105 protein-coding genes and 4 pseudogenes (1 of these 109 only partly in view) are annotated in these 109,629 nt (G+C 69.9%); 48 read left to right on the top strand and 61 right to left on the bottom strand.

Features of this window, described 5'->3' with window-relative positions:
• Positions 1–324, top strand: the final stretch of a protein-coding gene (locus BM109_RS37465; protein WP_093354708.1) for a GMC family oxidoreductase. The gene continues 1,422 nt to the left of window position 1, outside the view; 324 of the gene's 1,746 nt are visible here — the last part of the coding sequence; the start codon falls outside the window, past its left edge; its stop codon occupies positions 322–324.
• Here BM109_RS37465 and BM109_RS37460 read toward each other — a convergent pair.
• The 8 genes from BM109_RS37460 to BM109_RS37425 all read right to left on the bottom strand — a co-directional run bounded on the left by BM109_RS37460 (position 215) and on the right by BM109_RS37425 (position 7,100).
• Positions 215–1,249 (bottom strand): LacI family DNA-binding transcriptional regulator, encoded by a 1,035-nt coding sequence (locus BM109_RS37460; RefSeq protein ID WP_093354706.1) that lies wholly within the window; start codon positions 1,247–1,249, stop codon positions 215–217. The two genes, BM109_RS37465 and BM109_RS37460, sit on opposite strands and share 110 nt — an antisense overlap.
• Positions 1,250–1,385: 136 nt before the next feature.
• On the bottom strand, positions 1,386–2,384 hold the full coding sequence (locus tag BM109_RS37455) for a 2-hydroxyacid dehydrogenase (protein ID WP_093354703.1): 999 nt from the start codon (positions 2,382–2,384) through the stop codon (positions 1,386–1,388).
• Between the two features lie 5 nt (positions 2,385–2,389).
• Positions 2,390–3,343 carry a sugar kinase gene (locus tag BM109_RS37450; protein WP_093354701.1) on the bottom strand — a complete coding sequence of 318 codons (954 nt, stop codon included), beginning with the start codon at positions 3,341–3,343 and terminating at the stop codon, positions 2,390–2,392.
• Positions 3,344–3,360: 17 nt separating this feature from the next.
• Entirely contained in the window at positions 3,361–4,104 is a 744-nt protein-coding gene (locus BM109_RS37445; RefSeq protein WP_093354698.1) for a sugar phosphate isomerase/epimerase family protein, read from the bottom strand.
• Entirely contained in the window at positions 4,104–4,856 is a 753-nt protein-coding gene (locus BM109_RS37440; RefSeq protein WP_093354696.1) for an amino acid ABC transporter ATP-binding protein, read from the bottom strand. Before BM109_RS37440 ends, BM109_RS37445 begins: the two co-directional genes overlap by 1 nt.
• A 19-nt stretch (positions 4,857–4,875) precedes the next feature.
• The gene (locus BM109_RS37435; RefSeq protein WP_093354693.1) at positions 4,876–5,673 is read right to left on the bottom strand and encodes a transporter substrate-binding domain-containing protein; all 798 of its coding nucleotides are present in this window, start codon (positions 5,671–5,673) and stop codon (positions 4,876–4,878) included.
• 74 nt (positions 5,674–5,747) lie between these two features.
• The gene (locus tag BM109_RS37430; protein ID WP_093354691.1) at positions 5,748–6,401 is read right to left on the bottom strand and encodes an amino acid ABC transporter permease; all 654 of its coding nucleotides are present in this window, start codon (positions 6,399–6,401) and stop codon (positions 5,748–5,750) included.
• 27 nt (positions 6,402–6,428) lie between these two features.
• Positions 6,429–7,100, bottom strand: coding sequence for an amino acid ABC transporter permease (locus tag BM109_RS37425; protein ID WP_057595383.1), 672 nt, complete (start codon positions 7,098–7,100; stop codon positions 6,429–6,431).
• Positions 7,101–7,277: 177 nt separating this feature from the next.
• Between BM109_RS37425 and BM109_RS37420 the strand changes: the two genes are divergently transcribed.
• Positions 7,278–8,990, top strand: a complete 1,713-nt coding sequence (locus tag BM109_RS37420; RefSeq protein WP_371269420.1) for a hypothetical protein — start codon at positions 7,278–7,280, stop codon at positions 8,988–8,990.
• A gap of 15 nt (positions 8,991–9,005) precedes the next feature.
• On the opposite strand, the gene BM109_RS37415 is transcribed toward BM109_RS37420, so the two are convergent.
• Positions 9,006–9,542 carry a cysteine hydrolase family protein gene (locus BM109_RS37415; RefSeq protein ID WP_093354688.1) on the bottom strand — a complete coding sequence of 179 codons (537 nt, stop codon included), beginning with the start codon at positions 9,540–9,542 and terminating at the stop codon, positions 9,006–9,008.
• Between the two features lie 152 nt (positions 9,543–9,694).
• Here BM109_RS37415 and BM109_RS37410 point away from each other — a divergent pair, with 152 nt between their 5' ends.
• The gene (locus BM109_RS37410; protein ID WP_093354686.1) at positions 9,695–10,810 is read left to right on the top strand and encodes an MBL fold metallo-hydrolase; all 1,116 of its coding nucleotides are present in this window, start codon (positions 9,695–9,697) and stop codon (positions 10,808–10,810) included.
• A gap of 14 nt (positions 10,811–10,824) precedes the next feature.
• On the opposite strand, the gene BM109_RS37405 is transcribed toward BM109_RS37410, so the two are convergent.
• The 7 genes from BM109_RS37405 to BM109_RS37375 all read right to left on the bottom strand — a co-directional run bounded on the left by BM109_RS37405 (position 10,825) and on the right by BM109_RS37375 (position 18,582).
• Positions 10,825–11,013 (bottom strand): hypothetical protein, encoded by a 189-nt coding sequence (locus tag BM109_RS37405; RefSeq protein ID WP_093354683.1) that lies wholly within the window; start codon positions 11,011–11,013, stop codon positions 10,825–10,827.
• Positions 11,013–13,421, bottom strand: coding sequence for a DNA topoisomerase IV subunit A (parC, locus tag BM109_RS37400; RefSeq protein ID WP_093354681.1), 2,409 nt, complete (start codon positions 13,419–13,421; stop codon positions 11,013–11,015). Before parC ends, BM109_RS37405 begins: the two co-directional genes overlap by 1 nt.
• Before the next feature lie 46 nt (positions 13,422–13,467).
• Positions 13,468–14,586 carry a Kelch repeat-containing protein gene (locus BM109_RS37395; RefSeq protein WP_093354678.1) on the bottom strand — a complete coding sequence of 373 codons (1,119 nt, stop codon included), beginning with the start codon at positions 14,584–14,586 and terminating at the stop codon, positions 13,468–13,470.
• 64 nt (positions 14,587–14,650) lie between these two features.
• On the bottom strand, positions 14,651–15,559 hold the full coding sequence (locus BM109_RS37390) for a lytic transglycosylase domain-containing protein (RefSeq protein WP_093354676.1): 909 nt from the start codon (positions 15,557–15,559) through the stop codon (positions 14,651–14,653).
• Positions 15,560–15,570: 11 nt separating this feature from the next.
• Positions 15,571–17,565, bottom strand: a complete 1,995-nt coding sequence (locus BM109_RS37385) for a DNA topoisomerase IV subunit B (protein WP_093354673.1) — start codon at positions 17,563–17,565, stop codon at positions 15,571–15,573.
• Positions 17,566–17,713: 148 nt separating this feature from the next.
• Positions 17,714–18,166 carry a DUF2846 domain-containing protein gene (locus BM109_RS37380; RefSeq protein WP_093354670.1) on the bottom strand — a complete coding sequence of 151 codons (453 nt, stop codon included), beginning with the start codon at positions 18,164–18,166 and terminating at the stop codon, positions 17,714–17,716.
• Positions 18,163–18,582 carry a hypothetical protein gene (locus BM109_RS37375; RefSeq protein WP_093354668.1) on the bottom strand — a complete coding sequence of 140 codons (420 nt, stop codon included), beginning with the start codon at positions 18,580–18,582 and terminating at the stop codon, positions 18,163–18,165. The genes BM109_RS37380 and BM109_RS37375 overlap by 4 nt, the downstream gene beginning before the upstream one ends.
• A 188-nt stretch (positions 18,583–18,770) precedes the next feature.
• Between BM109_RS37375 and BM109_RS37370 the strand changes: the two genes are divergently transcribed.
• From BM109_RS37370 to BM109_RS37350, 6 genes are all read left to right on the top strand, one after another.
• Positions 18,771–20,000 carry an MFS transporter gene (locus BM109_RS37370; protein WP_093354665.1) on the top strand — a complete coding sequence of 410 codons (1,230 nt, stop codon included), beginning with the start codon at positions 18,771–18,773 and terminating at the stop codon, positions 19,998–20,000.
• 34 nt (positions 20,001–20,034) lie between these two features.
• Entirely contained in the window at positions 20,035–20,175 is a 141-nt protein-coding gene (locus BM109_RS41410) for a hypothetical protein (RefSeq protein ID WP_172705632.1), read from the top strand.
• 31 nt (positions 20,176–20,206) lie between these two features.
• Positions 20,207–20,788: a class I SAM-dependent methyltransferase gene (locus BM109_RS37365; RefSeq protein ID WP_093354663.1), complete on the top strand. Its 582-nt coding sequence runs from the start codon at positions 20,207–20,209 to the stop codon at positions 20,786–20,788.
• 91 nt (positions 20,789–20,879) lie between these two features.
• On the top strand, positions 20,880–21,770 hold the full coding sequence (dapA, locus tag BM109_RS37360; RefSeq protein ID WP_082322177.1) for a 4-hydroxy-tetrahydrodipicolinate synthase: 891 nt from the start codon (positions 20,880–20,882) through the stop codon (positions 21,768–21,770).
• 159 nt (positions 21,771–21,929) lie between these two features.
• A complete protein-coding gene (gene bamC, locus BM109_RS37355; RefSeq protein ID WP_093354660.1) occupies positions 21,930–23,012 on the top strand; it encodes an outer membrane protein assembly factor BamC in 1,083 nt (360 codons plus the stop codon).
• A 5-nt stretch (positions 23,013–23,017) separates the two neighbouring features.
• Complete coding sequence (locus BM109_RS37350; RefSeq protein WP_093354658.1) at positions 23,018–23,794, top strand: MBL fold metallo-hydrolase; 777 nt, start codon at positions 23,018–23,020, stop codon at positions 23,792–23,794.
• A gap of 99 nt (positions 23,795–23,893) precedes the next feature.
• On the opposite strand, the gene BM109_RS37345 is transcribed toward BM109_RS37350, so the two are convergent.
• From BM109_RS37345 to BM109_RS37335, 3 genes are all read right to left on the bottom strand, one after another.
• Positions 23,894–24,160: a hypothetical protein gene (locus BM109_RS37345; protein ID WP_093354655.1), complete on the bottom strand. Its 267-nt coding sequence runs from the start codon at positions 24,158–24,160 to the stop codon at positions 23,894–23,896.
• Positions 24,161–24,260: 100 nt separating this feature from the next.
• A complete protein-coding gene (locus tag BM109_RS37340) occupies positions 24,261–24,776 on the bottom strand; it encodes a hypothetical protein (protein ID WP_093354653.1) in 516 nt (171 codons plus the stop codon).
• Entirely contained in the window at positions 24,766–25,908 is a 1,143-nt protein-coding gene (locus BM109_RS37335) for a cupin domain-containing protein (RefSeq protein ID WP_093354650.1), read from the bottom strand. Before BM109_RS37335 ends, BM109_RS37340 begins: the two co-directional genes overlap by 11 nt.
• Before the next feature lie 14 nt (positions 25,909–25,922).
• Here BM109_RS37335 and BM109_RS37330 point away from each other — a divergent pair, with 14 nt between their 5' ends.
• Positions 25,923–26,447, top strand: coding sequence for an FKBP-type peptidyl-prolyl cis-trans isomerase (locus BM109_RS37330; protein WP_093354648.1), 525 nt, complete (start codon positions 25,923–25,925; stop codon positions 26,445–26,447).
• Positions 26,448–26,525: 78 nt separating this feature from the next.
• Here the strand turns inward: BM109_RS37330 and BM109_RS37325 are convergent, their stop codons facing one another.
• From BM109_RS37325 to coaBC, 4 genes are all read right to left on the bottom strand, one after another.
• Positions 26,526–27,026 (bottom strand): outer membrane lipoprotein, encoded by a 501-nt coding sequence (locus BM109_RS37325; protein WP_057595940.1) that lies wholly within the window; start codon positions 27,024–27,026, stop codon positions 26,526–26,528.
• A 204-nt stretch (positions 27,027–27,230) separates the two neighbouring features.
• Positions 27,231–27,677, bottom strand: coding sequence for a dUTP diphosphatase (gene dut, locus BM109_RS37320; protein WP_057595939.1), 447 nt, complete (start codon positions 27,675–27,677; stop codon positions 27,231–27,233).
• Positions 27,674–28,138: a hypothetical protein gene (locus BM109_RS37315; protein WP_093354645.1), complete on the bottom strand. Its 465-nt coding sequence runs from the start codon at positions 28,136–28,138 to the stop codon at positions 27,674–27,676. The genes dut and BM109_RS37315 overlap by 4 nt, the downstream gene beginning before the upstream one ends.
• A complete protein-coding gene (coaBC, locus tag BM109_RS37310) occupies positions 28,138–29,361 on the bottom strand; it encodes a bifunctional phosphopantothenoylcysteine decarboxylase/phosphopantothenate--cysteine ligase CoaBC (protein ID WP_093354643.1) in 1,224 nt (407 codons plus the stop codon). The genes BM109_RS37315 and coaBC overlap by 1 nt, the downstream gene beginning before the upstream one ends.
• Positions 29,362–29,540: 179 nt before the next feature.
• Here coaBC and BM109_RS37305 point away from each other — a divergent pair, with 179 nt between their 5' ends.
• The 7 genes from BM109_RS37305 (at position 29,541) to BM109_RS37275 (ending at position 35,684) form a co-directional block, all read left to right on the top strand.
• Positions 29,541–31,223, top strand: coding sequence for a CTP synthase (locus BM109_RS37305; protein WP_093354640.1), 1,683 nt, complete (start codon positions 29,541–29,543; stop codon positions 31,221–31,223).
• On the top strand, positions 31,220–31,510 hold the full coding sequence (locus BM109_RS37300) for a DUF1330 domain-containing protein (protein ID WP_093354637.1): 291 nt from the start codon (positions 31,220–31,222) through the stop codon (positions 31,508–31,510). Before BM109_RS37305 ends, BM109_RS37300 begins: the two co-directional genes overlap by 4 nt.
• A 28-nt stretch (positions 31,511–31,538) precedes the next feature.
• Positions 31,539–32,822, top strand: coding sequence for a phosphopyruvate hydratase (eno, locus tag BM109_RS37295; protein WP_093354635.1), 1,284 nt, complete (start codon positions 31,539–31,541; stop codon positions 32,820–32,822).
• Between the two features lie 116 nt (positions 32,823–32,938).
• Entirely contained in the window at positions 32,939–33,217 is a 279-nt protein-coding gene (gene ftsB, locus BM109_RS37290; protein ID WP_093354631.1) for a cell division protein FtsB, read from the top strand.
• A gap of 55 nt (positions 33,218–33,272) precedes the next feature.
• Positions 33,273–33,893 carry a nicotinamide riboside transporter PnuC gene (gene pnuC / locus BM109_RS37285; protein ID WP_093354629.1) on the top strand — a complete coding sequence of 207 codons (621 nt, stop codon included), beginning with the start codon at positions 33,273–33,275 and terminating at the stop codon, positions 33,891–33,893.
• The gene (locus tag BM109_RS37280; RefSeq protein WP_093354626.1) at positions 33,890–34,585 is read left to right on the top strand and encodes an AAA family ATPase; all 696 of its coding nucleotides are present in this window, start codon (positions 33,890–33,892) and stop codon (positions 34,583–34,585) included. The genes pnuC and BM109_RS37280 overlap by 4 nt, the downstream gene beginning before the upstream one ends.
• Before the next feature lie 121 nt (positions 34,586–34,706).
• Positions 34,707–35,684 carry a hypothetical protein gene (locus tag BM109_RS37275; RefSeq protein WP_093354624.1) on the top strand — a complete coding sequence of 326 codons (978 nt, stop codon included), beginning with the start codon at positions 34,707–34,709 and terminating at the stop codon, positions 35,682–35,684.
• On the opposite strand, the gene BM109_RS37270 is transcribed toward BM109_RS37275, so the two are convergent.
• Entirely contained in the window at positions 35,681–36,604 is a 924-nt protein-coding gene (locus BM109_RS37270; protein WP_256223035.1) for a DMT family transporter, read from the bottom strand. The genes BM109_RS37275 and BM109_RS37270 overlap by 4 nt on opposite strands.
• A gap of 119 nt (positions 36,605–36,723) precedes the next feature.
• Here BM109_RS37270 and BM109_RS37265 point away from each other — a divergent pair, with 119 nt between their 5' ends.
• Positions 36,724–37,614 (top strand): LysR family transcriptional regulator, encoded by an 891-nt coding sequence (locus tag BM109_RS37265; RefSeq protein WP_093354619.1) that lies wholly within the window; start codon positions 36,724–36,726, stop codon positions 37,612–37,614.
• Here the strand turns inward: BM109_RS37265 and BM109_RS37260 are convergent.
• Positions 37,611–38,396, bottom strand: coding sequence for an AraC family transcriptional regulator (locus BM109_RS37260; protein WP_256223034.1), 786 nt, complete (start codon positions 38,394–38,396; stop codon positions 37,611–37,613). The genes BM109_RS37265 and BM109_RS37260 overlap by 4 nt on opposite strands.
• 94 nt (positions 38,397–38,490) lie before the next feature.
• Here BM109_RS37260 and BM109_RS37255 point away from each other — a divergent pair, with 94 nt between their 5' ends.
• Positions 38,491–39,282 (top strand): SDR family oxidoreductase, encoded by a 792-nt coding sequence (locus tag BM109_RS37255; RefSeq protein ID WP_093354617.1) that lies wholly within the window; start codon positions 38,491–38,493, stop codon positions 39,280–39,282.
• Between the two features lie 30 nt (positions 39,283–39,312).
• Positions 39,313–40,182: an NAD(P)-dependent oxidoreductase gene (locus tag BM109_RS37250; RefSeq protein ID WP_093354614.1), complete on the top strand. Its 870-nt coding sequence runs from the start codon at positions 39,313–39,315 to the stop codon at positions 40,180–40,182.
• Between the two features lie 15 nt (positions 40,183–40,197).
• Here BM109_RS37250 and BM109_RS37245 read toward each other — a convergent pair whose 3' ends face one another.
• Both BM109_RS37245 and BM109_RS37240 read right to left on the bottom strand, forming a co-directional pair.
• Positions 40,198–41,196, bottom strand: a complete 999-nt coding sequence (locus BM109_RS37245) for an Hsp33 family molecular chaperone HslO (protein ID WP_057595926.1) — start codon at positions 41,194–41,196, stop codon at positions 40,198–40,200.
• A gap of 37 nt (positions 41,197–41,233) precedes the next feature.
• A complete protein-coding gene (locus tag BM109_RS37240) occupies positions 41,234–41,758 on the bottom strand; it encodes a gamma carbonic anhydrase family protein (protein ID WP_057595925.1) in 525 nt (174 codons plus the stop codon).
• 50 nt (positions 41,759–41,808) lie between these two features.
• Between BM109_RS37240 and BM109_RS37235 the strand changes: the two genes are divergently transcribed.
• Entirely contained in the window at positions 41,809–42,621 is an 813-nt protein-coding gene (locus tag BM109_RS37235) for a ferritin-like domain-containing protein (RefSeq protein ID WP_093354612.1), read from the top strand.
• 3 nt (positions 42,622–42,624) lie between these two features.
• Here the strand turns inward: BM109_RS37235 and BM109_RS37230 are convergent, their stop codons facing one another.
• The 9 genes from BM109_RS37230 to phnD all read right to left on the bottom strand — a co-directional run bounded on the left by BM109_RS37230 (position 42,625) and on the right by phnD (position 50,786).
• Complete coding sequence (locus BM109_RS37230; RefSeq protein ID WP_093354609.1) at positions 42,625–43,098, bottom strand: MaoC family dehydratase; 474 nt, start codon at positions 43,096–43,098, stop codon at positions 42,625–42,627.
• A gap of 70 nt (positions 43,099–43,168) precedes the next feature.
• Positions 43,169–44,302, bottom strand: coding sequence for a thiolase family protein (locus BM109_RS37225; protein ID WP_093354608.1), 1,134 nt, complete (start codon positions 44,300–44,302; stop codon positions 43,169–43,171).
• Positions 44,303–44,392: 90 nt separating this feature from the next.
• The gene (locus BM109_RS37220) at positions 44,393–44,983 is read right to left on the bottom strand and encodes a TetR/AcrR family transcriptional regulator (RefSeq protein WP_093354606.1); all 591 of its coding nucleotides are present in this window, start codon (positions 44,981–44,983) and stop codon (positions 44,393–44,395) included.
• Positions 44,984–45,057: 74 nt separating this feature from the next.
• On the bottom strand, positions 45,058–46,065 hold the full coding sequence (locus BM109_RS37215) for a Bug family tripartite tricarboxylate transporter substrate binding protein (protein ID WP_177239559.1): 1,008 nt from the start codon (positions 46,063–46,065) through the stop codon (positions 45,058–45,060).
• A 20-nt stretch (positions 46,066–46,085) separates the two neighbouring features.
• Positions 46,086–47,066 carry a Bug family tripartite tricarboxylate transporter substrate binding protein gene (locus BM109_RS37210; protein WP_093354604.1) on the bottom strand — a complete coding sequence of 327 codons (981 nt, stop codon included), beginning with the start codon at positions 47,064–47,066 and terminating at the stop codon, positions 46,086–46,088.
• A 79-nt stretch (positions 47,067–47,145) separates the two neighbouring features.
• Positions 47,146–48,249 (bottom strand): iron-containing alcohol dehydrogenase PsrA, encoded by a 1,104-nt coding sequence (gene psrA / locus BM109_RS37205; RefSeq protein WP_093354600.1) that lies wholly within the window; start codon positions 48,247–48,249, stop codon positions 47,146–47,148.
• A gap of 28 nt (positions 48,250–48,277) precedes the next feature.
• Positions 48,278–49,099 (bottom strand): phosphonate ABC transporter, permease protein PhnE, encoded by an 822-nt coding sequence (phnE, locus tag BM109_RS41040; RefSeq protein ID WP_143129334.1) that lies wholly within the window; start codon positions 49,097–49,099, stop codon positions 48,278–48,280.
• On the bottom strand, positions 49,096–49,926 hold the full coding sequence (phnC, locus tag BM109_RS37200) for a phosphonate ABC transporter ATP-binding protein (RefSeq protein ID WP_143129333.1): 831 nt from the start codon (positions 49,924–49,926) through the stop codon (positions 49,096–49,098). The genes phnE and phnC overlap by 4 nt, the downstream gene beginning before the upstream one ends.
• A complete protein-coding gene (gene phnD, locus BM109_RS37195) occupies positions 49,923–50,786 on the bottom strand; it encodes a phosphonate ABC transporter substrate-binding protein (RefSeq protein WP_093354802.1) in 864 nt (287 codons plus the stop codon). Before phnD ends, phnC begins: the two co-directional genes overlap by 4 nt.
• 223 nt (positions 50,787–51,009) lie before the next feature.
• Here phnD and BM109_RS37190 point away from each other — a divergent pair, with 223 nt between their 5' ends.
• A complete protein-coding gene (locus BM109_RS37190) occupies positions 51,010–51,909 on the top strand; it encodes a LysR substrate-binding domain-containing protein (protein WP_093354598.1) in 900 nt (299 codons plus the stop codon).
• A gap of 9 nt (positions 51,910–51,918) precedes the next feature.
• Here the strand turns inward: BM109_RS37190 and xerD are convergent, their stop codons facing one another.
• Positions 51,919–52,830, bottom strand: coding sequence for a site-specific tyrosine recombinase XerD (xerD, locus tag BM109_RS37185; RefSeq protein WP_057595917.1), 912 nt, complete (start codon positions 52,828–52,830; stop codon positions 51,919–51,921).
• A gap of 120 nt (positions 52,831–52,950) precedes the next feature.
• Positions 52,951–53,925, bottom strand: coding sequence for a tripartite tricarboxylate transporter substrate binding protein BugE (locus BM109_RS37180; RefSeq protein WP_093354595.1), 975 nt, complete (start codon positions 53,923–53,925; stop codon positions 52,951–52,953).
• A 102-nt stretch (positions 53,926–54,027) separates the two neighbouring features.
• Here BM109_RS37180 and BM109_RS37175 point away from each other — a divergent pair, with 102 nt between their 5' ends.
• Entirely contained in the window at positions 54,028–54,945 is a 918-nt protein-coding gene (locus BM109_RS37175; protein WP_093354593.1) for an AEC family transporter, read from the top strand.
• Between the two features lie 336 nt (positions 54,946–55,281).
• On the opposite strand, the gene BM109_RS37170 is transcribed toward BM109_RS37175, so the two are convergent.
• The 3 genes from BM109_RS37170 to msuE form a co-directional block, all read right to left on the bottom strand.
• Positions 55,282–56,307: a methionine synthase gene (locus tag BM109_RS37170; protein ID WP_093354589.1), complete on the bottom strand. Its 1,026-nt coding sequence runs from the start codon at positions 56,305–56,307 to the stop codon at positions 55,282–55,284.
• A gap of 91 nt (positions 56,308–56,398) precedes the next feature.
• Positions 56,399–57,382: a DUF1852 domain-containing protein gene (locus tag BM109_RS37165; RefSeq protein WP_093354587.1), complete on the bottom strand. Its 984-nt coding sequence runs from the start codon at positions 57,380–57,382 to the stop codon at positions 56,399–56,401.
• 48 nt (positions 57,383–57,430) lie between these two features.
• A complete protein-coding gene (gene msuE / locus BM109_RS37160; protein ID WP_093354584.1) occupies positions 57,431–58,012 on the bottom strand; it encodes an FMN reductase in 582 nt (193 codons plus the stop codon).
• Between the two features lie 89 nt (positions 58,013–58,101).
• Here msuE and BM109_RS37155 point away from each other — a divergent pair, with 89 nt between their 5' ends.
• Positions 58,102–59,010 (top strand): LysR family transcriptional regulator, encoded by a 909-nt coding sequence (locus BM109_RS37155; RefSeq protein WP_093354582.1) that lies wholly within the window; start codon positions 58,102–58,104, stop codon positions 59,008–59,010.
• 42 nt (positions 59,011–59,052) lie between these two features.
• Here BM109_RS37155 and queG read toward each other — a convergent pair whose 3' ends face one another.
• Positions 59,053–60,126: a tRNA epoxyqueuosine(34) reductase QueG gene (gene queG, locus BM109_RS37150; RefSeq protein WP_093354800.1), complete on the bottom strand. Its 1,074-nt coding sequence runs from the start codon at positions 60,124–60,126 to the stop codon at positions 59,053–59,055.
• Between queG and tsaE the strand changes: the two genes are divergently transcribed.
• The 3 genes from tsaE to BM109_RS37135 all read left to right on the top strand — a co-directional run bounded on the left by tsaE (position 60,112) and on the right by BM109_RS37135 (position 62,654).
• Complete coding sequence (gene tsaE, locus BM109_RS37145; RefSeq protein WP_093354579.1) at positions 60,112–60,600, top strand: tRNA (adenosine(37)-N6)-threonylcarbamoyltransferase complex ATPase subunit type 1 TsaE; 489 nt, start codon at positions 60,112–60,114, stop codon at positions 60,598–60,600. The two genes, queG and tsaE, sit on opposite strands and share 15 nt — an antisense overlap.
• Positions 60,597–62,189, top strand: a complete 1,593-nt coding sequence (locus BM109_RS37140; protein ID WP_093354576.1) for an N-acetylmuramoyl-L-alanine amidase — start codon at positions 60,597–60,599, stop codon at positions 62,187–62,189. The genes tsaE and BM109_RS37140 overlap by 4 nt, the downstream gene beginning before the upstream one ends.
• Positions 62,190–62,369: 180 nt before the next feature.
• On the top strand, positions 62,370–62,654 hold the full coding sequence (locus BM109_RS37135) for a glycine zipper domain-containing protein (protein WP_057597702.1): 285 nt from the start codon (positions 62,370–62,372) through the stop codon (positions 62,652–62,654).
• An 80-nt stretch (positions 62,655–62,734) separates the two neighbouring features.
• Here BM109_RS37135 and BM109_RS37130 read toward each other — a convergent pair whose 3' ends face one another.
• On the bottom strand, positions 62,735–63,397 hold the full coding sequence (locus BM109_RS37130) for a DedA family protein (protein WP_093354573.1): 663 nt from the start codon (positions 63,395–63,397) through the stop codon (positions 62,735–62,737).
• Positions 63,398–63,443: 46 nt separating this feature from the next.
• On the opposite strand from BM109_RS37130, the gene BM109_RS37125 reads away from it, so the two are divergent.
• From BM109_RS37125 to BM109_RS37115, 3 genes are all read left to right on the top strand, one after another.
• Positions 63,444–63,941, top strand: a complete 498-nt coding sequence (locus BM109_RS37125; RefSeq protein ID WP_093354571.1) for a GNAT family N-acetyltransferase — start codon at positions 63,444–63,446, stop codon at positions 63,939–63,941.
• Between the two features lie 62 nt (positions 63,942–64,003).
• A complete protein-coding gene (locus BM109_RS37120) occupies positions 64,004–65,218 on the top strand; it encodes a dienelactone hydrolase family protein (protein ID WP_093354568.1) in 1,215 nt (404 codons plus the stop codon).
• A 7-nt stretch (positions 65,219–65,225) separates the two neighbouring features.
• Complete coding sequence (locus BM109_RS37115; RefSeq protein WP_093354565.1) at positions 65,226–66,164, top strand: LysR family transcriptional regulator; 939 nt, start codon at positions 65,226–65,228, stop codon at positions 66,162–66,164.
• A gap of 7 nt (positions 66,165–66,171) precedes the next feature.
• On the opposite strand, the gene BM109_RS37110 is transcribed toward BM109_RS37115, so the two are convergent.
• Positions 66,172–67,524, bottom strand: a complete 1,353-nt coding sequence (locus BM109_RS37110; protein ID WP_093354562.1) for an MFS transporter — start codon at positions 67,522–67,524, stop codon at positions 66,172–66,174.
• 44 nt (positions 67,525–67,568) lie between these two features.
• Positions 67,569–69,356, bottom strand: coding sequence for an IlvD/Edd family dehydratase (locus BM109_RS37105; protein ID WP_093354560.1), 1,788 nt, complete (start codon positions 69,354–69,356; stop codon positions 67,569–67,571).
• Between the two features lie 160 nt (positions 69,357–69,516).
• Between BM109_RS37105 and mutL the strand changes: the two genes are divergently transcribed.
• Both mutL and BM109_RS37095 read left to right on the top strand, forming a co-directional pair.
• Entirely contained in the window at positions 69,517–71,445 is a 1,929-nt protein-coding gene (mutL, locus tag BM109_RS37100) for a DNA mismatch repair endonuclease MutL (protein ID WP_093354557.1), read from the top strand.
• A gap of 226 nt (positions 71,446–71,671) precedes the next feature.
• Positions 71,672–72,640 (top strand): alpha/beta hydrolase, encoded by a 969-nt coding sequence (locus BM109_RS37095; RefSeq protein WP_093354797.1) that lies wholly within the window; start codon positions 71,672–71,674, stop codon positions 72,638–72,640.
• A gap of 52 nt (positions 72,641–72,692) precedes the next feature.
• Here BM109_RS37095 and BM109_RS37090 read toward each other — a convergent pair whose 3' ends face one another.
• Genes BM109_RS37090 through BM109_RS37080 form a run of 3 tightly spaced genes read right to left on the bottom strand, consistent with a single transcriptional unit; the run spans position 72,693 to position 75,802 of the window.
• A complete protein-coding gene (locus BM109_RS37090) occupies positions 72,693–74,939 on the bottom strand; it encodes a xanthine dehydrogenase family protein molybdopterin-binding subunit (protein ID WP_093354555.1) in 2,247 nt (748 codons plus the stop codon).
• 10 nt (positions 74,940–74,949) lie between these two features.
• Positions 74,950–75,423, bottom strand: a complete 474-nt coding sequence (locus tag BM109_RS37085) for a (2Fe-2S)-binding protein (protein ID WP_057596845.1) — start codon at positions 75,421–75,423, stop codon at positions 74,950–74,952.
• A gap of 37 nt (positions 75,424–75,460) precedes the next feature.
• Positions 75,461–75,802, bottom strand: a complete 342-nt coding sequence (locus tag BM109_RS37080) for a c-type cytochrome (RefSeq protein ID WP_256223031.1) — start codon at positions 75,800–75,802, stop codon at positions 75,461–75,463.
• Positions 75,803–76,019: 217 nt separating this feature from the next.
• Here BM109_RS37080 and BM109_RS37075 point away from each other — a divergent pair, with 217 nt between their 5' ends.
• Genes BM109_RS37075 through BM109_RS37060 form a run of 4 tightly spaced genes read left to right on the top strand, consistent with a single transcriptional unit; the run spans position 76,020 to position 79,334 of the window.
• A complete protein-coding gene (locus BM109_RS37075) occupies positions 76,020–76,937 on the top strand; it encodes an AraC family transcriptional regulator (RefSeq protein WP_093354552.1) in 918 nt (305 codons plus the stop codon).
• A 41-nt stretch (positions 76,938–76,978) separates the two neighbouring features.
• Complete coding sequence (miaA, locus tag BM109_RS37070) at positions 76,979–77,953, top strand: tRNA (adenosine(37)-N6)-dimethylallyltransferase MiaA (protein WP_093354550.1); 975 nt, start codon at positions 76,979–76,981, stop codon at positions 77,951–77,953.
• Entirely contained in the window at positions 77,950–78,603 is a 654-nt protein-coding gene (locus BM109_RS37065) for an ABC transporter ATP-binding protein (RefSeq protein ID WP_093354547.1), read from the top strand. The genes miaA and BM109_RS37065 overlap by 4 nt, the downstream gene beginning before the upstream one ends.
• The gene (locus BM109_RS37060; protein ID WP_093354544.1) at positions 78,603–79,334 is read left to right on the top strand and encodes a hypothetical protein; all 732 of its coding nucleotides are present in this window, start codon (positions 78,603–78,605) and stop codon (positions 79,332–79,334) included. The genes BM109_RS37065 and BM109_RS37060 overlap by 1 nt, the downstream gene beginning before the upstream one ends.
• Before the next feature lie 110 nt (positions 79,335–79,444).
• Here BM109_RS37060 and BM109_RS37055 read toward each other — a convergent pair whose 3' ends face one another.
• From BM109_RS37055 to BM109_RS37040, 4 genes are all read right to left on the bottom strand, one after another.
• Positions 79,445–80,410: a threo-3-hydroxy-L-aspartate ammonia-lyase gene (locus tag BM109_RS37055; RefSeq protein WP_093354542.1), complete on the bottom strand. Its 966-nt coding sequence runs from the start codon at positions 80,408–80,410 to the stop codon at positions 79,445–79,447.
• Between the two features lie 121 nt (positions 80,411–80,531).
• On the bottom strand, positions 80,532–83,606 hold the full coding sequence (locus BM109_RS37050) for an efflux RND transporter permease subunit (protein ID WP_093354539.1): 3,075 nt from the start codon (positions 83,604–83,606) through the stop codon (positions 80,532–80,534).
• A gap of 10 nt (positions 83,607–83,616) precedes the next feature.
• Complete coding sequence (locus BM109_RS37045; protein WP_093354537.1) at positions 83,617–84,816, bottom strand: efflux RND transporter periplasmic adaptor subunit; 1,200 nt, start codon at positions 84,814–84,816, stop codon at positions 83,617–83,619.
• Between the two features lie 74 nt (positions 84,817–84,890).
• Positions 84,891–86,492, bottom strand: coding sequence for an efflux transporter outer membrane subunit (locus tag BM109_RS37040; protein WP_093354534.1), 1,602 nt, complete (start codon positions 86,490–86,492; stop codon positions 84,891–84,893).
• 211 nt (positions 86,493–86,703) lie between these two features.
• On the opposite strand from BM109_RS37040, the gene BM109_RS37035 reads away from it, so the two are divergent.
• The 5 genes from BM109_RS37035 to BM109_RS37015 all read left to right on the top strand — a co-directional run bounded on the left by BM109_RS37035 (position 86,704) and on the right by BM109_RS37015 (position 91,600).
• On the top strand, positions 86,704–87,435 hold the full coding sequence (locus BM109_RS37035) for a GntR family transcriptional regulator (RefSeq protein ID WP_093354532.1): 732 nt from the start codon (positions 86,704–86,706) through the stop codon (positions 87,433–87,435).
• On the top strand, positions 87,432–88,304 hold the full coding sequence (locus BM109_RS37030) for a phytanoyl-CoA dioxygenase family protein (protein ID WP_093354530.1): 873 nt from the start codon (positions 87,432–87,434) through the stop codon (positions 88,302–88,304). The genes BM109_RS37035 and BM109_RS37030 overlap by 4 nt, the downstream gene beginning before the upstream one ends.
• A gap of 37 nt (positions 88,305–88,341) precedes the next feature.
• Complete coding sequence (locus BM109_RS37025) at positions 88,342–89,703, top strand: NAD(P)H-dependent oxidoreductase (RefSeq protein WP_093354527.1); 1,362 nt, start codon at positions 88,342–88,344, stop codon at positions 89,701–89,703.
• A gap of 282 nt (positions 89,704–89,985) precedes the next feature.
• The gene (locus tag BM109_RS37020) at positions 89,986–90,348 is read left to right on the top strand and encodes a YciI family protein (RefSeq protein ID WP_093354525.1); all 363 of its coding nucleotides are present in this window, start codon (positions 89,986–89,988) and stop codon (positions 90,346–90,348) included.
• 19 nt (positions 90,349–90,367) lie between these two features.
• Positions 90,368–91,600, top strand: a complete 1,233-nt coding sequence (locus tag BM109_RS37015; protein WP_093354523.1) for an RNA polymerase sigma factor — start codon at positions 90,368–90,370, stop codon at positions 91,598–91,600.
• Positions 91,601–91,612: 12 nt separating this feature from the next.
• Here the strand turns inward: BM109_RS37015 and BM109_RS37010 are convergent, their stop codons facing one another.
• Positions 91,613–92,278, bottom strand: coding sequence for an NUDIX hydrolase (locus tag BM109_RS37010; RefSeq protein ID WP_371269417.1), 666 nt, complete (start codon positions 92,276–92,278; stop codon positions 91,613–91,615).
• A gap of 162 nt (positions 92,279–92,440) precedes the next feature.
• Between BM109_RS37010 and BM109_RS37005 the strand changes: the two genes are divergently transcribed.
• The 3 genes from BM109_RS37005 to BM109_RS36995 are packed head-to-tail and all read left to right on the top strand — an operon-like array spanning position 92,441 to position 94,606.
• Complete coding sequence (locus BM109_RS37005; RefSeq protein ID WP_093354518.1) at positions 92,441–93,112, top strand: DUF4291 domain-containing protein; 672 nt, start codon at positions 92,441–92,443, stop codon at positions 93,110–93,112.
• Complete coding sequence (locus BM109_RS37000) at positions 93,109–93,678, top strand: NADAR family protein (RefSeq protein ID WP_093354515.1); 570 nt, start codon at positions 93,109–93,111, stop codon at positions 93,676–93,678. Before BM109_RS37005 ends, BM109_RS37000 begins: the two co-directional genes overlap by 4 nt.
• Before the next feature lie 4 nt (positions 93,679–93,682).
• Positions 93,683–94,606, top strand: a complete 924-nt coding sequence (locus BM109_RS36995; RefSeq protein ID WP_093354513.1) for an ADP-ribosylglycohydrolase family protein — start codon at positions 93,683–93,685, stop codon at positions 94,604–94,606.
• A 9-nt stretch (positions 94,607–94,615) separates the two neighbouring features.
• Here the strand turns inward: BM109_RS36995 and BM109_RS36990 are convergent, their stop codons facing one another.
• Positions 94,616–95,077, bottom strand: a complete 462-nt coding sequence (locus BM109_RS36990; protein WP_064262233.1) for an Lrp/AsnC family transcriptional regulator — start codon at positions 95,075–95,077, stop codon at positions 94,616–94,618.
• Positions 95,078–95,178: 101 nt separating this feature from the next.
• Here BM109_RS36990 and BM109_RS36985 point away from each other — a divergent pair, with 101 nt between their 5' ends.
• Positions 95,179–97,449 (top strand): aminotransferase class V-fold PLP-dependent enzyme, encoded by a 2,271-nt coding sequence (locus BM109_RS36985; protein ID WP_093354508.1) that lies wholly within the window; start codon positions 95,179–95,181, stop codon positions 97,447–97,449.
• 76 nt (positions 97,450–97,525) lie between these two features.
• Positions 97,526–98,080 (top strand): DsbC family protein, encoded by a 555-nt coding sequence (locus tag BM109_RS36980; protein ID WP_093354505.1) that lies wholly within the window; start codon positions 97,526–97,528, stop codon positions 98,078–98,080.
• Positions 98,081–98,084: 4 nt separating this feature from the next.
• On the opposite strand, the gene BM109_RS36975 is transcribed toward BM109_RS36980, so the two are convergent.
• Positions 98,085–99,527, bottom strand: coding sequence for a serine hydrolase domain-containing protein (locus BM109_RS36975; RefSeq protein ID WP_256223028.1), 1,443 nt, complete (start codon positions 99,525–99,527; stop codon positions 98,085–98,087).
• Positions 99,528–99,607: 80 nt separating this feature from the next.
• Between BM109_RS36975 and BM109_RS36970 the strand changes: the two genes are divergently transcribed.
• A complete protein-coding gene (locus tag BM109_RS36970) occupies positions 99,608–102,217 on the top strand; it encodes an FtsX-like permease family protein (RefSeq protein WP_177239558.1) in 2,610 nt (869 codons plus the stop codon).
• A 158-nt stretch (positions 102,218–102,375) separates the two neighbouring features.
• On the opposite strand, the gene BM109_RS36965 is transcribed toward BM109_RS36970, so the two are convergent.
• The 5 genes and pseudogenes from BM109_RS36965 to BM109_RS36945 all read right to left on the bottom strand — a co-directional run.
• Complete coding sequence (locus BM109_RS36965; RefSeq protein ID WP_177239557.1) at positions 102,376–103,998, bottom strand: carboxypeptidase regulatory-like domain-containing protein; 1,623 nt, start codon at positions 103,996–103,998, stop codon at positions 102,376–102,378.
• 246 nt (positions 103,999–104,244) lie between these two features.
• Positions 104,245–104,952: an O-methyltransferase gene (locus BM109_RS36960; RefSeq protein WP_093354493.1), complete on the bottom strand. Its 708-nt coding sequence runs from the start codon at positions 104,950–104,952 to the stop codon at positions 104,245–104,247.
• 50 nt (positions 104,953–105,002) lie between these two features.
• Positions 105,003–106,154: pseudogene (locus tag BM109_RS36955) on the bottom strand (penicillin acylase family protein); the annotation flags it as partial.
• A gap of 264 nt (positions 106,155–106,418) precedes the next feature.
• Positions 106,419–107,231 (bottom strand): annotated as a pseudogene (locus BM109_RS36950) (penicillin acylase family protein); the annotation flags it as partial.
• 276 nt (positions 107,232–107,507) lie between these two features.
• Positions 107,508–108,071: pseudogene (locus BM109_RS36945) on the bottom strand (penicillin acylase family protein); the annotation flags it as partial.
• 101 nt (positions 108,072–108,172) lie between these two features.
• On the opposite strand from BM109_RS36945, the gene BM109_RS36940 reads away from it, so the two are divergent.
• Positions 108,173–109,243 (top strand): lipocalin-like domain-containing protein, encoded by a 1,071-nt coding sequence (locus tag BM109_RS36940; RefSeq protein ID WP_093354490.1) that lies wholly within the window; start codon positions 108,173–108,175, stop codon positions 109,241–109,243.
• A 216-nt stretch (positions 109,244–109,459) separates the two neighbouring features.
• On the opposite strand, the pseudogene BM109_RS41720 reads toward BM109_RS36940, so the two are convergent.
• Positions 109,460–109,629 (bottom strand): annotated as a pseudogene (locus BM109_RS41720) (branched-chain amino acid ABC transporter permease); the annotation flags it as partial.

The raw sequence follows: 109,629 nt of genomic DNA, 5'->3' as shown, positions 1-109,629 counted from the left end.
GTCGGCACCTGCCGCATGGGCGCGCCCAACGACGCGGGGGCGGTGGTCGATCCGCGGCTGCGCGTGCGCGGCATCGAGGGCCTGCGCGTGGTCGATGCCTCGGTGATGCCGACCTTGATCGGCGGCAACACCAACGCACCCACGGTGATGATCGCCGAGCGCGCGGCCGACTGGATGCGCGGGCCTGCGCGCTTCGCAGCCGAAGCCGATCCGGCTACGCGGGGACAGGCGCCTTCGACGAGCCCCGCACCTGCAACTGCCCCGGCAGCAGCAACTGCCGCGGCGGGCTTTCGAGCCCCCGCAGCCGGTCGATCAGGCAGCTAGCGGCGGCACGGCCGATGTCGTCGGTGGGCTGGGCCACGGTGCTCAAGCCCGGGCCGATCAGCGAGGCCCATTCGGGATCGTCGAAGCCGACGAAGCCGAGGTCGGCGCCGAACTGCCAGCCCAGCCGCGCCATCGCCTGCGCCACGCGCAGCGTGACGACCGCATTGCCCGCCACCACGGCCGCGCGCCGGCCGCGCTTGGCGCGCTTGCGCAGCGCCGCCAGCGCATCGTCGAGCGCCTGCTGTTCGCCCTCCACGCTCTCGAACACCTCGCCGGCCATGCGCGGCCCGTTCGCGGTCACGCAGGCGCCGAAGGCCGCGGTCCGCTCGCGCCGCGAGCTCACGCCCGCGAGCGGCTCGGTCACGTAGAGCAGCTCGCGAAAGCCGCCCTCGACCAGGTGGTCGCAGGTGGCCTTCATCGCGGCCTCGTTGTCGAGCGAGACGAAGTCGGTGTGCATGCCCGCGTGGCGCCGGTCGACCAGCACCGCGGGCTTGCCGTGCAGCGCGACCGCGTCGAACACGCCGCTGCCGCGGCCCAGGGTGTTGAGGATGAAGCCGTCGACCTGGTAGCCCGCGAGCGCGTCGATGGCCTCGCGCTCGCGTTCGCTCTCGTTGCCGAGGTTGAACAGCATCACGAGGTAGCCGGCGTCCTGGCAGGCCTTCTCGGCGCCGCGCAGCACCGCCACCGAATAGGGGTTGGTGATGTCGGCCACGATCAGGCCGATGAGCCGCGAGCGGCCGTGGCTCAGCGCCTGCGCCATCGGGCTCGGCGAATAGGCGAGCTGGGCGATCGCGGCCTCGACGCGCGCGGCGATGTCGGGGCTCAGCAGCCGCTCGCGGTGGTTGAGGAAACGCGAGACCGTGGCCTTGGAGACGCCCGCGGCCTGCGCCACGTCGGCGATGGTGGCGCGCCCGGTGGCTTTCATGGTCTTCCTCCTTCCCCCTCTGGGGGAAGGCCGGGATGGGGGCATGCGGCCACCGACGCGCTGCTGCCGGTGCAAAGGCCCGGAGCCCCCACCCCTGCCCTCCCCCAGCGGGGGAGGGAGAAATACCTGGGTTCGGTCATGCGCTGGCCGTGTCGTAGGGCGCGGTCGGCGTCTCCCCGGCCAGCACCTGCAGCAGGTTGGTGGTCGCGAGCTCGGCCATCGCATGCCGGGTCTCGTGCGTGGCCGAGCCGATGTGCGGCAGCGGTGTCACGCGCGGATGGGTGCGCAGCGGCGAATCGGCCGGCAGCGGCTCCTTGGCGAACACGTCGAGGCCGGCCGCGCGCAGCGTGCCCTTGTCGAGCGCGTCGAGCAGCGCCTGCTCGTTCACGGTCGCGCCGCGGCCGCCGTTGATGAAGGCGGCGCCGCGCTTCATGCGCGCGAAGAAGGCGGCGTCGGCCATGCCGCGCGTGGCCTCGGTCAGCGGCAGCATCGCGAGCACGATGTCGGCGCGCGCGAGCAGCTCGTCGAGCGGCGTGTGCGTGGCCCGGCCCTGCAGCTCGGGCGCCTGCGCGGCCAGGTCGACCGCGCGGCGCGCGTGGTAGAGCACCGGCATGCCGAAGCCCAAAGCGGCGCGGCGCGCCACCGCCTGGCCGATGCGGCCGAAGCCGAGGATGCCGAGCGTCTTGCCGTGCACGTCGGTGCCGAACAGGTCCTCGCCGATGTTCTTCGTCCAGCGGCCTTCGCGCACCAGGGTCGAGAGCTCGACCACGCGGCGCTGCGTGGCCATGAGGATCGCGAACATGGTGTCGGCCACGGTCTCGGTCAGCACGTCGGGCGTGTGGCACAGCACGATGTTGCGGCGGCGCAGCTCGGTCAGCGGGTAGTTGTCGACACCGACCGAGACGCTCGAGATCACCTCGAGCCGGGGCGCCGCGTCGAGCATCGAGGCATTGAAGTTGACGCTCGAGCCGATCAGGCCCTGCGCCGCGGGCAGCGCGGCCGCGAAGGCCTCGGGCGACTGGCGCGCATCGGCCACGACGACCTCGTGCGCAGCCTGCAGGCGCGCGAGCTGGTCCTCGGGCAGGGTGCGGAAGACGAGGACGTTCTTGCGGGTGGAAGGCGAGGAAGAAGCCATGGCGTTCAGAGCCCCGCCGCTTCGAGTTCGGCCCGCGTGGGCAGGCCCTCGGTGTCGCCGAGCACCTGCACCGCGCGCGCGCCGATCCAGGCGCCGCGGCGCACCGCCTCGGGCACGCTGCGGCCCTCGAGCAGCGCGCTGACCACGCCGGCCGCGAAGCCGTCGCCCGCGCCCACGGTGTCGATCACTTCCTTCACCGGGAAGCCCTCGACGCGGCCGGTGCCGGCCACGTCGCTGTCGTAGTAGGCGCCCTCGGCGCCGAGCTTCACCACCACCAGCTTCGCGCCGCGCTCGCGGTAGAAGCGCGCCACGTCCTCGGGCTGGTCGTGGCCGGTGAGCAGCAGGCCCTCCTCGATGCCGGGCAGCACCCAGTCGGCGCGCGCTGCCAGCTCGTTGATCCAGTGGCGCATGGTCTCCTTCGAGGACCACAGCGTCGGGCGCAGGTTGGTGTCGAAGGAGATGGTGCGGCCCGCGGCGCGCATCACGTCCATCGAACGCAGCGCGGCCTGCAGGCTGGTCTCGGAGATGGCCGCGAACACGCCGGTGGCATGCAGGTGGCGCGCCGAGCGCAGCCAGGGCTCGTCGATGTCGGCCGGGCCCATGTGGCTCGCGGCCGAGCCCTTGCGGTGGTATTCGATCGGCGGGTCGCTGCCGTCGGTGACGCGGCCCTTGAACTGGAAGCCGGTGCGCTGGGTGGCGTCGGCGATCACGTGCGAGCAGTCGATGCCCTCGGCGCGCATCGCGTTGAGCAGCGCGCGGCCCATCGAGTCGGTGCCGAGCCGGCTGGCCCAGCCCACCTTCAGGCCCAGGCGCGACAGGCCGATGGCCACGTTGGTCTCGGCGCCGGCGGTGCGCTTGTGGAAGGACTGCGCATCCTCGATCGGCCCCGGCCGGTCGGCCACGAGCAGCAGCATGGCCTCGCCGAACAGGGCGACGTCGAAGGCGGTGGGTTCTGTCATCGGTGTGAGTGGTTTCGCTACGCGCGCGCGGCGCGGATGAAGTCGATCTGCGTGCGGACGACGGCCTCGAGGTCGTCGCCCACGAGCGGGTATTCGATGGCGTGCGGCACGTCGGCCGGTAGCGCGCGCAGCACGGCGCGCCAGGGTGCCACCGAGTCGCCCAGCGGCACCGCCACCCACTTGTGCGGCAGGCGCTGCGCGCCCTTGCAATGCACGTAGCGCACGCGCTGGCCGAGCGCCTGCGCGGCCAGCAGCGGGCATTCGCCGACCCAGTGCCAGTTGCCCATGTCGAAGGTCATGCCCAGCGACACGCCCGCGCGGTCGGCGGCTTCGAAGAAGGCCTGCAGCGCGGGCACGGTGCCTGCGCGCACGCTCTGGTCGTTCTCGATCACGAGCTCGACGCGGGTCTCGGCCAGCTCGACCTTGAGGCCCCACAGCGAGCCGTGCGAGGACGGCTGGAAGTCGCCGATCGACATCTTCAGCCGCTTCGCACCCACGCGCGTGGCGGCCGCGATGCCGCGCTTGAGCGCGGCACTGTCGAGCCAGCCGCCCTGGGCCCACAGGCCCTCGGGGCTGGAGTAGACCGAGGCCAGGCCGTTGAGCGCCGGCAGTTCGGCCTCGGCGTCGCGCAGCATCTCGCCGCGCACCTCCACCGAATCGGCGCCCGCGCGCTTCGACAGCTGCGAGCACCAGAGCTGGCCATGGCGTCCCACCTCGGCCGCGCCGAAGGAGGACAAGGAAATCAGGACCTCGAAGGACATCAGTGGGCCTGGTGCGAGCTGAGGATCTGGCCCAGGAACTGCCGGGTCTTCTCGTTCTGGGGATTGCCGAAGAACTCCTCGGGCGGCGCCTGCTCCACGATCCTGCCCTCGGCCATGAAGATCACTCGGTCGGCCACGCTGCGCGCGAAGCCCATCTCGTGCGTCACGCACAGCATGGTCATGCCGTCCTCGGCCAGGCCGATCATGGTGTCGAGCACTTCCTTGACCATCTCGGGGTCGAGCGCGGAGGTGGGCTCGTCGAACAGCATGATCTTGGGCGTCATGCACAGCGCGCGCGCGATCGCCACGCGCTGCTGCTGGCCGCCCGAGAGCTGGCTCGGGTACTTGTGGGCCTGCTCGGGAATGCGCACGCGCGTGAGGTACTTCATCGCCACTTCCTCGGCCTGCGCCTGCGTCATGCCGCGCGAGCGCATCGGCGCCAGCGTGCAGTTCTGCAGGATCGTGAGGTGCGGGAACAGGTTGAACTGCTGGAACACCATGCCGACCTCGGCCCGCACCGCGTCGACGTTCTTGCCGCCGGCCGTGAGATCGATGCCGTCGACCTCGATGCGGCCCTTCTGCACCGTCTCGAGCCGGTTGATGCAGCGGATCAGCGTCGACTTGCCCGAGCCCGAGGGCCCGCAGATCACGATGCGCTCGCCCGCGCGCACGCTGAGGTCGATGCCGGTCAGCACCTGGAAGTCGCCGTACCACTTGTTGACGGCTTCCATGCGGATGATGGGGTCGGTCATGGGGTGTTCCGCTCCCGGCTTACTGCATCTTCGGCAGGTCGGCCTGCAGCCACTTCTGGTAGAGCTTGTTGAGCTCGCCGTTGGCGGTGTTCTTCGCCACGAAGTCGTTGACGGCCTTGGTCAGCTCGTCCTGGCCCGGGCGCAGCGCGATGCCCATCGACTGCTGCACCAGCGTGAACTTGTTTTCGTAGGTGCCGGCGGGCACGCGCTTGGCGATCTGGGCGGCCACGGTCACCGAGCAGCCGATGGCGTCGACCTGGCCCGAGATCAGGGCCTGCATGGCCGAGGCGTCGTCGTCGAAGCGGCGGATCTCGGTGCCTTCGGGCGCGGCCTTGGTCACGGCCACGTCCTGGGTCGAGGCACGGGCCACGCCCACGCGCAGGCCCTTGAGGTCGCCGGCGGCCTTGATCGGGGTCTTGGTCGCGCCGTACAGCACGATGGTGGCGGCCGCGTAGGGCTGCGAGAACTGCACCTGCTTCGCGCGCTCGGGCGTGATGGCCAGCGAGGCGACCAGCAGGTCGACCTTGTTGGTCAGCAGGAAGGGAATGCGGTTCGGGCCGGTCACCGGCACGATGTTGGCCTTCACGCCCCAGTCCTTGGCCAAGAGCTTGGCCACGTCGGCGTCGTAGCCGTCGGGCTGGTTCTTCGCGTCGGTGGTGCCGTAGGGCGGGAAGTCGACCAGCATGCCGATGGTGATCTCGCCCTTCTTCTTGATGTCGGCCACGCTCTGCGCCGAGGCGAAGGGGGCGAACACGGTGAGGGCGGCGCCGAGGCCGAGGGCTGCGATCGCTGCGCGGCGGGTGGTGGTGCGGGTCATGGGATGTGTCTCCTGAAAAAGAAAGGAAGCGACGGAAAAAACGAAAGCAACGGGGAAGATGGCGAACGGGGAAATCAGCGGGCCAGCGCGCGTGCGCGCTTGCGTTCCATGCGCGCGGCCAGCAGCGACAGCGGCCAGCAGATGACGAAGTAGATGGCGGCCACCACCGAGAACACGACCAGCGGCTGGAAGGTGGCGTTGTTGACGATCTGGCCGGCGCGCGTGACCTCGACGAAGCCGATGATGGCCGCGAGCGACGTGCCCTTGATGATCTGCACCAGGTAGCCCACGGTGGGCGCGAGCGCGATCCTGAAGGCCTGCGGCAGCACCACGTCGCGCATGCGCGCGCTGTAGCTCAGGCTCAGCGCCTGCGCCGCCTCCCACTGGCCGCGCGGGATGGCCTCGATGCAGCCGCGCCAGATCTCGCCGAGGAAGGCCGCGCTGTTGAGCACCAGCGCCACGCCCGCGGCGACCCACGGGTTGATGTCCAGCCCCAGCACCGGCGCGCCGAAGAACACCAGGAACAGCTGCAGCAGCAGCGGCGTGCCCTGGAAGATCTGGATGAAGGTGGTCGAGACGCCGCGTGCCCACGCCGATTCGGACGTGCGCATGAGCGCGATCGCGAGCCCCAGGATCGCGCCGCCCACGAAGGCGATGGCCGACAGCGCGAGCGTCCACTGGGCCGCTTCGAGGATGAAGAGGAATTCGGGAAAGCCGAAGGTGCGCATGGTGTGGTGGTCTCCGTCGGTCGACGCTTACCGGCGGTCCGGGTAGTTGAGCGTGCGCTTGTAGATCAGCTTGAACATCGCCGAGAAGGCGAGCGCCAGCGCGAGGTAGATGGCCGCGACCACGATGTAGATCTCGAAGCTGCGGAAGGTCTGCGACTGCAGGTTGGCGGCCACCGAGGTCAGGTCGTCGGCCGAGATCACCGAGACCACCGCCGAGCTCAGCATCAGCAGGATGAACTGGCTGGTGAGCGCGGGATAGATGGCCTTGAGCGCGGGCTTGATGATGATGAAGCGGAAGATCTCCCAGGACTTGAGGTTGAGCGCGCGGCCCGCCTCGATCTGGCCCTTGGGAATGGATTCGATGCCGGCGCGGATGATCTCGGTGGCATAGGCGCCGAGGTTCACCACCATCGCCACCAGCGCGGCCGTCTGCGGCGACCAGCGCAGCCCGATGGCCGGCAGCGCGAAGAAGAAGAAGAACAGCTGCACCAGGAACGGCGTGTTGCGGATCACCTCGATGTAGGCGTTGATCACGAAGCGCAGCCAGCCCGGCCCCGAGGTCTTGCCCCAGGCGCAGAAGATGGCCACCACCAGCCCGAGCACGGTGGCGACCAGCGACAGCTGGACGGTGATCCACGTGCCCTTGAGCAGCAGCGGCCAGGCGGCGAAGACGGCGTCGAATTGAAACTGGTAGTTCATGGTCCGGCTGCGGCGCGGGTGCACGCGCACAGTGGAAAAGCAATGCTTGCAGCTTATATGAAACCGGTTTCACGATGACCGAGGGATTACCCTAGTCGGTCTTTGCGGGGGGCCGCTGCCTACACTCCCGCGATGCTCACACCCCTGGCCGACCCCACGACCGCGCAGCTGGACGACATGGCCGCAGACCCCGGCGCCATGCTTGCCGAGACCTCCGCCCATGCCCCCGCCGTGAAGCACCTGCGCCAGGCCCTGCTGTGGCCCGTGCGGCTGATGCCGGTGCGCGATGCCAAGTCCGCGCACCAGGCGCCGTGGCACCTGCTGCGCGAGATGGGCGAGGCCTCGCCCTGGCGCGAGGAGATCGACGAATACACGGGCGACAGCAGCCGCTTCCACCAGCGCCACTACAACGAGTTCGTGAGCTTCCTGCCCTACGTGCAGCGCTTTCTTTACGGCGAGGGCCGCTCGCGCGCGCAGGCCGGCGGGCCTGAATCGGGCAGCGACGGCGACTCGCCGATGCGCATCTTCCGCCGCCACGACATCGCCGCGGTGCGCGTGGTCACGCGCGCCGGCGAGGCACCGATCACGCTCGAGGTGGTGCACTGCGACCTCTACTTCTTCTTCGACGTCGACGTGGTGCTGCTGAATCTCGAGGTCGGCGTGAACGACCTGAGCCTGGCGCAGGCGCAGGAGCTGCTCTACCGCTTCGGCCGCGCCTATCCCGCGGGCTGGGATGCCGAGGGCGGCGCGCTGCACTGCATGGCCAGCGTCGAATGGCTGGCCGCCGACGGCCGCGTGCTCGCCAGCTCCGACGCGCAGCACAGCGAGGCCTTCATCTCGCACGTGGCGCAGCACCGCGCGCCGCGCATCGCCGCCCACTGGGCCTACCTGATGCAGCCGCTGGTGAGCGACCATTCGGAGGACAAGGGCTCGCTGCGCTACCGGCAGATCGAGTACTACCGCATGCCGGTGATGGCCTACCTGTCGCTCGACGATCCGAAGCGGCTCACGCGCAACGACTTCATCCGCCTCGGCCTGGTCACGGGCGCGGGCGAGGCCGAGGCGGCGCTCGCGGGACGCCAGGACCACCTGCCCTATGCCGACCACCACCTGGCCGACTTCGAGAGCCGCTACTGCTACGACCGCTTCTGGGTCGATGCCGGCGCGGCCCCCCACACGCGCTACCTGTGCAACGGCCATGCGCTGATCGTGGTGGGCGATGCGCGCTCCGAGTTCTTCTGCTGCCGCGACCGCGGCGTGCTGGCGCAGTTCCGCCACCAGCACTTCCTGCTGTTCCTGATCGCGCACTTCCAGAAGGCCTCGCTGCTGATGTTCTCGGACCAGCTGGTGGAGGCGCTCAAGCGGCTGGACATCCGCAGCACGCCGAGCGTGAAGCGCTTCAAGCGCGCGATCCGCGCGAGCTTCGAGCGCTTCCTGCGCTTCACGCACCGCTACTGGTTCCACGAGATCTCCGAGCAGGCGCAGGTGCGCGCGCTGTCGCACCTGTGCGCCACCCACCTCGGGCTCGATCCGCTCTACGACGAGGTCAAGGAGCGCATCGCCGACATGAACACCTACCTCGACGCAGACAGCCTGCGGCGCCAGGCCAACACCGTGGTGCGGCTCACGGTCGTGACCCTGTTCGGCCTGATCGGCACCATCACCACCGGCTTCCTCGGCATGAACCTGCTGGCCGAAGCCGAGGCGCCGCTGTGGCGCAAGGCGATCTGGTTCGGCGTGGTGCTGGTGTTCACGACCTGGCTCACGGTCTACACCATGGTCAAGTCGCAGCGGCTGTCGGACTTCATCGACGTGCTGTCGAACGACCGCATGAGCTTCCGGGAGAAGCTCGGGGCGCTGGTGCGGGTGTGGCGGCCGGGAGCGGACTGAAGCCCCGCGCCGGCTTCAACCGCCGAACGACACCTGCGCGCTGTCGACCGCGCGGATCGGCACGCCGAAGCTCGTGATGTCCGCGAGCGTGGCGTTGTGGTGGGCGCGGATCCGTGCGCCCGTGGCATGCGGCTTGTCGTGCGAGGTGTGGGCGTCGGCCGCGAGCGTCACCGCGTAGCCGAGCCCGGCCGCGCGGCGCACCGTGGTGTCGACGCAGAACTCCGACGAATAGCCGCAGACCACCACGCGCTTCACGCCGCGCTCCGAGAGCCAGGCATCGAGCGACGTGCGCAGGAAGGAATCGGGCGTGGTCTTGCGCAGCCGCGCGTCGCGCGTGTCGGTGTTGAGCGCGCCGGCGAGCTGCCAGCGCTCGGAGTCGAACACCAGGTCGACCTCGTTCTCGTGCTGGATGAAGGCCACCGGCACGCCGGCCGCGCGGGCACGCTCGGTGAGCGCGTTGATGCGCTCGATCACCGCGGCGGCTTCGTGCGGACGCGGGGCGTCGTCGACGAGGCCGCGCTGCATGTCGATGACGAGGACGGCGAGTGTCATGGGAACCCTTTCTGGTGCGCGGGACGGCAGGGCCGAAGGATCGCACAGGACGCACCAATGCCCCTGCCCGGCGAATGTTTCTGACGTTGAAACCATTGCCCGCGCACCCGCCGCTAAGCTCGCGCCGCCCGCAGAACCACACAACACCTGCCATGACCGACCCCAACGCTCCTTCCCTTTCGCAGCGCCTGCGCAGGCGCGCCACCGCCGCCTTCGCGGCCGCCTGCGCGCTGCTGGCCGGCTGCAGCAGCAACAGCGGCTGCGAGGTCCGCTACGACGCCTCGCCGCAGTTCAAGGGCTGCACCTTCGAGAACATGGACAACCCCGACGTGCTGCCCAACCAGAGCACGTGGAAGATCTGGACCCGCTTCTTCTTCGAGACCAAGACCGACTCGGTGCCCACCGATGCGATCCCCGTGAAGCCGCTGACGCCGGCCGCGCTGGCGGCGCTCGATGCGCAGGCCAACCACGTGGTGCGCCTGGGCCATTCCTCGCACCTGCTCAAGCTGCGCGGCAAGTACTGGCTGATCGACCCGGTGTTCGGCGAGCGCGTGTCGCCGTTCTCGTTCGCGGGGCCCAAGCGCTTCCATCAGCCGCCGATCGCGCTGCAGGACCTGCCGCCGATCGAGGGCCTGATCCTCTCGCACGACCACTACGACCACCTCGACGTCTACACCATCGAGTACCTCGCGAAGCGGGTGCAGCACTACTTCGTGCCGCTGGGCGTGAAGGCGCGGCTGGTCGCGATGGGCGTGCCGCCCGAGCGCATCAGCGAGCTCGACTGGTGGCAGGGCGGCGAGCACGACGGCGTGAAGCTCACGGCCACGCCGGCGCAGCATTTCTCGGGCCGCTCGCTGACCGACCGCGGCCGCACGCTGTGGGCCTCGTGGGTGGTGCAAAGCGGCGAGCAGCGCATCTTCTACAGCGGCGACTCGGGCTACTTCCCGGGCTTCAAGCAGATCGGCGAGCGCTTCGGCGGCTTCGACCTCGCGCTGATGGAGAACGGCGCCTACGACGCCTACTGGCCCGCGGTCCACATGACGCCCGAGCAGAGCGTGCAGGCCTTCGAGGACCTGCGCGGCAAGGTGCTGTACTCGGTGCACAACAGCACCTTCGACCTCGCCTTCCACAGCTGGCACGACCCGCTGGACCGCATCGCGAAGCTCACGCAGGAGCGCAAGATCGAACTGGCCACGCCGGTGATCGGCGAGGTGCTGACGGTGGGCCAGGCGCGCACCAACGTGCGCTGGTGGGAAGGCTTGAAGTAAAGCGTAGCGAGCGGCTAGCCGCGCTCGCGCCGCTCGCGCGCGCGGCGCTGCTGGCGCGTCTCGAGCGCCTGCGCCGCCACGCGGTCCTTCGCGCGCTTCTTCTCGGCGCGCTTGCCGCGGAAGTGCCGGCCCACGAGAAAGCTCCCGATGCCGGTCACGATCGCGATGACGAAGCCGATGGTGCTGATGTCGAGGCCGCCCATCAGAGCACCCGCACGATGCTGGTCGGCTTGAAGCCCAGGTCGGCCGCCTTGCCCTTGCGCGCGCGGGCGCCGCGTGCGTTGTTGAGGGTGCGGATCTCGAGCGTCTCGTCGCGCTCCTTGCCGCCGCGGCCGATGCCCTCGATCTTCACGCTGCGCGTGTAGGCCGCGGCACCCGCGAGGGTGTCCTTGGGCTCGAGGTCGATCAGCGTGAGGCCGCGGCCGCCCTTGGGCAGGCTCTTGAGCTCGGCGATCTCGAAGGTCAGGATGCGCCCGCCCGTGGAGGCGCAGGCCACGTGCGTGGCCATGGGCATCGGCTCGGCGCCGCCGGCACCGCCCACCAGCGAGGGCCGGCACAGCTGCTCGCCCTCGCCCACGTCGATGAAGGCCTTGCCGCCGCGCTGGCGCGACATCATGTTCTCGACCGTGGCGATGAAGCCGTAGCCGCCCGAGTTGGCCAGCAGCAGGCTGGCCGCGACCGGGCCCGCGAAGTAGTGCGTGACATGCGTGCCCGCATCGAGCTCGATCAGCGTGGTGACCGGCTGGCCGTCGCCGCGCGCGCCCGGCAGCGAGGCCACGGGCACGGTGTAGACGCGCACGCTCTTGTCCTTGGCGCTGCCGAACACCAGCAGCGTGTCGACGCTGCGGCATTCGAAGGCGCCGTAGAGCGAGTCGCCCGACTTGAAGCTGTACTCGGGCGCCGCGGCGCCGTTGCCCGCGGCCTTCTCGCTGGCCCAGCCCTTCTGCGCGCGCACCCAGCCCTTCTGCGAGACGATCACTGTGACCGGTTCGTCGACCACCTTGACCTCGGCCACGGCGCGCTTCTCGGCCTGGATCAGCGTGCGGCGCGGGTCTTCGAAGGTCTTGGCATCGGCCTCGATCTCCTTGACCAGCAGGCGGCGCAGCGCCGCGGGGTTGCCGAGAATGTCCTCGAGCTTCTTCTGGTCCTCGCGCAGGTTCTTGAGCTCCTGCTCGATCTTGATGGCTTCGAGCCGCGCCAGCTGGCGCAGGCGGATTTCGAGAATGTCCTCGGCCTGGCGATCGCTGAGGTTGAAACGCGCGATGAGCGCGGCCTTCGGTTCCTCGGCGGCGCGGATGATCGCGATCACCTCGTCGATGTTGAGCAGCACCAGCTGCCGCCCCTCGAGGATGTGGATGCGGTCCAGCACCTTGTCGAGCCGGTGCCGCGAGCGCTTCTCGACGGTGATCTCGCGGAACGCGATCCACTCGTTGAGCATCTGCCGCAGCGACTTCTGCGTCGGCTTGCCGTCGATGCCCACCATCGTGAGGTTGATCGACGACGAGGTTTCGAGCGAGGTCTGCGCCAGCAGCGTGGTGATGAACTCCTCCTGGCTGATGCGCGAGGTCTTGGGCTCGAACACCAGGCGCACGGCGGCATCCTTGCTCGACTCGTCGCGCACCACGTCGAGCACCGAGAGCATCGCGGCCTTGACCTGGGTCTGCTCGGTGCTCAGCGCCTTCTTGCCGGCCTTGACCTTGGGGTTGGTGATCTCCTCGATCTCCTCGAGCACCTTCTGCGTGCTCACGCCCGGCGGCAGCTCGTTGACCACCAGCTGCCACTGGCCGCGCGCGAGGTCCTCGATCTTCCAGCGCGCGCGCACCTTGAGCGAGCCGCGGCCGCTGCGGTAGGCATCGGCGATGTCGCCCGCGCTGCTGATGATCTGCGCGCCGCCCGGATAGTCGGGGCCGGGCACGATGGCGAACAGCTCTTCCTCGCTGAGCTTGCCGTTCGACTTGATCAGCGCCACGCAGGCATCGGCGATCTCGCGCAGGTTGTGGCTCGGGATCTCGGTGGCCAGGCCGACCGCGATGCCGCTGGCGCCGTTGAGCAGCGTGAACGGCAGCCGCGCGGGCAGGAGGCGCGGCTCCTCGGTGCTGCCGTCGTAGTTGGGGATGAAGTCGACCGTGCCCTCGTCGATCTCGTCGAGCAGCAGGCTGGTGATGCGCGCGAGGCGCGCCTCGGTGTAGCGCATGGCCGCGGCACCGTCGCCGTCGCGGCTGCCGAAGTTGCCCTGGCCGTCGACCAGCGGATAGCGCTGCGAGAAGTCCTGCGCCATGCGCACCAGCGCGTCGTAGGCGGCTTGGTCGCTGTGCGGATGGAAGCGGCCGAGCACGTCGCCGACCACGCGCGCGCTCTTCACGGGCTTGGCACCCACGGTGCCGTTGGTGCCGCCGAAGCCCAGGCCCATGCGCGACATCGAATACAGGATGCGCCGCTGCACCGGCTTCTGGCCGTCCGACACGTCGGGCAGCGCGCGGCCCTTGACCACGCTCAGCGCGTATTCGAGGTAGGCGGTCTGGGCATAGTCGGCGAGCGTGAGCGAGGTGCCGTCGCCGCCGTTGTTGTCGTCGCCGGGAGGCAGGAGATCGAGCGGGGGTTGGGAGTCCATGAAAGAGCGGGTGAGAAAACGAAAAAAGAAGGGGCGACGAAAGCGCTCAGCCCAGCGTGAAGGCCTCGTGCACCGCCGACTGCACCGAGCCGCCGAGCACGGCGCCACCGCCGGCCACGTAGATCCAGTCGCCGATGACGGCGGCACCGACGGCATGGCGCGGCGTGGTCATGGGCGCATGGCGCTGCCAGCTGTCGGCCACCGGATCGTAGCTTTCCATCTGGCCGAAGACCTTGGCCTGGCGCGGCACGCCGCCGACGAGGAAACCGCCCTCGCCGCCCATGGCGAAGAAGCGGTCGCGATAGACCACCAGGCCATGGCCCGAGCGCGCGGTGGGCAGCGGCGAACGCGGCTCCCAGGTGTCGCGCGCGGGAAGGTAGACGTGGTGCAGGTCGGTGTTGTATTCGAAGGTGTTGAAGCGCCCGCCGACCACGTGGATCAGGCCGCCGTGCGCCACGCAGCCCACGTGGTCGCGCGCACCGGGCAGCGGCTTGCGCGCGCTCCAGCGGTCGGCCTTCGGGTCGTAGACCTCGTGCCAGCCCACGCTGGCGCGTTCGGCCGCGGGCTCGGAGGCGCCGCCGATCAGGTGCAGCTGCCCGTCGAGCACCACGGCGGCTGCCGCGCCGCGCGGGCGCGGCAGCGGCGCGATGGCGGTCCAGCGATTGGCCGCGATCTCGTAGACGTAGGCATTCGTGTCGGAGCGCCGGTTCTGCTCGACGAAGCCGCCGAGCGCATAGACCCGGCCGCCGTCGGCCGCCACGGCCACGTGGTTGGCGCCGCGCGGCAGCGGTGCGCCGTCGAGCCAGCGGTCGGCCTGCGGATCGTAGATGTGGTGGTAGTCGCGGTTGACCGCGCCCTCGCCGTAACCGCCCACCACGTGCATGCGGCCCTGCGCGGCCGTGGCCCAGGCCATCTCGCTGCGCGGGATCGGCAGCGCCGCGCGCGCCGCCCAGCGCCCCTGCGGGCCGCGCGGCGCGGGGCTGTCGGTGACGCGCTGCGCCTCCTGCTCGGGCGTCATGTGATGCGGCACGCCGCCCTGCAGCCGCGCATAGGGCTCGGCCGAGGACGGCACGGGCTGCGGCGCCGCGTGCGAAGCCGGATGCTGGGCGCGCGCGGCGCCGCTCAGCGCGGCGGCGCCGGCCAGGACGAAATCTCGGCGTTGCATCGCGGTCTCCTCGTTCTTGGGATGGTCGGGGCGGGCGAAGGCGCTCGCTCGCGGGACGCCGTGCTCACGAGAGCGGCGCGGCGGATCGCTCGCCGGCATCGGCCGCGGGCGGCGCGGCCGACTCGGGCACGGCCGGCATCGCCGGCAGGCTGCGCGGCGAATCCGAGGGCATGTTGCCGCGGCCGATCGCGCCGCCGGCGGGCACCGTCATCTCCATGCGGATGCGCCCCGGCGTCTTGCCGCCGCGCAGGCTGCCGCCCCGGGCCACCGAGGGCTTGAGGTAGGCATAGAGCTGCAGCACCGTCTGCACGTAGTTCTGCGTTTCCTTGTAGTTCGGGATCTTGTTGCCCGCGCGCTGCACCGCGCCCTCGCCCGCGTTGTAGGCCGCCAGCGCCAGCTCGATCTGGCCCGGGAACATCGCGATCAGGTCGCGCAGGTAGTGCGAGCCGGCGGCGATGTTGATGCGCGGGTCGAACAGCTTCTTCTCGAGGCTCGCGCGCTGGTCGCCCGCCACGCCGTAGCGCTGCGCGGTGCCGGGCATCAGCTGCATCAGCCCGCGCGCGCCCTTGGGCGAGACGGCCTGCGCGTCGAAGCCCGACTCGGTGGCGATCAGCGCCTGCAGCAGCTCGTAGTCGATCGCATGCTTGTTCGAGGCATCGCGCAGCGCGCTCTTGGCGATCTTGTAGCTCGGCGAGGCCTCGAACATGGCCAGCAGCGTCTGCGAGGCCGGCGACACCTTGCCATCGAGCTTGCGGTCGCCGCGGCCCAACCGGCTCAACGGCGAGATGCCCTGCGTGGTGTCGAAGCTCTGGCCGTCGCGGAAGAACACCTGGTAGCGCTCGTCGACCTTCTCGGCCGCGAAGTGCGCCACGCCGTTGGCGTCGATGTAGCCGTAGACGTCAGCGGCGCGCGCCGGCCCCTGCAGCGCGAGCAGCAGGAAGGCCAGGAGCAACGAAGGCTTGAGGAGAGACATGCGGGGTGGAATCAAACATCGATGTCGACGTCGTCGGCGCGCAGTTCCATCAGTTCGCGCCGCGCCGCCGCTTCGCCCTTGCCCATGAGCTTGGTGATCTCGCCCTGGGTGGCGCTGAAGTCGAAACGGCCCAATTGGACCTGCATCAGGCGCCGGGTGTCCGGATTGAGCGTGGTTTCCCACAATTGTTCCGCGCTCATTTCGCCCAGGCCCTTGAAGCGGCTGATGCTCCAGGCGCCTTCGCGCACGCCGTCCTTGCGCAGCTTGTCGAGCGTGGCGGTCAGTTCGCCCTCGTCGAGCGCATAGACCTTGGAGGCCGGCTTCTTGCCGCGCGCGGGCGCGTCGACCCGGAACAATGGCGGCTTCGCGACATACACGTGGCCGGTTTCGATCAGCTTCGGGAAGTGGCGGAAGAACAGCGTGAGCAGCAGCACCTGGATGTGCGAGCCGTCCACGTCGGCATCGGAGAGGATGCAGATCTTGCCGTAGCGCAGGCCGCTCAGGTCGGGCGTGTCGTCGGGGCCGTGCGGATCGACGCCCACGGCCACCGAGATGTCGTGGATTTCGGTGTTGGCGAACAGCCGGTCGCGCTCGACCTCCCAGGTGTTGAGCACCTTGCCGCGCAGCGGCAGGATGGCCTGGCTTTCCTTGTCGCGGCCCATCTTGGCGCTGCCGCCGGCCGAGTCGCCCTCGACCAGGAAGACTTCGTTGTGGCTGATGTCCTTGCTCTCGCAGTCGGTCAGCTTGCCGGGCAGCACGGCCACGCCCGAACCCTTGCGCTTCTCGACCTTCTGGCCGGCGCGCTGGCGCGTCTGCGCGGCCTTGATCGCCAGCTCGGCGAGCTTGCGGCCGTAGTCGACGTGCTGGTTGAGCCACAGCTCGAGCGCCGGGCGCACGAAGCTCGACACCAGCCGCACCGCGTCGCGCGAGTTCAGGCGTTCCTTGATCTGGCCCTGGAACTGCGGATCGAGCACCTTGGCGCTCAGCACGTAGGAGGCGCGCGCGAACACGTCCTCGGGCAGCAGCTTCACGCCCTTGGGCAGCAGCGAGTGCAGCTCGATGAAGCCCTTGACCGCCGTGAACAGGCCGTCGCGCAGGCCGCTCTCGTGCGTGCCGCCGGCACTGGTGGGAATCAGGTTGACGTAGCTCTCGCGCACCGGCTGGCCGTCCTCGGTGAAGGCCACGCACCAGTCGGCGCCCTCGCCCTCGGCGAAGTTGTCGGCGTTCTTGTCGGCATGGCCGCTGCCTTCGAACAGAGGGATCACCGGGTCGCCGTTGAGCGTCTGCATCAGGTAGTCGCTGAGGCCGCCCTTGTAGAGCCACTGCTGCGTTTCCTTGGTCTTCTCGTTGACCAGCGTGACGCTCACGCCGGGCATCAGCACCGCCTTGCTGCGCAGCAGGTGGGTGATCTCGCCCATCGGCAGCGCGACGGTCTCGAAGTACTTGGCGTCGGGCCAGGCGCGCACCGTGGTGCCCTGCTTGCGCTCGCCGGCCTCGAGCTTGCGGACCTCGAGCGCCTCGATCACGTCGCCGCCGCTGAAGGCCAGCTTCGCCACCGAGCCTTCGCGGTGCGTCGCCACCTCGAGCCGCTTCGACAGCGCATTGGTCACCGACACGCCCACGCCGTGCAGGCCGCCCGAGAAGCTGTAGGCGCCGCCCGAGCCCTTGTCGAACTTGCCGCCCGCGTGCAGCCGGGTATAGACCAGCTCGATCACGGGCGCCTTCTCTTCGGGATGCAGGCCGAACGGGATGCCGCGGCCGTCGTCCTCGATGCTGACCGAGCCGTCGGCGTGCAGCGTGACCTTGATCTTCTTGCCGTGGCCCGCGAGCGCTTCGTCGGCCGCGTTGTCGAGCACTTCCTGGATGATGTGCAGCGGGTTGTCCGTGCGGGTGTACATGCCCGGGCGCTGCTTGACGGGCTCGAGGCCCTTGAGCACGCGGATCGAGCCTTCGGAGTAGCCGGAGGCGTCGGAGGAACTGGTTGGAGTCTTGGGGGGAGTCGCCATGGGGGCGGATTGTAGTCAGTCGCCGCCAAACAACTGGATGCCCGTACAGGACAGCCCTCGTGCGCGGCGGCAGGCTCGGGGAGCGCCAGCGCGCGAGGCGGGTCCGGCATGGGGCGCGATGCCCGCCGGACCCGGGAAAATGCAGGCCTTACTTGGCGGCTGCGACCGTGCCGGTGTAGCTCAGCGATTGCAGCTCGGCCTTGGCCTTGTCGGCCGACTCGAGCTCGACGACGATGCGACCGACCATCAGGCCCATGCTCGGCGAGGTGCGCAGGTACTTGATCTCGTTGGGCGCGAGCGTGAAGCTGGCGGTCTTCTCGGTCTCGGTCGCGGCCGCCGCCACGTAGTTGCCGGCCGGCCGGTCGACGTAGAAGAAACCGCCCGGCTTGGAGGTGCCGACCACCGTGTCGTTGAGACGGATGTCGGGCTGGATCGCGGCGCCGAACATCGAGGACGAACGGAAGAAGTAGATGCGGCCCTCGCCGGCCTTGACGCTGGGCATCGAGGCGGCCATGTCCTGGTACTTGACGCCGCTGGCGCAGCCTGCGGCGAGCACGACGACGGCCGCGAGCGCGGCGAATTTCAGAACGGTTCTTCTCACGGTTGAGTTCCTTTTGGAAGTTGTACTGGGGGATCGAGCAGGGAGAAGCGCGCCTCGGCAGGCAGGTAGAAGCCTTGCAGCACGCCATTGCGAACGACCAGCCAGGCCTCGTGGACCTGCTGGCCTTCGATGCTGAACACGAGATCGACGGGTCGGTACACGGAGCCTTCGCTCAGGCGCCCGGCCGGCACCCAGCGGCTGCTGGCGGGGATCTGGCGTCCGTAGCCGGTCGGCAGGCGAATCTCCAGCGGCGCGGTGAAACGCAGGTCCACCGGTTTGCTCGATGGATCCACCGCCGAGAGCTGGGTCGGCACGCTGCGCACCGCGGGTGCGCAGGCGGGAAGCAGGCTCGCCGCCGCGGCGGTGGCAAGGATGGCCAGCAACGCGCGCAGGGCGCGGCGGTTCGTTCGCTCCATGGGAATCCCTCCCCTCGTCTTTTTGTGTTGCCCGCAAATGTAATCAATTGCGACCAAAAATTTCTACCCGGCAGCATGAAATATTTCCGCTTTGATGCCATTCCGGCATTGAAACGCCGCCGATAAATCATCAATGGCTGTCGCCGACGGCGCGCATGCCAAAGCCGGCTCTTGGCTACAGTCGCCGCATGCAATCGCCTTCCACTCCCTCCCTCTCGATCAGGCAGGTGCTGTTCTGCGGCGCCATGATCGTCACGCTCTCGATGGGCATCCGCCATGGCTTCGGGCTCTGGCTGCAGCCGATCACGCAGGCGCAGGACTGGAGCCGGCAGACCTTCTCGTTCGCGCTGGCGATACAGAACCTCTCGTGGGGCATCTTCGGGGTGTTCGCGGGCATGCTGGCCGACCGCTTCGGCGCGTTCCGGGTGCTGATCGGCGGCGCGGTGTTCTATGCGCTGGGCCTGCTGGGCATGGCGCATTCGCCGACGCCGCTGCTGTTCACCTTGAGCGCCGGCCTGCTGATCGGCGCGGCCCAGGCCGGCACCACCTACGCGGTGATCTACGGCGTGATCGGGCGGCAGATCCCGGCCGAGCGGCGCTCGTGGGCGATGGGCGTGGCGGCCGCGGCCGGCTCCTTCGGCCAGTTCCTGATGGCGCCGGTCGAGGGCCGGCTGATCGGCCAGTTCGGCTGGCAGACCGCGCTGGCGGTGGTCGCCGTGCTGGTGCTGGTGATCGTGCCGCTGGCCTTCGGCCTGCGCGAGCCGCGGCGCGAAGCGGCGGCCGCGCAGCGCGAGCAGTCGGTGCTGCAGGCCGTGGGCGAGGCCTTCCGCTATCCGAGCTTCGGCCTGCTGATGGCCGGCTATTTCGTCTGCGGCTTCCAGCTCGCGTTCATCGGCATCCACATGCCGACCTACCTGCGCGACAAGAGCCTGCCGGCCGACGTGGCCGGCTACGCGCTGGCGCTGATCGGCCTGTTCAACGTGTTCGGCACCTACACGGTGGGGCTGCTGGGCCAGAAGCTCGCCAAGCGCAAGATCCTGGCCGCGATCTACTTCGCGCGGGCGGTGTCGATCGCGCTGTTCCTCGTGGTGCCGACCTCGCCGCTGAGCGTCTATCTGTTCTCGGCCGCGATGGGCTTCCTCTGGCTCTCGACGGTGCCGGCCACCAACGCGATCGTGGCGGGCATCTTCGGCGTGGCCCACCTCTCGATGCTCAGCGGCTTCGTGTTCCTGAGCCACCAGGTCGGCTCCTTCCTCGGCGTCTGGCTCGGCGGCTACCTCTACGACACCACGGGCAGCTACGACGTGGTCTGGTATCTCGCGATCGCGCTCGGCGTGTTCGCGGCGCTGGTCAACCTGCCGGTGCGCGAGAGCGCGATCGCGCGCCCGGTGGGCCGGCCCGCCGCGCACGCGGGCTGATACGCGGGCTGATGCCGGGCTCACAATGGCGGCCATGACACCCCTCTCGCGCCAACGGCTCGCGCGCACCGGCTGGTTCGCCGCCGCGGCGCTGGCGCTGGCGGGCGTGTTCAGCCTCTACACCCACCCCGAATTCGCGGTGATGCTGGTCGACCAGATCTGGTCGTGCTTCTGACCGATCGCGCGCCCCGCGGGCGCAAGGCGCCATGAAAGATGTAACCAATCCCCCTTCCCCGGTCCACGGCCTGTCTGCGCCCTCGGAATGGATCGTGCGCTGGAGCCACCTGCTCGCGCCGGGCGCCACCGTGCTCGACGTGGCCTGCGGCGCCGGGCGCCACATGTACTGGTTCGCGCAGCGCGGGCACCCGGTCACGGGCGTCGACCGCTCGCCCGAGGCCACCGCCGCGGCAGCCGCCTTCGGCGCGGTCGTCACCGCCGACATCGAGGACGGCCCCTGGCCCTTCGCCGGCCGGGGCTTCGGCGCGGTCGTCGTCACCAACTACCTGTGGCGGGCGCGGCTGCCCGACATCGTCGCGGCCGTCGCGCCCGGCGGCGTGCTGCTCTACGAGACCTTCGCGGCGGGCAACGAGAGCGTGGGCAAGCCCTCGCGGCCCGACTTCCTGCTGCGCCCGGGCGAACTGCTGGCCGCCTGCGACGGGCTGCGCGTGGTGGCCTACGAGGACGGCTTCCTGAGCGAGCCGGCGCGCTTCGTGCAGCGCATCGCGGCGGTCCGGGCGCCCGCCGCCGCGGCGGACCTGCCGGCGCGCCATCCGCTGAAGGCCGCCTGACCACCCCCTCGGGACCCGGGGCCGCCCGGGTGGCGGGCAGGGGGTGCGCTATTAGAATGCGTGCTTTCGTCCACGACAAAGAGATTCCCCCTTGGAGCAACTCACAGGCAGCATCGTCGCGCTGGCCACGCCGATGCACGACGACGGCAGCGTTGACTATCCCGCGCTGCGCCGGCTGATCGACTGGCACATCGACGAAGGCACCGACTGCCTCGGCGTCGTCGGCACCACCGGCGAATCGCCCACGGTCGACGTGGAAGAGCACTGCGAAATCATCCGCGTGTCGGTCGAACAGGCCCGGGGCCGCGTGCCCGTCATGGCCGGCTGCGGCGCCAACTCGACCAAGGAAGCGATCGAGCTCGCCAAGTTCGCCAAGGGCGTGGGCGCCAATTCCCAGCTCCAGGTCGTCCCCTACTACAACAAGCCCACGCAAGAGGGCCAGTACCAGCATTTCAAGGCCATCGCCGAAGCCGTGGGCGACCTGCCCACCGTGCTGTACAACGTGCCCGGCCGCACCGTCGCCGATATGGCGCACGACACCGTGCTGCGCCTGGCCCAGGTGCCCGGCATCATCGGCATCAAGGAAGCCACCGGCAACATCGAACGCGCCCAGTGGCTGATCCGCGACCTGCCCGAGCGCTTCGCCGTCTACTCGGGCGACGACCCGACCGCCGTGGCGCTCATGCTGTGCGGCGGCAAGGGCAACATCAGCGTCACGGCCAACGTGGCGCCGCGCAAGATGCACGAGCTGTGCGTGGCCGCGCTCGCGGGCGACGTGAAGCGCGCGATGCAGATCCAGTTCGAACTGATGCCGCTGCACCGCAACCTGTTCGTCGAACCCAATCCGATTCCGCTCAAGTGGGCCATGTCCCGCCTCGGCCTCTGCGGCGGTGCGCTGCGGCTGCCGCTGACCGAGCTCTCCGAGGCCAGCCGTCCAGCGGTCGAGGCCGCGCTGCGCGCGACCGGGCTGCTCAAGGACTGATGCGCGCCACCGCGCCCTCGCCACCTCCACATTCCCTCCACGATCTTCTTTTACCCTGCCGCGTCCGAGGTTAAGCAACCTTTTGCCTGAACCGAGCTCAGAACGGGCGGGCACAGCGGCCCATCGATTGACCGAACCATTCCAACAAGGAAGACGACGTTGAAGTACCTCTCGCGATTCGCACTCCTGGCCCTCGTCGCCAGCCTCGCCGCCTGCTCCGTTCTCGAGAGCGACAAGATCGACTACAAGAGCGCCGGCAAGGCCCCGACGCTCGAAGTGCCGCCCGACCTGTCGCAGCTCTCGCGTGACAACCGCTACAACATCCCCGGCGGTGCCGTGACCGCCAATGCCTACCAGACCGGCGTCGCCAACGCGCCGGGCGTGCCCACCGCCGTCTCGAACCTCGGCGACGTGCGCCTGGAACGCACCGGCACGCAGCGCTGGCTGGTCGTCAACCGCTCGCCCGACCAGCTCTGGGAGCCGGTCAAGGACTTCTGGCAGGAAAGCGGCTTCCTGCTGACCACCGAGCAGCGCAACCTCGGCATCATGGAAACCGACTGGGCCGAGAACCGCGCCAAGCTGCCGCAGGACATCATCCGCGGCACGCTGGGCAAGCTGGTCGACTCGATCTACTCCACCGGCGAACTCGACCGCTTCCGCACCCGCATGGAGCGCACGGCGAACGGCACCGAGATCTACATCAGCCACCGCGGCATGCAGGAGGTCTACACCAACACGCGCCAGGACCAGACCGTCTGGCAGCCGCGTCCGTCCGACCCCGAGCTCGAAGCCGAATTCCTGCGCCGCCTGATGGTCAAGCTCGGCGTCTCGCAGGAGCAGGCCAAGCAGGTCGCGGCCACCGCCGCCGCGGCACCGGTGCAGACCGCGCGCGTGGCCAACGTCGGCGGCCAGCCGATCGTGCAGCTCAGCGACGGCTTCGACCGCGCATGGCGCCGCGTCGGCCTCGCGCTCGACCGCACCGGCTTCACGGTGGAAGACCGCGACCGCAGCGCCGGTGTCTACTTCGTGCGCTACGTGCCGCCGAACCCCGACAAGAAGGAGCCCGGCTTCTTCGGCAAGCTGTTCAGCTCGAGCAAGACCGAGTCGCCGCTCAAGTTCCGCATCCTGATCAAGAGCCAGGGCGAGAGCAGCACGGTGTCGGTGCAGAACGAAGCCGGCGCGCCCGAGACCTCGGCCAATGCCGAGCGCATCGTCAAGGTCATCGCCGACGACCTGAAGTAAGTCCCATGCTCCGCTTCCGAAGCCTCGGCAGCGGCAGCACGGGCAATGCCGCGCTGGTCGAGGCGACCAGCGGCGGCCGCACCTCCCGGCTCCTGATCGACTGCGGCTTCGGCATCCGCCAGCTCGATCAGCGGCTGGCCCGCGCCGGGCTCGCCGCGAGCGACATCGATGCCATCTTCGTCACGCACGAACACGGCGATCACATCGGCTGCGCCCACACCCTCTCGCGGCGCAACCGCATTCCCGTCTGGATGAGCGAAGGCACCTGGCTGGCCACGGGCGGGCGCGACTTCGAAGGGCAGCTGCACATCGCGCGCGACGACGAGGATTTTGCGGTCGGCGAGCTCTCGGTGCATCCCTTCACCGTGCCGCACGATGCGCGCGAGCCGCTGCAGCTGCGCTGCACCGACGGCAACCGCACGCTCGGCGTGCTGACCGATCTCGGCCATGCCACCGCCCACGTGCTCGCGCGCCTGAGCGGCGCGCATTCGCTGCTGCTGGAGTTCAACCACGACAGCGAGCTGCTGGCCAACTCGGCCTATCCGCCGTTCCTGAAGATGCGCGTGGGCGGCAACTACGGCCACCTCTCGAACCAGGCCGCCGCGGAGATCGCGCGCGCGGTGCTACACGACGGGCTGCGCCACGTGGTCGCGGCGCACCTGAGCGAGCAGAACAACCGGCCCGAGATCGTGCGCCAGCTGATGGCGCAGGCACTCGGCGGCAACGAGGCCGAGATGCTCACCGCGAGCGCGGCCGAAGGCTCGCCCTGGCTCGACGTCTGAGAGCGCGTGCCGCGCGATCGGCAGCCGATTGAAAGGCGATTGAAAGCCCCATGAAGAAAGCCGCCCTGGAGGCGGCTTTGCTTCGTGTGCGGCGACGGCTTACTTGCTCGGCGCTTCGCCCTTCTTCGCGGCTTCGGTCGCGGCATTGGCCGCATCGAGTGCCGACGATGCGGCGGCCGATGGTGCCGAGGCGCCCATCGACGGCGCCGATGCGGCAGGTGCGGGCGCGGGGGCCGGTGCGGGCTCGGTCACGGGCGCGGGCGGCGGCGTGGTCACGGCGGGCGCCGCATCCTCCTTCTTGCCGCAAGCCACCAGGGCGGAAGCGGCGAGCAGCGAGGCGAGCAGGACGGACGTTGTCTTCTTCATGAAAAGGCTCCTTTGGCAATGAAGGTCTTGAGGGACGAAAAAAATTCTAGACCCGCATGCTGTCGCTCTTATGTCTGGCCGCGGGATTCGCGGCATTGGCTTACAAGCCCAGCGTGCTCGCGGGAAAGGCGGGCCGGGCCTGGCGCCAGCATTCCTCGATCGATTCGCGCAGCGCGCTGCGCGTGCGCGCATCGGCACTGGCGAGACCGCGGCCGCGCTCGACGTCGATGCGATGGAGGAACCACGACGGTGTCCACAGCGCGCTCGGCACCCCGCTGCCAGCCTGTGCCGGCGACACGCGCAACGCGCGGCATTCGACGATGTGGTCCCAGCTGCGGCGCCAGCCGACGAAGCGCGCATGCCGGCGCTCCACGCCATCGAAGCGCTCGGCCAGCAGCACCAGCCTGCGGCCGCTGGCCGACCAGGCCTGCAGCGCCTCGATGCTCGCGCGCTCGCCCAGCGGCCAGTCGGCGAAGTCGGGGTCGCTGAAGATCAGTTCCTTCCAGCCCTGCTGCGCGGCAGACGCGAGCGCGGTGCGCAGCAGGCGGTCGAAGTCCTCGCGGCCATCGAAGCGGCCCTCGGGCAGCGACGACGGCAACGCGGTGTCACTCGGCATGCAGCCAGCCCGCCTCGCACCATTCGGCCAGCAGCGACAGCGCATCGTCGCTGGCCTTCGCGAGCTCGCGCGGCCCGAGCGCGCGCCGGTCGGCGAGGCGCCGCATCAGCGTGGCATCGGCCCCGCCCGCGCGGAAGCTCTCGCCGTTGATGTAGAGATGGCGCGCGTCGTAGAGCATGCGCGTGCGGCGGTCCAGCCGCACCGCGCGCAGCGCATCGGGCGCCTCCCCGCCTTCGTCGAACCAGGTGCTGGCCTTGAGCTCGGTCAGCGATTCGCCGAGCGCGCGGTCGATCGCGTCGGGGTCGCGCAGCGCCATCTCGACCGCCTTGCGCGCGAAGGCCTGCAGCGCGGCGGGCATGGCACCGGGCGCCTCGACCGCGGGCTGCGCGGGGTCGCGGTAGCGCACGGCGGCGGACGGACCCGCGTCCTCGAGTTCGTCGGCATGGGCCTGCGCGATGCGCGCCAGCAGGTCGGCACCGAGCTCGCCCGCGGACGGCGAACGCAGCCCGATCGAGAAGGTCATGCAGTCGCCGCCGACCGCCACGCCGTCGTGCGCATAGCGCGGCGGCAGGTAGAGCATGTCGCCGGGCTCGAGCACGAAGCTCTGCTCGGGCTCGAAGCGCTCGAGGATCTTGAGCGGCACGTCGGGCTGCAGCCGCAGGTCGCCCTGCTTGCCGATGGACCAGCGGCGCCGGCCCTGCGCCTGCAGCAGGAACACGTCGTAGCTGTCGAAATGCGCGCCCACGCCGCCGCCGTCGCTCGCGTAGCTGATCATCAGGTCGTCGAGCCGCGCGTCGGGCAGGAAGCTGAACTGCCGCAGCAGCGCATGGATGCCCTCGTGGTGCAGGTCCACGCCCTGCACCAGCAGGGTCCAGGCGGCCTGCTTCAGCGAGGGCAGCGAACGGCGCGGCAGCGGGCCGTGCTTCAGGCTCCAGCCGGTCTTGCCATGGCGGATCAGCCGGGATTCGACCTCCTCGCGTTCGGCCAGCGCGAACAGCGCGGAACGGTCGATGGGTGGCACCATGTCGGGTACCGCCTGTCGCACCAGCAGCGGTTTCTTCTGCCAGTGCCGCCGCATGAACTGCGCGGCGCTCAGGCCGCCCAGCAGGGGCAGCGGTGTTGTGATCTCCATGGGAGAATTCTGCAATGGAAATCTCTGAACAATGCGTGGTCGGCCTGACCTGGACCCTGAAAGACACGCTCGGCGATGTGCTGGACGTGCTCGACGAACCGGTCGAATTCCTGATCGGTGGCGACGATCTGTTCGACGTGATCGAGGCAGCCCTGCAGGGCCATGAGCCTGGCGACCGCATCCAGCTGCAGGTCGAGCCCGAACAAGGCTTCGGCGACTTCAACGACCAGTTGCTCTTCCTCGAGCCGCGCGCCCTGTTCCCCGAGGGCACCGAGGAAGGCATGAGCTTCGAGGGCAGCGCGCTGCCCGCGGGCGTGAGCGAGAACATCCCGAAGGATGCGATGTACACGGTGTCCGAGATCTACCCCGAGCACCTCGTGCTCGACGGCAACCATCCGCTGGCGGGCATCGCGATCCGGCTCGACATCCTCGTGCGCTCGGTGCGCGAAGCCACCGAGGAAGAGATCGGCCGCGGCACCGCGGGCACGGCCTTCTTCAAGGTGCAGCCGGTCTCGCCGGGCAACGACACGCTGCACTGAGTCCCTCGGCGCATCAACGACAAAGCCGGGCAGTGCCCGGCTTTTCCTTGGCTGGCGCGACGTGACGCCGATGCCGACCTACATGCGCGAGAGCTGGCCGTTGTCGATGCGCACGCGGTCGCCGATGCGCAGGTCGCCCGGGTGCTGCACGTCGAAGGCACGGTAACCGCCGCGGTCGGTCTGCACCGAGATGCGATAGCTCTCGTAGGCACGCGGACCGTTCTGCTGCGCCTCGATGGTGTTGCCCAGCAGCGCGCCGCCGATCACGCCGAGCGCGGTGGCCGCCGCACGGCCGTTGCCACGGCCGAACTGGTTGCCCACCACGCCGCCGATGACGCCGCCGGCCACGGCACCGCCACCGGTGGTACCGGTGCCGGCGGTCTCGCTGCGCAGCACCTCGATGTTCGCCACGTGGCCGTACTCGACGTAGGCGGCCTCGCGGTAGGGCACGGCCTGCGGCGGCGGCTGGTAGGGATAGCGGGAGGTCTGGTAGACCGGTGCGGGTGCCACGCAGGCGGTGAGCGTGGCCAGGGCCAGCACGGATGCGGTGACGGAAACGAAGCGCATTGAGATCTTCATGTTGAAAGGCTCCTCGGAAAGAACGGTGCGCCACGCGATGGAGCGGCGCACCCGCCTGTGTGTTCAACGCCGCAGTGGCCACGGCGATGACGCAAGGACACAAGCTGAAACCTGTGAGCCCCGCCCCGCTTCCGAGGTTCCTTTCTTTACCGCCGCGATACGCGCCGTTGCGCGCGGTTGCGCATCGCTGCAGTCAGCTGCCGGTCAGTGCTTGCCGGTTGAACCGTAGCCGCCCTCGCCGCGCTGCGTGGGCGCGAACTCGGTGACGACATGGAACTTCGCCTGCACCACCGGCACGATGACCAGCTGCGCGAGCCGCTCCATCGGCTGCAGCACGAAGGGCGTGTCGCTGCGGTTCCAGGCGCTGATCTTGAGTTCGCCCTGGTAGTCGCTGTCGATCAGTCCGACCAGGTTGCCCAGCACGATGCCGTGCTTGTGGCCCAGGCCCGAGCGCGGCAGGATCATCGCCGCATAGGCCGGGTCGCCGAGATGGATCGCGATGCCGGTGCCCACCAGTTGCCAGGCATTGGGCTCCAGCGTGACGGGCGCATCGATGCAGGCCCTGAGATCGAGCCCCGCGCTGCCGGGTGTGGCGTAGGTGGGCAACTGCTCCACCATGCGGGGATCGAGGATGCGGACGTCGACTTTCACTTGCTTGCTTTTCCTTGTTGAGATTCTGTCTCGCGGCGGTTCGCCTGCTCGAGCACCTGCTGCCACTTGGCCGCGCCCGGGAAGGCCAGCGTCTTGAGCTTGCCGGCGAACCAGAAGGCCAGGCCGGCCAGCACCACCAGCACGTAGATCGGCACGCCGACCGACCACAGGATCACGAAAGCCACGCCGGCCGCGCCGAGCACGGGCTTGGTGAGCGCGCCGAAGGGCCCGCCCTGCGCGGATTCGGACTTGGCGGCATTGGTGGCCGCGGCGCGCGCGCGGGCCTGCGCCGGCGGCACCACCGCGCCCGGTCCCGCGCTCGGCGTCATGCCGACGTCGAGCCCGTGTTCGCCGGTCACGTCCGTCTGGCCGCGCCCGAGGTTCCTCGCGGCCTGGGCCGTCAGCCCCTCGACATAGCGCACGAAGTCGCCATTGGGCGGGGTGTTCCATTCAGCCTTCATCAGACCCTCCAGTCGGGCAGTCGCGCCGCGATCTCCGTCATGAGCTCGCGCGCCAGCGTGAGCTTGGGTGCGCGAGGCAGTTCGCGCACGCCATCGGCGTCCACGAGCAGCAGCGCATTGTCGTCCTGGCCGAAGGTCAGCGGGCCGATATTGCCCACCAGCAAGGGGATGCCCTTGCGCTCGCGCTTGGCCTTGGCATGCGCGACGAGGTTCTCGCTCTCGGCCGCGAAGCCCACGCAGAACAGCTTCTTCGCCTGCGCGCGCTCGCTGCGCGCCACGGTCAGCAGGATGTCGGGGTTCTCGACGAACTCGAGCACCGGCGTCTTGCCGCTGCCGTCCTTCTTGATCTTCTGGTCGCTCTGGGTCGCGGGGCGCCAGTCGGCGACCGCCGCCGTTGCTACGAAAACGCTAGCACGCGAGGATGCACCGACGGTCGCCGCGAGCATCTCCTGCGCCGAGCGCACGTCGATACGGGTGACGCCGCGCGGCGTCGGCAGGTGCACCGGCCCGGCCACCAGCGTGACCTCGGCGCCGGCTTCGCGCGCGGCGCGGGCGATGGCGAAACCCATCTTGCCCGACGAGTGGTTGGTGATGCCGCGGATCGGGTCGAGCGCCTCGAAGGTCGGTCCGGCCGTCACCAGCAGGTGCTGGCCCGCGAGCAGCTTGGGATGGAAGAAGGCGGTGATGTCTTCCAGCAGCTGGGCCGGCTCGAGCATGCGGCCGTCGCCGGTCTCGCCGCAGGCCTGCCAGCCGTTGCCCACGCCGAGCACGGTGGCGCCGTCGGCCGCCACCTGCGCCAGGTTGCGCTGGGTCGCGGGATGCATCCACATCTCGCGGTTCATGGCGGGCGCGAGAAGCAGCGGCACGCGGTCGCGCGGCCGCGCCAAGCACAGCAGGCTCAGCAGCTCGTCGGAGCGGCCCTGCACCAGGCGCGCGATGAAGTCGGCGCTGCAGGGCGCGAGCACGATCGCGTCGGCCTCGCGGCTCAGGTTGATGTGCGGCATGTTGTTGGGCTCGCGCGCGTCCCACTGCGAGGTGTAGACGAGGCGGCCCGACAGCGCCTGCATCGTGACCGGCGTCATGAACTGCTCGGCCGATTCGGTCATGACGACCTGGACCGTGGCCCCCGCCTTCACGAACAGCCGGCACAGCTCGGCCGATTTGTAGCAGGCGATGCCGCCCGTGAGTCCCAGAACGATGTGTTTGCCGGCGAGGTCTTGCATGGTGGGGCGGAGTGTAATGACCCGCGCATCCCCGCCGCGCCCTGGGGCGAACGGTCGTTCGCGGCGGCCCCGATGTCCCGCGCCGGGCGAGGTAACAGTGTCCACCCGCGCCGGGTGTCGCCGGGGGCACACCTATAATCTCAATTTCCCACTGCCCGGTCCTCGCGTCCGGAACTGGCATGACCAAATTTGTCTTCGTCACCGGTGGTGTGGTGTCTTCCCTCGGCAAGGGAATCGCCTCCGCCTCGCTGGCCGCGATCCTCGAATCGCGCGGCCTCAAAGTCACCCTCATCAAGCTCGATCCCTACATCAACGTCGACCCCGGCACGATGTCGCCGTTCCAGCACGGCGAGGTGTTCGTCACCGACGACGGTGCGGAAACCGACCTCGACCTCGGCCACTACGAGCGCTTCATCACGACGCGCATGCGCAAGGCCAACAACTTCACGACCGGCCAGATCTACAAGACCGTGCTCGAGAAGGAACGCCGCGGCGACTACCTCGGCAAGACGGTGCAGGTGATCCCGCACATCACCAACGAGATCCAGGAATACGTCAAGCGCGGCGCCGGCATCGGCACCGCGCACGAGGTCGACGTGGCCATCGTCGAGATCGGCGGCACCGTGGGCGACATCGAGTCGCTGCCCTTCCTCGAGGCCGTGCGCCAGATGAGCCTGCGCATGGGCCCGAACAACTCGGCCTTCGTGCACCTGAGCTACGTGCCCTGGATCGCCGCCGCCGGCGAGCTCAAGACCAAGCCCACGCAGCACACGGCGCAGAAGCTGCGCGAGATCGGCATTCAGGCCGACGCCCTGCTGTGCCGCGCCGACCGCCCGATCCCCGACGACGAGCGCGCCAAGATCTCGCTGTTCTCGAACGTGCCCGAATGGGGCGTGATCTCGATGTGGGACGTGGACACCATCTACAAGGTGCCGCGCATGCTGCACGAGCAGGGCCTCGACGGCCTGATCTGCGACAAGCTGCGCATCAACACGCCGCCGGCCAAGCTCTCGCGCTGGGACGAACTGGTCTACGAGGTCGAGCATCCGCAGCAGGAAGTGGCGATCGCCATGGTCGGCAAGTACGTCGACCTGTCGGACAGCTACAAGTCGCTCAACGAGGCGCTGCGCCACGCCGGCATGAAGAACCATGCACGCGTGAAGATCGACTACGTCGACTCCGAGACCATCACCGCGCAGGACGTCTCGCGCCTGGCCAAGTACGACGCCATCCTCGTGCCCGGCGGCTTCGGCCAGCGCGGCGTCGAGGGCAAGATCCTCGCGGCCCGCTTCGCGCGCGAAGGCAAGGTGCCCTACCTCGGCATCTGCCTGGGCATGCAGGTCGCCACCATCGAGTACGCGCGCCACGTCGCCGGCCTGCCCGATGCCAACAGCACCGAGTTCGACCCCGAGACCTCCTGCCCCGTGATCGCGCTGATCACCGAGTGGAAGGACGCCGACGGCACGATCAAGGTGCGCAACGAGAAGTCCGACCTCGGCGGCACCATGCGCCTGGGCGCGCAGAGTTCCGACGTGACCGACGGCACGCTGGCCCACAGCATCTACGGCGACGTGGTCACCGAGCGCCATCGCCACCGCTACGAAGCCAACGTCAACTACCTCGACCAGCTGCGCAGGGCCGGCCTCGTGATCTCCGCGCTCACGCAGCGCGAGCAGCTCACCGAGATCGTCGAGCTGCCGCAGGACGTGCACCCGTGGTTCATGGGCGTGCAGTTCCACCCCGAGTTCAAGTCGACGCCGTGGAGCGGCCATCCGCTGTTCAACGCCTTCATTAAGGCCGCGCTCGACCACAAGGGCCAGGGCGCCGGCAATGCGGGCAAGACGCTGAAGGCGGTTGCGTGACCAGCGCCTACATCATCGCCAACGTCGAAGTCACGAACCCGACCCAGTACGAGGAGTACAAGAAGTGGTCGACCGCCGCCATGCAGGCGCATGGCGCCGAGGTCTGCGTGCGTGGCGGCAAGGTCGAGGTGCTCGAGGGTGACTGGGCGCCGCAGCGCATCGTGATCCTCAAGTTCCCGAGCGTCGAGGCCGCGAAGCAGTTCAACAGTTCGCCCGAATACGGCAAGGCGCGCGAGTCGCGCCAGGGCGCCGCGATCATGCGCATGATCGTCGTCGAAGGTCTGTGATCCGTTTTTACTGGAGAAAGAAAAGAAGATGAGTGCAATCGTTGACATCGTCGGCCGCGAGATCCTCGACAGCCGCGGCAATCCCACCGTCGAGTGCGACGTGCTGCTCGAATCGGGCACCATGGGCCGCGCGGCCGTGCCCTCGGGCGCATCCACCGGTTCGCGCGAAGCCATCGAGTTGCGCGACGGCGACAAGAAGCGCTACCTCGGCAAGGGCGTGCTCAAGGCGGTGGAGAACATCAACACCGAGATCTCCGAAGCCGTGCTCGGCCTCGATGCCAGCGAACAGGCCTTCCTCGACCGCACGATGATCGACCTCGACGGCACCGACAACAAGGGCCGCCTGGGCGCCAACGCCACGCTGGCCGTGTCGATGGCCGTGGCCCGCGCGGCCGCCGAGGAATCGGGCCTGCCGCTGTACCGCTACTTCGGCGGCATGGGCGGCATGCAGATGCCGGTGCCGATGATGAACGTCATCAACGGCGGCGCGCACGCCAACAACAGCCTGGACCTGCAGGAGTTCATGATCATCCCCGTGGGCGCACCGAGCTTCCGCGAAGCCGTGCGCTACGGCGCCGAGGTGTTCCATGCGCTCAAGAAGATCCTGGGCGACCGCGGCATCAGCACCGCCGTGGGCGACGAAGGCGGTTTCGCGCCGAGCGTCGAGAGCCATGAAGCGGCGATCCAGCTGATCCTCGAAGCCATCGACAAGGCCGGCTACGTGGCCGGCGAGCAGATCGCGCTGGGCCTGGACTGCGCCGCGAGCGAGTTCTACAAGGACGGCAAGTACGTGCTGGCTGGCGAGAACCTCTCGCTGTCGGCCGAGAACTGGACCGACATGCTGGCGACCTGGGTCGACAAGTACCCGATCATCAGCATCGAGGACGGCATGCACGAAGGCGACTGGGACGGCTGGAAGCACCTGACCGAACGCCTGGGCAAGCGCGTGCAGCTGGTGGGCGACGACCTGTTCGTCACCAACACCAAGATCCTGCAGGAAGGCATCGAGAAGGGCATCGCCAACTCGATCCTGATCAAGATCAACCAGATCGGCACCCTGACCGAGACCTTCGCCGCGATCGAGATGGCCAAGCGCGCCGGCTACACCGCCGTGATCTCGCACCGCTCGGGCGAAACCGAGGACAGCACCATCGCCGACATCGCCGTGGGCACCAACGCCGGCCAGATCAAGACCGGCTCGCTCTCGCGTTCGGACCGCATCGCCAAGTACAACCAGCTGCTGCGCATCGAGGAAGACCTCGGCGACATCGCCGTCTACCCGGGCCGCGGCGCGTTCTACAACCTCAAGTGATGCCCCCTCCCCGGCCCGAAGAGCCGCGCGCATTGCCGCTTTTTCCGCATTTCGCGGATCGGCGATGCGCCGTCCCTGGCGGGCCGTGCGGGGAGCGCGGGTAAAGTCCGCGGACCATGCGCGCGCGATTCATTCCTCCCATCGTTCTGCTCGTGCTGCTGGCCATCCTCCAGTGGCAGCTGTGGAACGGGCGCGGCAGCGTGCGCGACGTGGCACAGCTGCAGGCCAAGCTGGCCTCGCAGAAGGAGTCGAACGCGAAGGCCGCCATCACCAACGAGCGGTTGGCCTCCGAGGTCAACGACCTCAAGGACGGCCTCGAGATGGTCGAGGAACGTGCCCGCCAGGAGCTGGGCATGGTCAAGCCCAACGAGGTCTTCGTCCAGATCGCCCACTGATCCACGCGGGCCGCTCTCGCCGAGCCCTCGGCGCGCCGTGCACGCCGCCCAGCCGATGCCCGAACTCCTCTCCGCCCCCGCCTTCGCGCTCTGGGGCTCTCCCGTCACCTGGCTCGAATGCGTGGCCGCCGTGCTGGCATTGGCCATGGTCGGCTGCAACATGCGCGAGATCCACTGGGGCTGGCCGCTGGCGATCGTCAGCTCGCTGCTCTACGTGGGCGTGTTCGCGCAGGCGAAGATCTATGGCGACGCCTCGCTGCAGGTCTTCTTCGCGGTCGTCGCCTTCTGGGGCTGGCTGCAATGGCTGCGCGGCCACCGGGCCGACGGCTCGGCGCTGCGCGTGAGCCGTCTCTCGCGCCGCGGCCTCGCGCTCGCGCTGCTGGCCTGCGCGCTGGCCTGGCCCGCGGTCGCCCTCTTCCTGCGCCGCTTCACCGACACCGACGTGCCCTGGTGGGACGGCTTCGCCACCGGCCTGAGCCTGGTCGGGCAGTTCCTGCTCGGGCGCAAGTTCATCGAGAACTGGGTCGTGTGGCTGGCCGTCAACCTGGTCAGCATCGGCCTCTTCGTCCACAAGGGCCTGTGGCTCACGGTCGGGCTGTACGCCGTGTTCGCGGCGCTCAGCGTGGCCGGCTACCTGGCCTGGCGCCAGCGGCTGCCGAGGGCGGCCGCCGCATGACGCCCGTGCTGCCCACCGGCTGCATCGTCGCGCTGCTCGGCGCCGAGAGCACCGGCAAGACCGAGCTCGCGCGCGCCCTCGTGCAGCGCATGAACGAGCGCGGCATCCACGCCACCTTCGTCGGCGAGTACCTGCGCGAATGGTGCGAGCGCGAAGGCCGCACGCCGCGTGCCGACGAGCAGCAGGCCATCGCCGAGGAGCAGACCCGCCGCATCGATGCCGCGGCCGCGCTCGGCGTGGCGGTGGCCGACACCACGGCCGTCATGACCGCCGTCTACAGCGAGCTGCTGTTCGCCGACACCACGCTCTACCCCGATGCGCTCGCGGCCCAGCAGCGCTGCGCGATCACCCTGCTGACCGCGCTCGACCTGCCCTGGGTGGCCGACGAGATGCGCGATGGCCCGCACGTGCGCGAGCCGGTCGACGCGATGGTGCGCCGCGCGCTCGCCAGCGCGGGCGTGGCTTACACCGTGGTGCATGGCAGCGGCAGCGAACGGCTGGCCAGCGCCTGGCGCGCGATCCAGAGCGTGGCCGACCGCGGCGGCCTGTCGCGTGACGGCGGACGCGATGCCGTAGCGCCCGATCGCGGTGCCGCCACGGCGAGCGAAGGCTGGACCTGGTCCTGCGACAAGTGCTCCGATCCCGAGTGCGAGCACCGCCTGTTCACCGACCTGCTCGCGCGCCGCGAGTGAGGCCGCCGCGCCCGCGCGGTGCCCTCCGACATGGCGCCGGCCGGCGCTGCGCCATCCTCTAAGCTTCGGCGTCCGTTGCCTGTTGCCGTTGTTTCCCCTCTTCCTCTTGCCTGGAGACCCGATGCCTCTTCGCCGCCGCTTCCGCACCGCCGCCCTCCTCGCCGCCGCCCTCGCGGCCTCGGTGCTGGTCGGCGCCGCCGCCAGCGCGGCCCCGTTGCGCGCCGCGGTCGAGAACGGCACCACGCCCACCGCCTGCGCCGAGGAAGACAACGTCTCGCTGGTGCTGCGCGGCGAAGGCATCCGGCGGCTGCGCATCGAGGCACTGCAGCCGTCCTACCTCGACAGCATCGGCAACGACGTCACCGCGCCCGACTTCTCGGGCTGCAACTTCGACGGCGGCGAGCATCCCACCGACCCCGCGCACCGCTTCGAGCCGCGCACCGTGGTGCTGCTCGACAACGCGCAGTGGCGCATCGTCGGCATGACGCTCGCGAGCTTCTGGCGGCCGCAGCGCGTGCCGGTGCGCGTAGGCACCGTCAGCGACCGCGGCTTCCACCTGCTGCAGGTGTTCCGCAAGGAAAACGGCAAGGCGCTCGAGGCGCTGGTGCTCTATCCCTCCGACGGCTACTGGCGCATCAAGCCCCTGCCCGAGGCGCGCTTCGGCGACGGCGTCTACGGCTCCTCGTTCCTGCTCGGCCCGGTCGAGCAGGCCGGCCGGCCGGTGGTCGACATCGCCTCGATCCGCATCGTGCCGAAGCCGCTGTCGATCCACCTGCGCTTCGCGCGCGGCGGCAGCGCCGTCGCCAACGTCGAGGAGATCAGCCGCGAACGCACCGCGCTCGACGTGCGCTTCTCGGCCCCCACGCGCGAGGCACGGCCCTTCGCGGTGCTGCGCTCGATGTACGTGACGCCCGACAACGCCGACGTCAGCGAGGTGCGCTGGCAGGCCACGCCCGATGCGCCGCCGGTCGCGACGCCGCTGCCCGAGGTGAAGACGCTCGAGGGCACGCAGTTCCGCTTCGGCCGCAGCCTGCCGTCGAAGCACAACACGAGCGCGCCGGACATCTTTTTCGGCGGTTTCGACAACAGCCTTCGCTAGCGACGCGCCGCGCCCGTCACCACCAGAGCGACACCGCTCATCACGAGACCGATTCCCGCCAACGTGAGCCAGGCCGGCACTTCCCCGAGGAACAGCGCGCCGATCAGCACGGCCAGCGCGGGCGCGAGCGCACCGAAGATGGCGGCCCTGGGCGCCCCCAATCGACGCACGGCCTCCGTGTAGAAATACATCCCGAGGATCGCGACCAGGATCCCTTGCGCGACCACCTGGAAACCCACGGCCGATAACGGGGCCGTGAAGAGCTTCGGTGTGAACCCGAAGAAGTAGATCGGCGTGAACAGCACGGCGGAGCACACATTGACGAGCGCCGTCGCGTGCCAGGGGCTGATGCCCGAACGGCGCTGCGCGACGGTGAAACTCGCGAAGCAAAGGCCCGCGAGCAGGAACAGCAGGTCTCCTCGCCACTCTCCCGCGGCGCGATCGGCCAGCAGTGCATAGCCGCCGATGCACAACACACCGGCGACGACGACGGCCATCCCGCCCAGTTGCCGCCGTGTGAATCGCTCGCCGAACAGCAGGCCCGACAGCACCGCCACCCAGATCGGCATCGTTCCGATCATGAGCGTGGCGACATGCGAGGCCGGTGCGAACTGCATGCCCACCGAACCCAGCAGCATGAAGGGCACGCCCGCGCCGAGGACCATGATCGACAGGCGAACCATGCCGATCTGCGCAACGCCCAACCCCTTGCGGGCGAGCACCGGCCACAGGAAAAGCGCCGAGACGCCGAAGCGCAGGAAGGTCACGTCGTGCGGCCCGAGGCTGGTGGTCACGGCGAACCGCGTGGCGACCGACCAGCTCGACCAGATCAGCGCCACCGCGAGGCCGCAGAACACGCCGATGACCAGCGATCGGCGCGCCGCCGGCGCACCGGCCTCTTCCACGACTCCCATTTTCATGACGCTCCCTGGTGCCTGGTTCAGGCCCGTGCCTTGTTGAAGTTGCAGAGAACTCTAAAGAGAATGGCGCTCGCAAGAAAACGACAAATAGAGAACGAACCGTTCAGGGAAGGCGATGTATGGAGTTCTCGGATCTGCAGATTTTCAGGACCGTGGTCCGCACCGGTGGGGTGGTGCGGGCGGCGGAAACCCTTCACCGCGCACAGTCGAGCGTGACCGCGCGCATCCAGGTGCTCGAAGAAAAACTCGGCGTGCAGCTGTTCCTGCGCGAAGGGCGCCGCCTCCAGCTTTCGCCCGCGGGCAAGATACTGGTCGGCTACGCGGACCGCATGCTCGACCTCGCGAAGGAAGCGGTCCAGGCGATCCAGTCCGATCGCCCGAGCGGCGTGCTGCGCCTGGGCGCGATGGAAAGCACGGCCGCTGCCCGCCTGCCGGAGCCGCTGGGGCGCTTCCACGATCGCTATCCGGACGTGGCCCTCGAACTCTATTCGGGCGATCCGCGCGAGCTGATCAAGCAGGTCCTCCGTGCGGACCTCGACGCCGCCCTCATCACCGATCCGATCCCGGACCGCAGGCTGGAAACCCTCGCGATCTATGACGAGGAACTGGTGATCGTCGCCGAAGCAAAGCACGGCAGCATCGCATCGCCGAAGGACCTGTCGTCGAAGACGATCCTCGCCTTCCACCCCGGCTGCCCGCACCGCAAGCGGCTCGAGGACTGGTTCCTGCGCGGCCGCGTCACGCCGGGCCGGATCGTGGAGGCGGGCTCCTACCACCTGATCCTGGGCTGCGTCGCGGTCGGCATGGGCATCGCGCTGATTCCGCACAGCGTGCTCGACAGCTACGCCGAGCGCGACCGGCTCAGCGTCCATCCGCTGCCAGCGAAGTTCGGCCGTGCCAAGACGAGGCTGGTCTGGTTGCGCGACGCGCCCCAGACCAAGATCCTCGCGCTGTCTTCCGTGCTGCTGGAAAGCAACGAGACGAAAAACGCCCCGTTGGACGACGCCTAGCCGGCGCGCCGCACCTCGCCCGGCGTCACGCCGAGCACGCGCCGCATGCAGCGCGCCATGTGGCTCTGGTGCGAGAAGCCGCTCTCCAGCGCCACCTGGCTCGCGGGCAGGTCGCTGCGCAGCAGCAGGCCGCGCGCGCGGTCGACGCGGCGGTGCACCACGTACTCGTGCACCGGCAGGCCGGTCGAGCGCTTGAACAGGGTCTTGAGGTGCGAGGCGCTGAGGCCCGCCACGTCGGCCAGCGAGGACAGCGAAAGGTCGCCGTCGAGGTGGGCCTCGATGTGCTCGGTCACGCGGCGCAGCTGCGGCCGCGTGAGGCCGCGCGCGGGCACGGGCTCGGGGCGGCGCTGGCCGCTCAGCAGGTGCACGGCGAGCGCGGTGCCGAGGCTGTCGGCATACAGGGTGCCGTTGGGAAAGCCCGCGCGGCGTTCGGCGTCGAGGGCCCAGGCGATGTGCTCGATGTGGGCATCGCGGAACTGGTGGCGCTGCGCGAGCGTGGCGCACTCGGCGGGCAATCCCATCTCGTCGGCGGTGCGGCGCAGCAGCGCGGTCGACACGCGCAGCATCAGCGAGGTGCTCGCGGCCTCCTCGTGCCACACGTCGCTCACGCCTGCGGGCACGATGTCGAGGTCGCCGCGCGTGTAGAGGAAGCGGTGGAACTGGCAGGCGCCGGCCACCGGCGCGCCCACGTGGAGCTTGATGCGGTGCTCGGGCAGCGGCTCGTAGCCGACGATGCCGGCGGGCGTCTGCCGCAGTTCGATGCGCAGGTCGGTGTCGCTCATCGGGCCATTATCGGCCGCGCGCCGTCGTCCGTTCGTGCTCGGGGCTGCCCGATCGTGCGCGACCGCGCGCGATGCGCGCGGAATCATCGCGGCCATGAACACCTCTCTCCACCAAGACAGCAACACCCGCTACCGCGGCAAAACCGCCGTCATCACCGGCGGCACCATCGGCATGGGCCTGGCCACGGCCCAGGCGCTGCTCGCGGGCGGCGCCCGCGTGATCCTGACCGGGCGCAATCCGAAGAACCTCGAGGCCGCGCGGCACGCGCTCGGCCCGCAGGCGCAGGTGCTGGCGAGCGACGCCGCCTCGCTGGCCGACATCGATGCACTCGCGGCCACCGCGCACGAGACGCTGGGCCACGTCGACCTGCTGCACATCAACGCCGGCATCGCCACGCTCGAGCCCTTCGAGCAGGTCACCGAGGCCGGCTACGACCGCGCCTTCGCGATCAACACCAAGGGCGCCTTCTTCACTGTGCAGAAGCTCGCGCCGCTGATGAAGCCCGGCGCATCCATCGTCTTCACCTCGTCGATCGCCGACGAGGGCGGCATGCACGGCATGGGCGTCTACAGCGCGACCAAGGCCGCGCTGCGCTCCTTCGCCTCGGGCTTCGCTGCCGAGCTGGTCGGACGCGGCATCCGCGTCAACGTGGTGAGCCCGGGCTTCATCGACACGCCCACGCTCGGCGTGGCCGATGCCACGCCCGCCGAGCGCGCGGAGTTCGTGCGCCTGGGCGACCAGATCACGCCGATGCGGCGCCACGGCAGCGCCGAGGAAGTGGCGCGCGCGGTGCTGTTCCTGGCCTTCGACGCCACCTTCACCACCGGCGCGCGGCTCACGGTCGACGGCGGCCTGGGCCAGAACCTCAGCCCGGCGCACGACTGAATGCATCCCCGATCCATGCAGGAAGCAACCATGACCCCTACCGACGTCTCCCTCATCGGCCTCGGCCCGATGGGCATCGCGCTCGCGCGCGCCCTGCAGCGTGGCCACACGCTCACGCTGTGGAACCGCACGCCGAGCCGCGCCGAAGCGCTGCTCGGCCAGGGCAGCGTGCTCGCCGCCGATGCACGCGCGGCCGTCGCCGCCAGCCCCATCGTGCTGGTCTGCGTGGCGGACTACGCGGCCTGGCGCGCGATCCTCGCGCAGCCGGGCGTGGCCGAGGCGCTGCGCGGCAAGGTGCTGGTGCAGCTGAGCACCGGCACGCCGCAGGATGCGCGCGACGACTGGGCGCGGCTCGACGGCGTGGCCTACCTCGACGGCGCGCTGCTCGCCACGCCCTCGCAGATCGGCCGGCCCGACACGCCGCTGTTCATCTCCGGCGAGGAGCGCGCGCTCGCGGCCTGCCGGCCGGTGCTCGAGGCCATCGCGGGCCACATCGCCTACCTGGGCGAGCCGATCGGCAACGCCGCCGCCTGGGACCTGGCCACGCTCTCGTGCATGTTCGGCGCGATGACCGGCTTCTTCCACGGCGTGCGCATCTTCGAATCGGAACAGCTGCCGGTGCGGGACTTCGCGCAAATGATCGGCACCATCTCGCCCGTGCTCGGCGAGATGATCCGCGCCGAGGGCGAGAGCATCCACGACCGGAGCTATGGCGAACCCGAGAGCTCGATGGCGACTTGCGCGGGCTCGGGCCGGCTGTTCGTGCGGCAGGCGCGCGAGGCGCGGCTCGACACGGGCTTTCCCGATTTCCTGATGGGCTGGTTCGACCGCGCGCTCGCGGCCGGCTATGCGAACGAGCGGCTCGCGGCGATGGTCAAGGTGCTGCGGCAGCCGGGCTGAGCGCCCGGCACCGACTTACTGCACCACCGGCGTGCCGGGAATCTGGTCGCCCGGCGGGCGGAAGATCTGCGCCGCATCGACCGCGTCGAAGCGGTACTGCTTGCCGCAGAAGTCGCAGCCCACCTCGATGTCGCCGCGCTCGGCGAGGATGCTCTCGGCCTCCTCGGCGCCGAGGCCGCGGATCATCTGCGCGACGCGCTCGCGGCCGCAGGTGCAGGCGAAGTGCGGGCCCAGCATGCCGCGCTGCGGCTCGAAGCGCAGCAGCTTCTCTTCCCAGAACAGGCGCCGCAGGATGGTCTCGACGTCGAGCGTAAGCAGTTCCTCGCGCGTGAGCGTCGAGGCTAGGATCGAGATCCGGTTGTAGTCCTCGTTGCGGCCGATCTGGTCCTCGTTCGCCTGGTCGCGATCGGCCGGCGAGGTGCCCTCGAGGTTGCCCTCGCCCTTGACCGGCAGGCGCTGGATCAGCAGGCCCGCGGCCACCTTGTCGTCGGCCGCCAGCACCAACGTGGTGTCGAGCTGCTCGCTCTGCAGCATGTAGTGCTGCAGCACCTCGCTGAGCTTGCCGAGCTTCTCGCCCTCGTCGCCGAACAGCGGCACCACGCCCTGGTAGGGCTGCTGGCCCGGCAGCTTGTCCTTGGGGTCGAGCGTGATCGCGCAGCGGCCCTTGTTGTTCACGTTGACCATGTCGGGCAGCCGCGCATCGGCCGGCAGCTCGCCGATGGTCTTGGCGGTGGCGCGCAGGCTCAGGTCGGGCTTGACCTCGGCCACGGCCACCTTCACCGGGCCGTCGCCGAAGATCTGCAGGATCAGCGCGCCGTTGAACTTGATGTTGGCCTGCATCAGCGTGGCCGCGGCCGTCATCTCGCCGAGCAGCTCGACCACCGGCGGCGGATAGGCGCCGGTGGCGGTGTTGGAGGCGCGCCGCGCGAGGATCTCCTGCCAGGCGTCCGTCAGGCGCACGATCATGCCGCGCACCGGCAGGCCATCGAACAGGAATTTATGCAGCTCGCTCACAACGGGGTTCTTTCTTCGGGTGCCCTCGCGCGCAGGCTCAGGCGATCTTCTTCAGGCCGGCCGCAAAGCGGCGGGCGTTCTTGACGTAGTGCTCCGCACCCTGGCGCAGCTTGGCGGCGGCCGCTTCGTCGAGCGTGCGCACCACCTTGGCGGGCGATCCCAGGATCATCGAGTTGTCGGGGAATTCCGAACCCTCGGTCACGAGCGCACCGGCGCCGACGATCGAGTTGCGGCCGATCTTCGCGTTATTCAAGACCACCGCCTGCATGCCGATCAGCGTGTTGTCGCCGATGGTGCAGCCGTGCAGCATGACCTGGTGGCCCACGGTGACGTTCTCGCCCACGGTCAGCGGGCAGCCGATGTCGCAATGGAGCACCGACAGGTCCTGGATGTTGCTGTTGCGCCCGATGGTCATGGCCTCGGTGTCGCCGCGCAGCACGGCGCCGAACCAGACGTTCGCGTTCTCGGCCAGCGTCACGCGCCCCATCACCTCGGCGCTGTCGGCGACCCAGGCGCCGTCGCCGAGTTGCGGCGCCACGCCGTCGAGTTCATAGAGGGCCATCGTGGGAGTCTCCGGAAAGGGAAAGAGGGGTGAAACCTAGAATTGTAGGGATGCACCCCCGATTGAGCGCCCTGGCCGCGCTGCGCCTCACCGACCCCGAAGAGAAAGTGGCGGCAACCCGCGCGCTGGCAACGCACATCGCTAGCGAAACCATAGCAGACGACCCCGTGCGCGTGCCCGGCGACGAGCTCGGCGTACCGGGCCGGCCCGAGCGCCCGCTGCGCGTGTCGGCCATGGCGGTGGGCAAGCGCTCGCCGTTCAACACCGAGGGCCGCGCGGCGCTGGTCCATTCGATCTGCCACATCGAGTTCAACGCCATCAACCTCGCCCTCGACGCCGCCTGGCGCTACGACGGCATGCCCGCGCGCTACTACCAGGACTGGCTGCGCGTGGCCGACGAGGAGGCGCAGCACTTCACGCTGCTGCATGCGCACCTGCAGACCATGGGCTGGCGCTATGGCGACTTCACCGGCCACGACGGCCTGTGGAGCATGTGCGAGAAGACGCGCGACGACGTGCTCGCGCGCATGGCGCTGGTGCCGCGCACGCTCGAGGCGCGCGGGCTCGATGCCACGCCGCTGATCCAGGCCAAGCTCAAGCGCGTGAACACGCCCGATGCGCTGCGTGCGGTCGAGATCCTCGACATCATCCTGCGCGACGAGGTGGGCCACGTGGCGATCGGCAACCACTGGTACCGCTGGCTCTGCGAGCGCGCGGGCATCGACGCCGAGGCCGCCTACCCCGGGCTCGTGGCGCGCTACGAGGCGCCGCGGCTCAAGCCGCCGTTCAACCTCGAGGCGCGCACGCGCGCGGGCTTCAGCGACGAGGAGCTGAAGGCGCTGGGCGGCGGCAACGCTGCCTAGGAGTCAATCGGGCTTCTTCATCACCACCAGCTTGGGCGAGAAGTGCTGCAGCACCTCGCCGCGCTGGTTGCGCGTCTCGCAGCGCACGCGGACCATCGCGCGGCCCGGCTTGGAACGCGAGGGCACGATCTCGACGATCTCGCTGACCACGTGCAGCACGTCGCCGGGCCGCGTGGGCTGCGGCCAGCGGATCTCGTCGCCGCCCGAACCGATGATGCCGTCGGCCAGCGGGATGCCGCTGTCGACCAGCAGGCGCATGGTCACGGCCGCCGTGTGCCAGCCGCTCGCGGCCAGGCCGCCGAAGAAGGTGCGCTTGGCGGCCTCCTCGTCGGTGTGGAAGGGCTGCGGATCGAACTGCAACGCGAAGGCCTTGATCTTCTCGGCGTCGAGCGCGTATTCGCCGCTGGTGAAGCGGTCGCCCACCGCGAGGTCGTCGAGGTAGAGCTTGGCGCGGGGGGTGGCGGTGGTGTCGGTCATGGTGCGTTCCTCCTTCGCTGATGGCACGGCGGCATTGTCGCCACCGTGCCGCGTCGTGTCGCGCCGGCGCTCAGACGCGCTCGAGGATGGTCGCGATGCCCTGCCCGCCGCCAATGCACTGCGTGGCCAGCGCATAGCGGCCGTTCTCGCGCGCCAGCAGCGAGGCCGCCTTGCCCGTGATGCGCGCGCCGGTCGCGCCCAGCGGATGGCCGATAGCGAGGCCGCCGCCGTCGAGGTTGACCGTGGCCGGGTCGAGCCCGAGGTCGCGGATGCAGGCCAGCGCCTGCGAGGAGAAGGCCTCGTTGATCTCGACCACGTCAAGGTCGGCCACCGTCAGGCCCGCGCGCGCCAGCGCCTTGCGCGTGGCGGGGATCGGGCCGATGCCCATGATGGCCGGGTCGACGCCCACGGTGGCGAAGGACTTGATGCGCGCCAGCGCCTTCAGGCCATGGCGCGCGGCGAAGGCATCGCTGGTCACCAGCACCGCGGCCGCGCCGTCGGTCAGCGGCGACGAGGTGCCGGCCGTCACCACGCCATCGGGACGGAAGGCCGGCTTGAGGTTGGCCAGCGCCTCGGCCGAGGTGGTGGGACGGATGCAGCCATCGGCCTCGACCAGTTCGCCCGAGGCCAGGCGCACCGGCACGATCTCGCCGGCCAGGCGGCCCTGCTCGCGCGCGGCCGCGGCCTTGCGGTGCGACTCCACCGCCAGCGCCTCCTGGTCGGCGCGGCTCACGTTCCAGCGCTGCGCCACGTTCTCGGCGGTCTCGCCCATCGAGATGTAGGCATCGGTGTCGGCCAGCAGCTCCGGGCTCGGCGAGAAGTTGAAGCCGCCCTGCGGCACCATGCTCATCGACTCGACGCCCACGCAGAGGAAGACCTCGCCCATGCCGGCCTCGATCTGCGCAGCCGCGATGTGCACCGCCTGCATCGACGAGCCGCAGAAGCGGTTGACCGTCATGCCGCCCACCTCGTGCGGCAGGCCGGCCAGCAGGCCGACGATGCGCGCGAGGTTGTTGCCCTGCGAGGCCTCGGGGTAGGCGCAGCCCAGGACGATGTCCTCGAGCAGCGCGGGATCGAGGTCGGTGCGCTGCAGCAGGCCCCGGACCACGCCGGCGGCCAGCGTGTCGGGACGCACCTCGGCCAGCGCGCCCTTCTTCGCGAAATGGAACGGCGAACGGGCATAGGCGGAAATGACGGCTTTCATGATGTGCTCCTAAAAACTACCATCCAATCGGTAGGCTGACAGGTCAAAAAAGAGGCACGCAGGGCGTGCCTTCGGGTGGATGCCGGGGCGTCAGACGGGCAGCGAACTCCTCAGTTGCGCGACCGCGTCGTCGAAATCCTCCACGCGGCCGGTCATGCGCGCCGCGATCAGCGCGCCCTGGCAGACCGCGAACACATAGGCCGCGAGCGCCGCGGGGCCCGCGCCGCCGGCGCCCTGGGCGCGCTCGGACACCAGCGCGCCGAGCACGCCGGTCAGCCACAGCACCTGCATCTGGCGCAGCTCCTGCACCGTGCGGCGCAACTCGTCGTTGATGCAGTCCCAGCCCGGCGCCAGCGCGCCCGCGGGACAGACCGCCGAGCCGGCGCGCAGGCCGTTGCGGTACATGCGGAAATAGGCGTCGAGCGACTCGCGCGGCGTGCGGGCCTTGGCCTCGTCCCAGCGGCGGAAGCCCTGGATCGCGTCGCGCAGCACGGCCACGCCCAGCGCCTCCTTGGACGGGAAGTGGTGGTAGAGGCTGGCCTTGCGCACGCCGACCGCGTCGGCCACGTCCTGGAAGCTGAAGCCCAGGTAGGAGCGCGTGGCGATGAGCTCGCGCGCCGCGCCCAGGATCTGGTCGCGCGTGCTGCCGGTGGCGAGGGCTGCTGAGGAAACGCTGCTCATGGCTACCTACTATAAGGTAGGGAAATCGGAGTGGCTATCGCGCGGGCGACAAGCCCGCGCGGCCGGTGGGGTTCTCAGTCGGCCTTGATGCCGGCCGCCTTCACGATCCTGCCATTGCTCTCGAACTCGCTGGCGATCTCTTTCGCGAAGTCGGCCGCGGGGCCGCCCGTGGGCACGTTGTCGGTGGCCGTGAGCTTCGCGCGCAGCTCGGGGCTGGCCAGCGCCTTGTTGATCTCGGCGTTGTAGCGCGCGAGCAGCGCCGGCGGGGTGGCGGCCGGCGCGAACACGCCGAACAGCGAGTTGATGTTGGCCGCCTTGTAGCCCAGCTCGCCCAGCGTGGGCACCTGCGGCAGGCTCTCGAGCCGCGCCGGCGCGCCCACCGCGAGCGGCCGCAGCTTGCCCGACTGGATGTGCGCGCCCAGCGTGGGGCTGGCGTTGGTCGAGAGGATCTCGAACTGCCCGCCCAGCGCATCGTTGAGCTGCTGGCCGCCGCCCTTGTAGGGCACGTGCGTGATGTCGACGTTGGCCGCCGAGCGCAGCTGCTCGAGCACGATGTGGCCCAGCGAGGCCGGCCCCGAGGTGGCCCAGCGCACCGCGCCCGGATGAGCCCTGGCATCGTCGAGCAGCGCGCGGAAGTCCTTCGCCTTGCTCGCGGGCGTGGCGATCAGCAGCACCGGCGAATACATCACGCTGGCCACCGGCGCCACGTCCTTCAGCGGATCGAAGGGCAGCTTGCCCAGGTGCGGGCTCAGCACCAGCGGGCTGATCGCCGAGAAGCCCAGGGTCGCGCCGTCGGGCGCGGCCTTGGCCACCGCGTCCATGCCGATCGCGCCGCTGGCGCCCGCGCGGTTCTCGACCACCACCGTGGTGCCGAGTTGCGCCGCGAGCCGGTCGCCGAGGGCGCGCGCGACCACGTCGCTGACGCCGCCGGCCGGATAGGCCACGATCAGCCGCAGGGTCCTGGGCACGGCCGGGGTCTGGGCCGCCGCGGCGCCGCAGAGGAAGGCGCCGGCCGCGGCCAGCGAGGCGAGCACCGCGGTGCGGCGCGTCGGGAAGAAGAAGGAATGCATCGGATTCGTCATGGCCCTCGAGTCTGCCTCCATCAGTCGAGCTGCAGCTTGCGCTCGCGGATCAGCTTCGACCATTTCTCGTTGTCGGCCTTCACGAAGGCCGCGAACTCGGTCGGACCCAGCGAATGGACCTCGGCGCCCGCGGCGGCGAACTTGGCGCGGATCGCCGGCTGCGCGAGCGCCTTGGCGAGTTCGCCCGACAGGCGGTCCACCACCTCCTTGGGCATGCCCGCCGGTCCCACCAGGCCCTGGAAGCCCACCGACTCCATGCCTGCGAGGCCCAGCTCCTTCACGGTCGGCACGTCGGGCAGCTGCGGATCGCGCTGCGGCCCGGTCACGGCCAGCGCCTTGAGCTTGCCGCCCTTCACCTGCGGCAGCAGCACGCTGCCCGCGTCGATCAGGATCTGCGTCTGCCCGCCGATCAGGTCCTGCACCGCGGGCGCGCTGCCCTTGTAGGGCACGTGCGTCATGTCCAGGCCCGTGACCTGGTTCATCAGCTCGCCGTTGAGGTGCGTCGAGGTGCCGTTGCCGCCCGAGGCGAAGTTGACCTTGCCGGGCTGGCCCTTGGCCCAGGCCACGAAGGCCTTGAGGTCCTTGGCCGGATGGTCGGGCCGCGTCACCGCGATGTAGCTGCCCTGGCTGATCTGGCCGATGTAGGTGAACTGCTTGATGGGGTCGTAGGGCGGCTTGCTCTGCAGGTACGGCGCGATCGCGAACGGCCCGGTGTTGGCCAGCAGCAGCGTGTAGCCGTCGGCCGGCTGGCGCGTGAGCTCGGTGGCCGCGATCATGCCGCTCGCGCCGGGCTTGTAGTCGACCACCAGCTGCTGCTTGAGCGCCTCCTGCAGCGGCACCTGCACCGTGCGCGCCGCGAAGTCGATGCCGCCGCCGGGCGGATAGCCGACGATCAGGCGGATGGGCTTGGCCGACGGGTAGCCCTGGGCCAGGGCGGGGCCGATGGTGGCGGCGGTCGCGGCCAGCGCGAGGCCGGCGAGGAAGACGCGGGGGATCCTCATGTCGATGTCTCTCGTGTTCGAAAGCCGCCGATTCTGCGGCAAGCCGCGAGCGACCCGGGATTCGCCGCGCCCCGCCCGCTCAGGCGGTGTCCTGCGCGATCGCGCCGCCGATGAAGTTGCGCCCGCGCGCGCCGCTCAGGGCCTGCAGCAGCATCCGCCGCGCCTCGTCCTCGCCCACACCGTAGTCGGCGAAGCGGGTCTTCACGCCCAGCGATTCGATGAAGGCCGCGAGCCGGCGCGGCGCCTCCGCGAGCGGCAGGCCCAGCGCCTGCGCCAGCACCGCGTCGCGATCGGCGCGCCGGCCGATCGCGCGCTCGAGCACCAGCGGCAGCGGGAACGAACAGGCGATGCCGTGCGGCAGGCCGTAGCGCAGCGTCATCTCGTAGGAGATCGAGTGCGCCAGCGCGGTCTTGGTGTTGGAGAAGGCCATGCCCGCCTTCAGCGCGGCCAGTGCCATGCGCCCGCGCAGCGCCACGTCGTCGAGCCGCCCCATCAGCTGCGGCAGCACCTCGAGCGTGTCGCGCACCGCGGTCACCGCGAAGGTGTCCGACACCGGGTTGGCATTCACGTTCCAGATCGACTCGAGCGCATGCGAGAGCGCATCGAGCCCGCTCTGCAGCGTGACCGCCGCGGGCAGCGACAGCATCAGCTCGGGATCGATCAGCGCATGGCGCGGCCAGGTCTGCGCCAGGTGCAGCGAATACTTGCGTTGCCGGCCGCGGTCCCAGATCGTGGCCCAGGGCGTGACCTCGCTGCCCGTGCCCGCGGTGGTCGGCACGGCGATCAGCATCTTGGCGTGCACCGGCACGAAGGGCCGCTCGCCGGCCAGGCCGGCCACCAGGTCGTCGAAGCGCGCGCCCTCGCCCGCCACCATCAGCGCCTTCGCGGTGTCGATGACGCTGCCGCCGCCGACCGCCACGATCGCCTCCACCTGCGGATGCGCGCGCCAGAACTGCGCGTAGGTCGCGGCCAGCTCGGCCACGTCGGGGTTGGGCCGCACGTTGTCGATCACGCAGGCCAGCGCGTCGCCGAGCACCGCCTCGAGCCGGCCCAGCAGCCCGATCGCGCGGGCCTCCTGGAAGGTCACCAGCGCGGCGCGGCGGCCCGCGAGCAGCTTCGGCAGGGACGACAAGGCCCCGGCCCCGTACGTGCTCTGCACGGGGTTGAAGTAGTGGAAGGTCATGGTCGGGGTCGGTCGTCGGCGCGCGGCCTCAGGAACGGCTGCCCTGCTGGATCCAGGCGCGCAGCCGGGTCGAGAGGTAGTCGGCGGTCATCACCATGACCACGATGACCAGGATGCAGGTCGCCGTGTCCTGGTACTGGAACAGCTTCATGCTGCCCACCAGCTCGAAGCCGATGCCGCCCGCGCCCACCATGCCCAGCACGGTGGCCTGGCGCAGGTTGGTCTCGAAGCGGTAGACGATGACGCCGATCCATGCCGTCACGACCTGCGGGATCACGCCGAAGACGATGGTCTGGATCGGGCCCGCGCCCGTGGAGCGCAGCGCCTCGATCGGCCCCTGGTCGATCTCCTCGATCGACTCGGCGAAGAACTTGCCGAGCATGCCCGCGCCATGCAGCGCCAGCGCCAGCACGCCGGGAAAGGGCCCGAGGCCGACGGCCGCCACGAAGATCAGCGCGAGGATGATCTCGTTGATGCCGCGCGTGATGTTGAGCACCTGCCGCATCGCATGGAACACCGCCGGGTTCGGCGAGATGTTGCGCGCCGCGAAGAAGCACAGCGGCACCGCGAGCACCACCGCCAGCAGCGTGCCCCAGAGCGCGATCTGCACCGTCTCGATGGCGGGCTTCACCAGCTTGCCCATGAACTCCCAGTTGGGCGGCAGCATGCGGCCGAGGAAGTCGGCGATCCAGGGCATGCCCTTGGCGAGTTCGCCGAAGCTCACCTGCGCGCCGATCGCGGCCCACCAGAGCACGCCGAGCCCGGCCGCCGCGGCGACCAGGTACTTCCACCAGCCGGGGTTGCCGCCGCTGCGGGCGATCAACAGGTTGTAGCGTCCGATCGCGATCATGGCTGCTCCAGGGCGAGTTGCTGGACCGGCGGCAGCGCCGGCGCGTGCGCCGCGGCCACGGCCGCGTCTTCCTTCGGTTCCCCGGGGTCGGGCTCGAGGCCGCCCGGATAGATGCGCTGCAGCACCTCGTCCGTGAGCTCATCGGGCCGGCCCTCGAACACCACGCGCCCGCCCGCCACGCCGATCACACGCTGCGCGAACTCGCGCGCGTAGTCGACCTGGTGCAGGTTGCAGATCACGGTGATGCCGTCCTCGCGGCTGGCCTGCCGCAGGTAGTTCAGCACCTTGCGCGAGGTCTTCGGATCGAGGCTGGCCACGGGCTCGTCGGCCAGGATCACCTTGGGCCGCTGCGCCAGCGCCCGCGCGATGCCCACGCGCTGCTTCTGGCCGCCCGAGAGCGTGTCGGTGCGCAGGTCGGCCTTGTGGTCGAGCTCGACGCGGCGCAGGCATTCGCGCGCGATCGCGATGTCGCGCGCCGGAAAGACCTGGAACCACGAGGCCAGCGCCGGCATCGAGCCCAGGCGCCCGGTCAGCACGTTCTTCAGCACCGACAGGCGCGGCACCACGTTGTAGTGCTGGAAGATCATCGCCACGTCGCGGCGTACGCGGCGCAGCCCCGCGCGATCGCGCCGCACGGGCGCGCCGTCCACCCGCACCTCGCCCTGCGTGGGCTCGGCGAGCTGGTTGATGCAGCGAAGCAGGGTGGACTTGCCGGCGCCCGAGGCACCGAGGATGACGACGAACTCGCCCTTGCCGACCGCGAGGTCGACCTGGTTGAGCGCGGTGAAGTCGCCGTAGCGCTTGCAAAGGCCGCGGATCTCGATCATTTCATCTTCCCCAGGTCGAGCTTCAGGATCTTGGCCGTGTCGCGGATCACGTTGTAGGCCGCGTCGTTGGTCGGATGGAAGCCGTTGAGCAGGCCCTGGTCGGACCAGGGGATGTCCTTCACCTGCAGGAAGGCCGCCTGCACGCGCTGCTTGAGATCCGCGCCGAGGTCCTTGCGCCAGACCGTGGGCGATTCGGGGATCGGATCCGAGCGCCAGACCTCGACCAGGTCCTCGCGCTTGACCAGCCCCTTCGCCACCGCGGCGTCGAGGATGCGGTCGGCGATGGCGGCCGCGTCGACCTTGCGGTTCTGCACCGCGATCGCGCTCGAGTCGTGCGAGCCCGAGAAGATCACGCGGCCGAAGTCCTTGTCGGGATCGAAGCCGGCCTTCATCAGCCCGGCCTTGGGGAACAGGTGGCCCGAGGTGGAGCTGGGGTCGACGAAGGCGAAGGTGCGGCCCTTCAGGTCCTTCACGCTCTTGATGCCGCTGTCCTTGTGGGCCACCACCTGGCTGTAATAGAAGGTGCGGCCGGCCTTCTTGGTCTCGGCGACCGCGAAGGCCTCGATGTCGGCCACCGTGGTGCCCAGCACGTACGAGAACGGGCCGAGGTAGGCCACGTCGAGCCGCTTGGAGCGCAGCGCCTCGATCACGCCGTTGTAGTCGGCCGCCACGAAGGGCTTGACCGGCATGCCGAGGCCCTGGGCCAGCATGTCCATCATGCGCTGGCTGTTGGCGATCATCGCGCGCGAATCCTCGGAAGGAATCAGCCCGACCGTGAGCGCCTGCTGCGCCCGCGCCGGTGAAAGGAAGGCCGCGCCCACGCCGGCGGCAGCTCCGAACAGCAAGCTTCTGCGTTTCATCATCTGTGTCTCCAGTCTTCTGCGGTTCCGGTCCCCCGCGCCGCCGTCGTGGCGGCCCGGGGATTCGTGGCATTCCGGTCGTCTTTTGGGTGCCGACCTGGAGCGCCTGGCGGCGAGTACATCACCGGCCCATTCATCGATCCAATTCAAATTTTTTCGTCGATGTATTCAATGAACCTATAGTCGGATTCATCGAGAATTCCGCTTTTTCCGGAGCCACCGCATGCGCCTGACCCAGCTTCGTTCCTTCTTCGCAGTGGCCCGCGAAGGCAGCTTCACGCGCGCCGCCGAGAGCCTGCACGTGAGCCAGCCCACCATCACGACGCAGGTGCGCTTTCTCGAGGAGGCCTACAAGGTCGAGCTGTTCCACCGCCGCGGCCGGCGCGTGCAGCTCACGGTGATGGGCGAGCAGCTGATGCAGCTCGCGCAGCAGATCTTCAGCCTCGAGGCCGACGCCGTGAACCTGCTGGGCGACGCAGGCGAGCTGCGCACCGGCCACCTGCGCGTGGCGGCCGTCGGGCCCTATCACGTGACGAAGATGCTGGTCGACTTCAACCAGCGCTATCCCGGCATCAAGGTGACGGTGAGCACCGGCAACTCGCAGGACGTGCTGAACCAGCTGCTCGACTACAGCGCCGACGTGGGCGTGCTCGCGCAGATGGTGCGCGACGAGCGCTTCCTCGCTGTGCCCTTCATGAAGCAGCCGGTGGTGGTCTTCGTGCCCTCCTCGCACCGCTTCGCGCGCCGCCGCGCGATCCGGCTGGCCGAGCTCGAGGGCGAACGGCTGATCATGCGCGAGCAGGGCTCGACCACGCGCAAGGCGCTCGAGCTCGCGCTCGACAAGGCGCGCATCCGGACCGACGTGGTGATGGAGATCGGCAGCCGCGAGGTGATCCGCGAAGCCGTGCTGCAGGGCCTGGGCATCGCCGCGGTGTCGGAGGTCGAGTACGTGCCCGCGCCCGACCTGCACCGCGTGGCGATCAGCGACACCGAGATCTTCACCTCGGCCCATGCGCTGTGCCTGGCCGAGCGGCGCGACATGCGCATGGTCAGCGCCTTCTTCGACACGCTCTCGCCCGCTCTGTCGGCCGCGCCCGAGGGCCGGCGCCGCAGGAGCCACTGACCGGCGGACTCAGCCGCGCGGGTGGTGCTGCGCGTGCAGCTGCTTGAGCCGCTCGCGCGCCACGTGGGTGTAGATGGTGGTGGTCGAGATGTCGGCGTGGCCCAGCAGCATCTGCACCGCGCGCAGGTCGGCGCCGTGGTTCAGCAGGTGGGTCGCGAAGGCATGGCGCAGCGTGTGCGGCGACAGCGGCACGTGGATACCGGCCGCGGCCGCCTGCTTCTTCACGATGACCCAGAACATCACGCGCGTCATGCCCGCGCCGCGCGCGGTCACGAACAGGTCGGGCGTCTGCTGGCCGTCGAGGATCACGGGGCGCGACTCCTCGATGTAGCGCTCGATCCAGCGCCGCGCCTCGCCGCCGAAGGGCACGAGGCGCTCCTTGCTGCCCTTGCCGAGCACGCGCAGCACGCCGTCGTTGAGGCTGATGTCGATCACCTTGAGCGACACCAGCTCGCTCACGCGCAGCCCGCTCGCATACATCAGCTCGAGCATCGCGCGGTCGCGCAGGCCCAGCGGCGTGTCGACGTCCGGCGCGCCGAGCAGGTCGTCGACCTGCTTCTCCGACAGCAGCTTGATCGCGCGCGGCATCTGGCGCGCCGGCATCAGCCGCAGGCTGGGGTCGGCCACGATGCGGCGCTCGCGCAGCGCCCAGCGGTAGTAGCGCTTGAACACCGTGAGCCGCCGGTTGGCCGAGGTCGCCTTGCCCTTGGCCGACAGCCGCACGCCCATGTAGGCCTGCAGGTCGGCCTCCTGCGCCGCGCCGAGCTTCATGCCGCCGCGTTGCTGGTCGAGCCAGTGCGCGAACAGCGCGAGGTCGCGCCGGTAGGCGGCGAGCGTGTTCTTCGACAGGCCGTCCTCGAGCCAGAGGGCGTCGATGAATTCGTCGATGTCGGGGGTGGGTGCGGCGGCGGCCTCGGTCATGGGTGGGCAAGATAGCAAAAAGCGCGGGCCCCACGCCGAGCCTGGGCGACAACCATGGCGATGGCCATGAAAAAAGGCCGCTCCCTCTGCAGGGAACGGCCCCTTCGGGATCGGGCAGGATCAGTCGAGCTTGAGCTTCTGCTTGGCCACGACATCCTTGTAGACCTCGTACTCGGCCTTGATCTGGGCCGAGAACTGCTCGGGCGTGTTGGCCACGATCAGCGAGCCGGTGTCCTCGATGCGCTTCTTCACGGCCGGATCTTCCACCGCCTTCTTCACGCCGGCGCTGATCTTGTCGACCACTTCCTTCGGCAGGCCCTTCGGGCCCAGGATGCCGTAGTAGGCCATGCGGTTGACCGGCTCGAGGCCGACTTCCTTGAAGGTCGGCACGTTCGGCAGCGCGGCCAGGCGCTGCGGCGCCGACACCACGATCGGGATCAGGCGGCCGCTCTGGATGAAGGGCATGGCCGAGGGGATGTTGTCGAACATGATCGGCACCTGGCCGGCCACCACGTCGTTGAGCGCCGGGCCCGCGCCGCGGTACGGGATGTGCGTGACGAAGGTGTTGGTGAGGCTCTTGTAGAGCTCCATCAGCAGGTGGCCGATGCCGCCCGTGCCCGACGAGGCGTACGAGTACTTGCCGGGGTTCTTCTTGAGTTCGGCCACGAACTCGGCGTAGTTCTTCGCCGGGAAGCTCGGGTTGACCGCGATGATGTTCGGCGTGGCCGCGATGTTGATGATCGGCGTGAAGTCGTTGATCGGGTCGTACGGCGTCTTCGGGTTGATGGCCGGGTTGGCCGCGGTGCTCGACACCGTGGCCACGCCGAGCTTGTAGCCGTCGGGCGCCGAGCGCGCCGTTTCGGCCGCGCCCACGATGCCGCCGCCGCCGGCCCGGTTGATCACCACCACCGGCTGGCCCAGCACCTTGCCCAGCGGATCGGCCACCACGCGCGCCACGATGTCCGTCGTGCCACCCGGGGCGAAGGGAACGCTCAGTTCGACCGGCTTGTTGGGATAGCCCTGGGCGAAGGCCGGGCCCGCGACCGCGACCAGCGCGGCGGCACCGACGAAGGCACTCCATTGACGACGTTGCATCGATTACTCCTTGAACGATGGGGACGAAAATTGCGAAAGCAGCGATGCTAGCGGCTCGTCGCTGCGACCCGGGCTGTGGAATACCCATGGTTTGGGCGGTTTATGCTCGGCGCGGTGAACTACGCGCAGCTGCTTTTCCCCGACTTCTCCCTGATCGCCATCGGCTGGCTCCTGTGCCGCTACACCGCGCTGGACCGCAAGGTCTGGGACCAGGTCGAGAGCCTCGTCTACTACTTTCTTTTTCCCACGCTGCTGTTCCATTCGATCGTACGCAGCCCGCTCGATTTCGGTGCGACCTCGAGCCTGCTGATGGCCGGTGTGGGCGTGAGCCTCTGCGGCGTGGCGCTGGCCTATGCCCTGCCCTGGGTGCCGGGCATCGGCTCGCACCTCGACCGGCGCGACCATGCGGCGAGCGTGCAGGTCGCGTTTCGCTTCAACTCCTTCATCTGCCTCGCGATGGCCGAGCGGCTCGCGGGACCCGAAGGCCTGCTGCTGATCGCGGTGCTGATCGGGGTGTGCGTGCCGATGATGAACATCGCGGCGGTGTGGCCGATGACGCGGCATGCGCAGACCGGGTTCGCGCGGCAGCTGGTGCGCAATCCGCTGATCGTGGCGACGGTGGCGGGGTTGCTGGCGAATGTGCTGGGGTTCACGGTCCCTGGCTGGCTCACGCCGACCTTGTCGCGGATCGGGGCGGCTTCGTTGGCGCTCGGGCTGCTGGCGGCAGGGGCGGGGATGCAGTTTGCTACGTTGGGGCGGGGGAAGGTGCTGGCCGCTTCGGTGCTTTCGATTCGGCACTTCATCTTGCCGCTGGTGGCTTGGGGGCTGGCGCGGTGGTTGCGGCTGGATGCGGCGCAGGCTTCGGTGTTGATGGCTTTTTCTGCGGTTCCTACGGCTTCGAGTGCTTATGTGTTGGCGCAGAGGATGGGGTACAACGGGGCGTTTGTGGCGGGGTTGGTGACTATGTCTACGGTGTTGGGGGTGGTTAGTTTGCCGTTTGCTTTGGCGCTGCCTCGTTGAATGCTTCGACCGGTGTTTTCTTGATTTTTTTATTGGTCGTGCGGAGGCCGTTGGCCGGGTCTCGCCCCGGCGGGCGAGTCACTTTCTCTTGTCTCGCCAAGAGAAAGTAACCAAAGAGAAGGCGACCCCGCTGTCTGTGTCCCTCCGCTTCGCTACGGGCAACCTGCGGTGCTCGGAGAAAGCGGGGGTCCGCAGAACTCGCTTCGCTCAGACAGCTGCGGCCCTGATCCCGCTTTCTCCTGCGCTCCTCGGCACAGCCAGAGGGGATGAGGGTCAACGCGCCGTGGCGCGTCCTCGTGTGGGGTGTCGTTGTGTGGCGCGTCCTGCTGTTCGGTGTTACGCCGTGGCTAGCCGCTCCTTGGCCAGCTTGGTGCCTTCTGCGAGGGCTTTGAGCTTGCGCCATGCGACGTCCCTGCCCATCGGGGCCAGGCCGCAGTTCGTGCACGGGAACAGGCGCTCCTTCGGAACGAACTCCAGGGCGCGGCCGATGGTGTCGGCCACTTCCTCGGGGGTCTCGATCGCTTCGCTGGCCACATCGATCACGCCGACCATCACGTCCTTGCCGGCCAACAGGCTCATCAGGTCGGGCGGCACATGGGAGTGGATGCATTCCAGGCTCACCTGATCGATTCGGCTCTTGGCGAGGGCGGGGAACACCAGCTCGTACTGGCGCCATTCTTCGCCCAGGGTGCTCTTCCAGTCCGTGTTGGCCTTGATGCCATAGCCGTAGCAGATATGCACGGCCGTCGTACAGGTCAGGCCCTGCGCCGCGCGCTCTAGCGCCTGCACGCCCCAGTCGGCGGCCTCCTTCATGTAGACATTGAAGGCGGGCTCGTCGAACTGGATGATGTCCACGCCATCGGCCTGCAGCGCCAGGGCCTCCTGGTTGAGCAACTCGGCGAAGGCGAAGGCCATCTTGACCTTGTCGCCGTAGAAACGATCGGCGACGGTGTCGACGATGGTCATCGGGCCCGGCAGGGTGAACTTGAGCTTCTTCTTCGTGTGCGCACGCGCCAGCTGCGCCTCGAAGGCATGCACGCGGCCCTTCAGGCGCAGGGCGGAGACCACCTGCGGCACCATCGCGTCGTAGCGGTTGTCGCGGATGCCCATCTTCACCTTGTGCTCGAAGTCGATGCCCTCGACCTGCTCGAGGAAGCCGTGCACGAAGTGCTGGCGCGATTGCTCGCCGTCGCACACGATGTCCAGGCCCGCGTCCTCCTGGGCCTTGATCCACAGCAGGGTCGCGTCGGCCTTGGCTTGGCGCAGCGCATCGCCTTCGGCCGCCCATTGAGGCCACAGCTTGTTGGTTTCAGCCAGCCAGGCTGGCTTCGGCAGGCTGCCGGCGATGGAGGTTTCGAACATCTGGATTTTCCTTTTCAAGCGAAGACGGGATGGCGAGCGTACTGCGGGGCCTGTCGGGCCGCGCAGCCGCTCGATGGCATGGGGATGGGGGTCAGACAACGCAATCGGCAACCCACTGCGCGAGAACGTTCCTGTAGGGCTTGATGAAATGCTCCTCCGCGAACTTCCCCTGCTTGACCGCCAGCTGGCTGCGTTCTTCCCGGTCGTAGACGATCTGCGTCAACGAGTAGTCCTGGTTCTTCAGGCTCGGGCTGTAGATTGTTCCGGCCGAGGAATTGGCGTTGTAGATCTCGGGGCGATAGATCTTCTGGAAGGTTTCCATCGTGCTGATGGTGCCGATCAGCTCGAGGCTCGTGTAGTCGCCCAGCAGGTCGCCATGGAAGTAGAAAGCCAGGGGCGCCACGCCATTGGGCGGCATGAAGAAGCGAACCTGCATCCCCATCTTGGCGAAGTACTGGTCGGTCGAGGACAGCTCGTTCTGCTGGTACTCGGCACCCAGTACCGGATGCTGGTTTCCGGTCCTTTGATAGGTCTTGCTGGTCGAGGCGCTGATGCAGATGACAGGCGGCTTGCCGAAACGCTCCTTGTAGATGCGCGAGTTGGCGAACTGCTGGAACAGCTTTCCGTGCAGGTCGCCGAAATCCTCCGGCGTGCCGAATTCAGCCCGATGGGCGTTGTATTCCGGAAGCAGCACGCTGAAGTCGTAGTCGCGCACGTAGGAAGAAAAATTGTTCCCCGCGATGCCGTCGATGCGCTTGTTCGTCTTCTTGTCGAGGATGCAGGTCTTCAGTATCTCGATCAGCGGGAACGAGGCATTGCCGCTCTCGGCATCCAGGCTCATCTCCACGGAGATGATCTCGAGCTCGACGGTGTAGCGATCTCCCGTCGGGTTGTCCCAGTGCGCCAGGTCGTTGAAGCGGTTGTCGATCATCCTCAAGGTGTTGCGCAGGTTCTGCTGCCGGCTCGTTCCCCGGGCCAGGTTGGCGAAGTTGGTGGTGATGCGCGTGCTGTCCGATGGCTGGTAGTTCTCATCGAAACGGATGCTCTTGAGGTTGAAGGTGAGTTCTTTGTTCATTGGAATTCAGCGATCTGGTTTTTTTGAGAGAGAAGACGAATTCCGGCTTCAGGCCAGAGCCGCTTCCTCAACCGCGAGGGGAGAGGTGAGGCGCGGCAATTCGAGCAATGGCAAGGCCCGCTGGACCGCCAGCCTCGCCCGCTCGATGAGGGCCTGGCTCCGCAGGCGGTGGTCGACGAAATCGTTGTCGGTCGCGTAGACACCCAGGGGCAATGTGCGCGCCTGAAAGAAGCTGAACAACGGTCGCAGCTGGTGGTCGATCACCAGCGCATGGCGCTCGCTGCCGCCGGTGGCGGCCAACAGCACGGGCTTGTCGATCAGGGCGTCCTGATCGACGAAGTCGAAGAAGTGCTTGAACAGTCCCGTGTACGAGCCGCGATAGACCGGCGTTGCAACCACCAGCACGTCGGCCTGCTCGATCGCCGCCAGTTCTCGCTCCACCGTTTCGGGCAGTTGGGAGCGCCAGACCGCACCGGCGCACTGCGGTGCGAGGGGGCCGAGTTCGATCAGGCGCTGTTCGCAAGGGAACGCGTCGGCGATCAGGTCCAGCAGGTGCTCCGCCAGCGCGGCGGACTTCGATGGGCGTTGCAGTCCGCCGGAAACAGCGACGAGACGGAGTGGACGTGTCATTTCTTCTTTCATCTGGCTGGATGCTAGCCAGGGGAATCGATGACGTAAAATGGTTTTATTTCAACAATCCATGAGCGGGAGTCATGTGAATGCTTGAACGCCTCCACCTCAGCATCGTTCGGCAGGTCGAACAGCAAGGCTCGCTGACGGCCGCCGCGGGCGTGCTGAACCTGACCCAGTCGGCCTTGAGCCACAGCATGAAGAAGCTGGAGCAGCAACTGGGTACCGACATCTGGCTGCGCGAAGGCCGAAGCCTGCGCCTGACGCAGGCCGGCCAGTACCTGCTGGCGGTGGCGAACCGCGTGCTGCCGCAACTGGACCTGGCCGAGGAGCGCCTGGGCCAGTTCGCGCAGGGCGAGCGCGGCGCGCTGCGCATCGGCATGGAATGCCACCCCTGCTACCAGTGGCTGCTCAAGGTGGTGTCACCCTATCTGGCCGCATGGCCCGACGTGGACGTGGACGTGAAGCAGAAATTCCAGTTCGGCGGGATCGGCGCGCTCTTCGGCTACGAGATCGACCTGCTGGTCACGCCCGACCCGCTCTACAAGCCGGGCCTGAAGTTCGAGCCCGTGTTCGACTACGAGCAGGTGCTGGTCGTGGCCAGGGGCCATGCGCTGGCTTCGGCGCCTTACGTGAAGCCCCGGCAACTGACCGAGGAGGTGCTCATCAGCTATCCCGTGGACGTCGAGCGCCTGGACATCTACAACCACTTCCTGTTGCCGGCCGGTGTCACGCCCAAGCGCCACAAGGCCATCGAAACCACCGACATCATGCTGCAGATGGTGGCCAGCGGCCGCGGCGTGGCAGCGCTGCCGCGCTGGCTGGTCGAGGAATACGCGCAGAAGATGGACGTGGTGCCGGTGCGGCTCGGCCCGCGCGGCATCGCCAAGCAGATCTTCCTCGGGGCACGCGAGGCGGACACCGCCATCGACTACGTGCGGGCCTTCATCGAGCTGGCCCGACAGCCTGCCATCGCCGTTGCGCGCGAAGCCGACTGACGGACACCGAGGTCGAGCGCAGCCGGCCAATCTCCAAAAAAACTATTCGGGAGCAACGGCCCCCAAGGCCCACTCCACGTGCTCCCGAACCAGGGCACTGGCGTCGTCCTTGCGGGACACCAGGGCCTCGCGAGCCCCCTCCTCGCCAGCCCTCAGCGCATTCCCCAGGGCCACCGCGATGTTCCGCAGCCACCGCTCGTGGCCGATCCGCCGGATCGGACTCCCCTCGGTCCTGCGCAGGAACTCTTCCTCGGTCCAGGCAAACAACTCGGCCAGGCCGCGCCCCGTCAACCCTTCCCTCGCATCGAAGTCCGGCAACGAACTCTTCTTCGCGAACTTGTTCCACGGACAGATCAGCTGGCAGTCATCGCAGCCATAGATCCGGTTGCCCATCAACGCCCGCAGCTCGATCGGGATCGCTCCCCCATGCTCGATCGTGAGGTAGGAGATGCACCGCCGCGCATCGAGCCGCCGCGGCGCCACGATCGCCTGCGTCGGGCACACGTCGATGCAGGCGCTGCAGCTGCCGCAGTGCGAGCTCACCGGCTCGCTCTCGGGCAGGACCATGTCGACATAGATCTCGCCGAGAAAGAACATCGAGCCCGCGTTGCGATCGAGCACCAGCGTGTGCTTGCCGCGCCAGCCCTGCCCGCTGCGCGAGGCCAGCTCGGCCTCGAGCACCGGCGCCGAATCGGTGAAGGCCCGATGCCCGAAAGGCCCGACCTCCTGCGCGATGCGCTCGGCCAGTTTCGCGAGCCGGTTGCGCAGCACCTTGTGATAGTCGCGGCCGCGCGCATACACCGAGACGATCGCTTCGCCGGGCCGGCGCAGGCGTTCGAACTCGATCGCCTGCCAGTCGGGATCGGTGTCGCGCGGCAGGTAGTCCATGCGCGCGGTGATCACGCTCACGGTGCCGGGCACCAGCTCGGCGGGCCGCGCGCGCCGCGTGCCGTGCGCGGCCATGTAATCCATCTCGCCATGGAACCCATGGGCCAGCCATTGCATCAGACCGTCCTCGGCGCTCGACAGATCGACGCCCGCGATTCCGATTTGGGAGAATCCGAGTTCCCGGGCCAAGGCCTGAATACGCACAACGAGTGGATGGCTGCTGACGATCACTTGCCGATTGTAGAAATGCGCTGGCGCGACGAGGCCGACACCGAGGCCTTCGCTCGCTCGCTCGCGGCCTCCCCCGCCCTGCGCGATGCCTTCGTCGAACTGCGCGGCGACCTCGGGGCCGGCAAGACCACCTTCGTGCGGCACCTGCTGCGCGCGCTCGGCATCACGGGGCGCATCAAGAGCCCGACCTATGCAGTGGTCGAGCCGCACGAGGCGCCCGACGGCCTCGCGATCTTCCACTTCGACTTCTACCGCTTCAGCGATCCGCGCGAATGGGAGGACGCGGGCTTCCGTGACATCTTCGCGGGCCCGGGCCTCAAGCTGGCGGAATGGCCCGAAAACGCGGCGGGGCGCACTCCAATTGCGGACCTAGCTATTAAAATCGAAGCAATGACCGACGACACACGCAGCGTGACACTCCTGGCGAACACACCTCGCGGCGGCGACCTGCTGTCCCACGCCGCCGCATGAAGGCGGGCGGCCTCAAGCGGCGCGTGCTGCTGCAGGGCGGCAGCCTCGCGCTGGTGCTCGGCGTCCATCAGATCGCGCGCGGCGCCAGCATCCTCGCGGTGCGCGTCTGGCCCGCGGCCGACTACACGCGCGTGACCATCGAGTCCGACGTGCGCCTGCATTCGCAGCAGCTCGTGGTCGGCAACCCGCCACGGCTCGCGGTCGACATCGAGGGCATCGACCTCAGCAGCGAGCTGCGCGAGCTGGTCGGCAAGATCAAGCCCGGCGACCCCTACATCAACGGCCTGCGCGTGGGACAGAACGCACCGAAGGTGGTGCGCATCGTGTTCGACCTCAAGCAGACCGTGGCGCCGCAGGTGTTCTCGCTGGCGCCCATCGCCGCCTACAAGCACCGGCTGGTGCTCGACCTCTATCCCGAGAAGGCCATCGACCCGATGGAGGCGCTGATCACCGAGCGCCTGCGCGACGCCCCGCGCACCAGCGGCAGCAACGACACCTCGGTGGCCAGCGCCCCCGCGGTGCCGCCGCCCGCGACGCCACCCTCGGGCCTGGCACCCGATGGCGGCCCGCCGATCCTCGTGCGGCCCTCGCCCAACGTGCCGGCCCCGCGCCCAGCGCCCACGCCGGTCGCGCCGCCCGCGCGCCCGCCCGTCGTCGCGACCGCGCCGCCTCCCGTACAGGATCCGCTGGGCGATCTCATGGCGCAGCAGTCGATGCGGCCCGGCCCCGCGACGCCGCCGCCGGTAGTCGCGGAGAACCGCCCGCTGCCGATGCCGCCGAGCCCGCCCGCGGCCGCGCCCCGCCCCGTGACTCCGCCGCCGCCGGTGGCGGTCGCGCGCGGCGGCGCCACCACCAGCCGCACCGACCGCATCATCATCGTCGCGCTCGATCCCGGCCATGGCGGCGAGGACCCCGGCGCCATCGGCCCGGCCGGCACGCGCGAAAAAGACATCGTGTTGCAGGTCGCGTTCCGCCTGCGCGACCGCATCAACGCCAGCAGCATCAACGGCAACCCGATGCGCGCCTTCCTCACGCGCGATGCCGACTTCTTCGTGCCGCTGGGCGTGCGCGTGCAGAAGGCGCGGCGCGTGCAGGCCGACCTGTTCGTGAGCATCCATGCCGATGCCTTCACCACGCCGGCCGCGCGCGGCGCCAGCGTGTTCGCGCTGAGCCAGAGTGGGGCCTCGAGCAGCGCCGCGCGCTGGCTCGCCAACAAGGAGAACGACGCCGACAAGGTCGGCGGCGTGAACGTCGGCAACCACGAGGCGCAGGTGCAGCGCGCGCTGCTCGACATGAGCACCACCGCGCAGATCAACGACAGCCTCAAGCTCGGCGGCGCGATGCTCGGCGAGATCAAGGGCATCGGCGCGCGGTTGCACAAGGGCCAGGTCGAGCAGGCCGGCTTCGCGGTGCTGAAGGCACCCGACATCCCGAGCGTGCTGGTCGAGACCGCCTTCATCAGCAACCCCGAGGAAGAAGCCAACCTGCGCCGCGTGCAGTACCAGGAAGACCTGGCCGATGCGCTGATGCGCGGCATCCAGCGCTATTTCGCGCAGAACCCGCCGCTGGCGCGCAGCCGGCAGCTCTGAGCGGTCTGCGGGCCCTGTTTTCAGAGGGCGGCGTGGGCAGCGCCGACCCCGCGCAGGCTCCCCTTCCCACGCTGCGGCCCGGCGCCCCGCACAGGCAGGCGCGGCGGGCTCCTACACAGGATGGAACGCCGTTTTGCAGAAGATCACTCCATCGATTTTTTAAACAGAAAGGTGGACATCATGAAAGCACGCATCTGGATTGCCGCTGCGGCGGCCACCTCCGTGATGGCGCTGGCAGGCTGCGCGTCGGGCCCGAACCAGAACCTGGGCACGGGCGTCGGCGCGGTCGGTGGCGCGCTGGTCGGCAATGCGATCGGCGGCAACACCGCCAGCACCGTGGGTGGTGCCGCCATCGGCGGGATCATCGGCAACCAGGTCGGCCGCAATGCCGACGAACGCAACTACTACAACCAGCAGCGCTACCCGCAGGGCAACTACTACCCGCGCAACGGCCCGAACTACTGATCGGCCGGGTGCTTGCCACCCGCACTGCCTGAACGAAAAGAGCGCCCCGCGGGGCGCTCTTTTTTCGTGGGCGGGCGGCCTCAGGCGCCCTGCTGCGCACGCGCCTTCTCGGCCCGCGCCGCGCGCCAGGCGCCGAAGATCGCAAGCAGGCCCGGCACGAAGATCAGTGCCCAGATGATCTTGTCGAGATGCTGGCGCACCAGCGGCAGGTTGCCGAAGAAGTAGCCCGCGGTCGCGATGCCCAGCACCCACAGCAGCGCACCGCCGACGTTGAACATGCTGAACTTGGCGCGGCTCATCTCGGCCACGCCGGCCACGAATGGAGCGAAGGTGCGGATGAAGGGCATGAAGCGCGCCAGCACGATGGTGATGCCGCCGTAGCGTTCGTAGAAGGCATGGGCCTGGTCGAAGGCCTTGCGGTTGAAGAAGCGCGAACTCTCCCACTGGAACACCTTGGGCCCGAAGTAGCGGCCGATGCTGTAGTTGCACTGGTCGCCGAGGATGGCCGCGATCACCAGCAAGGTGCAGGCGATCGGAAAGCTCATCAGCCCCACGCCGCACAGCGCACCCACGATGAACAGCAGCGAATCGCCGGGCAGGAAGGGCATCACCACCACCCCCGTCTCGACGAACACGATCAGGAACAGGAGCGCGTAGACCCAGGGGCCGTAGGCGATGACGAAGGCCTCGAGGTGCTTGTCGACATGCAGGATGAAGTCGACGAGAAAGCTGATGATTTCCATGGGGGCGGATTATCCTTGCAGCGTCCGCCCCCTGATCGAAGACCCCATGCTGCAACTGCGCCTCGCCGAAACCGCCGACTGGCCCGCGATCTGGTCGGTGCTCGAGCCCACCTTCCGCCGCGGCGACACCTACACCTTCGCGACCGACATTCCCGAGGACGAGGCGCGCTCGCTGTGGCTCAATCCGCGCCTGGCCACCTACGTGGCCTGCGACACGCAGGGCGCGGTGCTCGGCACCTACGTGCTCAAGGCCAACCAGCCGGGCCAGGGCGCGCACGTGGCCAACTGCGGCTACGTGGTGTCCGACGCGGCGCGCGGGCTGGGCGTTGCCTCGGCGATGTGCGAGCACTCGCAGCGCGAGGCCGTCGCACGCGGCTTCCTCGCGATGCAGTTCAACTTCGTGGTCTCGGCCAACGCGCCTGCGGTCCATCTCTGGCAGAAGCTGGGCTTCGCCATCGTCGGCACTCTGCCCGGTGCGTTCCGGCATCCGCGGCAAGGTTTCGTCGACGCCTTCGTCATGTACAAGCAGTTGCAGCCGGCCTGAGCCTTCGGGCCCGGGCGCGCGGCATGCAGCGCCACTCACCCACCCCCACCTTGGAGACACCCATGACAGGTCAATACATCCAGCTCGCCGCCAAAGACGGCAGCGGCAGCTTCCGCGGCTACCTCGCCGTGCCGGCCTCGGGCCACGGGCCCGGCCTGGTGATCGCGCAGGAGATCTTCGGCGTGAACAAGACCATGCGCGACGTGGCCGACTACTACGCCGAAGAAGGCTACGTGGCGCTGGTGCCCGACCTGTTCTGGCGCCAGCAGCCCGACGTGGAACTGGGCTACAGCGAGGCCGACTGGCAGCAGGCCTTCAAGTTTTACGGCGGCTTCGACGAGGCCAAGGGCATGCAGGACATCCAGGCCGCGCTCGACGTGCTGCGCGACCGGCCCGAGGTGGTCGAGCGCCAGGCTGGCGTGCTGGGCTTCTGCCTCGGCGGCAAGCTGGCCTACCTCGCGGCCTGCCGCACCGATGCCGACGTGTCGGTGGGCTACTACGGCGTGGGCATCGACGCGGCGCTCGAGGAAGCGAAGAACATCCGCAAGCCGCTGCTGCTGCACGTGGCCGAGCTCGACAAGTTCTGCCCGCCCGAGGCGCGCGAGCGCATCGTGCAGGCGCTCAAGGGCCATCCGAAGGTGGCGCTGCATGTCTATCCGGGCGTGGACCACGCCTTCGCGCGCGCGGGGGGCGACCACTTCCACAAGCCCTCGGCGCTGATGGCGCACGAGCGCAGCATCGCCGCGCTCAAGGCCGCGATCGGCCCGCACTACGACCTCTCGGCGCTGTGGGACAAGCACTGCGAGTACGAGTTCGGCACCCGCAACGTCGACGACACCATGTCGACCATGGTGGCCGAGCCCTACGTCAACCACATCCCGACCATGACCGGCGGCGTGGGCTACAAAAACCTGCACGCCTTCTATACCAACCACTTCGTCAACAGCAATCCGCCCGACACCGCGCTGACCTCGATCTCGCGCACCGTCGGCGCGACGCAGGTGGTCGACGAGCTGTTGTTCTCGTTCACCCACACCACCGAGATCCCGTGGATGCTGCCGGGCGTGGCGCCCACGGGCCGGCGCGTGGAGGTGCCGCTGCTCGCGGTCATCAAGTTCCGCGGCGACAAGCTCTACCACGAGCACATCTACTGGGACCAGGCCAGCGTGCTGGTGCAGGTGGGGCTGCTCGACCCGAAGCTGCTGCCCGTGGCCGGCATCGAGACGGCACGCAAGCTGCTCGACGAGACCCTGCCGTCGAACACGCTGATGCCCTGAACACCGCATGAAGAAGATCGACCCGCGGCTGCTGCAGGCCTTCGTGGCCGTCGCGCGCGAGGGATCGGTGTCCAGGGGCGCGCAGCGCCTCTTCCTCACGCAGCCGGCGGTCAGCCTGCAGCTCAAGGAGCTCGGCGCGCTGGTCGAGCTCGAGCTGTTCCAGCGCACGCCCACCGGCCTGCTGCTGACGCGCGACGGCGCGGCGCTGCTGAACCATGCGGAACACGCGCTCGAGGGCCTCAACGATTTCGCGATCGCCGCCGAGCGCATGAAGGGCGGCGTGCGCGGCGCGCTGCGCATCGGCACCATCCTCGACCCCGAGTTCACGCGCCTGAGCGGCCTGCTCAAGGAACTGGTGACGCTGGCGCCCGAGCTCGAGACCGAGCTGCACCACGGCACCAGCGGCGAGGTGCTGGCCAAGCTGCTGAACAAGGAGGTCGACGTCGGCTTCTACCTCGGCGATCCCGATGCGAGCGACCTGCCGCAGGCCAGCTCGGCCTCGCGCCGCAGCGAGGGCAAGGCCTTCCATTCGACCGTGCTCACGCGCTTCAGCTACCAGGTGATCGGTCCGCCGGGCTGGGGACCGCAGGTGATGGGCCGCGACTGGCCCGACCTGAGCTGCCTGCCCTGGGTGCTGGCACCGGCGACCTCCTCGCACTCGCGGCTGCTGGCGCCGGTGCTGCAGGCACGCGGGCTGGTGCTGAAGAAGGCGGCGCAGGCCGACCAGGAGTCGTCGATGCTGGCGCTGGTGCGCGCGGGCGTGGGCATCTCGCTGGCGCGCGACGCGGTGGCGCTGCGCGCCAGCCAGCGCGACGGGCTGGTGATCGCCGACCAGGTCGGCATCGAGAGCGACCTGCGCTTCGTCTGCCTCGCGGGTGCGCTGCGGCGCCCCGAGGTCGACTGCGCGATGCAGGCGCTCGCGCGCGCCTGGCGGCTGTCGCTCTGAACCGGCCTCAGGCGCGCGGCAGCGCCGAGCCTTCGAGCGCCGCGCCGGGCCGCGAGGCCTCGCGCGGCGCGGCGATCACCGTGCGCCAGCCCCGGGGCATCAGCGTCAGCATCAAGGCCGCGAGCAGCGCCGCGCCGCCCAGCGTGTAGAGGCCGGCGGCCGAGCCGCCGTGGTTCTGTTCGACATAGGTGCGCAGGCTCGGCGCCACGAAGCCGCCGAGGTTGCCGATGGAATTCACCAGCGCGATGCCGGTGGCGATGCCCAGGCCCGAGAGGCGCTCCGACAGGAAAGCATAGAAGATCGGCGTGCCCGACAGGTAGGTCGAGGCACCGATCGACAAGGCCGCGATCGCGAAGATCGGCGAACCATGCGCCGACAGGCAGACGCACACGCCGAACACCGTGTAGAGCGAGGCCACCGTGAGGCGCCGCCGCTCGTGGTGCCGGTCCGACCAGCGCGTGACGAAATAGACGACGAACAGCGCCAGCAGCCACGGGATGCTGGTGACGAAGCCCACCATCAGCCCGATCTTCTGGCCGAGGATCTGCGACACCTGGCTCGGCAGGTAGAAGATCAGGCCGTAGGCCGCGATCTGCACGATGAAGAAGTTCAGCGCGAAGAACATCACCTTCGGGTTGCGCAAGGTCTGCATCACGGTGTGCGGGCTGCCGGCCGCCTTCTGCGCCGCCTCCTGGTCGAGCACGGCCTGCAGCGCATCCTGCTCCGCGGGCGCGAGCCACTTCGCGGCATGCGGCCGGTCGACGATCACGAAGAAGGCCGCGATGCCGACCACCACCGCCATCGCGCCCTCGATCAGGAACATCCACTCCCAGCCCTTGAGCCCGCCGATGCCGTGCATCTCGAGCAGCGCGCCCGAGACCGGCCCGCCGATCACCAGCGCGCCCGCGAAGCCGAACAGCAGGATGCCGTTGGCCTGCGCCCGCACCTTGGCCGGGAACCAGTAGGTCAGCGTGAGCAGCACGCCCGGGTAGAAGCCGGCCTCGGCGATGCCGAGCAGGAAGCGCAGCAGGTAGAAGGAGGTCTCGGTGGTCGCGAACATCATGGCCGAGGCCACCAGGCCCCAGCTCACCATGATCCGGCTGAGCCAGATGCGCGGGCCGACGCGCGTCATGATCACGTTGCTCGGCACCTCGAAGATGGCGTAGCTCACGAAGAAGATGCCGGCGCCGAGCGCGAAGGCGCCGTCGCTGAGGCCGGTGTCGATCTGCAGCGCGTGCTTCGCGAAGCCGACGTTGACGCGGTCGAGGATCGACATGATGTACATGAGGATCAGCATCGGCAGCAGGCGCCAGCGCGCCTTGTGGACGGCGGCGCCGACCAGGGGGCTGTAGGGATTCATCGTTGTTGTCTCCTGAAAAATTCTCGGGATGAAGCACGTTCGGGCTAGTGGTTGCGGCGCGGAATCCCTGCGGTCTGCGCCACGCGCTGGTACTTGACGGCCGGCTTGAGCACCATGCCCTCGGACAGCGTGTCGACCATCGCGCGCTGGATCTCCTGCCACGGCGTCTGGCTCGCGGGGATCGGGTAGCCGCCCGCGGCCTCGAGCTGGCGCGCGCGGGAGCGCAGTTCCTCCTCGTCCACGAGCATGTCGACGCGGCGCGCCTTCAGGTCCACGCGCACGCGGTCGCCGGTGCGCAGCAGCGCCAGGCCCGCGCCCGCCGCGGCCTCGGGCGAGGCATTGAGGATCGAGGGCGAGCCCGAGGTGCCCGACTGCCGGCCGTCGCCGATGCAGGGCAGCGCCGAGACGCCGCTCTTGAGCAGGTGCGCGGGCGCGCGCATGTTCACCACCTCCGACGAGCCCGGGTGCCCGATCGGTCCCACGCCGCGCATGAAGAGGATGCAGGAGGCGTCGATGTCGAGCGCCGGGTCCTCGATGCGGCGCTCGTAGTCCTCGGGGCCGTCGAACACGATGGCGCGGCCGACGAAGGCATCGGGGTCGCCGGGCGCGCTCAGGTAGCGCGCCCTGAACTCGTCCGAGATCACGCTGGTCTTCATGATCGCGCTGTCGAACAGGTTGCCCGACATCACGAGGAAGCCGGCGTTCTGTCGCAGCGGCGCCTCGAAGGGGCGGATCACGTCGGCGTCCTTCACCGGCGCCTGCGCGCAGTTCTGCGCCAGCGTGCGGCCCGTGACCGTGAGCGCGCCCTCGCGGATCAGGCCGTGGCGATGCAGCTCGGCCACCACGGCCGGCACGCCGCCGGCGCGGTAGAACTCCTCGCCCAGGTACTTGCCGGCCGGCTGCATGTCGAGCAGCAGCGGCACGTCGAGCCCCACGCTCTCCCAGTCCTGGATGACCAGGTCCACGCCCGCATGCTTGGCGATCGCGATCAGGTGGATCGGCGCGTTGGTCGAGCCGCCGATCGCCGAGTTGACGACGATCGCGTTCTCGAAGGCCGCGCGCGTGAGGATGTCCGAGGGCTTGAGGTCCTCGCGCACCATCTGCACGATGCGCCGCCCGGTCTCGTAGGCCATCTGCCCGCGCTCGCGGTACGGCGCCGGAATGGCGGCGCAGCCCGGCAGGCTCATGCCCAGCGCCTCGGCCAGCGCGTTCATGGTCGAGGCCGTGCCCATCACGTTGCAGTGGCCGATCGAGGGCACGGTGGAGCCGACCAGGTCGATGTAGCCCGGAAAGTCGATGCTGCCCTTGGCGAACAGCTCGCGCGCCTTGAACAGCGTGGTGCCAGTGCCGGTGCGCTGCCCGTCGTGCCAGCCGTTGAGCATCGGCCCGCCCGACAGCACGATGGCCGGGATGTTCGCGGTGGCCGCGGCCATCAGCGCGGCCGGGGTGGTCTTGTCGCAGCCGGTGGTCAGCACCACGCCGTCGATCGGGTAGCCGGTCAGCGTCTCGACCAGGCCCAGGTAGGCCAGGTTGCGGTCGAGCGCGGCCGTGGGCCGGCGGCCGTTCTCCTGGATCGGGTGCATCGGGAATTCCATCGCGATGCCGCCCATCTCGCGGATGCCGTCGCGCACCCGCTGCGCGAGCTCGCGGTGGTGCCGGTTGCACGGCGTCAGGTCGGAGCCGCTCTGCGCGATCGCGATGATGGGGCGGCCGGACTGCAGCTCCTCGCGCGTCAGGCCGTAGTTGAGGTACCAGGCCAGGTGGAGCACCGAGAGTTCGCTGTGCTCGGGGTTGTCGAACCAGGCGGCGGAACGGAGGGGGCGGGAGGTCATTGGGGGTCTTTCTCGAAGGGCGTTCTCGTGGAGCGGCCGGAGCTTAGGGAGAGCGCCGCGCGAGCGCCAATGAGATCGGTTGCGAGGCCGTATAAGCGCTGCAAATACAGCCGATGCCCCGCCCGCCGGTCCGGTCCGGGCCAGCTTCTAGAATGGTTCGGTGAGCGCCCTTCCCACCTCCTCCCTCCCCCCCGCCGAACGCCGCCCGATCCGCGAACTGCCCGACGAGCTGATCAGCCAGATCGCCGCGGGCGAGGTGGTCGAGCGCCCGGCCTCGGTGGTGCGCGAGCTGCTCGACAACGCGCTCGACGCGGGCGCGACGCAGGTCACGGTGCGGCTGGCGGCCGGCGGCGTGCGGCTGATCTCGATCGAGGACGACGGCCTGGGCATCCCGCGCGAGGAACTCGTGGTGGCGCTGCGGCGCCATGCCACCAGCAAGATCGCGAGCCTCAACGACCTCGAGACGGTCGGCACGATGGGCTTTCGCGGCGAGGCGCTGGCCGCCATCAACGCGATCGCCGAGCTGAGCCTGCAGTCGCGCGCGGTGGGTGCCGACGGCGCCTGGTCGCTCGACGGCCGCACCGGCGAGTTGCGCCCGGTGGCACGTTCGCGCGGCACCACGGTCGAGGTGCGCGAGCTGTTCTTCGCGACCCCGGCGCGGCGCAAGTTCCTCAAGACCGATGCCACCGAGCTCGCCCACTGCATCGAGGCGGTGCGCCGCCATGCGCTGGCACGGCCCGACGTGGGCTTCTCGGTCTGGCACGACGGCAAGCTGGTCGAGCAGTGGCGCGCCAGCGAGCAGCGCGAACAGCGCCTGGGCGATGCGCTCAGCGAGGATTTCGTGGCGCAGAGTGTGGTCGTCGAGCACGTCGGCGGCCCGGTGCGCGTGGTCGGCCGCGCCGGCATTCCCGATGCCGCACGCTCGCGCGCCGACCACCAGTTCTTCTACGTCAACGGCCGCTTCGTGCGCGACAAGGTGCTGTCGCACGCGGTGCGCAGCGCCTACGAGGACGTGCTGCACGGCCAGCGCCAGCCGGTCTATGTGCTCTACCTCGAGATCGACCCCGCGCGCGTCGACGTGAACGTGCACCCGACCAAGATCGAGGTGCGCTTCCGCGACGGCCGTGAGGTGCACCAGGCGGTGCGCCATGCGGTCGAGAACGCGCTGGCCGCGCCGCGCGCCGGCGACGCCACGCAGGCGGCCCAGGCGCAGCAGCCCTTCTTCAAGCCGGTGTCGCCGGTCACGACCGGCTCGTGGTCGCAGCCCGCCATCAATTTCAGGGCCGCCGAGCGCGGCGCCGGCGATTTCGAGGCCATGTGGCCGCGGCGCGCCAGCGAAACCCTGCTGGCGCCCGAAGCCTCGTCGACCCACTGGCCCGTGCTGTCCGACTCCGGCGTCGGCGCGGCGCCCGCCGCCGCCTTCGGCACCCAGGCCCCGGCCGCCCCCTTCCAGGCCCCCGCGGGCCTGGCGGCCGAGCCCCGGACGCTGGCCCACAACGACGAAGCCTGGCCGCTGGGCCGGGCGCTGGCCCAGCTGCAGGGCATCTACATCCTGGCCGAGAACAGCCAGGGCCTGATCGTGGTCGACATGCATGCGGCCCACGAGCGCATCGTCTACGAGCGCCTGAAGACCCAGCTCGACGGCGCCGCCATCTCGAGCCAGCCGCTGCTGATCCCCGCCACCTTCGCCGCCACGCCGCAGGAAGTGGCCACGGCCGAGGCCTGTACCGCCGTGCTCGCCACGCTGGGCCTGGAGATCACGCCCTTCTCGCCGCGCACCTTGGCGGTGCGCGCGGTGCCCGGCACACTGGCCGACGGCGACCCGGTCGAGCTGGCGCGCAGCGTGCTGGCCGAGCTGTCGCAACACGACGCGAGCACCGTGGTGCAGCGGGCCCAGAACGAGCTGCTGTCGACCATGGCCTGCCACGGCGCGGTGCGCGCCAACCGCAAGCTCACGATCGACGAGATGAACGCCCTGTTACGTCAGATGGAGGCGACCGAGCGTTCGGACCAGTGCAACCACGGCCGTCCGACCTGGCGCCAGCTCTCGATCCGGGAGCTCGACGCCCTGTTCATGCGCGGGCGCTGAGCCAAATTCGCACCAAAATCCGTCCCAAAAGCCGCCAACTGGCGGCTTTTTGAGGGTTTTTCCGGGTTTCGGGCCGTCATCCGCATGGCGGGCACGCACGTTGCATGGTGAGTTCGCCAAAGACGCCATGACGCGCTGGCCAGGGAGGTGTCGAAATGCACGTCGGCGTGTTTCGGCAGAAAGCAGATGAACTTTTTCGCCGGCTTCGCTGTCCCTCATTCCCATGATGAAACGCTGGACCCTCCTCGCGTCAGTCCTATCGCTTTGCGCCATTCTTGCCGCCGGCTGCTCGACCTTCGACGAGCAGCAGCGTGAATGGATCTTTCAGCCCAGCGACCGCAGCTGGGGCAACACCGCCACCATGGCCCAGGGCATGCAGGACGTGTGGATCGACTTCCAGTCCTCCATCACGGGCGAGCCCGCGCGCCTGCACGGCCTGTGGCTCGGCGGCGAGCCCGAGACCACCGACACCCCGGTGCTGCTGTACCTGCACGGCGCGCGCTACAACGTGGCCGGCTCGGCCCCGCGCATCCAGCGCATGCACGAGCTGGGCTTCTCGGTGCTGGCCATCGACTATCGCGGCTTCGGCAAGAGCTCCAAGGGCCTGCCCTCGGAGGAATCGGCGCGCGAGGACGCCCGCGCCGCCTGGACCTGGCTGGCCGCGCGCCATCCGCGCCAGCACCGCTACATCTTCGGCCACTCGCTGGGCGGCGCCATCGGCATCGACCTGGCCGCGCGCGTGAACGACGAGAGCGGCACCATCGTCGAGAGCACCTTCACCTCGATCGCCGACGTGGTCGGCAGCTTCAAGTGGGGCTGGCTGCCCTTCCGTCCCTTCATCACCCAGCGCTTCGAGGCCATCGACAAGGTCAAGGACATCGGCGCGCCGCTGCTGGTGGTGCACGGCACCGCCGACAGCCTGATCAACCCGACCCTGGGCCGCAAGCTCTACGACGCGGCCACCGTGCCCAAGCTCTTCGTGCTGGTGGAAGGCGGCTCGCACCACAACACCAACTCGGTCGGCGAGGCCCAGTACCGCGCGGCGCTCACGCAGCTGTTCCGCATGAAGCCCGACAACATGGTGGCGCGCAACCAGCCCAAGCTGTCGCCGCCCTCGCCGGCGCTGCCGCCCGCGGTGTCGCCGCAGGACGTGCGCGGCGAAGCGCGCGCGAGCACCGCGCCCGCGGCGATCTAGCAGCGTCGCCGGTCCGTGCCCGAGGGCACGGACCTTCCTCACCGCCCCGTTTTCAGGCCAGCTCGAACGGCAGCTGCCGCAGCGGCTTGCCCGTCAGCTGCGCCACGGCATTGGCGAACGCGGGCGCCAGCGGCGGCAGGCCCGGCTCTCCCATCCCCTTGGGCGCATCGGCGCTCGGCACGATGTGGATGTCGAACTCCGGCACCTGCGTGATGCGCGCCACCGTGAAGTCGCCGAAGTTGCCCTGCTGCACCACGCCGTCCTTCAGGGTGATCGCGCTGCCCGGCAGGCAGGTCGACAGCCCCATCACGGCCGCGCCCTGCACCTGGGCTTCCACGCTGCGCGGATTGACGGCCAGGTTGCAGTGCACGCCGCTGGTCACGCGGTGCAGCACCGGCTGGCCGTCCTTGACCGAGGCTTCCACCACGTAGGCCACCACCGATTCGAAGGACTCGTGCACCGCCACGCCCCAGGCGCGGCCGTCCGCGAGCTTCTTCTTGCCGTAGCCGCTCTTGTCGACGGCCAGCTGCAGCGCGGCGCGATGGCGCGGATGCTTGTCGCCGAACAGCTGCATGCGGTAGGCCACCGGGTCCTGCTTCGTGCTGCGCGCGATCTCGTCGATCAGCGTCTCCATCACGAAGGCGGTGTGGGTCGAACCCACGCTGCGCCACCACAGCACCGGCACGTTGAGCTGCGGATGGTGCACCGTCAGGCGCATCGGCAGCGGATAGGGATCGCGCATGCCCTCGACCGCCGTGGCGTCGATGCCGTCCTTCACCATGGCGCCCGCGAACACCGTGCCCGCGGTGATGGACTGGCCGACGATGACGTGGTCCCAGGCGAGGATCTTGCCGCGCTCGTCGAAGCCGATGCGCGCGCGATGCAGGTGCATCGGCCGGTAGTAGCCGCCCTTGATGTCGTCCTCGCGGCTCCACAGCAGGCGCACCGGCATGTCGAGGCCGGCCGCGCGCGTGGCCTTGGCGATCTCGCAGGCCTCGACCACGAAGTCGCTGGTGCTCACGAAGCGCCGGCCGAAACCGCCGCCCGCCACCTGCACGTTGACCTTCACCTGCGCGGGCTCGAGCTTCAGCGCGCGCGCCGCGGCGAAGCCGTCGAGGTCGGCGGACTGCGTGCCAACCCACAGCTCGGCGCGTCCGTCCGACAGCTTCACGGTGCAGTTCAGCGGCTCCATCGGCGCGTGCGCCAGGTAGGGAAACACGAACTCGGCCTCGAGCTTGCGCGGCGCATTGGCCAGCGGCGCCATGTCGGCGTCGAACTTGCGCGGGCCGGGGCGGCCTGCCAGTTCGCGGTACTGGGCCAGCTGCTTGTCGGAGTCGACCTTCTCGACGGCCGCCGTGTCCCATTGCAGCTTGAGCGCGTCGCGGCCCAGCTTGGCGGGCCAGTAGCCGTCGGCCACCACGGCCACGCCCTCGGCGCCGCGGTCGAGCGGAATGCGCACGACGGCCTTCACGCCCTTGACGGCGCGCGCGGCGCTGTCGTCGACCGAAGCCAGGCGGGCGCCGAACACCGGCGGATGGGCCACCACCGCCGTGAGCTGGCCCGGATGCTTGACGTCGATGCCGAAGTCCTGCCGGCCGCTGCTCTTGGCGGCCGCATCCAGGCGCTGGGTCGGGCGGCCGATGATGCGAAAGTCCTTCGGGTCCTTGAGCACCACCTTCTCGGGCACCGGCAGCGCCATCGCCGCCTCGGCCAGTTCGCCATAGCTCGCCTTGCGCCCGCCCGGGCCGAGCACCGTGCCGGCCTGCGTGCGCAGGGTGGAGGGGTCGACCTTCCAGCGCGCCGCCGCGGCCGACAGCAGCATGGCGCGCGCGCGCGCGCCGAGCTCGCGGTACTGCACGAAGCTGTTCTTGATCGTGTTCGAGCCACCGGTCAGGTGCATGCCGAAGAAGGGGTCGGCATAGGCGGCGTCGTTGGTGCCGCTGCGGCTGCGCACCAGGGCCCAGTCGGCGTCGAGCTCCTCGGCCAGGATCATCGGCAGGCCGGTCTGCACGCCCTGGCCGAACTCGAGCCGGTTGATGGTCACCATGACCTCGCCGTTGGGCGCGATCTGCACGAAGGCCAGCGGCTGTTGCGTCGGCTTGAGGCCGCCGGCCGCCGGGGCCGCGCCGCCGGCCTGCGCCAGGGCCAGGTGCGGGAAGGTGCCGAGCGCGAAACCGCTCGCGCCGACGATCTTGAGGAAGCTGCGGCGCGGCAGCGCGGCGGGCTCGTCGGCCGCGGGGCGGGCCATCAGGCGTTGCAGCGAACGCGGCAGGTCGTGGTAGTCGATGTGGGGCAGCATGGCTTTTCCTTCAGGCGAGGTTGCGGGCTGCGTCGGCCACGGCCGCGCGGATGCGCGCATAGGTGCCGCATCGACAGATGTTGCCGGCCATGGCCGAGTCGATCTCGTCGGCGCTGGGCTGCTTGCCCGCGGGCAGCGACTGCAGGAAGGCGGTCGCGCTCATGATCTGGCCGCTCTGGCAGTAGCCGCACTGCGCGACGTCGTGCCGCACCCAGGCGGCATGCACGGCCGCGCCGACGCGGTCGCTGCCGTCGGTCATGCGTTCGATGGTGGTGATCTTCTTGCCGTCGGCGGCGGCGATCGGCGTGATGCACGAGCGGATCGCCTGGCCGTCGAGGTGCACGGTGCAGGCGCCGCACAGCGCGGCGCCGCAGCCGAACTTGGTGCCGGTCATGCCCAGCGTGTCGCGCAGGGCCCAGAGGATGGGCGTGCCGGGATCGGCATCGACCGTGTGGTCACGGCCATTGACGTGGAGCGCAGTCATTGCTTGTTTTCTCCGTGGGTGGGTGGGGGAACGGGATTCACTTGGCGCCGTCGAGCAGCCATTGCGCGAGCGCCTGCAGGTCGGCATCGGGCACCTGGGCCTGCGGCGGCATCGGCATCGGGCCCCATTTGCCCGAGCTGCCGGCCTTGATGCTGGCCGCGAGCTGCGCGGCCGTGCCCTTGCCGTCGCCGTACTTCGCGCCGATGTCCTTCCAGGACGGGCCCACCACCTTGGTGGCGGGTTGATGGCAGGCGACGCAGGCGTACTTCTGGGCCAGCGCGAGGCTGGCGTCGGCCTGCAGCGGCCACAGCGCGCCGGCGCCGACGGCCAGGGCCAGCACGAGCGGTGCTGCGATGGAGGTGATTTTTTCTGTGTTCATCGTGGAAAGGAAGGTTGCCTGATTCGACGGCGGGCCCGTGGCGCATGACGCCGCATGACCGCGGGCCCACCGCCGGCGAGTGTGGGGCGAAGACCGGCCGCGCGTTTGCCTGATTCGCGCGCGTTCTTGCCTGAAACACCGAGACTGCGACGGAAATGCGCGCCGCGCGAAAGCGGCGGGCTAGACTTTTCGCGACCTGTACTTCGAAAGGATCCAGATGGACCTCGCCGAGCCCGCGCGGCTGGATTCCCCGGCCGTGCTCGACGACCTGCAGCGCGCCGTGGCGCGCATCGCGAATACCGACGGCGACCACCTCACGGCCATTCCCGCGCTCTCGCTGCACCGCCGCAGCGCCGCGACCGCGCCGCTGCACTGCCTCTACGGCTTCGGCCTCGGCATCACGGTCAGCGGGCAGAAGCGGGTGGCGCTCGGCGGCGAGGTGTTCGATTACGCGGCGGGCCAGTCGCTGCTGACCACGGCCGACCTGCCCGTCGTCTCGCACATCACCCGCGCCAGCACGGCGCAGCCCTTCGTCGGCCTGGCGCTGCAGCTCGATCCGCGCGCGGTCGTGCAACTGGCCGCCGAGATGGCGCTGTCCCCGCCGACCCGGGACGGCAACCAGCGCGCCATGTCGCTCGGCGACCTCGACCCCACGCTGCTCGGCGCGGTGACGCGGCTGGTCGACCTGCTCGCCGAGCCGCGGCTGATCCCGCAGCTCGCGCCGCTGCTGCAGCGCGAGATCATGGTGCGGCTGCTCGCGGGCCGCCACGGACCGCAGCTGCAGCGCCTGGTGGCGATCGGCTCGCCGAGCCAGCAGGTGGCGCAGAGCATGGCCTGGCTCAAGCTCAACTTCACGCGCAACGTGCTGGCCGACGAACTGGCGGCCTCCGCGAACATGAGCCCCTCGACCTTCCGCCAGCACTTCCGCGCCGTGGCGGGCATGAGCCCGATGCAGTACCTCAAGCAGCTGCGGCTGCAGGAAGCGCGGCAGCTGATGCTGAACCAGGGCATCGACGCCGGCACCGCGGGCGTGCGCGTGGGCTACGAGAGCGCCTCGCAGTTCAGCCGTGAATATGCGCGGCTGTTCGGGGCGCCGCCGCTGCGCGACATACGGCGCATGCGCGAGACGAGCTGACACGGAACCAGGGCCGGGCCATTTGCTACGCTCGACCCCTCATGGGTTCTTCTTCCTCGCCTCCCGGTCCTCCGCGCTTCATCGCACTCGCCGGCCCCACCGCCTCTGGCAAGACCGCCGTCGCGCTGGCGCTCGCGCGCGAACACCCGGTGGAGATCGTCAGCGTCGATTCGGCGCTGGTCTACCGCGGCATGGACATCGGCACCGCCAAGCCCAGCGCCGACGAACTGCGCGCGGTGCCGCACCACCTGATCGACATCCTCGATGCGCGCGAGAGCTACAGCGCCGCGGCCTTCGTGGCCGATGCGGCGCGGCTGATCGACGAGATCCGCGCGCGCGGCGCAATGCCGCTGCTGGTCGGCGGCACGATGCTGTACTTCAAGGCGCTGCTCGACGGCATCGACGCGATGCCCGCAGCCGATGCCGCGGTGCGCGCGCGCATCGATGCCGAGGCCGCCGAACTCGGCTGGCCCGCGATGCATGCGCGGCTCGCGCAGGTCGATCCGGTCACGGCCGCACGGCTCGCGCCGCAGGACAGCCAGCGCATCCAGCGCGCGCTCGAGGTCTACGAGAGCAGCGGCCAGCCGCTGTCGCACTTCCATGGCAGCGGCAGCAAGTCCACGCGCGGCGTCGAGGGCGGCCGGCTGTTCTCGCTCGAGCCCGCCGACCGCGCCTGGCTGCATGCGCGCATCGCGCAGCGCTTCGACGCCATGCTGGCCGCGGGCCTGCTCGACGAGGTGCGTGCGCTGCGCGCGCGCGGCGACCTCTCGCCCGAGCTGCCCTCGATGCGCTGCGTGGGCTACCGGCAGGCCTGGGAGACCCTGGACGCCGCCGACCCGCCCGATGCCGCCGCCCTTCAAGACCTGCGCGAACGCGGCATCGCCGCCACGCGCCAGCTCGCCAAGCGCCAGGTCACCTGGCTGCGCGGCATGCCCCACCGCACCGTGATCGCCTGCGACGCGCCCGACGCGCGGCAGGCCGCGGTGCGCCTCATCGCGCCCACGCTCCTCCCATGACCCTGCGCATCTCCGATCTGGGCAAGCACTACGGCCAGGCGCCGGTGTTCGAGCACGTCAGCCTCGCGATCGAACCCGGCGAGTTCGTCGCCATCGTCGGCGAATCGGGCGTCGGCAAGTCCACGCTGCTCAACTGCATGGCCGGCCTCGACCGCTGGGACACCGGCAGCGTGGTGCACGACGACACCGACATCGGCGCGCTCGGCGCCGAGGCATGCGCGCTCTGGCGCCGGCGCCACGTGGGCTTCGTGTTCCAGGCCTTCCACGTGCTGCCGCACCTCGACGTGGCGCAGAACGTCGCGCTGCCGCTGATGCTGCTCGGCGAGCGCCGTGACGATTCACGCATCGCGCGCATGCTCGAGGCCGTGGGCCTGCCGGGCATGGGCGCGCGGCTGCCGCAGACGCTCTCGGGCGGCCAGCTGCAGCGCGTGGCGATCGCGCGCGCGCTGGTGCACCGGCCCGCGCTGCTGCTGGCCGACGAACCCACGGGCAACCTCGATCCCTCGACCGCCGCCAAGGTCATGGACCTGCTGATCGCGCAGACGCGCGAGCATGGCGCCTCGCTGGTGCTGGTCACGCATTCGGAGAGCGCGGCCGCGCGCGCCGACCGGCTGCTGCACCTCACGGCCGCGGGCATCCGCGTCGGCTGATGGCGCGCGCGCCCTGGCCGCTGGCCGCGATCGCGGCGATCTATGTCGCCACCGAACTGTGGCAGGTGGCCGCGCGGCCCAGTTCGATGATCGGCATCCGGCTGGCCGTCTATGCGTTGGTGTTCCTGGCCGCGCTGCGCGGCAGCCGCGCGGCGGCCTGGCTCTGGGGCGCGATCAGCGCGGTCGCGGCCGTCGCCAGCGCCTTCGCGCTCTGGACCTTGATTTCCACGCGCAACGCCCATGGCGTGGGCCCGGCGACGATCGCCTTCATCGGCTTCCAGGCCGTCTTCTATGCGGTGGGCACGGCCTACATCTTCGGCAGCCGCTCGCTGCGCGCGTTCCAGCAGGCGCGTGGCGCGCTGCGCGGCAAGGGGCCGGCCGCTCCGTCGCAATCGCCCTATGACGGCGCGCGCATCGCGCTCGGCAGCGATGCGCTGATGCTGGTGCGCCAGGGCAGCGTGCAGACCCGTGTCGAGCTCGCGGCCATCGATGCCATCGCGGTGCGCTCGCAGACGATGGCCGAGGGCCTGCCGCGCGTGTGGATCGAGCCCTGTGCGCAGCGCGACGGCACGCAGCCTCTGATGGCGGTCACCACGCTGGCCGGTGGCTTCGCGCGCTTCGAGGCCTGGCTGTTCGAACTGCCGGGCTTCGATGCGACGGCCTACCGGCAGTTGCTCGAGTGCGGCGAGAACGCGCGCCGCATCGTCTGGCGCAGGCCTCACAAGGTGTGAAGAAACCGTAGCGAGCGCCCCGAGGTCGCGCCGAGGACCGGAGCCGTACCTTGTACGGTGAGGACCGCAGGTGCGAGATCGGGGCGCGCAGTAGGTTTATTCACACCTTGTCAGGCCGTGCCGCCGAGCAGCGCCGCGTAGCGCCCCAGGTCCACGTTGCCGCCGCTGATCAGCACGCCCACACGCTGGCCCGCGATCAGCGGACCCGCCGCGCAGGCGGCCGCGAACGCGAGGCAGCCCGTGGGCTCGACCACCATCTTCATGCGCTCGGCGAAGAAGCGCATCGCCTCCACCAGCTGCGCATCGCTCACCGTGAAGATGTCGTCGACGTCGCGCCGGATGATGCCGAAGGTGTATTCGCCCAGGTGCTGCGTCTGCGCGCCGTCGGCGATGGTCTTGGGCGTGTCGATGTGCACGATGCTGCCCGCGCGGAACGACTGCTGGCCGTCGTTGCCGGCCTCGGGCTCGACACCGTAGACCTTGCAGCCGGGCGCGAGCGCGCGTGCCGACAGGGCCGAGCCCGACAGCAGGCCGCCGCCGCCGAGGCAGACGAACAGGTGGTCGAGCGGGCCCGTCTCCTCGATCAGTTCCTTCACGGCCGTGCCCTGGCCGCTGAGCACGTCGGGATGGTCGTAGGGCGGGATCAGCGTCATGCCGCGCTCGGTGGCGAGCCGGCGCGTCAGCGCCTCGCGGTCCTCGGTGAAGCGGTCGTACTGCACCACCTCGGCGCCGTAGCCGCGCGTGGCCGCGAGCTTGGCGGCCGGCGCGTCCTTGGGCATCACGATCACCGCGGGCATGGCCAGCAGGCGCGCGGCGAGCGCGATGGCCTGCGCATGGTTGCCCGACGAGAAGGCGATCACGCCGCCCTTGCGCTGCTCGGCGTCGAACTTCGACAAGGCATTGAAGGCGCCGCGAAACTTGAAGGCGCCCATGCGCTGGAAGTTCTCGCACTTGAAGAAGAACTGGGCGCCCCAGCGGGCATCGGCGGTGCTGGATCGCAGCACCGGCGTGCGGTGGGCATGGCCTTCGAGCCGCGCGGCCGCGGCGGTGACGTCGTCGTAGGTGGGGAGTTGCATGGGCCTAGTGTCGCGCAGTTGAAAGCGCGCGGGCAAGGCTGTCGGAGGCGGGAAGGCAGCCCCCCAAAAAGAAACCCGCGGTCGTCACGACCGCGGGCGCTTCATCGCAGGGGCGCGAGGCTCAGGCCTCGGGTGCCACCCGCCCCTGCGGCGCGACGACGTCGGCCTGGCTCGTTTCTTCCTTCTCGTGCCGCGCCGCGATGAACAGGTACATCGCCGGCACCACGAACAGCGTAAACAGCGTGCCGATCGACAGCCCGCTGAAGATCACGATGCCCATCGCCTTGCGGCCCGCCGCGCCCGCGCCCGAGGCGATGACCAGCGGCAGCACGCCGAACACCATGGCGGCCGTCGTCATCAGGATCGGGCGCAGCCGCGTGCCCGAGGCCTCGACGATGGCGTCGAGCTTGCTCAGGCCCTGCTTCTGCAGCCGGTTCGCCACCTCCACGATCAGGATGCCGTGCTTGCTGATCAGGCCCATCAGCGTGACCAGCCCGACCTGCGTGTAGATGTTCATCGAGGCGAAGCCCCAGAAGATGAAGATCATGGCGCCGAACAGCGCCAGCGGCACCGACACCAGGATCACGATCGGATCGCGGAAGCTCTCGAACTGCGCCGCCAGCGCCAGGAACACGATGATCAGCGCGAACACGAAGGTGATCGCGAAGTTGCCCGACTCCTGCACGAACTGGCGCGACTGGCCCGCGTAGTCGACCGTGTAGCCGCTGGGCGCGAGTTGCTGCACCACGCCGCGCAGGTACTCGAGCGTCTCGCCCTGCGTGCCGCTGGGCACGCCCTGGATGGTCACCGAGTTGAGCTGCTGGAAGTGGTTCACCGTCTCGGGCTGCACGCTGTACTTCAGGCTCGCGACCGTGCTGGCCGGCACCACGCCGTTGGGCGTCTTGATGTAGAAGTTCAGCACGTCCGAGGGGTTGAGCCGGTCCACCTGCTGCACCTGCGGGATCACCTTGTAGGAGCGGCCCGAGATCGAGAAGTAGTTGACGTAGCCGCCGCCGAGCGCCGCGCCCAGCGCGTTGCCCACGTCCTGCTGCGTGATGCCGAGCGAGGCGATCTTGTCGCGGTCGACCACCACGGTGGCCTGCGGCAGGTCGATCTTCAGGTCGGCGTCGATGTAGTAGAACTTTCCTTCGGCGCGCGCCTTGTCCATGATCTGTTGCGCGAGCGTGTTGAGGTTCTCGAACGGTTCGGTGGTCTTGATCACGAACTGCACCGGCAGCCCCGAGGCGCCCGGCAGCGCCGGGAACTGGAAGGCCACCACCTTGGCGCCGGCGATGCCGTTCCAGCGCCGCTGCAGGTCGGCCTGGATGTCGTGCGCGCTGCGCGTGCGCTCGTCCCAGGGCTTGAGCAGCACGCCGGCGATGCCCGCGTTGGTGCTCGGCACGCCGGTCAGCTGGAACAGCTGCGCGTACTCGGGCGTGTCGTGCGCGACCTTGAAGATCTGGTCGGCATAGGTCTGCATCTGCGTGATGGTGGCCGTGGGCGCGCCCACCACCTGCGACAGCACGATGCCCTGGTCCTCCTCGGGCGCCAGCTCGGACTTCGACATCTTGAACATCACGAACAGGAGGCCGATGAGGATCCCCCCCATCACGATCATCACCGGCCAGGTGCGCAGCACGCCGCGCAGGATCAGCTCGTAGCGGTGGTGCACGCGCTCGAAGACGTGCTCGATCTTCGACGCGAACTTGCCGCTGTCCTGCTCGGGCTTGAAGATGCGCGAGCACATCATCGGCGACAGCGTGAGCGCGACCACGCCCGACACCACCACGGCGCCCGCGAGCGTGAAGGCGAACTCGGTGAACAGCGAGCCGGTCAGCCCGCCCTGGAAGCCGATGGGCACGTACACCGCCACCAGCACCACGGTCATCGCGAGGATGGGCCCGCCGAGCTCGCGCGCCGCGAGCAGCGCGGCCTGCATCGGCGTCTTGCCCTCGCGCATGTGGCGGTCGACGTTCTCCACCACGATGATGGCGTCGTCCACCACCAGCCCGATCGCCAGCACCAGCGCGAGCAAGGTGAGCAGGTTGATCGAGTAGCCGAGCACCAGCATCACGAAGAAGGTGCCGATCAGCGACAGCGGCATCGCGATCACCGGCACCAGCACCGCGCGCAGGCTGCCCAGGAACAGGTAGATCACCACGGTCACGATCAGCAGCGCCTCGACCAGCGTCTTGATCACCTCGCTGATCGAGGTGTTGATGAAGTCGGTCGAGTCGTAGACGATCTTGCCGGTCAGCCCGCTGGGCAGTTGGGCCTGCAGCTCGGGGAAGGTCGTGCGCACCTGCTTGGCCACGTCGAGGATGTTGGCCTCGGGCGCGACCTTGATGCCGATGAACACCGAGCGCACGCCGTTGAAGGCGACGTTGAAGTCGTAGTTCTCGGAACCCAGCGTCACGTTGGCCACGTCCTGCAGCCGCACGATGGCGCCGTTGCTGCTCTTGATGGACAGCTGCTTGAACTCGTCCACGCTGTGCAGCGAGGTGCCCGCGGTGAGCGGCACGCTCACCATCTGGCCCTTGCTCTGGCCGACGGCGGCGAGGTAGTTGTTGGCGGCCAGCGCGGCGCTCACGTCGGTGGCGGTCACGCCGTAGGCGGCCATCTTCTGCGCGTCGAGCCAGGCACGCAGCGCGAAGGTGCGCGCGCCCAGGATCTCGGCGGTCTGCACGCCGGGAATCGCATTGAGCTTGGGCTGCACCACGCGCACCAGGAAGTCGGTGACGTTGTTGTTGGGCAGCGTGTCGCTGTAGAAGCCAATGTACATGGCATCGGTGGTCTGGCCGGTGGCCACGGTCAGCACCGGCTGCTGCGCCTGCGGCGGCAGCTGGTTGCGCACCGAGTTGACCTGCGTGTTGATCTCGGTCAGCGCGCGGTTCGAGTCGTAGTTCAGCCGCAGGGTGGCGGTGATGGTCGACACGCCCAGGCTGCTCGAGGACGACAGGTAGTCGATGCCCTGGGCCTGCGACACGGCGGCCTCGAGCGGCTGCGTGATGAAGCCCGCGACCGTGGCGGCGTCGGCACCGTAGTAGGCGGTGCTGATGGTGACCACGCCGTTCTCGGTCTTCGGGTACTGGTTGACCGGCAGGCCGGACAGCGCGCGCAGCCCCAGCACCACGATCAGCAGGCTCACCACCATCGCCAGCACGGGCCGGCGGATGAAGATGTCGGTGAAGTTCATGCGTGCGACCTCATTTTTCCTGCGGCGTCGGGTTCGGGCTGTTGGTCGGCTGGACGCTGTTGTCGACCGTGACCGGCGTGCCGTTCTTCAGCTTGTTCTGTCCGCTGCTCACCACCACCTGGCCGGCCTCCAGGCCCTTGACGATGGCGATCTGGTCGCCGCGCGTCGGGCCGGTCTCGACGAAGACCTGCTGCGCGACGAGCTGCTGTCCGCTCGGCGCATTGGCGTTGGCCGCGGCCGCCGGCGCGGCCGGTGCGGCGCCCGATGCCGAGGCGGCGGGCGCGGTCGCGGCCTTGAAGGCATCGGCCGTCTTCACGACGAACACCGTCGAGCCGTAGGGGTTGTAGGTGACGGCGGTGGACGGCAGCGTGAGCTGCTCGCGCGCGCCGCCGATGTCGATCTTCACGGTGGCGAACATGCCCGGCAGCAGCTGCTGCTTCGGGTTCGAGACGGTGGCCTGCACCTGCACGTTGCGCGTGGTGGCATCCACCTTGGGGCTGATCGCGTTGATCTTGCCGCTGAAGGCCTGGCCGGTGAAGGCATCGACCCCGAGGTTCACCATCTGGCCGACCGCCAGCCCGGCGAGCTGCTGCTGCGGCAGCGTGAAGTCGACGTAGATCGGGTCCAGCGTCTGCAAGGTGACCAGCTTGTCGCCCGCGTTCACGTACTGGCCCGGGTTCAGCGTGGTGATGCCCAGGCGGCCCGCGAACGGCGCGCGGATCGACTTCTTCGCCACCACGGCGGCCTGCTGCTCGACCTGCGCGCGCTTGGCCTTGAGGTCGTTGGTGTCGGCATCGATCTGCGCCTGGCTCACGGCCTGCACCGCGAGCTGCGCCTGGTCGCGCTTGAGCACGGTGGCGGCCTGCGCGGCGGCGGCTTCGGCGGCATGCAGCAGCGCGATGTCGGAGTCGGCGTTGAGCTCGACCAGCAGTGCACCGGCCTTCACGTCCTGCCCGGACTTGAAGTGCACCTGGCGCACCAGCCCGGCCACCTCGGTGCTGAGGTCGGCGCCGCGCACCGGGTTCAGCGTGCCGACCGCGGAGAACTGCGATTGCCACTGCAGCTTCTGCACCTCGACCGTCGACACGGTCTGCGGGCCCGGCTTGGGCACGGCGGCAATCAACGCGCGGATCTGCAGGAACTTGCCGAGCGCCAGGGCGGCGACCAGCAGCAGCACGCAGCCGATCATGATGATCATTCTCCGGGTCATGGGTAGGCTTCTCTTCGAGTTATGGATGAGGGGGTGAGGTGCCGCGGCAGGATGACGTCGTGCCGCGGCGGGGTTCAGTTCTGCGCCGGCGCCGCTGCGGGCGTGGCATCGGCGGCCGGGGCGATGGTGGCGTCGGCGAGTTCGCCGCGGTTCCACCAGCCGCCGCCCAGCGCCTGGAACAGGGCCGCCGTGTCGGCATAGCGCGCGGCCTGGGCCTGCACCAGCGCAGTGTGCGTCTGCAGCCAGGCCTGCTGCGCGGTCAGCAGCTGCACGTAGCTGACGGCGCCGGCGCGGAACTGCGTCGTCGTCAGGTCGAGCGACTGCCGCGCGAGCGACTCGGCCGTGGCCTGGGTCTGCAGCGCGGTGGCGTCGATCTCGAGCGCGCGCAAGGCATCGGCCACGTTCTGGAAGGCACCGAGCACGGTGTCGCGGTACTGCCCCGCCGCCGCGTCGTAGGCCGCGACCGCCGCGCGCTTCTGCGCGCGCAGCGAGCCGCCGTCGAAGATCGGCTGCGCGAGCGCCGCGCCCACGCTCCAGAAGTCGCTGGCCGAGCGGAACAGCTCGCGCGTGCGCGTGGCGCTGCTGCCGTAGCTGCCGGTCAGGTTGAACTTCGGATAGAGGTTGGCGGTGGCCACGCCGATCTCGGCGCTGGCCGCGTGCAGCCGGGCCTCGCTGGCGCGCACGTCGGGCCGCTGGCGCGCGAGCTCGGAGGGCAGCGACAGCGGCAGCTCGGCGGGCAGGCTCAGGCTCGCCAGATCGAATTCGGGCAGGCCGGCCTCGCTCGGCAGCCGGCCCGCGTAGACCGCGAGCTGGTGGCGCGTTTGCGCGAGCGACTTCTCGATCGCGGGAATCGTGGCCAGCGTCTGCGCGAGCTGGGTGCGCTGCTGCAGCACGGTCGACTTGGGGATCGCGCCGGTGTCGAACTGCTTTTCGATCACGTCGAGCTGCTGCTGCTGCGCCTGCAGCACCTCGCGCGTGGCCTGCAGCTGCGCGCGCAGCGCGGCCTCGCGGATCGCGGTGGTCACGAGGTTGCCGGTCAGCGTCAGGTAGACCGCCTCGACCTGGTAGCGCTGCGCCTCGAGCGTGGCCTGCGCACCCTCGAGCGCGCGGCGGTTGCCGCCGAAGACGTCGAGCGCATAGCTGACGTTGACCTGCGCGTTGTAGAGCGTGAGCAGCTGGCCGCCCGGCACCTGCGTCGTCACCTGCGAGGCGCGCTGGCGCGTGCCGCCCAGCGTGCCGTTGACCTGCGGCCACAGCAGGCTGCCCGACTGCGCCTCGTAGTTGGCCTGCGCCTCGCGCAAGGTGGCCTGGGCCGAGGCCAGCGTGGGGCTCTGCGCGAGCGCGTCGCGGATCAGGCGGTCGAGCGGCTCGGAACGGAACACGGCCCACCACTGCGCGGGGATGTCCTGGCCCGGCAGCAGTTGCTGCGACTGCCCACCCGGAACCGGCGCCTGCGCGGTGCGCGCCGGCACCGGCGAGGGCGTGTAGTCGGCGCCCTGCGCGGCGGCCGGCAGGCCCGGTGTCTTGAAGTCGGGGCCGAGCGTGCAGGCGCTCAGCAGCAAGGCAGCCCCGAGAACGGCGCCCTGGCGGGGCCAGCCTGCGCGCCTGCGCACCGGGTCGGCCAGCCAGCGGCGGGGGGGAGGATCCTGCGGTGCGTTGTTTTCTTGGTTTTGCATTGGGCGAGGGTTGTACACCCGGAACGTCACGAAAAGCTGACCTGAAAAGAAAGAAAGGCCGGCCGGAAACGGGGCGGAACCGGGCCGGATTGTCTGGCCCGGCGTTACGCGAGCATTGCGAACGCTGCCGGCCGTTCCGGTGAAAACCCTAGCTGCGCAGCCGCTCCGGATTTCGTACTCTGTATACAGAGTTCAGAAACGGAGTCCTTCCATGCCCGCCCAGCTCGTCAGCATCGAGGTCGCGCCCGACCTCGTCGACCAGGTCTACCGCGCCCTGCTCGGCGCGATCAGCAGCGGCGAGCTCGCGCCCGGCGAGCGGCTCACGCAGGAGGACATCGCGCAGCGGCTTTCGGTGTCGCGCCAGCCGGTGCTGCAGGCGCTGCGGTTGCTCAAGAAGGACGGCTTCGTGCACGACGCGCCGGGCCGCGGCGTGCTGGTGGCGCCGCTCGACGCCGACTGGATGCGCAAGGTCTACCAGGTGCGCGGCGCGCTCGACGTGCTGGCCGCGCGGCTCGCGGCGGCCGAGCGCTTTCGCATCGATCCCAAGCTGATGGAGCGCGGACGCCGTGCCGCGCGCGGGCGCAACGTCGAGGCCATGATCGATGCCGACATGGCCTTCCACCAGGCCATCTACGCGGCCTCGGGCAATCCGCTGATCGCGCAGAGCGCCGACCAGCACTGGCGCCACCTGCGCCGCGCGATGGGCGCGGTGCTGCAGGCCGAGCCGCAGCGCGAATCGCTGTGGGACGAACACGAGGCCATCGCGGCCACCATCGCCGCGGGCGACGCCGAGCAGGCCGCGCGCCTGAGCGAGGAGCACGTGGCGCAGGCCAGCGAAGCGCTCGGCCGGCGCCTGGCCGCGCAGCTCGCGCGCGCAGCCTCACCCGCATCGGCCCCCTCTTCCCCTTCCCACCCCCGCACGACCCAAGGAGACACCGCATGAAGCTGACCCCCGAGCAACGCGCGCAGTTCGAGCGCGACGGCTACCTGTTCTTTCCCGGCCATTTCTCCCCCGAGGAGACCCGCGTGCTGACCGACGCGGTGCCCGAGCTCTACGGCCGCCGCGAGGCCTTCAACGTGCGCGAGAAGGGATCGGACGCGGTGCGCACGAACTTCGCGGCCCACCTCTACAGCGAGCCCTTCGCGAAGCTCGCGCGCCATCCGCGCATGGTGGGCCCGGTACGCGACCTCTTCGAGGAGGAGGTCTACATGCACCAGTTCAAGATCAACGGCAAGATGGCCTTCGAAGGCGACGTCTGGCAGTGGCACCAGGACTACGGCACCTGGCTCAACGACGACCTGATGCCGACCGAGCGCGCGATGAACGTCGCGATCTTTCTCGACGACGTGAACGAGCACAACGGCCCGCTGATGTTCATTCCGGGCAGCCACCGCAAGGGCGTGGTCGATGCCAAGCACGACCTCACGACCACCAGCTACCCGCTGTGGACGGTCGACAACGCGCTGATCCGCCAGCTGGTGGATCGCGCCGGCGGCAAGGACGGCGGCATCGTCTCGCCCAAGGGGCCGGCCGGTTCGATGATCCTGTTTCACAGCTGCCTGGTGCATGCCTCGGGCAGCAACCTGTCGCCGTTCAACCGCGTGGCCGTGTACCTGAGCCTGTGCGCGGTCAGCAACCACATCCGCCGCCACAAGCGCCCCGAGTACATCGCGCACCGCGACTTCGCGCCGATCGAGATGCTGCCCGACGACTGCCTGCTGCGGCCCTACCCGGTCGACCTGCCGTGGAAGAACGGCCTGCCCGAGAGCGCGCTGCGCACCTCGACCGAGACGCTAGAGGCCGTCGCCTGAGCCCCCGAAGAAGAACCACCGAGACCACCCCCCTTCCATGAGCCTCCACCAGAAACTCCAGCAGCGCGCCGCCGAAGGCCGCCCGATCCGCATCGGCCTGATCGGCGCCGGCAAGTTCGGTTCGATGTACCTCGCGCAGATCCCGCGCACGCCGGGCGTGCAGCTGGTCGCGATCGCCGACCTCTCGCCCGCGGCCGCGCGCGCCAACCTCGAGCGCGTGGGCTGGGAGGCCGCGCGCGCCAACGCAACTTCGGTGCAGGAAGCGCTGAAGTCCGGCGCCACCTGGATCACCGAGGACTGGCAGGCCGTGACGCGCGAGCCTTCGATCGACATCGTGGTCGAGTGCACCGGCAACCCCGTGGCCGCGGTCGACCACTGCCTCGACGCCTTCGCGCACGGCAAGCACGTGGTCAACGTGACGGTCGAGGCCGATGCCTTCTGCGGCCCGCTGCTGGCGCGCCGCGCGCAGCAGGCCGGCGTGGTCTATTCGCTGGCCTTCGGCGACCAGCCCGCGCTGATCTGCGACCTGGTGGACTGGGCCCGCACCTGCGGCTTTCCGGTGGTGGCGGCCGGGCGCGGCCACAAGTGGCTGCCGCATTTCAGCGAATCGACGCCCGAGACCGTCTGGGGCAACTACGGCCTCACGCCCGAGCAGGCGCAGCGCGGCGGGCTCAACCCGAAGATGTTCAACAGCTTCCTCGACGGTTCCAAGCCCTCGATCGAGAGCTCGGCCGTGGCCAATGCCACCGGGCTGGGCGTGCCCTCCGACGGCCTGCTCTATCCGCCGGCCAGCGTGGAGGACATCCCGTTCGTGACCCGCCCGCGCAGCGAGGGCGGCGTGCTCGAGCGCAAGGGCATGGTCGAGGTGGTCTCCTCGCTCGAGGCCGACGGCCGGAAGATCCCCTACGACATCCGCATGGGCGTGTGGGTCACGGTCGAGGCCGAGACCGACTACATCAAGAACTGCTTCGAGGAATACAACGCCCACACCGACCCGAGCGGGCGCTACTTCACGCTCTACAAGCGCTGGCACCTGATCGGGCTCGAGGTCGGCCTGTCGGTCGCGAGCGTGGCGCTGCGCGGCGAACCCACGGGCGTGGCCACCTGCTGGAACGCCGACGTGGTCGCCACCGCCAAGCGCGACCTCGCGCCCGGCGAGCTGCTCGACGGCGAAGGCGGCTACACGGTCTGGGGCAAGCTGCTGCCGGCCGAGCGCTCGCTGCGCATCGGCGGCCTGCCGCTGGGGCTGGCGCACGGCATCAAGCTGGTGCGCCCGGTGCGCAAGGGCCAGAGCCTGACCTGGGCCGACGTGGCGATGGACACCGGCACCCACGCCTTCAAGCTGCGCAGCGAACTCGAGGCGATGTTCGCGCCGAAGGAACAGGCCCGGGCGGCCTGAGCCCGAGCGACGCGGCTCAGGCCGCGTCCGCCACCGGCAGGCAGACCTCGTGCCACGGCACGAGCCTGCCGAGCGCGCCGAAGCGCAGCAGCAACAGCAACTTCGCGTCGAAGATCTATTCGGCCGGCCGCATCGCGCCCAGGCTGAAGGTACGGGCGACCGGCATTGCGCTGCCGGCCGGGTCGTAAAAGAATATGCAACTCGCTGTCGAAATGCCGGTTGGCCGGCCGTCATTGGTGTGAGCGATCTTGCTCGGTCCGCTTTTCATGACGGAGTTGCACCATGCAGTACATGCTTTTGTTCTATCAGACGCCTGCCGAATTCGAGCAGCGCGACGATGCGTCCGCCCAGGCCCGGCGCGCGAGCTGGGTGGCCTACGCCGACGCGGTGCGCCAGTCGGGCCTCGCGCTCGGCGGCCACGGCCTGATGCCGCCGATGACCGGCACCACCCTGCGCATCCGCGGCGACAAGCGCCAGGTGCAGGACGGCCCCTTCGCCGACACCAAGGAGCAGCTCGGCGGCTACTTCGTGATCGACGTCCCCGACCTCGACGCCGCGCTCGAATGGGCCGCGCGCGCGCCCTGCGCCGCCACCGGCGGCGTGGAAGTCCGTCCGGCCTTCACCGCCAGCGCCCAGGGCGGTTGAGGCCGCCGAGGCACGCGCCATGAACGACACGGCCGCCCGCGAGGCTGCCGAGCGAGCGGCCCGCCAGTCCTATGGCCGGCTGCTCGCGATCCTCTCGGCACGCACGCACGACATCGCCGGCTCGGAGGACGCGCTGGCCGATGCCTTCGCGCGCGCGCTCGAGCGCTGGCCGGCCGACGGCGTGCCCGAACGGCCCGACGCCTGGCTGCTGAGCGTCGCGCGCAACCGCCGGCTCGATGCCTGGCGACACACCCGCGTGCAGGACGACGCCACCCAGACCCTGCTGCTGCTGGCCGGCGAGATGGACACCGCCGAGGCCGAGGGCCATGCGGTGCCCGACGACCGGCTGCGCCTGTTCTTCGTCTGCGCCCATCCGGCCATCGACGCCGCCGCGCGCACGCCGCTGATGCTGCAGACCGTGCTGGGCCTCGATGCCGCGCGCATGGCCGGCGCCTTCCTCACCTCGCCCGCCACCTTGAGCCAGCGGCTGGTGCGCGCCAAGACGCGCATCCGCAGCGCCCGCGTGCCCTTCGAATACCCGCAGCAGCGCGAGCTGCCGCAGCGGCTGCAGGACGTGCTCGACGGCATCTATGCCGCCTACGGCACCGGCTGGGACGACGTCGACGGCGCCGACGCGCGGCCCGACGGCCTGACCACCGAGGCCATCGACCTCGGCCGCATCCTCTGCGCGCTGATGCCCGAGGAGCCGGAGCCGCTGGGGCTGCTCGCGCTGATGTTGTTCTGCGAGAGCCGCGCCGAGGCGCGCCGCAGCGACACCGGCGCCTATGTGCCGCTCGACCAGCAGGACACCGCGCGCTGGGACCCCGACCTGCTCGCCGAGGCCGAGGCCTGCCTGCGCCGCGCCTCGGCCATGCAGCGCCTGGGCGCCTACCAACTCGAGGCCGCGATCCAGTCGGCGCACTGCGAGCGCCGCGTCGGCGCGCCGGTGCCGCCTGAAGCGCTGGTGTCGCTCTACGAGGGCCTGCTGGCGCTGCGGCCGAGCATCGGCGCGCAGGTGAGCCTGGCCTGCGCGCTGGCCAACGCGCGCGGACCCGACGCGGGCCTGCGCACGCTCGATGCGATCCCCGCCGAGGACGTCGCGAACTACCAGCCCTTCTGGGCCGCGCGCGCGCACCTGCTGGCGGCCGGCGGCGCGCGTGCCGCGGCACGCCAGGCCTACGAGCGCGCGATCGGCCTCGCGAGCAGCGCGGCGGTGCGCACCTACCTCGGCGCGATGATGCTGCGCCTGTGAGGCGCGGCGCGCTCAGCCCGCGTCGGGCCGGGCATTGAAGGTACGCGGAAACAGTGCCGCCTGCGAGCGGTCGCGCAGCCGGTAGCTCATCGCCGGGCGACCCGGCCCGCCCGCGAGCATGCCGGCCTCCTCCATGAAGCCGCCGTCGAGCATGCGCTTGCGGAACGCGCTCTTGTCGACCGGGCGCCCGAGCACGACCTCGTAGGTGTGCTGCAGCGCCGGCAACGTGAACGGCTCCTCGAGCAGGAAGGCCGGCAGCGAGGTGTATTCGACCTTGCTGCGCAGCCGCGCCACCGCCGCCGCGAGCAGCTCGCCATGGTCGAAGGCCAGCCGCTTGCGCAGCGCCGCCTCGACCTCGAACCACGCCACCTCGGCCGCGTTGGCGCCGCCGCGCAGCTGCATCGCCTGCGCCGGGATCAGCGCATAGAAGCAATGCGTGGCCGACCAGCCGCGCGGATCGCGCTTCGCCCCACCCCAGCTGCCGAGCTGCTCGAGGTAGGGCGTGACCACGCCGGTCTTCTCGCGCAGCTTGCGCAGCGCGCAGTCGAGCAGCGTGGCGTCCTCGTCGACATTCACGAAGCCGCCCGGCAGCGCCCAGCGTCCCGGATAGGGCTCGGCGCTGTCGGCGGGGCGGCGCACCAGCAGCACCTGCAGCGCGTCGTCGAGCACGGTGAACATGGCCACGTCGACGGTGACGAGGGGGCGGGGGAAAGTCAGCGCGGGGAATGTGGACGGGGATGTGGACACGGGTGGCTTGACTCGAGATCGATTAGTTGTACTATACAACCCTCAATTAGTTGTACAGAGCAACCATCAGAACAACAACAAGGGAAATCAAGAATGAACGACATCCGCATCACTCCGCTGCCCGTGCAGCGACACCTCGAACAATGCGAACGCTGGCCCCGCAACGGCCGCGTCATCCTCGCCCACCACGACGCGCGATCGGTCGTCGTCTACCAGGCCTACCGGCCCGCGATCGGCGAGTACGCGATCGCGCACGGCCGGCTCGACGGCCCCGACTTCAGCCTCGCGCGCATGAGCTGGATCAAGCCGAACTTCCTCTGGATGATGTACCGCTCGGGCTGGGGCACGAAGCCGGGCCAGGAAGTCACGCTCGGCCTGCGGCTGCGACGCGCGTTCTTCGAACGGGTGGTGCGCGAGGCCGTGCCCTCGATCTTCGATCCCGCGCGCTTCGCCGACCGCGATGCCTGGCAGGCCGCGGTGGGACGTTCGGAGGTGCGGCTGCAATGGGATCCCGACCATGCGCCCAACGGCGCGAAGCTCGAACGCCGCGCGATCCAGTTGGGCTTGCGCGGGCGCACGCTCGCGGCCTTCGCGCACGAGGAACTGCTCGAGGTGATCGACATGCGCGCCTTCGTGGACGCGCAGCGGCCGCATGCACAACACAACCAGGACCCCGAACTGCGGACACCCGAGGAGCACCCCCTCGACCTCCTGCCCGACGACGACCGGAGCCTGCAGAAAGCCACCGACGAGGAAACACGATGAGCAACGAGACCATCCACCGCCACACCCGCACCGCTTTGATCGACCGCATCGCCCAAGGCTTCGACCCCCGCTACCTGCTGTTCTGGGGCCACCAGCCCGAGAAGGACGGCAGCGCCGGCAAGGGCTGCTTCAGCCAATGGTTCGAGGCGCCGTTCGAGACCGAGGGCGTGCGCTACGCGACGGCCGAGCACTTCATGATGGCCGGCAAGGCGCGGCTGTTCGGCGACACCGAGGTCCTGGGTCAGGTGCTCGCCGCGCGCACGCCGGCCGAGGCCAAGAAGCTGGGCCGCGCGGTGCGCGGCTTCGACGACACGGCCTGGAAGCACGCGGCCTTCGACCTGGTCATGCAGGGCAACCTCGCGAAGTTCTCGCAGCACGCGGCGATGGGCGAATACCTGTTGCGCACGGGCGAGCAGGTGCTGGTGGAGGCCAGTCCCTACGACGCGATCTGGGGCATCGGCATGGCCGCGAGCCATGCGGATGCGCGCGAGCCGGCGCGCTGGCGCGGCCAGAACCTGCTGGGCTTCGCGCTCATGGCCGTGCGCGACCAGCTACGGGCGGGTTGAGGCCATGGCTGTCTCGACCGAAGACCGCTTCCGCGGCGCCCTGCTCGGCCTGGCCTGCGGCGATGCCGTGGGCACGCGCGTGGAATTCAGCCCGCGCGGCAGCTTCGTGCCCGTCACCGGCATGCAGGGCGGCGGGCCCTTCGGCCTCGCGCCCGGCGAATGGACCGACGACACCTCGATGGCGCTGTGCCTCGCGGCCAGCCTGATCCATTGCCGCGGCTTCGATGCCGTCGACCAGATGAACCGCTACTGCAACTGGCGCAGCGTGGGCTACATGAGCAGCAACGGCCGCTGCTTCGACATCGGCATCACGGTGTCGAAGGCGCTGTCGCGCTACCTCGCGAACGGCGATCCCTTCGCGGGCGATCCCGATCCGCGCACCGCCGGCAACGGCGCGCTGATGCGGCTCGCGCCGGTCGCGATGTTCGCGATGTTCGGCGTGGCCGATACGCCCGCACTGCTGCGGCTTGCCGCCGACAGCACGCGCACCACGCACGGCGCGGCCGAGGCCATCGCCTGCTCGCGCCTGTTCGCGCTGCAGCTGCAGGCCGCGCTGCGCGGCGAGGACAAGGCGTCGATCCTCGCGCCGCGCGACCTCGGCGAAGCACCGAGCCCCGGCGCGGCCGCGCTCGCGGCGGGCCGCTGGCGCGACAAGCCGCGCGATGCGATCAAGGGCTCGGGCTATTGCGTGGAATCGCTCGAGGCGGCGCTGTGGTGCTTCGCGCAGGCCGACTCCTTCGAGGAGGCGATCCTCGCGGCCGCCAACCTCGGCGACGACGCCGACACCACGGCCGCGATCTGCGGCCAGCTCGCGGGCGCCTTCCACGGCGTGGCGGGCATTCCGGTGCCATGGCTGGCCACGCTCACGATGCGCGACGAGATCGACGCGATGGCGCGCGCGCTGTTCGCGCTCGCCCATCCGGCCTGATCCTTTTGGCTACTGCGCGTACGACAGCGGCAGCGCGGTCGTGAACTTGATCTCCTCCATCGCGAAGCTGGAGCTGACGTCGAACAGCTCGGTGTCGGCGATCAGCCGCTTGTAGACCTTGTCGTAGGCCGCGATGTCGGGCACCACCACGCGCAGCAGGTAGTCGATCTCGCCGCTCATACGATAGAACTCGACGATCTCGGGGATCACGTCGACCACGGCCTTGAAGCGATCGAACCAGGCCTGCGTGTGGGTGCTGGTGCGCACGGCGACGAACACCGTCACGCCCACGTTGACCTTCTGCGGATCGACCAGCATCACGTTGCGCGTGATCACGCCGGCCTCCTTGAGCCGCTGGATGCGGCGCCAGCACGGCGTCTGAGACAGGCCGACCTGGCTCGCGAGATCGGCGATCTGGCGCCCGGCGTCGAGCTGCAGCAGCTCGAGAATCTTCCTGTCTATGGCGTCCAGTTTTATCTTTTCCATGAAAAATAGAATCTGATTCTCAAAACCCAGGGAAATCGAGTCTACAACGCAAGCCTTTTCCTGTCGCGGCTTCGCAGAATCGAGGCATGGACATCTACCTCGACGCCAACGCCACCACCCCCGTTCTGCCCCAGGCCCGCGACGCCGCGCTGGCCGCCATGGCCGGCGATTTCGGCAACCCCAGCAGCATCCACAACACCGGCCTCAAGGCCCGGGCGCTGATGGACGCGGTGCGCGAGCGCGCCCGCCGCGCGATCGGCGCGCCCACGGGGCGGCTGCTGTTCCTCAGCGGCGCGACCGAGGGCATCCAGACCGCCGTGCTGTCGGCCCTGAACGCGCTGCGCGCGCGGCGCCAGGCCGGAGAGAGCGTGCCCGAGCTGCTGCTCTACGGCGCCACCGAGCACAAGGCCGTGCCCGAGGCGCTGCGCCACTGGAACGCGCTGCTGGGCCTCGACCTCGAGGTGCTGGCGATTCCCGTGGGCCGCAACGGCCGCCACGACCTGGACTGGCTGCGCGCGCACGCGCCGCGCGCCGGCATGGTCTGCACCATGGCCGCCAACAACGAGACCGGCGTGGTCAGCGACCTCGACGGCATCGCGGCCGCGCTGGTCTGCAGCCCGGCGCTGTGGATGGTCGACAGCGTGCAGGCGCTCGGCAAGCTGCCGCTGCGCCTGGGCGAGCGACCGATCGATTACGCGCCCTTCTCGGGCCACAAGCTCTATGCGCCCAAGGGCATCGGCCTGCTCTACGTGCGCGAGGGCGCGCCGTTCACGCCGCTGATGGCCGGCGGCGGCCAGGAGAATTCGCTGCGCTCGGGCACCGAGAACATGTCGGGCATCGCCGCGCTCGGCGCGGTGCTGGCCGCGCTGGAAGAAGGCTTCACCTTCCGCCGCGCCGACGCGCTCGCGGCCTGCCGCGATCGCCTGGCCGCCGCGCTGGCCGAGGCTTTCCCGGGCCTGGTCTTCAATGCGCCGAGCGCGCTGTGCCTGCCGACCACGCTGAACTTCTCGGTGCCGGGCCTGAGCTCCAAGCTGCTGCTGGACCTGTTCGACGCGGCCGACATGCGCGTGAGCGGCGGCTCGGCCTGCGGCGCCGCCAAGGCCCGGCCCAGCTACGTGCTCGAGGCGATGGGGCTGCCCGCCTGGCAGACCGCGTCGGCGGTGCGGCTGTCCTTCGGTCCGGCCAGCGACGATGCCTTCATCGACGAGGCCTGCGCACGCATCCGCGCCTGCGGCGAGTCGCTGCGCCAGAGCTGCCTGGGCCAGGTGCCGCAGAACGAGGCGCAGCCACCCGAGCGCCTGACCCGCTTCGTGGTGGACGGCGCCTGCTGCTACCTGCTGGCCGATGACCAGAGCCGGCGCTGCGTGGTCATCGATCCGCTGCCCGAACTGAACGCGCAGTTGACCCAATGGCTGGGCTGCCACGGCTACACGCTGGCGGCCGTGCTCGACACCCACAGCCATGGCGACCATGCCTCCTCGGGGCCCGAACTGCGCGCCGCCGTGCCGGCGCGGCAGCTGGCACCGGGCGCGGTGGATGCGCTCGGCTGGCCCGAAGGCGCGACGCAGATCGCGCTCGGCGCGCTGCGCCTCACGCGGCTGGCCGTGCCGGGCCACACCGCCGACTCCACCGTCTACCTGCTGCGCGACGCCAAGGGGCTGCGCCTGGCCTTCGTCGGCGACACCGTGATGCCCGGCGCGCTGGGCCGCAGCGATTTCGCGCAAAGCCGGCCGCTGGCCTTCGGCCCGTCGCTGCTGAAGCTGCAGCGCGCCCTCAAGCCCGACACGCTGCTGCTGCCGGGCCACGACTACGACGACCGCTTCGCGAGCACGCTGGTCACCGAGCGCATGGCCCAGCCGCTGCTCGACGACGTGCTCGACGGCCACCTCGACGCGGAGGGCTTCGCGAGCGCGAAGGCGGCGCTCGAGCGCGACCTCGGGCTCACCGAGTACCGGACCATGGCCTGCGGCGCGCGGGTCGACCGCTGTGCCGGCAGCGGCACGCCCGAGCTGTCGCCCGAGGCCTCGGCCGCGCTGCTGCGCAAGCATCCGGGCCTGCTGCTGGTCGACGTGCGCGAGCCCTACGAGCAGCGGCTCGGCCAGCCCGGCGTGCTCGATGCCGCGCGACGCCAGGCCGTGCCGCTCTCGCGGCTGCTCAACGCCCTGCCCGACTGGCTGGCGCTGCCGGGCGAAACGCCGATCCTGTTCTTCTGCCGCAGCGGCAACCGCAGCGCGCAGGCGGCACACGCGCTGCGCCGCCTCGGCCATGCGCAGGCCTGGAGCCTCGCGGGCGGTCTCGCGCTGTGGCCGCGCCATGCCGCGGACGAAATGCGCACCTTGCACGACGCAGTGCATTGATGCGCACGCGGTCCGGGAACCTTCGCCGCGCGCCCGAACCGCATCCACGCTTACAACGATGTCAGGGACCGTCTCGATGAACCTCCGCCGCCGCCTTCTGCTCGCCACCTGCACCTGGAGCGCCACCGCCACCATTGGCCATGCCCAGACCCGACGCGACGATGTCACGGGCCGCTTCAAGAAGGTCGAGGGCTTCGACTTCGACAAGCTGCCGCTCCAGGACGCGATCACGCTGGTCCATGGCAACGGCAAGCGCCGCATCGCGGTGTTCTCCGATCCGCGCTGCGGCCACTGCCAGCGCGTCGACAAGGACCTGAAGGCGATCGGCAACGTCACCGTCCATGTCTTCCTCTATCCGGTGCTCGGCGAGGAATCGGTGGCCAAGGCGCGCAACATCCTGTGCAGCGCCCGACCGGCCATGAACTGGGAGCAGTGGATCGAGAAGAGCATCGACCCCGGCACGCCCGCGGGCCGCTGCGATGCCTCGGCGCTGCAGCGCAACGCGGCACTGGGCAAGCGCTACGACGTGAGCGGCACGCCCACGCTGATCTTCGGCGACGGCACGCGCGTGCCGGGCGCGATACGGACAGCGTGGATCGAGCAGTTGCTCGACGCCGCCGAGCGTCGCTGAGGCCCTAGTCCACCAGCGCGCCTTCGCGCGCCCTGCGCCCGACGACCTGCGCGCCGCCCTGCGACAGCGTCACGCCCACCACCTGCCCGCCCTCGCGCTGGAACACGACCTGCGCGCCGATCTCGCCCACCGTGAAGCGATCGGTGCCGATCGGCTTGAGCGGGTTGTAGCCACGGCCGCTCTCGCGCACCAGCAGGCGGCCGCCGCGCACGGTGAAGTCGAGCGACTTGGACTTGGTGACGCGGTACTCGCCGCGGTACTCGGCCAGTTTGTCGGCATCGACCGGCACCTCGACCGTGGGCACCGGGTAGCGGCTCTTGCCGATCGCCAGCATCACGCGCTGCAGCGGCGCGCGCGTGTTGCTGCTCAGGAGGATCATGGCCTCGCCGGTGTCGGGCGCGAGCAGCCACAGGGTGCGGTAGCCCTCGGTGACGCCCGCGTGGTAGTAGGTGCGACGAGCGCCCTCGGCGCCGCGCACCATCACCGCATAGCCGATCTCGGCGCCCTCGTAGTTGGCCAGCGGCGTGAGCAGCCGCACCGCGGCCGGCCCGAACGGACCGCTGGCGCCGGCGAGGATGGCGCGGCTGAAGACCATCATGTCGGCCGCGGTGGAACGCAGCGCGGCGATCGGCGCATAGGCCTTCATGTCGAGCAGCGACTGGCGCCGGTCGCCCGCGAAGGCCGGCGCCATGCGCGAGGCCTTGTCGCCGAGCAGGATCACGGTGTCGTTCATGCCCAGCGGCTCGGTGATGCGCGCGCGCACCAGCTCGCTCCAGGTCGTGTTGTAGCGGTCGGCCACCAGCAGGCCGACCAGCGCCATGCCGTAGTTGCTGTACGCGCCCGCGCAGGGCGGCGCGGCGCCCAGCAGCTTGATGCGCGGCAGCGCGTCGTAGAGCTCCTGGCGTTCGAAGGCGCGCATCTGCGAGGCCAGCGCCGGGCCGCCGGTCACGCCGTCGGCCATCACCGGCATGCAGCCGGTGTGGGTCACCAGCTGCCGCAGCGTGACCGAGGCCACCGCCGGCGACAGCGGCGCCTTGATCTTGCCGGCCATCAGCTGGCCCAGGTTGTCGTCGAGCTTCATGTCGCCGCGCTCCACCGCCTGCGCGAGCAGCAGGCCGGTGAAGACCTTGGTGACCGAGCCGATCTCGAACATCGGCTGCTCGGCGCTCTCGGAAGACAGCGCGCGCGGCGGCGTCGGCGGCTCGGGGTTGTAGGCCGCGCCGTAGCTGGCCTTGCCGCCGCGCAGCAGGCCCACCACCACGGTGCCGCGCTCGGCGTCGAGCGCGGTGCGCGCGATCAGGGCCGGGTCGCTCGCGAGCGAGAGCGCGGCGCCGGGCGGCGACTGCGCGGCGGCGGGGCCGGCCAGCAGCAGCGCCAGCGCCGAGGCCATGGACAGCAGCGCCAGGCGCCGGAGCGAGGCTTGGGGGCCGCGGGAGAGAAGCCGCATCGTCGATTCCTCGGGCAGGGACACAGGCCCGGATGGTGCCACGCCGCGAAGGCCTTGCCCCGCCCCGCCACAATCGCCCCATGCGTGCATTGCTCACCACCTTCTCCTGGCAGGAACTGCGCCACCATCCCTGGCGCAACGCGGCGGCGGTGCTGGCCGTGATGCTGGGCGTGGCGCTCGCGTTCTCGGTGCAGCTCATCAACGCCTCCGCGCTCGACGAGTTCTCGAGCGCGGTGCGCTCGGTCAACGGCCAGCCCGACCTCGAACTGCGCGCGCCGCAGGGCGGCTTCGACGAGGCGGTGTTCGAGACGCTGGCGCGCCATCCGCAGGTGACGCTCGCGAGCCCGGTGCTCGAGTTCCAGGCGCTCGCGCTGGTCGCCGCAACGCCCGATGGCGAGGAACGGCAGGTGCCGCTGCGCGCGATCGGCGTCGACGCGCTCGCGCTGCCCGCGATCGCGCCCGCGCTGATGCCGCAGCCCGATGCGAACGCCGAACGCTTCGCGCTGTTCGCGCCGGGGCTGGTGTTCCTCAACGCCGCCGCGCGCAGCGCGCTCGGCCTGCCCGCGCAGGCGCCGGCCGGTGCCGAGGAGAGCGTGCAGCTGCGCAGCGGCGCCGACTGGCAGCGGCTGCGCGTGGCCGGCCACGTGGCGGCCGGCGGCGGCGCGATCGCGGTGATGGACATCGCCACCGCGCAGGAACGCTTCGACCGCCTCGGCCAGCTCAGCCGCATCGACCTGCGGCTGGCCGCCGGCACCGACCGCGCGGCCTTCATCGCGGCGCTGCAGGCCACGCCCGGCTGGCCCACCGGCCTGCAGTTCGCCGAGCCCGGCGATTCGGCCGAGCGCGTGAGCAACCTCTCGCGCGCCTACCGCGTCAACCTCACGGTGCTGGCGCTGGTGGCGCTGTTCACCGGCGCCTTCCTGGTGTTCTCGGTGCTCGCGCTCAGCGTCGCCAAGCGCGCGCAGCAGTTCGCGCTGCTCGGCGTGCTGGGCCTCACGCCGCGCCAGCGGCTGCGGCTGGTGCTGGCCGAGTCGCTGGTGCTCGGGCTGATCGGCAGCGTGGCCGGGCTCGCGCTCGGCACCGCGCTGGCCGACGTCGCGCTGCGCGTGCTCGGCGGCGACCTGGGCGGCGGCTACTTCGAGGGCGTGGCGCCCACCTTGCACTGGAGCAGCGCCTCGGCCCTGCTCTACGGCGCGCTCGGCGTGGCGGCCGCGCTGGTGGGCGGCTGGTGGCCGGCGCGCGCAGCGCAGGCGCTGCCCGAGGCGCAGACGCTCAAGGGCCTGGGCGCGCCGCCCGCGCAGGGCCGCAGCCACTGGCTGGCGCTGGGCCTGATCGCGCTGGGCGTGGCGCTCGCCAACCTGCCCGCGATCCGCGGCGTGCCGGTGGCGGCCTACCTGTCGGTGGCCTGCCTGCTGGTCGGCGGCATCACCGCGCTGCCCTGGCTGATCGCGCTGCTCTACGACCGCATCGCACCGCTGCTGTCGCGCCGCGTGCTGCCGATGCTCGCGATCGAGCGCGCGCGCCGCATGCGCGGCACCGCGGCGGTGGCGGTCAGCGGCGTGGTCGCGAGCCTGAGCCTCGCGGTCGCGCTCACGGTGATGGTCGCGAGCTTCCGCGACTCGGTCACGCACTGGCTCGACATCGTGCTGCCGGCCGACCTCTACGTGCGCGCCACCTCGAGCGGGCGCGGCGGCAACAGCGGCGCCGAGAGCAGCACCGACACCGCGACCTTCGCGCCCGAGCTCGTGCAGGCGCTGTCGCGGCTGCCCGGCGTGGAACGCAGCGGCACGCTGCGCACGCGCTCGCTGCAGCTCGATACGGCGCAGCCCGCGGTGACCCTGATCTCGCGCCACCTCGAAGGCGGCGTGGCGCAGGCGCTGCCGCTGGTGGGCCGCGCGCTGCCGGTGCCCGAGGGACAGATCGGCATCTACGTGAGCGAGCCGATGGTCGAGCTCTACGGCGCCAGGCCCGGCAGCGTCTTCGCGCTGCTGTCGAACGCGCTGGCGCCCGCAGTGGGCGGCGCACCGGCCACCTTCTTCGTGGCCGGCGTGTGGCGCGACTATGCGCGGCAGTTCGGCGCCATCGCGATCGAGGCACGCGACTTCGAGCGCCTGACCGGCGATCGCGACGTCAGCGACGTCGCGCTGTGGCTCGCGCCCGGCGCCTCGGAAGGCGCGGTGCAGGAAGCGGTGCGCGCACTGGCGGCGCAACGCGGGGGTTCGGACGTGGAGATCGCATCCGTGGGGCAGATCCGCGCGGTCTCGCTGCGCATCTTCGACCGCAGCTTCGCCGTGACCTACTGGCTGCAGGCGGTGGCGATCGCGATCGGGCTGTTCGGCATCGCCGCGAGCTTCAGCGCGCAGGTGCTCGCGCGGCGCAAGGAATTCGGCCTGCTCGCGCACCTGGGCTTCACGCGCGCGCAGGTGCTCGCGGTGGTGGCCGGCGAAGGCGCCGCCTGGACCGCCATCGGCGCGGTGGCCGGACTGGGCCTGGGCCTCGCGGTGTCGGTGGTGCTGGTGAAGGTGGTCAATCCGCAAAGCTTCCACTGGACCATGGACCTGCTGCTGCCCTGGGGCCGGCTGCTCGCGCTGTGCGCGGCCGTGGTGGCCGCGGGCACCGTCACCGCGTGGATGGCGGGGCGCGCCGCGGCCGGCAAGGATGCGGTGCTGGCGGTGAAGGAAGACTGGTAGGCGCCGCTTCGCGCGGGCAAAAAAAAGCAGGCACGCGACCTGCGGATGTCCGCGGTCCCGTGCCTGCCGGCGCTTTGTCTGCGCGCCTTTTCCCCCTGCTCCCTTTTCTTTTTATCGGCTGAAGACGACCGGCTCGCGCCGGCCCTCCTTCATGCCGCTCAGTTGCAGTACTGGGCGTTCGCGTCGGTGTTGATTTCCGGCGGCTTGTTGGCCAGGAACTTCTGGACCGGCACGACCGTGGCGTTGCAGTTGTCGTCGGTGCGCAGGTCGAAGACGTGCCAGTAGCGCGTCGAATCCGTCACCTCGCCTGCCGGCGGCGAGAAGACCGACTGGGCGCCGCGGTTGCTCAGTTCCACGCGCGCGGGCGATCCGGTCTGACCTGGGTCGTAGGTGTCGGAGAAGTTGTAGACGAAGAAGCGGTAGGTGCGATTGCGCGCGAGCTTCGCGAAGGTCGTGTACTCGGGACCGAAGCTGTCCACGTCGTCCACGTCAAGGCCGATGAACGGCGCGGCCGCGAGCGAGCCCTTGTTGGCGTAGTAGACCTCTTCACCGACATTCGCGCCCATCGTGTGGGAATCGAGGTCGTAGGGCCGTTCACCCCAGGTCAGCTTGATCGACATGGCCGAGCTCGTCAGCGTGAGGCACCCACCGAGCGTGATGTCCTGGTCGCCCAGCGTCGCATTCGCCGCATTGGAGAGTTCGGCATTCTTGCTCGCCACCACGAAGGCTTCACTGCTGCGCTTGGCCGGCACCGAGAACTCGCCGTTGGCATTGGTGACGGCCGAGCCGACACCGCTGTACGACTTGCCTTCCGATGCCACGACCGCCCCGGCGACGCGTTCGCCCGCCGCGTTCTGCACGCAGCCGTTGACGCGCACCGTGTTGTAGATCTGGTCGGCATTCCAGGTCGTGAAGTGCGTGACCGTGCCTTCGTAGTACTGGTTGGGCGCGGTGCCCTGCAGGCTCGCGCTGCCCTCTTCCACCCACAGGCCCGTGGCCGTGTTGTAGAAGAACAGCGGCACCGTCGGCGGCAGCGCGGCGCTGCGCGACGACGGCGCGATGCGCACGGTGGCGCTCACGCCCTGCGCGAGCTGCAGCGGTGCGCCGTCCGCATCGACGAAGCTGGCGTCGAGCGCGCCGAAGCTCTCCATCGCCGCGGGCTCGCCGCTGGTGGCCGCGAGGTAGTTGCCGGGCATCAGGTTGACGTTGGTCGCGGGTGCGATCGGCGTGAGGCGGCCGGTGACCTGGCCGGTGGGCGTGCTGCCGTCGGCGCGGCGCAGCGCGTTGGCGGGCAGGCGCACCATGGCGGTCGAGCCCGGCACCGCGAGGTCGCGCGCGGCGCCCGGGTTGAAGGTGTCGCTGAACGCCACCGGCAGCATCGGGATGTTGATGACGGTGCTGGCCTCGGCCGGCGCGAGCGCGGCGGTCGAACGGCTCTGCGGTGCGAAGCCGTTCTTCTCGTAGCTCAGCAGCACCGAGGCGCCGTTGGTGATGCCCTCGAGCGTGTAGGAGCCATCGTCCGCGGTCGTGGCGCTGACGCCGCCGGCCGTGACCTTGACCTGCGCGATGCCGGCGCCGTCGAGCGCATTGGTCACGCGGCCCGTGACCTTCGCATCCTTGCGTGCGGGCGTGCCGGGACCGCCAGGGCCGCCCGGGTCACCGGGGTCACCGCCGTTCTGGCCGGGCGGCAGGAACCCGAAGCCCGAGCCTCCGCCCCCGCCGCCGCACGCGGCAACAGCCAATGCGACCGCCACGGCGGCCACTGCAAATTTGAATCTCATGGGTTCTCTCCCCCTCTGTAGCAACTGGTCGATGAATGCGGCTGCAATGCAGCGGCGTCGGATTCCGATGCGCGGCATCGCAGGCCATGCATCGAAGGGGACCGAGCGTATGCATCGCGCATCGCATCCAACAGTGCCAAAAGTCATGCGCATGCAACGGCCGTTGCATGCGACAAGGGGAAGTGAATACGGAAGACTTCGCGGCATGCGTGCATCGCCGCGCGCGGGCAATGCAACCCGATTGCGCTAAGCGTTCCAGTCGATCAGGCCGGTGCCGCTCCAATGGCCGAACGACGTGAGATCGAGCTTGGGCCGTGCGATGCGCCGCCAGGTCGCGACCATGTTCATCACGCGGATGTCGTCGAACACGACCAGCGCATGCGCGGGCAATCTCAGCGTGGCGAGGTTGTCGAGCATCCTCGTCTCGGTGTGGCCGTCCTTGGGTCCGTCGACGAAGACCAGGTCGGCCGCCTCGAACAGCGCGCGATGCGCCTCGATGCCGCCGGGCGCGGAGATGTCGTGCAGCACCTGGCGCACGCGCCCCTGCTCGAAATCGCCGGGCGCGAGCCAGGTCTGTTCGAAGCCGTGCCAGGGATGCAGGTCGAAGGTGGTCACGCTGCCGCCCGCGGGCAATTCCTGCGCAAGCGCGAGCGTGCCCATGCCGGTGAAGGTGCCGATCTCGACGACGCGCATCGGCTTCAGCGTGCGCACCAGCGCGGCGAGCAGGCGGTAGTGCTCGCCGGGCCAGGTGTCGAACCAGTGCGGCTCGCTCGAGGGGCGGCCATCGTAGACGCTCAGCGCGATCTCGCGCGCGGCCGAGGCGGCGCGCAGCGCGATGTCGAGCAGGCGCGCGCTGGGCCGCGCGGGCTCGTCGTCGAGGCTCGCGATGACCGAGATCTCCTTGTGGCGCGCCGGTACCTCGGCGAGTCGGCGCTGGAGTTCGTCGAAGGTCATGGTGCGGGCCCGATGCAAAAAAAGCGCAGTCTAGGCCCCGCTGCGCGGTTTCACGGCGCGGGCGTCAAACGAATCCGCTCCACCGTTTCCTTTTCCACGGCCGCGCGGCTGTAGACCAGCGGCACGTACTTGCCTTCGAGCCACAGCGGCGCGAGGTCGCGGTAGTTGGGGCTGTCGGGGTTGCCCGACTGGCCCGGCGTGTTGATGACGCGCGAGGCATCCCAGTTGCCCACGTCCAGCACCATGCGGAAGGACGCACCCGAGGTCAGCCGATAGTCGCTCGCGCGGTAGCTCGCGGCCATCGGCGTGAAGGCCGAGCCCGACATCGGCCAGTCGCCCACGTCGAGCTTCCTGCGCGTGGCCGCATCGACGATGCCGCCGAGCGGATGACGGAACTCGGCGCGGTGCAGCGCGCCCCACTTCCAGGCCGCGGGATCGGGGCCGAGCTTGTTGCTCAGTTCCTGCATGGCGGGCGCGATGGTCTGCACCAGCATCGCATCGCGCTGCGCGTTGCTGACCCAGCCGAAGGGGTTCTCGAGCAGCAGGACCATGCGCGTGTTGTCGCCCGGCAGCGCGTACTGCACGGCCGATTCGCCCGCGCCGGCCTTGAGCACGGCCTGGCGCAGCGGCTTGCTGCTCCAGACCTCGTAGAGCGCGGCGGCCGCGCTGTCGCGGTCCATGGTGCCGTCCCAGCCCTGCAGCAGCGCGAGGCCGGCCGCGGTCTGCGCATCGCTGCTGCCCAGGCCCGCGAGCAGCTTGAGCAGGCGCTGCGCCGGCGTGGCGACGATGTCGTTCTGCATGCGCTGCGAATCCTCGAGCGTGAAGCGCTGGCCCGCGGCCACCTTGCCCGCGAACAGCTCCTTCAGGCGCCGTGCGCGCGCCGCGTCGCTCCATTCGTAGCCGATGCCCTTCTTCGCGGCCGGATGCTCGCTCGGGATGTTGTTCTCGTTCGCGGTCACGACGTAGCCGCGCGCGGGATTGAACTCGGAGGGCAGCTCGTCGCCATTGCGGAAGCCCGACCACTCGTAGCGGCCGTCGCCCGGCACCGGCATCAGGCCGTCCCAGTTCGGACGGATCGGCGTGAGGCCGCCGGGGATCCAGCCGATGTTGCCGTTGCGGTCGGCATAGACCTGGTTCTCGCCGGGCGCGCCCCAGCGGTTCATGGCGGCGCGGAACTGGTCCCAGTTCTGCGCGCGCATCAGGGCCTGTTAACGCTATGCAAGGGGTCGCGTTGCCCCGCAAAGGGGCTGGATGCAAGGCGCCCGCGCGCAGCAAGGCTGGCGCCTTGCAAGCGCGGGCAACGCCGCAGACGGCCCCTTTGCGGGGCAACCCGGAGGGAAGCTCGCCAAGGCCCGCCCCTCCGCGTTGCGCTCCTTGCGTGTGCGGACGCACACGCGGCGTCACGCGCCTTGATGGGCGGGCCTTGGCGAGCTTCGCGACCCCTTGCATAGCGTTAACAGGCCCTGGTCCATCGAACCGAAGTACGGCGCCATGCCCGGCTCGAGCCAGGCCGCGCGCAGCGCATAGGCGCGGCGCTTGCCGGGCTCCGACAGCAGCACCGGCCCATGGCGCGTGAAGCTGTTGACCAGCTCGCGCGGCACGCGCTCGCCCTTGACCGCGATGCGCTCGGTCACGCGCAGCATCGGCTCCCAGCGGCCCTGGTAGCGGTACTCGTTGGGATTGCGCGGGTTGAGCTGGTAAACGTAGAGGTCCTCCTGGTCCATGTAGAAGCGCGTGAGGCCGAAGGCGATGGTGCCGTTGTGGCCGATCGACAGGCCCGGCAGGAAGGGCTCGCCGGCACCGATGGCATCCATGCCCGGCGCGCTCAGGTGCGTCATGTAGCGCAGGCTCGGCGCGCCGTGCGCGCGATGCGGATCGTTCGCGAGGATTGGCCGGCCGGTGGCGCTGAGCTTGGGCGCGATCACCCAGTTGTTGCTGCCGTAGGCGGCGGTGGGGTCACCCTGCTCGGCCTGTGCCTCGTCGCCTGCCTGCGACACCGCGAAGCTGCCGGGGCCCGCGCCCTGCTGCGGCAACGGCGTGTTGGCCTTGGTGAACTGCGGTGCCTCGGTGGCGCGCAGATAGGCCGCGCGCAGCTCGGCGGCGGGCACGGTGCAGGGATCGAGCCCGGGCGGTACGCGCGGGTTGACGGGCGGGTCGAGCTCGCGCCGCAGCCAGTCGGCCTTGATGCCGGGCCCGCCCGCGCAGTAGGCGCGCGCGCGTTCGATCTCGGACGTGAGGTTGAGCGTGAGGCCATGGTGGCGGATGCGCACCACGTCCTCGGGCGATAGGGCCTGTTAACGCCATGCAAGGGGTCGCGAAGCTCACCAGAGCCCGCCCATCAAGGCGCGTGACGACGCGTGTGCGTCCGCACACGCTAGGAGCGCAACGCCGAGGGGCGGGCTCTGGTGAGCTTCCCTCCGGGCTGCTTCGCAAAGGGGCCGTCTGCGGCGTTGCCCGCGCTTGCAAGGCGGACGCCTTGCTGCGCGCAGGCGCCTTGCACCCAGCCCCTTTGCGAAGCAGCGCGACCCCTTGCATGGCGTTAACAGGCCCTTGGTCGCGGGCTGGTAACCGAGCAGCTTGAACTCCTGCGGCAGCAGGTCGGGCTGCGCGCGCACCTGCGCCACGTAGGCATTGACGCCGGCCGTGAAAGCCTCGGCCACGCGCTTGGCGTCGGAGCCGTAGGCCAGCCACTCGCGGTACATGTCGCCGCGATAGAGCACGGCACGCGCGGCGCGGTCGCTCTCGACCCAGGCGGGACCGAAGTCCTGCGCCATCTCGCCGAGGCCGCGCTTGCGCCACAGGTCCATCTGCCAGAGCCGATCGCGCGCCGCGATGAAGCCCTGCGCGACGAAGGCGTCGTAGAGCGTGCCCGCATAGAGGTGCGGCACGCCCCAGCGGTCGACGAGCACCTCGGCCGGCTTCTCGAGGCCGGGCACGGCGAAGGACGAGGGCGCGCGCGACGGTGTACTCGTCGATTGCGGTGTTTCGGCGGGCGGTCCCGAGGCGCAGCCCGCGAGCGCGAGCAGCGCGGCCAGCGGCACAAGCCGCATGGCGAGGGAACCGGAACGGGGGGATGCGATGCGCCGCGCGACAGGGCGCGGGCTGGGCGTGCGCTTCATGGATCTCGTCTCCTTCTTTTTATGGGCCGGCCCACGGTAATCGCTTTCGCCCGCGCGCGGGTTACAACGCGTGACGAGGGCGCTTGTAGACTCGTGCGGCCATGCCACCCGCCCTCCTGTCGCGCCGCGACCTCCTGCTCGCGGCGCTCGCCGCCTCTTCAGGCCTCGCGCCCGCCTGGGCCCTGCCGCCGCGCACGCTGCAGTTCCCGCGCGACTTCGGCAGCCATCCCGAACTGCGCACCGAGTGGTGGTACATCACGGGCCATGCGCAGGCCGAGGGCGGCCGCGGCTTCGGCTTCCAGGTCACCTTCTTCCGCTCGCGCGTCGATGCCACGCAGGGCATGCGCTCGAAGTTCGCGGCGCAGCAGCTGGTGTTCGCGCACGCGGCCGTCACCGACCTCGAGGGCCGCGCGCTACGGCACGACCAGCGCATCGCGCGCGCGGGCCTCGGCGGGGCTTCGGCCAGCGAAACCGACACCGCGCTGCGTTTGCGCGACTGGTCGCTGCTGCGCGCCGCGGACGGCTACACGGCGCGCATTCCCGCCAGCGGCTTCACGCTCGAGCTGCGCTTCGCGCCCACCCAGCCGGTGCTGCTGCAGGGCCGTGCGGGCCTGTCACGCAAGGGGCCCGACGAGGCCCAGGCCAGCTACTACTACAGCGAACCGCAGCTCGCGGCACAGGGCCGCATCGTGCTCGACGGCCGGCCCTTCGCGGTGCGCGGCAAGGCCTGGCTCGACCACGAGTGGAGCGAGGCGCTGCTGCATCCCGAGGCCGTGGGCTGGGACTGGATAGGCATGAACCTCGACGACGGCGGCGCGCTCACGGCCTTCCACCTGCGCCGCGCCGACGGCAGCGCGCTGTGGTCGGGCGGTTCGTTCCGCGCGGGCGACGGCACGCTGCGCGTGTTCGGACCCGACGAAGTGCGCTTCGAGGCCGGCCGCTCCTGGAACAGCCCGCGCACGCAGGCGCGCTACCCCGTGCAATGGCGCGTGCGCACGCCCGCGGGCGAGTTCGAGGTGCGCGCGCTGCTCGACGACCAGGAGCTCGACAGCCGCGGCTCGACCGGCGGCGTGTACTGGGAAGGCCTGAGCGACCTGCTCGATGGCCAGGGCCGGCGCCTGGGGCGCGGCTACCTGGAGATGACGGGGTATGTGGCGCCTCTGAAACTCTAGAAAGCGGACAGCCGTACGCAGAGGGCGCGAAGGTTTCGCGAAGAGCGCAAAAGGAGAACCGAAAAAAGTGGGCTGCTGGAGCGCTACCGTTGCGCCCGGAAGTCCTCCCATGGGACACGACCTCCACCAAGGCGCGGCCCACATAGTTTTGGCTGTTCTTCTGCGACTTCTGCGAAACCTTCGCGCCCTCTGCGTACGGCTGTCCGATCCCGATTTCTACCGCGCCTTACGCCGATCGATGAAGGCGATGATCTCGCCCATGATTCCCTTGCGGAAGGCGAGCACGCAGATCACGAAGATCAGGCCCGTGACCATGGTCACCGACTCGCCCAGCGTGTTGAACCAGTCGATGGTGGTGATGCGCGCGAGCAGGTTGCCCAGTTCGC

Origin of the sequence: Variovorax sp. PDC80 (assembly GCF_900115375.1) — a bacterium.
Taxonomy (GTDB): domain Bacteria; phylum Pseudomonadota; class Gammaproteobacteria; order Burkholderiales; family Burkholderiaceae_C; genus Variovorax.
Note: the sequence above shows the minus strand (reverse complement) of the source record. Positions and strands in the feature narration are given on the sequence as shown.

Bases quoted from the DNA above. Each gene is read 5' to 3' on its own strand.
- BM109_RS37370 (WP_093354665.1), top strand. From the start codon at position 18,771: ATGCAATCGCCTTCCACTCCCTCCCTCTCGATCAGGCAGGTGCTGTTC.
- BM109_RS37090 (WP_093354555.1), bottom strand. From the start codon at position 74,939: ATGCTGCCCCACATCGACTACCACGACCTGCCGCGTTCGCTGCAACGC.
- BM109_RS36960 (WP_093354493.1), bottom strand. From the start codon at position 104,952: ATGACCTTCGACGAACTCCAGCGCCGACTCGCCGAGGTACCGGCGCGC.
- BM109_RS37330 (WP_093354648.1), top strand. From the start codon at position 25,923: ATGGAAATCTCTGAACAATGCGTGGTCGGCCTGACCTGGACCCTGAAA.
- BM109_RS41410 (WP_172705632.1), top strand. From the start codon at position 20,035: ATGACACCCCTCTCGCGCCAACGGCTCGCGCGCACCGGCTGGTTCGCC.
- BM109_RS37085 (WP_057596845.1), bottom strand. From the start codon at position 75,423: ATGACTGCGCTCCACGTCAATGGCCGTGACCACACGGTCGATGCCGAT.
- BM109_RS36980 (WP_093354505.1), top strand. From the start codon at position 97,526: ATGAACCTCCGCCGCCGCCTTCTGCTCGCCACCTGCACCTGGAGCGCC.
- BM109_RS37350 (WP_093354658.1), top strand. From the start codon at position 23,018: ATGCTCCGCTTCCGAAGCCTCGGCAGCGGCAGCACGGGCAATGCCGCG.
- BM109_RS37030 (WP_093354530.1), top strand. From the start codon at position 87,432: ATGAAGCTGACCCCCGAGCAACGCGCGCAGTTCGAGCGCGACGGCTAC.
- BM109_RS37065 (WP_093354547.1), top strand. From the start codon at position 77,950: ATGACCCTGCGCATCTCCGATCTGGGCAAGCACTACGGCCAGGCGCCG.
- BM109_RS37045 (WP_093354537.1), bottom strand. From the start codon at position 84,816: ATGACCCGGAGAATGATCATCATGATCGGCTGCGTGCTGCTGCTGGTC.
- BM109_RS37335 (WP_093354650.1), bottom strand. From the start codon at position 25,908: ATGGAGATCACAACACCGCTGCCCCTGCTGGGCGGCCTGAGCGCCGCG.
- BM109_RS37455 (WP_093354703.1), bottom strand. From the start codon at position 2,384: ATGGCTTCTTCCTCGCCTTCCACCCGCAAGAACGTCCTCGTCTTCCGC.
- BM109_RS37215 (WP_177239559.1), bottom strand. From the start codon at position 46,065: ATGACGAATCCGATGCATTCCTTCTTCTTCCCGACGCGCCGCACCGCG.
- ftsB (WP_093354631.1), top strand. From the start codon at position 32,939: ATGCGCGCGCGATTCATTCCTCCCATCGTTCTGCTCGTGCTGCTGGCC.
- BM109_RS37040 (WP_093354534.1), bottom strand. From the start codon at position 86,492: ATGCAAAACCAAGAAAACAACGCACCGCAGGATCCTCCCCCCCGCCGC.
- BM109_RS37025 (WP_093354527.1), top strand. From the start codon at position 88,342: ATGAGCCTCCACCAGAAACTCCAGCAGCGCGCCGCCGAAGGCCGCCCG.
- pnuC (WP_093354629.1), top strand. From the start codon at position 33,273: ATGCCCGAACTCCTCTCCGCCCCCGCCTTCGCGCTCTGGGGCTCTCCC.
- phnD (WP_093354802.1), bottom strand. From the start codon at position 50,786: ATGAAACGCAGAAGCTTGCTGTTCGGAGCTGCCGCCGGCGTGGGCGCG.
- BM109_RS37270 (WP_256223035.1), bottom strand. From the start codon at position 36,604: ATGAAAATGGGAGTCGTGGAAGAGGCCGGTGCGCCGGCGGCGCGCCGA.
- BM109_RS37225 (WP_093354608.1), bottom strand. From the start codon at position 44,302: ATGAAAGCCGTCATTTCCGCCTATGCCCGTTCGCCGTTCCATTTCGCG.
- BM109_RS37395 (WP_093354678.1), bottom strand. From the start codon at position 14,586: ATGCAACGCCGAGATTTCGTCCTGGCCGGCGCCGCCGCGCTGAGCGGC.
- BM109_RS37385 (WP_093354673.1), bottom strand. From the start codon at position 17,565: ATGGCGACTCCCCCCAAGACTCCAACCAGTTCCTCCGACGCCTCCGGC.
- BM109_RS37165 (WP_093354587.1), bottom strand. From the start codon at position 57,382: ATGAACAAAGAACTCACCTTCAACCTCAAGAGCATCCGTTTCGATGAG.
- BM109_RS37050 (WP_093354539.1), bottom strand. From the start codon at position 83,606: ATGAACTTCACCGACATCTTCATCCGCCGGCCCGTGCTGGCGATGGTG.
- BM109_RS37445 (WP_093354698.1), bottom strand. From the start codon at position 4,104: ATGTCCTTCGAGGTCCTGATTTCCTTGTCCTCCTTCGGCGCGGCCGAG.
- BM109_RS37390 (WP_093354676.1), bottom strand. From the start codon at position 15,559: ATGTCTCTCCTCAAGCCTTCGTTGCTCCTGGCCTTCCTGCTGCTCGCG.
- BM109_RS37240 (WP_057595925.1), bottom strand. From the start codon at position 41,758: ATGGCCCTCTATGAACTCGACGGCGTGGCGCCGCAACTCGGCGACGGC.
- BM109_RS37230 (WP_093354609.1), bottom strand. From the start codon at position 43,098: ATGACCGACACCACCGCCACCCCCCGCGCCAAGCTCTACCTCGACGAC.
- BM109_RS37155 (WP_093354582.1), top strand. From the start codon at position 58,102: ATGCTTGAACGCCTCCACCTCAGCATCGTTCGGCAGGTCGAACAGCAA.
- BM109_RS36985 (WP_093354508.1), top strand. From the start codon at position 95,179: ATGGACATCTACCTCGACGCCAACGCCACCACCCCCGTTCTGCCCCAG.
- BM109_RS37125 (WP_093354571.1), top strand. From the start codon at position 63,444: ATGCTGCAACTGCGCCTCGCCGAAACCGCCGACTGGCCCGCGATCTGG.
- BM109_RS37440 (WP_093354696.1), bottom strand. From the start codon at position 4,856: ATGACCGACCCCATCATCCGCATGGAAGCCGTCAACAAGTGGTACGGC.
- BM109_RS37060 (WP_093354544.1), top strand. From the start codon at position 78,603: ATGGCGCGCGCGCCCTGGCCGCTGGCCGCGATCGCGGCGATCTATGTC.
- BM109_RS37115 (WP_093354565.1), top strand. From the start codon at position 65,226: ATGAAGAAGATCGACCCGCGGCTGCTGCAGGCCTTCGTGGCCGTCGCG.
- BM109_RS37140 (WP_093354576.1), top strand. From the start codon at position 60,597: ATGAAGGCGGGCGGCCTCAAGCGGCGCGTGCTGCTGCAGGGCGGCAGC.
- BM109_RS37000 (WP_093354515.1), top strand. From the start codon at position 93,109: ATGAGCAACGAGACCATCCACCGCCACACCCGCACCGCTTTGATCGAC.
- BM109_RS37180 (WP_093354595.1), bottom strand. From the start codon at position 53,925: ATGCAACGTCGTCAATGGAGTGCCTTCGTCGGTGCCGCCGCGCTGGTC.
- BM109_RS37275 (WP_093354624.1), top strand. From the start codon at position 34,707: ATGCCTCTTCGCCGCCGCTTCCGCACCGCCGCCCTCCTCGCCGCCGCC.
- BM109_RS37435 (WP_093354693.1), bottom strand. From the start codon at position 5,673: ATGACCCGCACCACCACCCGCCGCGCAGCGATCGCAGCCCTCGGCCTC.
- BM109_RS37120 (WP_093354568.1), top strand. From the start codon at position 64,004: ATGACAGGTCAATACATCCAGCTCGCCGCCAAAGACGGCAGCGGCAGC.
- BM109_RS37210 (WP_093354604.1), bottom strand. From the start codon at position 47,066: ATGAGGATCCCCCGCGTCTTCCTCGCCGGCCTCGCGCTGGCCGCGACC.
- psrA (WP_093354600.1), bottom strand. From the start codon at position 48,249: ATGACCTTCCACTACTTCAACCCCGTGCAGAGCACGTACGGGGCCGGG.
- BM109_RS37460 (WP_093354706.1), bottom strand. From the start codon at position 1,249: ATGAAAGCCACCGGGCGCGCCACCATCGCCGACGTGGCGCAGGCCGCG.
- BM109_RS37430 (WP_093354691.1), bottom strand. From the start codon at position 6,401: ATGCGCACCTTCGGCTTTCCCGAATTCCTCTTCATCCTCGAAGCGGCC.
- BM109_RS37005 (WP_093354518.1), top strand. From the start codon at position 92,441: ATGAACGACATCCGCATCACTCCGCTGCCCGTGCAGCGACACCTCGAA.
- BM109_RS37175 (WP_093354593.1), top strand. From the start codon at position 54,028: ATGCTCGGCGCGGTGAACTACGCGCAGCTGCTTTTCCCCGACTTCTCC.
- BM109_RS37325 (WP_057595940.1), bottom strand. From the start codon at position 27,026: ATGAAGATCTCAATGCGCTTCGTTTCCGTCACCGCATCCGTGCTGGCC.
- BM109_RS37250 (WP_093354614.1), top strand. From the start codon at position 39,313: ATGACCCCTACCGACGTCTCCCTCATCGGCCTCGGCCCGATGGGCATC.
- BM109_RS37425 (WP_057595383.1), bottom strand. From the start codon at position 7,100: ATGAACTACCAGTTTCAATTCGACGCCGTCTTCGCCGCCTGGCCGCTG.
- BM109_RS37020 (WP_093354525.1), top strand. From the start codon at position 89,986: ATGCAGTACATGCTTTTGTTCTATCAGACGCCTGCCGAATTCGAGCAG.
- BM109_RS37375 (WP_093354668.1), bottom strand. From the start codon at position 18,582: ATGGAGCGAACGAACCGCCGCGCCCTGCGCGCGTTGCTGGCCATCCTT.
- BM109_RS37105 (WP_093354560.1), bottom strand. From the start codon at position 69,356: ATGACCTCCCGCCCCCTCCGTTCCGCCGCCTGGTTCGACAACCCCGAG.
- BM109_RS37365 (WP_093354663.1), top strand. From the start codon at position 20,207: ATGAAAGATGTAACCAATCCCCCTTCCCCGGTCCACGGCCTGTCTGCG.
- BM109_RS37110 (WP_093354562.1), bottom strand. From the start codon at position 67,524: ATGAATCCCTACAGCCCCCTGGTCGGCGCCGCCGTCCACAAGGCGCGC.
- BM109_RS37345 (WP_093354655.1), bottom strand. From the start codon at position 24,160: ATGAAGAAGACAACGTCCGTCCTGCTCGCCTCGCTGCTCGCCGCTTCC.
- BM109_RS37420 (WP_371269420.1), top strand. From the start codon at position 7,278: ATGGCCGCAGACCCCGGCGCCATGCTTGCCGAGACCTCCGCCCATGCC.
- BM109_RS37190 (WP_093354598.1), top strand. From the start codon at position 51,010: ATGCGCCTGACCCAGCTTCGTTCCTTCTTCGCAGTGGCCCGCGAAGGC.
- BM109_RS37405 (WP_093354683.1), bottom strand. From the start codon at position 11,013: ATGGGCGGCCTCGACATCAGCACCATCGGCTTCGTCATCGCGATCGTG.
- BM109_RS37340 (WP_093354653.1), bottom strand. From the start codon at position 24,776: ATGCCGAGTGACACCGCGTTGCCGTCGTCGCTGCCCGAGGGCCGCTTC.
- BM109_RS37235 (WP_093354612.1), top strand. From the start codon at position 41,809: ATGCACCCCCGATTGAGCGCCCTGGCCGCGCTGCGCCTCACCGACCCC.
- msuE (WP_093354584.1), bottom strand. From the start codon at position 58,012: ATGACACGTCCACTCCGTCTCGTCGCTGTTTCCGGCGGACTGCAACGC.
- BM109_RS37015 (WP_093354523.1), top strand. From the start codon at position 90,368: ATGAACGACACGGCCGCCCGCGAGGCTGCCGAGCGAGCGGCCCGCCAG.
- BM109_RS36975 (WP_256223028.1), bottom strand. From the start codon at position 99,527: ATGCGGCTTCTCTCCCGCGGCCCCCAAGCCTCGCTCCGGCGCCTGGCG.
- phnC (WP_143129333.1), bottom strand. From the start codon at position 49,926: ATGATCGAGATCCGCGGCCTTTGCAAGCGCTACGGCGACTTCACCGCG.
- phnE (WP_143129334.1), bottom strand. From the start codon at position 49,099: ATGATCGCGATCGGACGCTACAACCTGTTGATCGCCCGCAGCGGCGGC.
- BM109_RS37130 (WP_093354573.1), bottom strand. From the start codon at position 63,397: ATGGAAATCATCAGCTTTCTCGTCGACTTCATCCTGCATGTCGACAAG.
- BM109_RS36995 (WP_093354513.1), top strand. From the start codon at position 93,683: ATGGCTGTCTCGACCGAAGACCGCTTCCGCGGCGCCCTGCTCGGCCTG.
- xerD (WP_057595917.1), bottom strand. From the start codon at position 52,830: ATGACCGAGGCCGCCGCCGCACCCACCCCCGACATCGACGAATTCATC.
- BM109_RS37280 (WP_093354626.1), top strand. From the start codon at position 33,890: ATGACGCCCGTGCTGCCCACCGGCTGCATCGTCGCGCTGCTCGGCGCC.
- BM109_RS36940 (WP_093354490.1), top strand. From the start codon at position 108,173: ATGCCACCCGCCCTCCTGTCGCGCCGCGACCTCCTGCTCGCGGCGCTC.
- BM109_RS37410 (WP_093354686.1), top strand. From the start codon at position 9,695: ATGACCGACCCCAACGCTCCTTCCCTTTCGCAGCGCCTGCGCAGGCGC.
- BM109_RS36970 (WP_177239558.1), top strand. From the start codon at position 99,608: ATGCGTGCATTGCTCACCACCTTCTCCTGGCAGGAACTGCGCCACCAT.
- BM109_RS37265 (WP_093354619.1), top strand. From the start codon at position 36,724: ATGGAGTTCTCGGATCTGCAGATTTTCAGGACCGTGGTCCGCACCGGT.
- BM109_RS37315 (WP_093354645.1), bottom strand. From the start codon at position 28,138: ATGAAGGCTGAATGGAACACCCCGCCCAATGGCGACTTCGTGCGCTAT.
- coaBC (WP_093354643.1), bottom strand. From the start codon at position 29,361: ATGCAAGACCTCGCCGGCAAACACATCGTTCTGGGACTCACGGGCGGC.
- BM109_RS37255 (WP_093354617.1), top strand. From the start codon at position 38,491: ATGAACACCTCTCTCCACCAAGACAGCAACACCCGCTACCGCGGCAAA.
- BM109_RS37260 (WP_256223034.1), bottom strand. From the start codon at position 38,396: ATGAGCGACACCGACCTGCGCATCGAACTGCGGCAGACGCCCGCCGGC.
- BM109_RS37220 (WP_093354606.1), bottom strand. From the start codon at position 44,983: ATGAGCAGCGTTTCCTCAGCAGCCCTCGCCACCGGCAGCACGCGCGAC.
- miaA (WP_093354550.1), top strand. From the start codon at position 76,979: ATGGGTTCTTCTTCCTCGCCTCCCGGTCCTCCGCGCTTCATCGCACTC.
- BM109_RS37170 (WP_093354589.1), bottom strand. From the start codon at position 56,307: ATGTTCGAAACCTCCATCGCCGGCAGCCTGCCGAAGCCAGCCTGGCTG.
- BM109_RS37135 (WP_057597702.1), top strand. From the start codon at position 62,370: ATGAAAGCACGCATCTGGATTGCCGCTGCGGCGGCCACCTCCGTGATG.
- BM109_RS37010 (WP_371269417.1), bottom strand. From the start codon at position 92,278: ATGTTCACCGTGCTCGACGACGCGCTGCAGGTGCTGCTGGTGCGCCGC.
- BM109_RS37450 (WP_093354701.1), bottom strand. From the start codon at position 3,343: ATGACAGAACCCACCGCCTTCGACGTCGCCCTGTTCGGCGAGGCCATG.
- eno (WP_093354635.1), top strand. From the start codon at position 31,539: ATGAGTGCAATCGTTGACATCGTCGGCCGCGAGATCCTCGACAGCCGC.
- BM109_RS37080 (WP_256223031.1), bottom strand. From the start codon at position 75,802: ATGAACACAGAAAAAATCACCTCCATCGCAGCACCGCTCGTGCTGGCC.
- BM109_RS36965 (WP_177239557.1), bottom strand. From the start codon at position 103,998: ATGAGATTCAAATTTGCAGTGGCCGCCGTGGCGGTCGCATTGGCTGTT.
- tsaE (WP_093354579.1), top strand. From the start codon at position 60,112: ATGGCTGCTGACGATCACTTGCCGATTGTAGAAATGCGCTGGCGCGAC.
- BM109_RS37035 (WP_093354532.1), top strand. From the start codon at position 86,704: ATGCCCGCCCAGCTCGTCAGCATCGAGGTCGCGCCCGACCTCGTCGAC.
- BM109_RS37305 (WP_093354640.1), top strand. From the start codon at position 29,541: ATGACCAAATTTGTCTTCGTCACCGGTGGTGTGGTGTCTTCCCTCGGC.
- BM109_RS37095 (WP_093354797.1), top strand. From the start codon at position 71,672: ATGAAACGCTGGACCCTCCTCGCGTCAGTCCTATCGCTTTGCGCCATT.
- parC (WP_093354681.1), bottom strand. From the start codon at position 13,421: ATGGACTCCCAACCCCCGCTCGATCTCCTGCCTCCCGGCGACGACAAC.
- BM109_RS37055 (WP_093354542.1), bottom strand. From the start codon at position 80,410: ATGCAACTCCCCACCTACGACGACGTCACCGCCGCGGCCGCGCGGCTC.
- BM109_RS37415 (WP_093354688.1), bottom strand. From the start codon at position 9,542: ATGACACTCGCCGTCCTCGTCATCGACATGCAGCGCGGCCTCGTCGAC.
- BM109_RS37075 (WP_093354552.1), top strand. From the start codon at position 76,020: ATGGACCTCGCCGAGCCCGCGCGGCTGGATTCCCCGGCCGTGCTCGAC.